This is a genomic window from Comamonas sp. GW821-FHT11H03 (genome assembly GCF_058807955.1).
This window is the reverse complement of sequence record NZ_JBXARF010000003.1, coordinates 227,134-340,248: the sequence shown is the minus strand read 5'-3', so window position 1 is coordinate 340,248 and position 113,115 is coordinate 227,134. Positions and strand designations below refer to the sequence as shown.

General features: G+C 59.9%; 96 protein-coding genes and 3 pseudogenes (2 of these 99 cut by a window edge). 48 read left to right on the top strand and 51 right to left on the bottom strand.

All coding sequences use genetic code 11. The features are described 5' to 3' along the window. Window positions 1–471 carry the 5' portion of a YwqG family protein gene (locus AC1RTQ_RS09875; protein ID WP_492875321.1) on the bottom strand. 294 nt of this gene lie to the left of the window's left edge, so the window shows 471 of its 765 coding nt (coding positions 1–471); it begins with the start codon at window positions 469–471; its stop codon lies off the left edge, out of view. A 141-nt stretch (window positions 472–612) separates the two neighbouring features. On the opposite strand from AC1RTQ_RS09875, the gene AC1RTQ_RS09870 reads away from it, so the two are divergent. The 4 genes and pseudogenes from AC1RTQ_RS09870 (at window position 613) to AC1RTQ_RS09855 (ending at window position 5,228) form a co-directional block, all read left to right on the top strand. Then, window positions 613–1,421 (top strand): IS5 family transposase gene (locus tag AC1RTQ_RS09870; RefSeq protein ID WP_492875319.1). Its coding sequence is split into 2 segments (ribosomal slippage): window positions 613–940 and window positions 940–1,421, totalling 810 coding nucleotides; the frame shifts between segments, so codons are not numbered across the junction. Window positions 1,422–1,525: 104 nt separating this feature from the next. Next, window positions 1,526–3,637 (top strand): S8 family serine peptidase, encoded by a 2,112-nt coding sequence (locus AC1RTQ_RS09865; RefSeq protein ID WP_492875317.1) that lies wholly within the window; start codon window positions 1,526–1,528, stop codon window positions 3,635–3,637. A gap of 34 nt (window positions 3,638–3,671) precedes the next feature. Further along, the gene (locus AC1RTQ_RS09860; RefSeq protein WP_492875315.1) at window positions 3,672–4,148 is read left to right on the top strand and encodes a hypothetical protein; all 477 of its coding nucleotides are present in this window, start codon (window positions 3,672–3,674) and stop codon (window positions 4,146–4,148) included. A gap of 72 nt (window positions 4,149–4,220) precedes the next feature. Then, a pseudogene (locus AC1RTQ_RS09855) lies at window positions 4,221–5,228 on the top strand (integrase core domain-containing protein). Here the strand turns inward: AC1RTQ_RS09855 and AC1RTQ_RS09850 are convergent. After that, window positions 5,194–5,976, bottom strand: a complete 783-nt coding sequence (locus AC1RTQ_RS09850; RefSeq protein ID WP_492875313.1) for a type 1 glutamine amidotransferase — start codon at window positions 5,974–5,976, stop codon at window positions 5,194–5,196. The pseudogene AC1RTQ_RS09855 and the gene AC1RTQ_RS09850 overlap by 35 nt on opposite strands. A gap of 221 nt (window positions 5,977–6,197) precedes the next feature. Here AC1RTQ_RS09850 and AC1RTQ_RS09845 point away from each other — a divergent pair, with 221 nt between their 5' ends. After that, the gene (locus tag AC1RTQ_RS09845; protein ID WP_492875311.1) at window positions 6,198–8,111 is read left to right on the top strand and encodes a potassium transporter Kup; all 1,914 of its coding nucleotides are present in this window, start codon (window positions 6,198–6,200) and stop codon (window positions 8,109–8,111) included. 51 nt (window positions 8,112–8,162) lie between these two features. Here AC1RTQ_RS09845 and AC1RTQ_RS09840 read toward each other — a convergent pair whose 3' ends face one another. Further along, window positions 8,163–8,492, bottom strand: coding sequence for a carboxymuconolactone decarboxylase family protein (locus AC1RTQ_RS09840; RefSeq protein WP_256630424.1), 330 nt, complete (start codon window positions 8,490–8,492; stop codon window positions 8,163–8,165). Window positions 8,493–8,617: 125 nt separating this feature from the next. On the opposite strand from AC1RTQ_RS09840, the gene AC1RTQ_RS09835 reads away from it, so the two are divergent. From AC1RTQ_RS09835 to AC1RTQ_RS09825, 3 genes are read left to right on the top strand one after another with little or no spacing between them, the layout of a single operon-like run. Continuing rightward, the gene (locus AC1RTQ_RS09835) at window positions 8,618–10,378 is read left to right on the top strand and encodes a VRR-NUC domain-containing protein (protein WP_492875309.1); all 1,761 of its coding nucleotides are present in this window, start codon (window positions 8,618–8,620) and stop codon (window positions 10,376–10,378) included. Next, a complete protein-coding gene (locus AC1RTQ_RS09830) occupies window positions 10,375–12,849 on the top strand; it encodes an ATP-dependent DNA helicase (RefSeq protein ID WP_492875307.1) in 2,475 nt (824 codons plus the stop codon). Before AC1RTQ_RS09835 ends, AC1RTQ_RS09830 begins: the two co-directional genes overlap by 4 nt. A gap of 56 nt (window positions 12,850–12,905) precedes the next feature. Beyond that, a complete protein-coding gene (locus tag AC1RTQ_RS09825) occupies window positions 12,906–14,033 on the top strand; it encodes a suppressor of fused domain protein (RefSeq protein WP_492875305.1) in 1,128 nt (375 codons plus the stop codon). A gap of 92 nt (window positions 14,034–14,125) precedes the next feature. Here the strand turns inward: AC1RTQ_RS09825 and tsaA are convergent. Beyond that, a pseudogene (gene tsaA / locus AC1RTQ_RS09820) lies at window positions 14,126–14,608 on the bottom strand (tRNA (N6-threonylcarbamoyladenosine(37)-N6)-methyltransferase TrmO). Continuing rightward, window positions 14,608–15,033: a TOBE domain-containing protein gene (locus AC1RTQ_RS09815; RefSeq protein ID WP_302090913.1), complete on the bottom strand. Its 426-nt coding sequence runs from the start codon at window positions 15,031–15,033 to the stop codon at window positions 14,608–14,610. Before AC1RTQ_RS09815 ends, tsaA begins: the two are co-directional and overlap by 1 nt. A 145-nt stretch (window positions 15,034–15,178) precedes the next feature. Between AC1RTQ_RS09815 and AC1RTQ_RS09810 the strand changes: the two genes are divergently transcribed. Continuing rightward, window positions 15,179–15,712: a GNAT family N-acetyltransferase gene (locus AC1RTQ_RS09810; protein ID WP_304349170.1), complete on the top strand. Its 534-nt coding sequence runs from the start codon at window positions 15,179–15,181 to the stop codon at window positions 15,710–15,712. Between the two features lie 168 nt (window positions 15,713–15,880). Further along, window positions 15,881–16,162 carry a YkvA family protein gene (locus AC1RTQ_RS09805; protein ID WP_302090911.1) on the top strand — a complete coding sequence of 94 codons (282 nt, stop codon included), beginning with the start codon at window positions 15,881–15,883 and terminating at the stop codon, window positions 16,160–16,162. A gap of 62 nt (window positions 16,163–16,224) precedes the next feature. On the opposite strand, the gene AC1RTQ_RS09800 is transcribed toward AC1RTQ_RS09805, so the two are convergent. Beyond that, window positions 16,225–17,142 (bottom strand): crotonase/enoyl-CoA hydratase family protein, encoded by a 918-nt coding sequence (locus AC1RTQ_RS09800; RefSeq protein ID WP_302090910.1) that lies wholly within the window; start codon window positions 17,140–17,142, stop codon window positions 16,225–16,227. Between the two features lie 140 nt (window positions 17,143–17,282). Here AC1RTQ_RS09800 and AC1RTQ_RS09795 point away from each other — a divergent pair, with 140 nt between their 5' ends. Continuing rightward, window positions 17,283–17,915 (top strand): TetR/AcrR family transcriptional regulator, encoded by a 633-nt coding sequence (locus AC1RTQ_RS09795; RefSeq protein WP_302090909.1) that lies wholly within the window; start codon window positions 17,283–17,285, stop codon window positions 17,913–17,915. A gap of 31 nt (window positions 17,916–17,946) precedes the next feature. After that, window positions 17,947–19,596, top strand: a complete 1,650-nt coding sequence (locus tag AC1RTQ_RS09790) for an AMP-binding protein (protein WP_302090908.1) — start codon at window positions 17,947–17,949, stop codon at window positions 19,594–19,596. A 397-nt stretch (window positions 19,597–19,993) separates the two neighbouring features. Here the strand turns inward: AC1RTQ_RS09790 and AC1RTQ_RS09785 are convergent. Continuing rightward, a pseudogene (locus tag AC1RTQ_RS09785) lies at window positions 19,994–20,978 on the bottom strand (linear amide C-N hydrolase). A 236-nt stretch (window positions 20,979–21,214) separates the two neighbouring features. Here AC1RTQ_RS09785 and AC1RTQ_RS09780 point away from each other — a divergent pair. Further along, on the top strand, window positions 21,215–21,625 hold the full coding sequence (locus tag AC1RTQ_RS09780; protein ID WP_492875301.1) for a hypothetical protein: 411 nt from the start codon (window positions 21,215–21,217) through the stop codon (window positions 21,623–21,625). Between the two features lie 72 nt (window positions 21,626–21,697). On the opposite strand, the gene AC1RTQ_RS09775 is transcribed toward AC1RTQ_RS09780, so the two are convergent. Both AC1RTQ_RS09775 and AC1RTQ_RS09770 read right to left on the bottom strand, forming a co-directional pair. Then, complete coding sequence (locus tag AC1RTQ_RS09775; RefSeq protein WP_304349171.1) at window positions 21,698–23,329, bottom strand: ATP-binding cassette domain-containing protein; 1,632 nt, start codon at window positions 23,327–23,329, stop codon at window positions 21,698–21,700. Window positions 23,330–23,498: 169 nt separating this feature from the next. Beyond that, complete coding sequence (locus AC1RTQ_RS09770) at window positions 23,499–24,416, bottom strand: LysR family transcriptional regulator (protein WP_302090905.1); 918 nt, start codon at window positions 24,414–24,416, stop codon at window positions 23,499–23,501. 440 nt (window positions 24,417–24,856) lie between these two features. Between AC1RTQ_RS09770 and AC1RTQ_RS09765 the strand changes: the two genes are divergently transcribed. Beyond that, window positions 24,857–25,252 (top strand): VOC family protein, encoded by a 396-nt coding sequence (locus AC1RTQ_RS09765; RefSeq protein WP_492875298.1) that lies wholly within the window; start codon window positions 24,857–24,859, stop codon window positions 25,250–25,252. A gap of 142 nt (window positions 25,253–25,394) precedes the next feature. Further along, window positions 25,395–26,024 (top strand): DUF2625 domain-containing protein, encoded by a 630-nt coding sequence (locus tag AC1RTQ_RS09760; protein ID WP_302090903.1) that lies wholly within the window; start codon window positions 25,395–25,397, stop codon window positions 26,022–26,024. A gap of 88 nt (window positions 26,025–26,112) precedes the next feature. Here the strand turns inward: AC1RTQ_RS09760 and AC1RTQ_RS09755 are convergent, their stop codons facing one another. From AC1RTQ_RS09755 to dsrO, 6 genes are all read right to left on the bottom strand, one after another. Next, a complete protein-coding gene (locus tag AC1RTQ_RS09755) occupies window positions 26,113–26,652 on the bottom strand; it encodes a DUF1697 domain-containing protein (RefSeq protein ID WP_304349173.1) in 540 nt (179 codons plus the stop codon). 384 nt (window positions 26,653–27,036) lie between these two features. Then, entirely contained in the window at window positions 27,037–27,492 is a 456-nt protein-coding gene (locus AC1RTQ_RS09750; RefSeq protein WP_492875295.1) for a hypothetical protein, read from the bottom strand. A 335-nt stretch (window positions 27,493–27,827) separates the two neighbouring features. Beyond that, complete coding sequence (locus AC1RTQ_RS09745) at window positions 27,828–28,502, bottom strand: hypothetical protein (protein ID WP_302093291.1); 675 nt, start codon at window positions 28,500–28,502, stop codon at window positions 27,828–27,830. 737 nt (window positions 28,503–29,239) lie between these two features. After that, entirely contained in the window at window positions 29,240–32,446 is a 3,207-nt protein-coding gene (locus AC1RTQ_RS09740; protein ID WP_492875293.1) for a tetrathionate reductase subunit A, read from the bottom strand. A gap of 107 nt (window positions 32,447–32,553) precedes the next feature. Next, complete coding sequence (gene nrfD, locus AC1RTQ_RS09735; protein WP_492875291.1) at window positions 32,554–33,594, bottom strand: NrfD/PsrC family molybdoenzyme membrane anchor subunit; 1,041 nt, start codon at window positions 33,592–33,594, stop codon at window positions 32,554–32,556. 13 nt (window positions 33,595–33,607) lie between these two features. Beyond that, a complete protein-coding gene (gene dsrO / locus AC1RTQ_RS09730; protein ID WP_492875289.1) occupies window positions 33,608–34,456 on the bottom strand; it encodes a sulfate reduction electron transfer complex DsrMKJOP subunit DsrO in 849 nt (282 codons plus the stop codon). Between the two features lie 594 nt (window positions 34,457–35,050). Here dsrO and AC1RTQ_RS09725 point away from each other — a divergent pair. From AC1RTQ_RS09725 to AC1RTQ_RS09715, 3 genes are read left to right on the top strand one after another with little or no spacing between them, the layout of a single operon-like run. Beyond that, window positions 35,051–35,362 (top strand): DUF883 domain-containing protein, encoded by a 312-nt coding sequence (locus AC1RTQ_RS09725; RefSeq protein WP_003079290.1) that lies wholly within the window; start codon window positions 35,051–35,053, stop codon window positions 35,360–35,362. A 25-nt stretch (window positions 35,363–35,387) separates the two neighbouring features. Beyond that, a complete protein-coding gene (locus AC1RTQ_RS09720; protein WP_302090897.1) occupies window positions 35,388–35,789 on the top strand; it encodes a phage holin family protein in 402 nt (133 codons plus the stop codon). 1 nt (window position 35,790) lies between these two features. Next, the gene (locus AC1RTQ_RS09715; protein WP_492875286.1) at window positions 35,791–36,165 is read left to right on the top strand and encodes a hypothetical protein; all 375 of its coding nucleotides are present in this window, start codon (window positions 35,791–35,793) and stop codon (window positions 36,163–36,165) included. A gap of 79 nt (window positions 36,166–36,244) precedes the next feature. On the opposite strand, the gene AC1RTQ_RS09710 is transcribed toward AC1RTQ_RS09715, so the two are convergent. After that, complete coding sequence (locus AC1RTQ_RS09710) at window positions 36,245–37,291, bottom strand: quinone-dependent dihydroorotate dehydrogenase (protein ID WP_492875284.1); 1,047 nt, start codon at window positions 37,289–37,291, stop codon at window positions 36,245–36,247. A 34-nt stretch (window positions 37,292–37,325) separates the two neighbouring features. Between AC1RTQ_RS09710 and rpiA the strand changes: the two genes are divergently transcribed. After that, complete coding sequence (gene rpiA, locus AC1RTQ_RS09705; RefSeq protein WP_492875282.1) at window positions 37,326–38,024, top strand: ribose-5-phosphate isomerase RpiA; 699 nt, start codon at window positions 37,326–37,328, stop codon at window positions 38,022–38,024. A gap of 118 nt (window positions 38,025–38,142) precedes the next feature. On the opposite strand, the gene AC1RTQ_RS09700 is transcribed toward rpiA, so the two are convergent. The 5 genes from AC1RTQ_RS09700 to AC1RTQ_RS09680 form a co-directional block, all read right to left on the bottom strand. Beyond that, window positions 38,143–38,841, bottom strand: a complete 699-nt coding sequence (locus AC1RTQ_RS09700) for a glutaredoxin family protein (RefSeq protein ID WP_492875280.1) — start codon at window positions 38,839–38,841, stop codon at window positions 38,143–38,145. Window positions 38,842–39,063: 222 nt separating this feature from the next. Continuing rightward, window positions 39,064–41,115: a M3 family metallopeptidase gene (locus tag AC1RTQ_RS09695; protein ID WP_492875278.1), complete on the bottom strand. Its 2,052-nt coding sequence runs from the start codon at window positions 41,113–41,115 to the stop codon at window positions 39,064–39,066. Window positions 41,116–41,314: 199 nt separating this feature from the next. Beyond that, window positions 41,315–42,169, bottom strand: coding sequence for a bifunctional methylenetetrahydrofolate dehydrogenase/methenyltetrahydrofolate cyclohydrolase FolD (gene folD, locus AC1RTQ_RS09690; RefSeq protein ID WP_492875276.1), 855 nt, complete (start codon window positions 42,167–42,169; stop codon window positions 41,315–41,317). 148 nt (window positions 42,170–42,317) lie between these two features. Then, window positions 42,318–42,971: a response regulator transcription factor gene (locus AC1RTQ_RS09685; protein WP_003055354.1), complete on the bottom strand. Its 654-nt coding sequence runs from the start codon at window positions 42,969–42,971 to the stop codon at window positions 42,318–42,320. Then, complete coding sequence (locus tag AC1RTQ_RS09680; RefSeq protein ID WP_492875273.1) at window positions 42,968–45,535, bottom strand: PAS domain-containing sensor histidine kinase; 2,568 nt, start codon at window positions 45,533–45,535, stop codon at window positions 42,968–42,970. Before AC1RTQ_RS09680 ends, AC1RTQ_RS09685 begins: the two co-directional genes overlap by 4 nt. Window positions 45,536–45,844: 309 nt before the next feature. Here AC1RTQ_RS09680 and aceE point away from each other — a divergent pair, with 309 nt between their 5' ends. From aceE to AC1RTQ_RS09650, 6 genes are all read left to right on the top strand, one after another. Then, on the top strand, window positions 45,845–48,559 hold the full coding sequence (gene aceE, locus AC1RTQ_RS09675; RefSeq protein ID WP_053282126.1) for a pyruvate dehydrogenase (acetyl-transferring), homodimeric type: 2,715 nt from the start codon (window positions 45,845–45,847) through the stop codon (window positions 48,557–48,559). An 18-nt stretch (window positions 48,560–48,577) separates the two neighbouring features. After that, on the top strand, window positions 48,578–50,260 hold the full coding sequence (gene aceF / locus AC1RTQ_RS09670) for a dihydrolipoyllysine-residue acetyltransferase (protein ID WP_492875270.1): 1,683 nt from the start codon (window positions 48,578–48,580) through the stop codon (window positions 50,258–50,260). 115 nt (window positions 50,261–50,375) lie between these two features. Then, complete coding sequence (locus tag AC1RTQ_RS09665; RefSeq protein WP_492875268.1) at window positions 50,376–51,251, top strand: hypothetical protein; 876 nt, start codon at window positions 50,376–50,378, stop codon at window positions 51,249–51,251. Window positions 51,252–51,345: 94 nt separating this feature from the next. After that, the gene (gene lpdA, locus AC1RTQ_RS09660) at window positions 51,346–53,181 is read left to right on the top strand and encodes a dihydrolipoyl dehydrogenase (protein WP_492875266.1); all 1,836 of its coding nucleotides are present in this window, start codon (window positions 51,346–51,348) and stop codon (window positions 53,179–53,181) included. 272 nt (window positions 53,182–53,453) lie between these two features. After that, a complete protein-coding gene (locus AC1RTQ_RS09655) occupies window positions 53,454–53,930 on the top strand; it encodes a GFA family protein (protein ID WP_492875264.1) in 477 nt (158 codons plus the stop codon). A gap of 486 nt (window positions 53,931–54,416) precedes the next feature. Continuing rightward, a complete protein-coding gene (locus AC1RTQ_RS09650; RefSeq protein WP_492875262.1) occupies window positions 54,417–56,018 on the top strand; it encodes an SEL1-like repeat protein in 1,602 nt (533 codons plus the stop codon). 141 nt (window positions 56,019–56,159) lie between these two features. On the opposite strand, the gene AC1RTQ_RS09645 is transcribed toward AC1RTQ_RS09650, so the two are convergent. The 3 genes from AC1RTQ_RS09645 to AC1RTQ_RS09635 form a co-directional block, all read right to left on the bottom strand. After that, window positions 56,160–57,530 (bottom strand): MFS transporter, encoded by a 1,371-nt coding sequence (locus AC1RTQ_RS09645; protein ID WP_492875260.1) that lies wholly within the window; start codon window positions 57,528–57,530, stop codon window positions 56,160–56,162. Window positions 57,531–58,293: 763 nt separating this feature from the next. Beyond that, entirely contained in the window at window positions 58,294–58,650 is a 357-nt protein-coding gene (locus AC1RTQ_RS09640) for a zinc ribbon domain-containing protein YjdM (RefSeq protein ID WP_492875258.1), read from the bottom strand. A 196-nt stretch (window positions 58,651–58,846) separates the two neighbouring features. Beyond that, the gene (locus AC1RTQ_RS09635; protein ID WP_492875256.1) at window positions 58,847–59,758 is read right to left on the bottom strand and encodes a LysR family transcriptional regulator; all 912 of its coding nucleotides are present in this window, start codon (window positions 59,756–59,758) and stop codon (window positions 58,847–58,849) included. An 88-nt stretch (window positions 59,759–59,846) separates the two neighbouring features. On the opposite strand from AC1RTQ_RS09635, the gene AC1RTQ_RS09630 reads away from it, so the two are divergent. Continuing rightward, on the top strand, window positions 59,847–61,205 hold the full coding sequence (locus tag AC1RTQ_RS09630; protein ID WP_492875254.1) for an MFS transporter: 1,359 nt from the start codon (window positions 59,847–59,849) through the stop codon (window positions 61,203–61,205). Beyond that, window positions 61,202–61,603: a DUF4440 domain-containing protein gene (locus AC1RTQ_RS09625; protein ID WP_492875252.1), complete on the top strand. Its 402-nt coding sequence runs from the start codon at window positions 61,202–61,204 to the stop codon at window positions 61,601–61,603. Before AC1RTQ_RS09630 ends, AC1RTQ_RS09625 begins: the two co-directional genes overlap by 4 nt. 9 nt (window positions 61,604–61,612) lie before the next feature. Here AC1RTQ_RS09625 and AC1RTQ_RS09620 read toward each other — a convergent pair whose 3' ends face one another. The 4 genes from AC1RTQ_RS09620 to AC1RTQ_RS09605 all read right to left on the bottom strand — a co-directional run bounded on the left by AC1RTQ_RS09620 (window position 61,613) and on the right by AC1RTQ_RS09605 (window position 66,435). Beyond that, window positions 61,613–63,469 (bottom strand): vWA domain-containing protein, encoded by a 1,857-nt coding sequence (locus tag AC1RTQ_RS09620; protein ID WP_492875250.1) that lies wholly within the window; start codon window positions 63,467–63,469, stop codon window positions 61,613–61,615. Beyond that, entirely contained in the window at window positions 63,469–64,536 is a 1,068-nt protein-coding gene (locus tag AC1RTQ_RS09615) for an AAA family ATPase (protein WP_492875248.1), read from the bottom strand. Before AC1RTQ_RS09615 ends, AC1RTQ_RS09620 begins: the two co-directional genes overlap by 1 nt. Before the next feature lie 107 nt (window positions 64,537–64,643). Then, entirely contained in the window at window positions 64,644–65,285 is a 642-nt protein-coding gene (locus tag AC1RTQ_RS09610; RefSeq protein ID WP_492875246.1) for a VOC family protein, read from the bottom strand. A 199-nt stretch (window positions 65,286–65,484) separates the two neighbouring features. Further along, on the bottom strand, window positions 65,485–66,435 hold the full coding sequence (locus tag AC1RTQ_RS09605) for a LysR family transcriptional regulator (protein WP_492875244.1): 951 nt from the start codon (window positions 66,433–66,435) through the stop codon (window positions 65,485–65,487). A gap of 177 nt (window positions 66,436–66,612) precedes the next feature. Between AC1RTQ_RS09605 and AC1RTQ_RS09600 the strand changes: the two genes are divergently transcribed. From AC1RTQ_RS09600 to AC1RTQ_RS09580, 5 genes are all read left to right on the top strand, one after another. Then, on the top strand, window positions 66,613–67,956 hold the full coding sequence (locus AC1RTQ_RS09600; protein WP_492875242.1) for a DUF3100 domain-containing protein: 1,344 nt from the start codon (window positions 66,613–66,615) through the stop codon (window positions 67,954–67,956). Window positions 67,957–67,971: 15 nt separating this feature from the next. Further along, on the top strand, window positions 67,972–69,147 hold the full coding sequence (locus AC1RTQ_RS09595; RefSeq protein ID WP_492875240.1) for a M20 aminoacylase family protein: 1,176 nt from the start codon (window positions 67,972–67,974) through the stop codon (window positions 69,145–69,147). A gap of 397 nt (window positions 69,148–69,544) precedes the next feature. Next, window positions 69,545–70,828: a cation:proton antiporter domain-containing protein gene (locus tag AC1RTQ_RS09590; RefSeq protein ID WP_492875238.1), complete on the top strand. Its 1,284-nt coding sequence runs from the start codon at window positions 69,545–69,547 to the stop codon at window positions 70,826–70,828. Beyond that, the gene (locus AC1RTQ_RS09585) at window positions 70,818–71,978 is read left to right on the top strand and encodes a YbdK family carboxylate-amine ligase (RefSeq protein ID WP_492875236.1); all 1,161 of its coding nucleotides are present in this window, start codon (window positions 70,818–70,820) and stop codon (window positions 71,976–71,978) included. Before AC1RTQ_RS09590 ends, AC1RTQ_RS09585 begins: the two co-directional genes overlap by 11 nt. A 175-nt stretch (window positions 71,979–72,153) precedes the next feature. Further along, on the top strand, window positions 72,154–73,383 hold the full coding sequence (locus tag AC1RTQ_RS09580; RefSeq protein ID WP_492875234.1) for a GGDEF domain-containing protein: 1,230 nt from the start codon (window positions 72,154–72,156) through the stop codon (window positions 73,381–73,383). Window positions 73,384–73,389: 6 nt separating this feature from the next. Here the strand turns inward: AC1RTQ_RS09580 and AC1RTQ_RS09575 are convergent, their stop codons facing one another. From AC1RTQ_RS09575 to AC1RTQ_RS09565, 3 genes are all read right to left on the bottom strand, one after another. After that, window positions 73,390–73,704 carry a DUF2322 family protein gene (locus AC1RTQ_RS09575; RefSeq protein WP_492875232.1) on the bottom strand — a complete coding sequence of 105 codons (315 nt, stop codon included), beginning with the start codon at window positions 73,702–73,704 and terminating at the stop codon, window positions 73,390–73,392. 62 nt (window positions 73,705–73,766) lie between these two features. Continuing rightward, window positions 73,767–74,519 carry a hypothetical protein gene (locus AC1RTQ_RS09570; RefSeq protein ID WP_492875230.1) on the bottom strand — a complete coding sequence of 251 codons (753 nt, stop codon included), beginning with the start codon at window positions 74,517–74,519 and terminating at the stop codon, window positions 73,767–73,769. An 87-nt stretch (window positions 74,520–74,606) separates the two neighbouring features. Beyond that, window positions 74,607–75,458, bottom strand: a complete 852-nt coding sequence (locus tag AC1RTQ_RS09565) for a DUF2167 domain-containing protein (protein WP_492875228.1) — start codon at window positions 75,456–75,458, stop codon at window positions 74,607–74,609. Between the two features lie 214 nt (window positions 75,459–75,672). Between AC1RTQ_RS09565 and AC1RTQ_RS09560 the strand changes: the two genes are divergently transcribed. The 3 genes from AC1RTQ_RS09560 (at window position 75,673) to AC1RTQ_RS09550 (ending at window position 79,997) form a co-directional block, all read left to right on the top strand. Beyond that, window positions 75,673–76,512, top strand: a complete 840-nt coding sequence (locus AC1RTQ_RS09560) for an aldo/keto reductase (RefSeq protein WP_492875226.1) — start codon at window positions 75,673–75,675, stop codon at window positions 76,510–76,512. Between the two features lie 343 nt (window positions 76,513–76,855). Next, window positions 76,856–78,085 carry an MFS transporter gene (locus AC1RTQ_RS09555; protein ID WP_492875224.1) on the top strand — a complete coding sequence of 410 codons (1,230 nt, stop codon included), beginning with the start codon at window positions 76,856–76,858 and terminating at the stop codon, window positions 78,083–78,085. 157 nt (window positions 78,086–78,242) lie between these two features. Continuing rightward, complete coding sequence (locus tag AC1RTQ_RS09550) at window positions 78,243–79,997, top strand: amidohydrolase (RefSeq protein ID WP_492875476.1); 1,755 nt, start codon at window positions 78,243–78,245, stop codon at window positions 79,995–79,997. A 48-nt stretch (window positions 79,998–80,045) separates the two neighbouring features. Here AC1RTQ_RS09550 and AC1RTQ_RS09545 read toward each other — a convergent pair whose 3' ends face one another. The 6 genes from AC1RTQ_RS09545 to AC1RTQ_RS09520 form a co-directional block, all read right to left on the bottom strand. Further along, window positions 80,046–81,116 (bottom strand): FUSC family protein, encoded by a 1,071-nt coding sequence (locus tag AC1RTQ_RS09545; RefSeq protein ID WP_492875222.1) that lies wholly within the window; start codon window positions 81,114–81,116, stop codon window positions 80,046–80,048. 115 nt (window positions 81,117–81,231) lie between these two features. Then, window positions 81,232–82,644 (bottom strand): APC family permease, encoded by a 1,413-nt coding sequence (locus AC1RTQ_RS09540; RefSeq protein WP_492875220.1) that lies wholly within the window; start codon window positions 82,642–82,644, stop codon window positions 81,232–81,234. 300 nt (window positions 82,645–82,944) lie between these two features. Beyond that, window positions 82,945–83,433 carry an EVE domain-containing protein gene (locus AC1RTQ_RS09535; protein ID WP_304349381.1) on the bottom strand — a complete coding sequence of 163 codons (489 nt, stop codon included), beginning with the start codon at window positions 83,431–83,433 and terminating at the stop codon, window positions 82,945–82,947. Window positions 83,434–83,463: 30 nt separating this feature from the next. Then, complete coding sequence (locus tag AC1RTQ_RS09530; RefSeq protein WP_492875218.1) at window positions 83,464–84,069, bottom strand: hypothetical protein; 606 nt, start codon at window positions 84,067–84,069, stop codon at window positions 83,464–83,466. A gap of 66 nt (window positions 84,070–84,135) precedes the next feature. Continuing rightward, the gene (locus AC1RTQ_RS09525) at window positions 84,136–84,387 is read right to left on the bottom strand and encodes a GlsB/YeaQ/YmgE family stress response membrane protein (RefSeq protein WP_003079200.1); all 252 of its coding nucleotides are present in this window, start codon (window positions 84,385–84,387) and stop codon (window positions 84,136–84,138) included. Between the two features lie 197 nt (window positions 84,388–84,584). Further along, entirely contained in the window at window positions 84,585–85,211 is a 627-nt protein-coding gene (locus tag AC1RTQ_RS09520) for a C40 family peptidase (RefSeq protein WP_492875474.1), read from the bottom strand. A 373-nt stretch (window positions 85,212–85,584) separates the two neighbouring features. On the opposite strand from AC1RTQ_RS09520, the gene AC1RTQ_RS09515 reads away from it, so the two are divergent. From AC1RTQ_RS09515 to AC1RTQ_RS09500, 4 genes are all read left to right on the top strand, one after another. Continuing rightward, complete coding sequence (locus tag AC1RTQ_RS09515) at window positions 85,585–86,187, top strand: isochorismatase family protein (protein WP_492875216.1); 603 nt, start codon at window positions 85,585–85,587, stop codon at window positions 86,185–86,187. Between the two features lie 362 nt (window positions 86,188–86,549). After that, window positions 86,550–88,442, top strand: a complete 1,893-nt coding sequence (locus tag AC1RTQ_RS09510; protein ID WP_492875214.1) for a propionate--CoA ligase — start codon at window positions 86,550–86,552, stop codon at window positions 88,440–88,442. Window positions 88,443–88,644: 202 nt separating this feature from the next. After that, a complete protein-coding gene (locus AC1RTQ_RS09505; protein WP_492875212.1) occupies window positions 88,645–90,033 on the top strand; it encodes a phosphomannomutase/phosphoglucomutase in 1,389 nt (462 codons plus the stop codon). A gap of 18 nt (window positions 90,034–90,051) precedes the next feature. Next, window positions 90,052–91,353: a 3-deoxy-D-manno-octulosonic acid transferase gene (locus AC1RTQ_RS09500; RefSeq protein WP_492875210.1), complete on the top strand. Its 1,302-nt coding sequence runs from the start codon at window positions 90,052–90,054 to the stop codon at window positions 91,351–91,353. 134 nt (window positions 91,354–91,487) lie between these two features. On the opposite strand, the gene AC1RTQ_RS09495 is transcribed toward AC1RTQ_RS09500, so the two are convergent. From AC1RTQ_RS09495 to AC1RTQ_RS09475, 5 genes are all read right to left on the bottom strand, one after another. Further along, window positions 91,488–92,945, bottom strand: a complete 1,458-nt coding sequence (locus AC1RTQ_RS09495) for a TolC family outer membrane protein (protein WP_492875208.1) — start codon at window positions 92,943–92,945, stop codon at window positions 91,488–91,490. Window positions 92,946–93,016: 71 nt separating this feature from the next. Continuing rightward, the gene (locus tag AC1RTQ_RS09490; protein ID WP_182287019.1) at window positions 93,017–93,364 is read right to left on the bottom strand and encodes a rhodanese-like domain-containing protein; all 348 of its coding nucleotides are present in this window, start codon (window positions 93,362–93,364) and stop codon (window positions 93,017–93,019) included. Between the two features lie 116 nt (window positions 93,365–93,480). Continuing rightward, on the bottom strand, window positions 93,481–94,191 hold the full coding sequence (locus tag AC1RTQ_RS09485) for a protein-L-isoaspartate O-methyltransferase family protein (RefSeq protein WP_114862508.1): 711 nt from the start codon (window positions 94,189–94,191) through the stop codon (window positions 93,481–93,483). Between the two features lie 22 nt (window positions 94,192–94,213). Then, on the bottom strand, window positions 94,214–97,468 hold the full coding sequence (locus AC1RTQ_RS09480; protein ID WP_492875206.1) for an efflux RND transporter permease subunit: 3,255 nt from the start codon (window positions 97,466–97,468) through the stop codon (window positions 94,214–94,216). Continuing rightward, the gene (locus AC1RTQ_RS09475) at window positions 97,469–98,749 is read right to left on the bottom strand and encodes an efflux RND transporter periplasmic adaptor subunit (RefSeq protein ID WP_492875204.1); all 1,281 of its coding nucleotides are present in this window, start codon (window positions 98,747–98,749) and stop codon (window positions 97,469–97,471) included. Between the two features lie 198 nt (window positions 98,750–98,947). Between AC1RTQ_RS09475 and msrA the strand changes: the two genes are divergently transcribed. The 3 genes from msrA to AC1RTQ_RS09460 all read left to right on the top strand — a co-directional run bounded on the left by msrA (window position 98,948) and on the right by AC1RTQ_RS09460 (window position 102,378). Next, on the top strand, window positions 98,948–99,484 hold the full coding sequence (gene msrA / locus AC1RTQ_RS09470; protein ID WP_492875202.1) for a peptide-methionine (S)-S-oxide reductase MsrA: 537 nt from the start codon (window positions 98,948–98,950) through the stop codon (window positions 99,482–99,484). A 91-nt stretch (window positions 99,485–99,575) separates the two neighbouring features. Continuing rightward, the gene (locus AC1RTQ_RS09465) at window positions 99,576–100,082 is read left to right on the top strand and encodes a hypothetical protein (RefSeq protein WP_492875200.1); all 507 of its coding nucleotides are present in this window, start codon (window positions 99,576–99,578) and stop codon (window positions 100,080–100,082) included. Between the two features lie 160 nt (window positions 100,083–100,242). After that, window positions 100,243–102,378 (top strand): TonB-dependent receptor domain-containing protein, encoded by a 2,136-nt coding sequence (locus AC1RTQ_RS09460; protein WP_492875198.1) that lies wholly within the window; start codon window positions 100,243–100,245, stop codon window positions 102,376–102,378. Between the two features lie 60 nt (window positions 102,379–102,438). On the opposite strand, the gene AC1RTQ_RS09455 is transcribed toward AC1RTQ_RS09460, so the two are convergent. Together AC1RTQ_RS09455 and pdxH are read right to left on the bottom strand one after the other, a co-directional pair. Then, on the bottom strand, window positions 102,439–103,518 hold the full coding sequence (locus AC1RTQ_RS09455) for a tyrosine-type recombinase/integrase (protein ID WP_492875196.1): 1,080 nt from the start codon (window positions 103,516–103,518) through the stop codon (window positions 102,439–102,441). Between the two features lie 144 nt (window positions 103,519–103,662). Continuing rightward, window positions 103,663–104,310, bottom strand: coding sequence for a pyridoxamine 5'-phosphate oxidase (gene pdxH / locus AC1RTQ_RS09450; RefSeq protein WP_492875194.1), 648 nt, complete (start codon window positions 104,308–104,310; stop codon window positions 103,663–103,665). Window positions 104,311–104,344: 34 nt separating this feature from the next. Between pdxH and AC1RTQ_RS09445 the strand changes: the two genes are divergently transcribed. Beyond that, a complete protein-coding gene (locus AC1RTQ_RS09445; RefSeq protein ID WP_492875472.1) occupies window positions 104,345–104,959 on the top strand; it encodes a nucleotidyltransferase family protein in 615 nt (204 codons plus the stop codon). Between the two features lie 134 nt (window positions 104,960–105,093). Here AC1RTQ_RS09445 and AC1RTQ_RS09440 read toward each other — a convergent pair whose 3' ends face one another. After that, window positions 105,094–105,705, bottom strand: a complete 612-nt coding sequence (locus AC1RTQ_RS09440) for a superoxide dismutase family protein (protein ID WP_492875192.1) — start codon at window positions 105,703–105,705, stop codon at window positions 105,094–105,096. Window positions 105,706–105,807: 102 nt separating this feature from the next. After that, window positions 105,808–106,437 carry a gamma-glutamylcyclotransferase gene (locus AC1RTQ_RS09435; RefSeq protein WP_492875190.1) on the bottom strand — a complete coding sequence of 210 codons (630 nt, stop codon included), beginning with the start codon at window positions 106,435–106,437 and terminating at the stop codon, window positions 105,808–105,810. A 301-nt stretch (window positions 106,438–106,738) separates the two neighbouring features. Between AC1RTQ_RS09435 and AC1RTQ_RS09430 the strand changes: the two genes are divergently transcribed. Beyond that, complete coding sequence (locus AC1RTQ_RS09430) at window positions 106,739–107,263, top strand: OmpA family protein (protein WP_492875188.1); 525 nt, start codon at window positions 106,739–106,741, stop codon at window positions 107,261–107,263. A gap of 77 nt (window positions 107,264–107,340) precedes the next feature. Here the strand turns inward: AC1RTQ_RS09430 and AC1RTQ_RS09425 are convergent, their stop codons facing one another. The 5 genes from AC1RTQ_RS09425 to AC1RTQ_RS09405 form a co-directional block, all read right to left on the bottom strand. Beyond that, the gene (locus AC1RTQ_RS09425; RefSeq protein ID WP_492875186.1) at window positions 107,341–107,868 is read right to left on the bottom strand and encodes a nuclear transport factor 2 family protein; all 528 of its coding nucleotides are present in this window, start codon (window positions 107,866–107,868) and stop codon (window positions 107,341–107,343) included. A 145-nt stretch (window positions 107,869–108,013) separates the two neighbouring features. Beyond that, the gene (gene gloA, locus AC1RTQ_RS09420) at window positions 108,014–108,430 is read right to left on the bottom strand and encodes a lactoylglutathione lyase (RefSeq protein WP_003079160.1); all 417 of its coding nucleotides are present in this window, start codon (window positions 108,428–108,430) and stop codon (window positions 108,014–108,016) included. 79 nt (window positions 108,431–108,509) lie between these two features. Next, window positions 108,510–108,743: a hypothetical protein gene (locus AC1RTQ_RS09415; RefSeq protein ID WP_492875184.1), complete on the bottom strand. Its 234-nt coding sequence runs from the start codon at window positions 108,741–108,743 to the stop codon at window positions 108,510–108,512. A gap of 119 nt (window positions 108,744–108,862) precedes the next feature. Continuing rightward, window positions 108,863–109,558, bottom strand: coding sequence for a hypothetical protein (locus tag AC1RTQ_RS09410; RefSeq protein WP_326999577.1), 696 nt, complete (start codon window positions 109,556–109,558; stop codon window positions 108,863–108,865). A 116-nt stretch (window positions 109,559–109,674) separates the two neighbouring features. Next, entirely contained in the window at window positions 109,675–109,947 is a 273-nt protein-coding gene (locus AC1RTQ_RS09405; protein ID WP_492875182.1) for a hypothetical protein, read from the bottom strand. A gap of 349 nt (window positions 109,948–110,296) precedes the next feature. On the opposite strand from AC1RTQ_RS09405, the gene AC1RTQ_RS09400 reads away from it, so the two are divergent. The 4 genes from AC1RTQ_RS09400 to AC1RTQ_RS09385 form a co-directional block, all read left to right on the top strand. Further along, window positions 110,297–110,746 carry a hypothetical protein gene (locus AC1RTQ_RS09400; RefSeq protein ID WP_302090779.1) on the top strand — a complete coding sequence of 150 codons (450 nt, stop codon included), beginning with the start codon at window positions 110,297–110,299 and terminating at the stop codon, window positions 110,744–110,746. A 57-nt stretch (window positions 110,747–110,803) separates the two neighbouring features. Continuing rightward, a complete protein-coding gene (locus AC1RTQ_RS09395; RefSeq protein ID WP_492875180.1) occupies window positions 110,804–111,568 on the top strand; it encodes a hypothetical protein in 765 nt (254 codons plus the stop codon). Window positions 111,569–112,096: 528 nt separating this feature from the next. Continuing rightward, entirely contained in the window at window positions 112,097–112,588 is a 492-nt protein-coding gene (locus tag AC1RTQ_RS09390) for a VC1465 family Xer recombination activation factor (protein WP_492875178.1), read from the top strand. After that, window positions 112,551–113,115, top strand: partial view of a hypothetical protein gene (locus tag AC1RTQ_RS09385; RefSeq protein WP_492875176.1) — the 5' portion only. 74 nt of this gene lie beyond the right edge of the window; only the first 565 of its 639 coding nucleotides appear in the window; it begins with the start codon at window positions 112,551–112,553; its stop codon lies beyond the right edge, outside the window. The genes AC1RTQ_RS09390 and AC1RTQ_RS09385 overlap by 38 nt, the downstream gene beginning before the upstream one ends.

The following is a 113,115-nucleotide window of genomic DNA, read 5'->3' as shown; positions in this document are numbered from 1 at the left end:
CTTGCGCAGCTCCTCGTGGCGAGGAAGGTCGATGCCGTTCTCAAACTGCAGCGCACGGCTGTCCGTGACCCACTGATGGGGAGCCTGGATTTCATGCATGCCGCTGAGGTCCGGCCAGTAAAAAGCCTTGAGATAGTCCTGGTCGCGCCAGAAGATGGCGTCGTTCTCGTCAAAGTCGTGGAATAGCGACAGCAGGCCGCTGGCCGGCAGCTCTGCTGGGCGACCGGCTCCGCCCGGGAGCTCGGCAAAGTTGATCTGTCCGACAAACAGGTAGTGACCGTCCGGATGCTCAGGCCAGACAAAGCCCGCAGGCACCATGGGCTGGCCGCCAAAGCGGCTTTGCAGGGGCGTGCCTATGGTGTGGCCCAGGCGAATGGCCACGGCGGGCTGGGCCAGATTCAGGAAGTATTGCTTGTGCGCCTTCAGCAGCGACGAGGCATCCAGGTGTTTTTCAAGCGTTGTGAAGTCCATGAAGCTTGGAGCAGTGAGTTTGCAGGCCATTCTGACCCAGATAGCGGCCGGGCTTTGCCAGAGACCGTCCACTAGATGCAATAAGAATGGCTAACACCACTTGCCCAGAGGCCACGCAAAGCAGTTATGCTCGCGGCCCTCATGGCACGACGACCCGTAAGCAAAGAATTGTGGCGACAGCTACAACCCATGATCCCAGCCTTCGTACCTTCTGCCAAAGGCGGTGCGCGCAAGCTCGCAGGTAGCGACGAAGCTGCCCTCAACGGCATCCTGTTCGTGCTGCAAACAGGTATCCCATTGGAAGACCTGCCCCAATCCCTTGGGTACGGCAGCGGCATGACTTGCTGGCGGCGCTTGGGTGACTGGAATACCGCTGGCGTCTGGGAGCAGTTGCACCAAGCCATGCTGACTCGCTTGCGTGAACATGACCAGATCGACTGGAGCCGGGCCAGCATTGATGGCTCCTCGGTGCCAAGCCCCCGGGGGGCCAGGAAACGGGCCCCAACCCCACGGACAGAGGCAAGCTCGGTTCCAAGCGACACATCGTTGTAGATGCCAGAGGCATTCCCCTAGTGATCTTGGTCAGCGGCGCAGACCGGCACGACTCCAAGATGTTCGAGAGGTGCGTGGACGCGATTCCTGCGATTGCAGGCTTGGGAGGGCGCCCTCGCAAAAGACCATCGAAGCTGCACGCCGACAAGGGCTATGACTACAAGCGTTGCCGTGCGCACCTGAGACAACGGGGCATCGCCAGCCGCATTGACAGGCGAGGCGTTGAGAGTAGCGAGCGACTGGGCAAGCATCGCTGGGTGGTGGAGCGGACACATGGCTGGTTTGCAGGCTTTGGCAAGCTGCGAATCCGCTTTGAAAGGCGACTGGATATCCACGAAGCGCTGCTGAAACTGGCAGCAGCGATCATCTGTACGCTCTTCGTGGATCGGTGGTGTTAGCCGCTCTGAATACCTAGTTGAATCCACATTCTCAAACAGCTTGATCGTCTTCGCAGACAGGTACGTCAAAATTATCTATCAGCTTTTACATTGATAGGAAGTCAATGAAATGCAACAGCGCCTACATTTTTGAAATAATTCAATTTACGTTCTATGTTCGAATACGAATTTCTACCAATTTCAAAGAAAAAAGGGAAGAAATGCATTGTAAAACATATTGGGTAATTTACTTGAAGAGAAATTTTAAATATCTCTTGCTACCGGTTGCTGCCGCAAGTCTGGTGGCCTGCGGTGGGGGCGGAAGCTCTCAGGACTCACCAGTCAGTACCTGTATTGAAAAAGGTGAATATGCTTGTAAGTCCGGTGAAACAGAGCCGCTTTATAGCCTGCAATGGGTCTTGAATTATGCGAAAAGCTATTTTTCAATTAATGCTGAGGCGGATGCTTTTGGCGGTGGTATTGACTTAAATGTAGAGCCCGTGCATCGATTGGGTTACAAGGGGCAAGGCGTTAAGGTTCTGGTGGTGGATGAGGGCGTGGATATAGGAAATGAGGATCTGAAGCCCAATATTGATCGAAGCATGTCCTGGAATTTTAGAACCATGACAGACGATCCTACACCACTTCAAATTGCAAGTGCTGGTGCACATGGTACCAATGTGGCCGGCATCATTGGGGCCGCTCAAAATGGTAAAGGCGTCATGGGAATTTCTCCACTAGTAAAAATCGGTGGTGCCTTGTGGCTTGGTACTGATAATATGAACGAAAACCATGTTGAAGCTCTAGGGGGCGCTTCTTGGTCACAAAAAGCAGATATTATTAATGCCTCTTATGGCGGTGATTTGGGTAGTGCTACATATTCCATTGAATCCAACATGGACCTTGCGGCATTGAGGGCGATGCGGGGTCTGAGAAATGGAAAGGGAATTGTTTATGTAAAGTCCGCAGGAAATTCTTTTGATAGCGATAATTTTGGTTATGACATCCGATGTGGGGATTTGTACGGGTTCTATGACTGTATCAATCCATCAAACGATGTAAGCACACTTGAGCCCACAGCAATTGTCACTGCTGCCTTGAATGCCAAGGGGCAGGCCAGCTCGTATAGCAGCGCTGGCTCTGTGGTCTGGGTCACAGGCATGGGGGGTGAGGGCGGGAATTTGGGGAAGTATGGTGAGATATCCAGTGGGACGATTTCAAGGGGCAGTAGAAGCAAAACGCTGACCCATGATGGCCCCAATGTGTACTCAACCGATGTTCGTGGGTGTGATGCCGGGTATTCCTTCAAGGATGCGTTCACAACTTTTCTGAAAGGAAAGTCAGAACTGAGGCCTGGAATCAAGGACAATGAAAACTGTGATTATTCGTCAATGAATGGCACTTCTGCTGCCGCACCCACTATCAGCGGTGTGGTGGCATTGATGTTGAGCGCCAATCCTGATCTGACCTGGCGTGATGTCAGAGATATTCTGAGGTTGTCTGCCCGAAAGGTGGATATGGGGTATGAGAAAAGAACGCGCAACGATGTTACAGCGAGCTTGAAGCTTCCTTATAACTCTTTATTTGATTTGACAAGAAACTCATTTACTGCGAAGACGGGTTCAAAAGAGTATGTGTTTGATAACTCGACTCAAGTGCCTGTAGAGTTTGGGTGGCAAATGAATGCGGCAGGCGATTATTTTTCGAACTGGTATGGTTTTGGAGTGCCGGATGCATACAAGGCAGTTCAAATAGCGTTGGACTACAAAAAAGACCCCGCCAAGTCCAAGGCGTCTTTGCAAGCTGTTCCGACATTTTCCCAGTTGAAAATAGTTTCCGGGTTTAATTATCAATCCGTTATGAAAATTGCAGAGTTTCAAAGCAAATCATCAACTGTGGATGCATTTCAGGTGCGCCTGACGGGGGAGAATATCTGCCTAGGAAACTTTGGCGTTGTTGTTGAGTCACCCGCAGGAACAAAGTCATATTTAAAAATGCCATTGGATCATTTTGCAACTGATGATTTTAATACATTCAAGAATTTTGGTCTAAGCAGCTATGCTTTTTATGGGGAAAATGCGCAGGGAACATGGAAGATTTATAGTGTGGCATCTAATCCCAGCTTTTTCCCGGATAAAAATGATGGAAATCCTCAATTTTGCTCTGCTGCCCCAGCGACGGGAACGTTTGCCAGCAATGCAAAGCTCTGGGTAGAAGCCAGAGTTATCCCCCAATGATGCAGTGCCATCGCTTATAGATTAAGGAGCTTTTATGTTGATCAAACCCCTGAGATATATGCTGGGTTGTCTTGCTTTGCTGGGAGGGACGATGGCTGGTGCACAGAATTTGTCGTCGATAGCATCTATGCCCGTCGGGCAGGTGTTGAGCCCGGAGCAATTGAGTGCTTTGGGCAAGATGCCGAGCGTTGACATTGATGGCCAAACCTATTTGGTGGTGCCAGTGCAAGCGGGGGGCAGCAGTACGACGCTGATAGACAGCAGCCGACGTCTGGGCCGGACCGACAACCAGGTCAGCATCGTTGAACAGCCGACGGACAAGGTGCGCAGCCAGCTTGCCGGACTGCTGGGCAGGGCGGCGTCTGTCAAATACTATGACCATATGAATATCACACTGGTGCGCTACGCCAGTATTCAGCAGGCGGTACAGGGTTTGGCGGATCTTCGTGCCGCCATGCCGGGCGCTGCGATAGGCTTGCCCGTCAGTTTTAGCCAACGCAAAATTCAGTAGAGCTGCTTTACTTAGATGTACGGTCCCAGGAAGTCATGGTGCATTCTTCAACTCAGAACAGGAGAAAGCACTATGGCAATCCGCCCGCATGGCAGCGCCCGCACGACGCCGCGTATCCGCGCAGAACGCCTGCTAGCCACCGGCTCCCATTGGTCCTTGGCCAAGCTCTATGGCCTCAACCCCAAGACCGTGGCTAAGTGGCGTGCGCGCACATCGGTGCTCGATGAGCCCATGGCTCCTCGGGACAGAGCAAGCCAGCATCTTTCCCAAGAGCAAGAACACTTGGCCATTACGCTGCGCAAGCAAGGGCATCTGTCGCTGGACGATCTCATAGGGCAGCTCCTGGAGACGACGCCCAAGCTCCGCCGCAACGCCTTGCATAGATGCCTGCAGCGTCACGGCATCAGCCGACAGCCTGCAACGCAGGTGCCACGAAGGCACGGAAAGTTTGAAGAAACGACACTGGGCTTCGTGCACATCGACAGCGCCGAAATGAAGATCTCCAGCGGCAGACAGCACATGTTTGTCGCCATAGACCGCGTCACAAAATTCACGCATGTTGCGTTCTTTGACAGGGCCACCAAAACCAACGCAGCGCAGTTCCTTCGGCAGGTGCTTGTGGCCTTCCCGTAACGCATACCTACCGTTGTGACGGACAACGGCATGGCCATCACAGGGCAAGAACGCTTCAGAGGCGGCGTCACAGGCACTGCATCGGTCACATCTTCGAGCGCATCTGCCAGTTCAATGGCATCGAAAAAAAGGCATACCAAGCCGTATCACCCCTGGACCAACGGCATGGTCGAGTGCATGAACCGGACCATCAAGGAATCCACGATCAAGGTGTATGAGTACGAGGGCCTGGAGCAGCTACGGAAGCATGTCCAGGCATTTGTTCACAGCTACAACTTCGGCAAGCACTTGAAGGCGCTCAGGTGGAAGACACCATTCTGGGCTATTTGCAAGGCATGGGAAAAAGATCCAAGCCGCCTTAGACTTCATCCGCACCATCTTCAGGCATTCCTGGACTCTGATGCTTGCAAATTCATAGCTGCATGCGAAGGTATGCATTGGACTTGAGGCGAAATCGGCTCAAAGTTTCCGAGGAATTGCTGCACGAAACCGAAACTGGCCTGTCCAGCTGATCGGTCCATGCCTTGTAGGTACGCAGTGCCATGGTATGCAACTGGTCTATGCGTTGCGGCAGGCGGTCCAGGATCTGGGCCTCGCTCTGAACGGCCGGGCCCCGGGCCTGCCGCAGCTCATCGTGGCCCTCGCCGCACCATTGACGCACGCTGTCTGCGGTCACTTCCAGATGGCCTTGAAACGCCCATTGCCGGCCGTGGACAAAGCCTTTGTTCAGGCAATGCTGTCCGTACATGGTGCGCCTGGCGGCCGTTGGAATGTCGAAAGTGTCGTAATGCCAGTTGAAGATGATGGCTTGCTCGGGCAGGTTCATCAGTTGCTGGGCGCTGGGGGTGATGCGGACTTCGCTCCAGCCGATATTCGCGCAGGGGTTGCGCCAGACGCCTGCGCCCATGGCGCGGGCCAGCATTTGCGCGCCAAAGCAGTGGCCCAGCACGGGGATGTCGTACTGCAGGGCACTTTGCAGCAGGCAGCGCTCTTCATCGATCCAGAGCAACTGCTCGTTGGCGCAATGGTTGCTGCCCAGCACGATGATGCCGCGATAGTCGCGCGCATTGGCCGGGGCCGCGCCTTCGGCACAGGGATCTATCAGCACATGAGCAATGTCTTGCTGGCGCAGATGGTCGAGCAGGATGCCGGGGCCTTGCGATGCTTCATGCTGGAGGATGGCGACAGGCTTCATGGGGGGGGGCGGGCTTGAAGGGCAAGCCGGTTGTTGCGAAGCCTTGAATCTAGAAAATCAGGCGTCAAGCCCTGGTATGGATTGTGGCTGCTGCTATCAAGATTACATAAAGAAAGACAGCTCGGTCCGGCGTCATCCAGGCTTTCCAATTTCCCTCAGCGTGCCATACTGAGCTGCCGCAGCCCGGCTGCGGTGGCCTTTATCACTGCAAAATCATGGCTATGTCACAAAGCAAAAACGGGCTTCAGGCGGCTGGGAATACGGGGCAGGGCAGCAGCCAGTCGGCACTGACATTGGCGGCTTTGGGCGTGGTGTTCGGCGATATCGGCACCAGCCCGCTCTATGCGTTCAAGGAGGCTTTTACCGGCACACATGGGCTGACGGTGGGCCCCGAGAATGTGCTGGCCGCGCTCTCAGCCCTGCTGTGGGCCGTGATCGTCATCGTCGCCATCAAATATGTGTGGGTGGTGCTCAGCCACGATAACGATGGAGAGGGCGGTGTGCTGGCGCTGACGGCGCTGGCCCACCGCGTGATGGGCGATCAGTCGCGCCGCTCGCGCTTTGTGGTCGGGGCCGGCGTGTTTGCGGCTGCACTGTTCTATGGCGATGCCATTATCACGCCGGCGATTTCCGTGCTCTCTGCCGTGGAAGGCATGAGCATTGCCACGCCGGAGTTCGAGCATTTCATCGTACCTATCACGATAGGCATTCTGATCGGATTGTTTTCCATTCAGATGAAGGGCACCAGTGTGGTGGGGAGACTGTTCGGCCCGGTCACCATTGTCTGGTTCCTCTGCATCGCCTGGGCCGGCGTGGCCAGCATTGTGCAGACGCCCATGGTGCTGCAGGCCGTCAACCCGCTGCATGCGCTTCGCTTCGCCGTGCAACACACGGACAAGGCCTTCTTCCTGCTGTCGGCCGTGTTTCTGGCCATGACAGGTGCCGAGGCCCTTTATGCCGATATGGGCCACTTCGGCAGCCGGGCCGTGCGTCTGGGCTGGTATGGGCTGGTGTTCCCGGCTCTGATGCTCAATTACTTCGGCCAGGGCGCGTTGCTGTTGCGCGATGCGACTGCGGCCAGCAATCCCTTCTTTTTACTGGCTTCGCCTTCCTGGTTGCTGATTTTTGTGGTGCTGGCAACGGCTGCCACGGTGATTGCCTCGCAGGCGACCATCTCTGGGGCTTATTCCATGACGTTGCAGGCCAGTCGTCTGGGGTATTTGCCGCGTGTGCGTGTATTGCACACCTCCGATCAGGAGCAGGGGCAGATCTATATCCCCAGCGTGAACTGGTTGATGCTGCTGGCCGTGATCGCGCTGGTGCTGGCCTTCAAGTCCTCGGGGGCATTGGCTGCGGCCTATGGCATTGCCGTGTCGGGCACCATGCTGATCACCACCATGCTGGTGGGCTTTGTGGTCTATCTGGGGCGCAGCCGCGCAAGAGTCGTCACATTGGCAGCGCTGGCCTGTTTTGCGGTGCTGGAGATAGGCTTTTTTGCCTCCAACCTGACCAAGTTGGAGCAGGGCGGCTGGCTGCCGCTGACGCTAGGTGCCATCATCTTCATCGCGCTGACGACCTGGCGCGACGGCACCCAACTGGTGGCCGAACATCGCCGTCGCCTCGATATTCCCATGAGCGATCTGATGAGTTCGCCCATGAGCGGCGTGCCGGTGGTCTCCGGCACTGCGGTCTATCTGACTTCCGATCCCAAGCTGGTGCCGAACGCGCTGTTCCACAATCTCAAGCATTTCAAGGTCATGCACGAGCAGACGGTGTTTCTCCACGTGATCAACGAGAACACACCCTATGTGCATGATGGCGAGCGCCTGCAACTGAAGCCTATGTGCAATGGGGTCTGGGCACTGGACATGCATTTCGGCTTTCGCGAGCAGCCTGATATTCCGGCGGCGCTCCAGCGGCTGACACCGGATGCCGATGGTGAAATACCGAATCTGGACCCCATGTCGACCAGCTTTTTTGTGGCCAGGGTGCAGGTTGTGGATGGGCCCGGCGGTCTCTCTGCCTGGCGTTGTGCACTGTTTGGCTGGATGTCCCGCCAGTCGGCCAGCGCGGCGACTTATTACAAGTTGCCAGCCAACCAGGTGGTCGAGTTGGGCACGCAGGTTGTACTTTGAAGGGCAGGGATGGCAAGCCAGCCAAGCGCTGGCTGCTATCTTTTTAGAAGATTACTCGTCCAAAGCGTCCAGAGCGCGGGCCGAGTAGACCATGGCGGCGCCCGCATTCAGGGCCACGGCTACACCCAGGGCTTCTGCAATTTCTTCCCGGCTGGCACCGGCCGCCTTGGCGGCCTTGGTATGCACGGCGATGCAGCCGTCGCAGCGCGTGGTCACCCCCACGGCAATGGCAATCAGCTCGCGTGTCTTGGCATCGAGATGACCGGTCTTCTTGCCCGCGCCGGACAAGGCCTTGTAGCCCTCCATGGTGCCTGGACTCAACTCGGAAAACTCTCCCAGCCTGCCTGCCAATTCCTTGCGGTATTCGTTCCAGTCCAGCATTGCCAGCTCCTTGTTGAATGAAGCTTTGATTGTGTGCCACTGTCATCGGGCATTCAAGCTGCAAGCGTTTCGTCCGCTGATCAGTAATCATTGGTCGGATGAATCTGCAGGGGTTTTGGAGCTGTATGAAAATACAGGTCTCATGGTCGGTATCCACCCGTCTTTTCGCCGAGCATTTTGTGAGGGTCATCGTGACCGCATCCCAAGCCGCCATTCTTCCGCCGCACCGCTTCTACTATCTGCATAACTTCCAGCGGGCGCTGGATTGGTTGGCGCAGCGCTATGGCGATCTGCTTAGCGAGCAGGAGGCCGATTTCATCGGCGGCTTTGCGCGCTTGCCGCAGAACTCCAGGGCGCTGCTGGTACGCATGCTGATGCGGCGCGGGCCCTGGTTTCGCGCCAGCAAGCTGGCTTACGAGGAGATTCCGGTGACGGTCGATGCCGCAGCGCCCTTGCTGGAGCGTGGCTGGCTCAGTGCCGCCGAGCCCATGGAGGCGGTCGAGCTATTCGGCCTGCACACCAAGCCCGAGCTGCTGCAGATCTTGACTGGCTTTGAGCTGTGCTCTTCCATGCGCAAGGCCGAGATGCTGCAGCTGCTGGCCCAGAGGCAACCCGAGCCCCGGCCTTATGCCGTCTGGCATCCCGAGGCCGTGGAGCCTGTCTGGCGAGTTATGGTGGGCGAGTTGGGAGAGCGTTTGCGGTTGATGTTCTTTGGCAATCTCCACCAGGACTGGTCGGAATTTGTGCTGGCCGACCTCGGTATCTTCCGCTACGAGCCGGTGGCGCTGGATGCCGACTCGCGTGCGTTTCAGCGCCGCGAAGATCTGGACTTCTATCTGGAGATATCGGCCCGGCGTCAGGCTCTCGACGAAGGCGTGGAGCCCGCACAATTGCTGCCTGCGCTTATTGAAAATAATAGCGAGAACCCATGGCTGGACATGCGCAGGGCCAAGGTTTTGATGAAGCTTGGCCAGGTGTGCGAGAGGCTGCATGACTGGCCGCTGGCGGCTCAAGCCTACACGGCCAGCCGCTATGCGGGTGCACGCCACCGTCATATTCGCGTGCTGGAGCGCATGCAGTGCTTTGATCAGGCACTGGCTCTTGCCAGCCAGGCGCAAGCCGCGCCTGAAAGCGAGGAGGAGCGTCAGCGCGTGGCGCGCATGCTGCCGCGTCTGAGTCGTAGCATGGGACTCGGCGCCATGGGGCGCCAGCGAGCTCTGGCCCCGGCCGTGGCGGCCCTGCGCAGCGATGTGCAACTGGACCGACCCGCCCAGCCCATGGCGGTGGAGTACGTGCTGCAATCCTATTGGCATAGTGCCGAAGCGCCCGTGTTCTATGTGGAGAACGCGTTGCTCAACTCTCTATTCGGTCTGCTGTGCTGGCCCGCCATCTTTGCGCCGCTACCAGGGGCGTTTTTTCATCCCTTCCAGAGTGGGCCGGCCGATCTGGGGGCTCCGGACTTTGTGCCGCGCCGCCAGCCGCTGTTTGATGCCTGTCTTGCCGAGCTGGAGGACGGTCGCTATCGGGCCACGATTCGCCGGCGTTTTGCCGACAAGCAAGGGGTGCAGTCTCCGTTTGTGTTCTGGGGCACGTTGAGCCAAGAGCTGCTGGAGCTGGCGCTCGATTGCATGCCTGCCGCCCATCTGCAGATTCTGTTCACACGGCTGCTGCTGGACGTGAAAGCCAACCGCACCGGCTTTCCCGATCTGGTGCGCTTCTGGCCCCGGCGCTCCGGTGCCGATTCACGCTACGAGCTGGTGGAAGTCAAAGCGCCGGGAGACAAGCTGCAGGACAACCAGATTCGCTGGCTGGCCTATTGCACGGAGCAGGGCATTCCCGTGCGCGTATGCCATGTGCAATGGCGTGACGAAGGTAGCACGCCATGAAGCCTGCGCTCTGCGTGGCAGTACGCGCGCTGTGCGAGTTCACGGCGCGGGGCGGCGATCTGAATCTGCGTTTCACGCCCGCGCCAAGTGCCCTGGATGGGATGGAGGGCCATGCCGTGGTGCAGAAACGGCGTAAAGGCATCAGCGGCTACGAGACGGAGCTGGTGCTCGGCGGCCGGTTCGAAGAGCTTCAGGTTCGCGGCCGTGCCGATGGCTTTGATGCCGTCAAGCAGCAACTCGAAGAGATCAAGACGTACCGGGGCCGGCTCGACAGCGTGCGCCCTCATCACAGGGCCCTGCACTGGGCCCAGGCCAGGATCTATGGTCATTTGTTGTGTCAGGAGCGCGGCCTTGAGCGGATCAAGCTGGCGCTGGTTTATTTCCAGATCGGCAGCGCAGAGGAGACCGTGCTGGTGGAAGAGTGTTCTGCCACTGAACTGCAAGCCTTTTTCGAGTTGCAATGTGCCCGCTATCTCGACTGGGCACGCAGCGAGGCCGCCCACAGGCGGGCGCGCGATGCGTCCATGGCGCAGTTGCAGTTTCCTATGCCTGCCTTCAGAGCCGGGCAGCGAGAGCTGGCCGTGGTCGTCTATCGCACGGCCCATGGCAGCGCAGGCGGTCGCTGTCTGATGGCTCAGGCACCGACCGGCATCGGCAAGACTTTGGCCACGATTTTTCCCATGCTCAAGCGCATGGCAGCAGTTATGGCCAAGGGTGCCTCTGAGGCTGATGCAGCCGGCCTGGACAAGCTGTTCTTTCTCACTGCCAAGGGGACGGGACATGGACTGGCGCTGCATGCGCTGGGCCAGCTGCAGCAAGCCTTGCCGGCATCGGCATCGGCATTGGCATCGGCATCGGCATCGGCATCGGCATCGGTTGCGCCACTGCGTGTCCTGGACATGCAGGCGCGCGAAAAGACCTGCGAGCATCCCGACAAGGCCTGCCATGGGGAGTCCTGTCCGTTGGCGCGTGGCTTCTTTGACCGACTGCCTGCGGCCAGGCAACAGGCGCTGCAACTGCCTCTGTGGGATGCACCGACGTTGCGGACTCTGGCCTTGGAGCACTGCATCTGCCCCTATTACCTGTCGCAGGAGTTGGCGCGCTGGGCTGATGTGGTGGTGGCCGACTACCACTATTACTACGACAGTGCCGCCATGCTCTATGCGCTGGCCTCGCAGCAGGACTGGCGCGTGGGCGTGCTGGTGGACGAGGCGCACAATCTGCTGGAGCGCGCACGCAGCATGTACACGGCACCGCTGTCCCAGTTTGATCTGGCGCAGGCCCGCCAAGGCGCGACCGGTGCTGTCAAAAAAGCACTTGATGCACTGCAACGCCAGTGGCAGGCGCTGAACAAGGCCCAGGATCAGGCCAGTTACCAAAGCTACGAGAGCATTCCTGGCGCGCTGCTGGGCACCATTCAGCGGGCCGCAGGCGCAATAGCGGATCAGCTGGCTGAGCAGGAGGTAGTCGGCCATGCGGCCGCAGGGGGGCAGCCTGCGCTTGCCGACCATGCCTTGCTGGATTTTTACTGGGAACTGCTGCACTTTCAGGCGCTGGCCGATCAGTTCGGGCCGCATGCGCTGTTTGATATTCAACTGGCCACGCCGCTGCAGCGTGCGAGCAGAGTGCGTACGCCGGCATCCACACTGTGCATTCGCAATGTGGTGCCCGCGCCGCATTTGGCGGCACGCCATGAGGCGGCACAGGCCACGGTGCTGTTTTCGGGCACGCTGAGTCCACCAAAGTTCTATCGCGATCTGCTGGGCCTGCCTGCGGATACGGCCTGGCTGGATGTTCCGGCGCCGTTTTCGGCCCGGCAGTTGGAGGTGCATATCGCACACCATATCTCGACACGCTGGCGAGATCGCGAGGCATCACTGATTCCCATGGCTGAGCTGATCGCGCAGCAATATGCACGACTGCCTGGCAACTATCTGTGTTTTGTCAGCAGTTTTGACTATCTGCAGCAGGTTGCCGCCACCCTGGAACGCCTGCACCCGCAACTGCCGCTATGGCTGCAGCAGCGCGGCATGGACGAAGCCGGGCGTGCCGAATTCCTGGCCCGCTTCGTCGATGGCGGTCAGGGCCTGGGGCTGGCTGTGCTGGGCGGGGCGTTCTCCGAGGGGGTGGATCTGCCCGGCAGCCGTCTGATAGGTGCTTTTATTGCCACGCTGGGTCTGCCCCAGCTCAATCCTGTCAACGAAGCCATGCAGCGTGCCATGGATCAGGCCATGGGATTGGGGCAGGGCTATGACTACACCTATCTTTACCCGGGCTTGCGCAAGGTGGTGCAGGCAGCTGGCCGGGTTATACGCAGCGAGCACGATCGCGGCGTTGTGCTGCTGATGGACGACCGCTTCGCGCGCGCCGAGGTGCGTGCACTGCTGCCTGCCTGGTGGCAGATCGAGGGCGCGAACGAGGCTTTTGAACGCATGGTTGCCAGAAACGCTCGCTCACATCTCCGTTTGTAATCCTGCTCGAACGGCTTTCGCCTGCCTTGATACTTGGGGCAAAGGAGAAAAAGGCCATGAATTCCCGCGAAACCTACGACTCTCAAACCCACGCTAACGGGCAAGAGGGCAGCCAGGGATGGGATGCAATCGATGGGGCGCTGCAGACGGTTTATGGCGATCAGCAGCCCGCGCATTTCGGCACGCTAATCAAGTTTCGTATGGGGGGAGAAGAGCCGTTGGACGGCGTCAGCGTTTATAGAAGCGAGCAGGGCGCGCCACACTGGCACTATGTCAGCTATGGCTTTAGTGACCTGTATGGCGATCTGGATGACAGCTACGACATCGCTCCAGGCAAGCCCAGTGGCTATGGTTTCGAGTTGAGCTTCAGGCTGCTGCGTGCCGCCAGCGAGCATGAGCCACCTAGTTGGCCTGTTAACTTTTTGCAAAATATTGCTCGATATGTATTTCGCACCGGCAATGTGCTGGCCCCCGGCCACTGGATGACGGCCAACGGCCCTATCAAGGCCGATGCCGACACGTTGCTGACCGAAATGGGTTTTGCGCTGGATCCAGAGCTGCCGGCCATTCATACGCCCTATGGCGACCTGATGTTTCTGCAACTGGTGGGGCTGACCAGTGACGAGTTGCGCGAGGTACGCCGATGGAATGTGCAGGGAGCGCTGCATTCCCTGCAGAGTTACATGCCGCTGTGGATCACCGATCTGGCCCGACCCAGTCTGCATGACTTGCCCGATGTGCAGGCCGCCATCGACGCGGGGGCAGCACGAGAAGGCTCCAAGACGGGTGTGCTCTACAACGATGTGCTTGGCTTCAGTCATCGCAAGCGCCTGCTGCGCAGTCCGCAGACAGTGATACGTCTGGGAAGCCTGGGCGTGCGCGACCTCAAGGCCATGCTGCCGGCTCGCCTGCCCCATGGGCGACCGCTGATTCTGGCGGGCGATGGTTCCACGCTGGAGCTGGTGCCTGCCGGCGACAGTGAAGGCGGGATGCTGGACTGGCATAGCGACCGTGAGCTCAAGCTCAGCCTGACCCAGGCTCAGATGCAGGCCTGGAAGCAGTCCGTCAAGGGGCGCGACGGCGAGTACACCGTGCCAGGGCTCGACGGTCTGGTCTGGCAGGTCAAGAGCAGTGTGGTGACGGATAGCCAGGGGCGCGTGACCGGCAGGTACGAAGAGCGCTAAGTGCCGTGCCATGCATCAAGTAGCTATCAAATTGCTGCATGCGCTTTGGAGATGGACGCATCGGCTGTTCCAACTCGGAAAACAAATAGCTCTTAACGCATGCGCTCGTCGGAGAGTCTGCCCGGCAACTGATCCAGCCCTCTGGCAAACCAGCCTATGCCTTCTGTCTCACGCACATCCAGCTGCGACACATAGGGTTTGATGTCGAGCACGGGCGTGCCATCCAGCATGTCGTTACCGCGGAAATGCAGCCAGCACCTGTCCATGCCGAGCAGCTCGACAATGGACAGACCGATGCGGTTGGGCCTTGCCGGTGCCCTTGTGGCAAACACTCCATGGCTGTTGGTGTCCATGAAGGGAACGACTTCCAGCTTTTCTGTGGCCTCATGCAGGTGCGTGAGCAGGATCAGGAATTAAAACTCCTGCACATCGCGCAAGCCCGCAGCAAAAGGCGAAAAAACCTCGATCCTTCCCTCATGCTGCTGGGCCGCAACGGTCTGTATAGGCATTCCCACGGCATGCTTGAACGGGCTGTGTACGCGGCCTATCGGCTGCAGAACAATAGATTCGTTCATCAGGGCAGCACCGCCAGCACGACCTGAGAAGCCTTGAACAGGGCCGTGGCCGTCTTGCCCACGGCAAGGCCCAGGTTTTCGGTGCTCTCCTGCGTGACCATGGCCACCACCTGCAGACCCTGGGCGTCTATGGTCACTTGAGCATTCACCGCGCCGGGCTTGATTCGGGTCATCTTGCCGTTGAGTTGGTTGCGCGCCGAAAAGCGCACGCCTTCGCAATTCGTCACCACCATCACAGACGGCGCCTTGACCATGGCGATCACCGAACTGCCGGCCTTCAGGCCCAGGCTGACGGCGCTGCCATGCGTGATGGTCGCCACCAGCTCAGCATTGTGTTCGGTACGGATCTGGACTTCATCGGTGACGATGCCGTGACTGATATGGGAGACACTGCCCTTGAACTGGTTGCGTGCGCTGCTTTGCATGAGGGTTTCCTGAAAATACCGGCGGGAAGGAAGCCGGATCTATTCTTATAGCACCCAGTCCTGTGCAGTTAAACGCTGCACAGGCCACGGCTGCTTGGTCCTTGCCCATAATACCGTCTCTGATTTGGGTGCCTGAGGCCAAGAAATGAGTGATCTGAACATCGTGCAATGCACGCACGAACGCCACGCCGCCGCGATTCTGGACATTTTCAACGATGCCATCGTCAACTCCACGGCGCTCTACGACTACCAGCCGCGCACGCCACAAAACATGGTCAGCTGGTTCGAGGCCAAGCGTGCAGGCAGTTTCCCCGTCATCGGCATTGAGGATGAACAAGGGCAGTTGCTGGGCTTTTGCAGCTGGGGAAGTTTTCGCGCCTACCCCGCCTATAAGTACACGGTTGAGCATTCGGTCTATGTCCATCCACTGCACCGGGGCCGAGGTTTGGGGCAGCAACTGATGGAGTTGTTGATTGCCGAGGCCAGGCAGCGTGGAGATGTGCATGTGCTCGTCGGTGCCATCGACGCCGCCAACGCGGGCAGCATTGCACTGCACAAGCGATTGGGCTTCGAGTCCGTGGGGCTGATGCCTCAGGTGGGCTTCAAGTTCGGCCGCTGGCTGGATCTGGCTTTCTACCAGCTCACGCTGCAGACGCCGGAAGACCCTATCGACGGTTGATTTGCAGTCAAATCAGGAGCATCAATCTTTTCGATAAAAGGATTGATGCTTTTGGGGTTTCGGATCTTGGATACATTCTGTGGCAGACCGGTAATGCCTCGCTCTTGCCATCATTCAGTTTGACCGCAGTTGAGATTGGATTTTTTCACTTTTGCTGGAGTGACTGCCATGTGGAAATCGGGTCGTCTGCTGACAAACTTTCGCAAGGAGCTGCTGCTCGCCTGGGCCGTGCTGCGCGACCCGCGCTCGCCCAGGGCGGCCAAGCTGGTCACCGTGCTGGCAGCGCTCTACATCGTCAGCCCCATAGACTTCGTACCTGACACCATTCCCATTCTGGGCTGGCTTGACGATGGTCTGATCGGCTTTTTGCTGCTGCAACTGGCTTTCAGGTTTGTGCCGGCCGGGCTTCTGGCATCACTGCGCGAACGCGTGGGCACCAAAGCTGCTTGAGCAGCTGTCTCTAAACCTTGGCGACCAGCGCTGGTACATCGAGCACTGGTCGTTTTTGGGGGTCATTGCTTGGATGTCAGACGGGTAACCTGGGTCTCCAGTCTTTCAATCTCGCGGCGTGCCTCGTCGCCTTCTGGTATGTTGCGGCCCGAGTCGCGCCACTGTACGGCAGCCTTGAAGCCTTCAGCCTGTGCATAGCGGCGAAACCACATGCCTTCGGGGTTGTGGCGTGTGATGCCATCAAACACCGTGGCCAGCATTTGACCTTGTTCCAGACCCATGGTCAGCATGGTCTGGTTGACCACCAGCTTGTGCATGGCCAAGTGCCCGCGCGGCACGGCGGCAATGCGGTTGGCTATCCTCATGGTGCGGGCCTCCAACTCGGATGCGTCTACGGCTTCGGTGGCCAATCCCCATTCAGCAGCTTGCGCACCGCTGATCACATCGCCTGTGAACATCATCTGCTTGGCGCGCATCGGTCCCAGACGCTGGGTCCACATTGCTGTGGTGGGGCATCCCCATACGCGTGTGGGCATATAGCCGATGCGGGCGTCATTAGCCATGATGAGCAGATCGCAGCACAGTGCAATATCGCTGCCACCAGCCACAGCGGCACCGTGTACCTTGGCAATCGTGGGCTTGCTGCAACGCCACAAGCTCATGAAGTCTTCGGTATTGCGCTTCATGAAAGCATAGTCTTCCATGGGATCCCAAGGCGCTTTTTCCTGCTGGCAGGGGTGCTCAATTTCCTGTTCGGCGGTTTCTGCCAAGTCATAGCCACCGCAGAAGCCCTTGCCCGCACCCTCAACAACGATGACATGGATGTCCGGATTGTCCTGAGCCCACTCCACGGCCTTGCGAATCTCGCGCGGCGTCTGGTTATTGATCGCATTCAGGCGCTCGGGGCGATTGAGTAGTAGCCGTGCAATGCGTGGATTGTGGGCGTCTGTGGTGACCGATAAAGTGCTGTAGCCGGGCATGGATAGTCTCCTGATTGAAATGTGAGAAATTCAATCAACTATGAGCAATTAATTGATAAATAACTGTTTTTGACAGTCAGTGTTGACTCTATGTGCATTTGTTTTTACAGTCAACATAGACTGTCAGTTTGGGGGCGAGTATGTCTATTAACCTCAAGGCGGCTGAGAGCAGCACCTTGCGTGAACAGCAGAAACAGGCGACACGTGCGCGCATTTTGAACAGCGCCATGACCTGCCTGATGGATCTGGGCGTTGCGCGTACCACTACGCTGGAAGTGCAGCGCCGGGCGGCAGTCAGCCGCGGTGCATTGCTGCACCACTTTCCTACGCATGCAGAGCTGCTTTGCGCAGTCGTCGATGCCATCGTGGTGCGCAACGAAGAGGCAGTCCTCAAGCATCTGCGCCGCAAAGCAAGACGTAGTGACCCTGTCGAGCATGCGATTCACACACTGGTCGATAGCATGAGAGAGCCTTCATTTCTGGCCGAGCTGGAGCTGTGGGTGGTGGCACGTACCGATACCGAGCTGCGCGAAGCCCTGGTCGCTGCAGAGCGCAAAGCCTTGCGTGACAGGATGCGTGTACTTGATGAAATCTTCGCTCCATTGAGTGCCTTTCCGGCCTACGAGTTGGTAGTCAGCACCAGCGCTGAATTTGTGCGCGGTCTGGCTGTCTCCGGCATTTTGCGCAGCAACCCTCAGTCGGTGAAGGCGCTGACTCAGCAATGGATATGGGCAGTGAGGCAACTGCTGCCACTGAAGCCGCCTAGTCAATGATTTTTTCTCATCACACACGGAGGAGACTTAGATGCCCCAGCTATCGAGCCCGCTGAACTGGTCCTACTGGCCTGCAGACACTTCGCGTGAGGTGCTTAACATCACCGAAGGGCAGGCGCTGCGTGAAGCGACCTTGCAGGCGCCTGAACGATGGGCGCTAGTAGAGAAAATGCCTGCCGGTTGGACGTCGCTGACCGGCGTTGCCGAGACCGATAGACGCTGGACTTATGCGCAGTTGCTGGACGACGCCACGGCCTGTGCACATTGGCTGCTGCGGCGATACAAGCCTGGGCAGCGCATCTGCCTGTGGGCACCGAATGTGCCGGAATGGGTGATTTTGCAATACGGTGCATCACTGGCCGGTATGGTGTTGGTCACCGCCAACCCGGCGCTGCGCGCACAGGAGCTGCAATATGTGCTGCGCCAGTCTCGCTCATGTGCCTTGTTCCATATCGACTGGTTTCGTGGCAGCGATATGGCGGGTATGGCCAAAGCGACAGCTGAAGGGGGGGCGGGTGTGGTCGATGTTATAAGCCTCAGCGGCTGGCTAGATGAGGTGCAACAGTTCCCGCGAGAAGGCTGCCTGCCCGAGGTGGATCCGCGCAGTCCTGCGCAAATCCAGTACACCTCGGGAACCACGGGCGAGCCCAAGGGCGCATTGTTGCATCGTAGGGGTTTGGTCACCAATGCATGTTTCGTCGCCGCACGTGCGCAGCAGCATGAGGATGTGTATGTCAGCCCCATGCCACTGTTCCACACGGCAGGCTCGGTGATGAGTGTTCTTGGCTGTGTCACTACCTTGTCCACTCTGGTGCTGATCGTGGCTTTCGATCCAGACCTAGTTCTGCAGGCCATCGAGGACGAACGCGGCACACGCTTTGGCGGCGTGCCCACTATGCTGCTCGCTTTGTTGGAGCAGTGCAAGGCCAAAGACTATGACCTATCCAGCCTCCAGTTGGCCATGTCCGGCGGGGCTCCTATACCGGTGGCGCTGACCGAGCGCGTGCGTGCCGAGCTGGGTTGTGACTTAGTCACCGTCTATGGTCAGACCGAACTCAGTCCCATTGTTTGCCAGACTGCACCCGATGACAGTGCTGCAGACAAGGCCAGGACTGCAGGCCAGCCGCTATGGCAGGTCGAGGTTCGTATCGCAGGGCCGCACGGCGAAGTCTTGCCTGTGGGTGAAGAAGGTGAGATTCAGGCGCGCGGCTATCAAGTCATGCTGGAATACTTCAAGCAGCCAGAAGTCACGGCTCAGACCTTGCTTAGCGATGGCTGGTTGCGCACGGGTGACCTGGGCATCATGGACGAACGCGGCTATTGCCGCGTCACCGGCAGGCTCAAGGACATGATTATTCGTGGCGGTGAGAATATCTACCCTGTGCAGGTAGAAGGCGTGTTGATGAAGCACCCGGCCGTGGCCGATGTTGCGGTGTTTGGCATGGCCGACGAGCACTGGGGTGAACAGGTGGCAGCTGCGATCCGCTTCAAATCTGGAGTGGATGTTTGTCCGGCCGAGGAACTGAGACAGTTCTGCCGCCAACATATCGCGCCCCACAAAACGCCAGAGCATTGGTTTATCTGCGAGGCTTTTCCGTTGACGGGTTCGGGAAAGGTGCAGAAATTTCGTCTCAAGGAGCTTGCGCGCCATCAGCAATTGAGCACATTGCCTAGACAATGACTCTTTGAAAACCATGGCTGCCAGCGCTTGTCTGCCAATGGCTGGCGCTGCAGGAAGCGATCAAGGTGCGGGTGCCACAGCCTTCGCACCTGCCGTGGGCTTACTGTGCGTTGATACTCCCGCCTGTCAAACTATGGGGCAAGACTTGGCGCACTGTACGTACGCCGAAAATTGCCAGCCATTAAGATAATACATGGGTCATGAATACGGGCCTACGGCTTGTAGTCAACAGCTACTGCCAAGGCAGTCCCTGATAGGTTTGACAAAGGACTGATGCCATGAATGCCGCTGAGCCAATACCATGAGCTTCAAAAGTACTTCGGCGGCCTGCTTTTTGGGCTTGGATGGCTATGCAGGGTGAGGCCTTGGAAGAGGATGTCTAATTCGAAGAGTAGCCTTAGATTCCCAGAGCCTGAAAAGGCTTGGAGGGCTTGAATTCTGTGGTGGCATTGCCGCAATAGGTATGGCTCTGGTCGGCCCCCGGGTCCAGCTTCATGACCTTACCGGTTTGCGCATCGAAATCCAGTGCCTTGAGATCGACCCAGATGGTATTGGGTGTAAGAGCCGACTCGCAGAAGTACAGCTTGAGCTGGTGGTCAAACACCGTACGCCAGCGCGTGGACGAGATACTGGGCTGATCGGGCGTGCTGATGCCGTGGGGCACCAAGACATTGCGGATCACACTAGCCAGTGCCTTGTTGGGATTGGGGTCCTCGGGAATGGCGTTCAAATAGAACGATGCCCGAGCAGAGCGATCGGCCGCGCGGTTGGTGCCGGTAGCTGTGGAGCGCCAGTTGCTGATCGAAGGTAGGGGAGTTGGTCATCACCTGGCACTTGCGGTCATGGTGAATGACTTGCTTGCCCCGGATGTATTCGACGATGGCGCTGTCGCCGCTGGCGTCCGACATGGAAAGATGCAAGGTGGTCAGGCGGCTTTCCCCGTGCACATTGTCCGAGACAATGGGGAAGGGCTCCTGCTCCAGCGCGGCCACTGCCTCCTTTACGCTGGCACAGTTGTCCAGCACATATTGCGCCCAGGCGGCAATCGTCAGCCCGGGTTTGCTCTTGGCATTAAAGCTCGGGTACTGGGACTCCACCAGCTACAGTAGATTGGCGTTGAGACCGGCTTCATTGATGCCGTCCGTGGTCGAGATGTCATCGCCCAAAGTGATAACGCTGCCGTATTTGGACTTCCAGCGCAGCGTGTTCTGGCCGGTCTGACCATTGCATTCCATGCCGCGCGGCAGCACCCAGAGATTGCTGACAATGTCGCTTTTCCAGTCTATGGAGCGGGCCGTCATGACCTGACCGTTGACACCGTGAAAGACCAGGCGGGTGCAGGCTCAGGCGCTGGTGGTAGCGGCCATAGCTGAAGCGGCCATCAGCAGGACGGCCAGTTGGGGGGGATGCGCGGCATTCTGGTCAAATCTACTCCTTGATCCGTAAGCATGATTGAAGACTGGCGTGACTGCTGCCGTGATTGAGCATGACAAGGGCCTTGTCTGGCTGCTGGCAGTCCCATGCGCATAGCCTAACCTACCAGGGAGGCCTGGAGGCAAGCCGCATCTCGCCCCGTCCCTATGCCGCGCATCGTAGAAACGGCTGGCATACTGGCACCATGATGGCAAAGCCCATAATTTCTCTGGTGTTGCTGGCGCTGACCGCTCTGGCGGGCTGTGATTCGGACGCTCCCCCAGCACCTCTGAGCAAGCAGGCGCAGGCCACGCGTGATGCGGCGCCGGAGCAGGTCTTCAAAGGTGTGCTGGCAGGCCAGCCGGTATTCCTCTTGGTCCACGACTGCGAGGTCTTTCTCGTGGAGCCCCTGGAAAAGGGGGAAGTCCACTGGGAAAAAGTACTTGCTCCCGAGCCCTACCCGTTCTTCACCTCCTGTCAGCGTCAGTCCATCCGTTACGAAGCAGGCGTGCTTCAGGTCACACTGGGACGAATGGCCTTTGGCGCGGGCGGCTGCTGTGCCACGGGAGGCGACTACCGCTCCACGGATGGCCGAAACTGGAAAAAGACCTCCTGAAGCCCTGAAGTCGAAACCAGGGGCGCCAGGTAACTGTCCGCAGGTTGGAGCGCTGCGGGCCGACTCCTGCGATCAGAGCGCTGTCAATGTCCATCTCCCAGAGGCAAAGCTGAGATGGTGCGTCAACTCCAGAGCCTGGAGCAGCATCGCGTCGTGGGAGACGATGAGTAGCGTGCCCGAGTATTGGCGCAACATGCTCTCCAGCGCCTGTAGGGACGGCAGATCCAGGTGGTTGTCGGGCTCGTCCAGCAGCAGTAATTGAGCAGGTTCGTCGCGGTAGAGCGCACAGGCCATGGCGGCCTTGAGGCGTTCGCCCCCGCTGAGCTGCCCGGTGGGCTGGTCGATATGGCGCGAGTCCAGTCCGATCTGTGCCAGGCGCATGCGTTGCAGCGACTCGGGCGTGCTCGGACTCTCGGTCAGCAACTGGCTCAGTACCGACGATGAAGGTTGCAGCAAGCTCTGGTGCTGGTCGAGCACGGCATGTGTCGCATTCAGCTTGCATTCACCCGCCAGCGGCTGCAATTGAGCGGCCAGCAGTTGCAGCAGTGTGGACTTGCCGCAGCCATTGGGCCCGGTGATGGCCATGCGTTGACCGGCACGCAGCTCAAGGCTCAAGGACGAGTGCGCTGCCACATGAGGCAGTTGCACCTCGCGCAGCTCGGCCACTATGCGATCTCCGCTGCTCGTGAGCCCTTGCGGCAGATGCCAGTGAATGCTCTCGGCCTGCCAGTCCACTTGGCGCTGCAGTGCCTGGGCGGCCTCGCGCACGCTTTGGTTCAGGGCTTCGCGCGCTGTGGCCTGCTGGGTCGCCAGCTTGCCGCCCGAACTCTGTGCGCGCTCCTTGCTCGCGTCCAGCAGAATCTTGGCCTGATTGCCGTTCTTTCCCAGCTTTTCACCGCGTGCCTGCCTGCGACTCTGGCGTTCCTGCTGCGTGCGCAAGGCTTGCTCGGCGCGGCTGCGTTCCAGCTTGAGGCGGGCCAGCTCGTCTTGTGCATTCTGGCTTTTCTGGCGTTGGACTTCTCTGTAGAAAGAGTAGTTTCCGCCGTAGATGGTGATTGCGCTGGAGGTCAGCTCCGCAACAGAGTCCATAGCCTCCAGCAAGACTCTGTCATGGCTGATCAGCAGCAGACCGCTGCGCCATTGCTGCAGTTGCTGCGCCAGGGCAGAGCGGCTGGCAGCGTCCAGATGATTGCTGGGCTCGTCCAGAATCAGAAAGTCGGCCTGGGACAGTTGTGCACCCAGCAGCGCCACGCGCATGGCCTGGCCGCCGCTGAGCTGGCTGGCAGGTGTTTGCGGTGCCAGCTGAGGCAGGCCGATCCGTTCAAGCTGCATCTGAAACTGCTGACGTATGTCCCAGCGCTCGGCTAGCAGTTCGTAGTCGCTGGCTTCGCAGCTGCCTTGTTCGATGCGCTCCAGTGCCAGCAGCGTGTCGCCCAGGCCTGCAAGTGCAGCAAGGTTCAGTCCCGGACGCGATGCCAGCGGGTTTTGCGGCAGATAGTGAATGCGGCCCGCTCGTGTCACGCTGCCGCCGCCAGGAGACAACTCTCCAGCCAGGATGCGGGCCAGCACGGTTTTTCCGACGCCATTGCGGCCCACCAGCGCCGTGCGCTGTGAGCCGAAGCTGCAGCAAAGATTGGAAAAGAGCGGCCACCCATTGGGCAGCGTGTAGGTGACGCCATTCAGCGTCAGGCGAGCTTCTGTCATAGAACCATGCGATGGGTTGATGCCTAACATCCCCAGGCTGCACATATGGGCGGCAGCGATTGGGAGGAGGGGAGGTGGCCGTCAATCAGACGGCGGCATCAATGGCGCATGGGTGAAGTGCCTCGGTGGAAAGTTGAAGTGGTCTATTTTAGGCTGTGCGGCGCTGAGGTCAAGAAAGGCGTGGCGTGGATACCGCTGCCTGATTGCCGAACTTCGCCAGCACCGCCAGCACGCTGGCGACCGCAGGGTTCAGCGTCGGCAATTGGCGATGGGCGATGGCCATGGGGCGCATCAAGGTGGGTGACAGATGCCGTATTTGCACACTGCTCTGTTGTTGCTGCTCTTCCATGGCCTCCAGCGGCAGCAGAGCTGCAGCCTGACCAGCGGCAGCCAAGCTTTTGAGCGCCTCGGTATAGGTCAGAGCAATGAATGGGCGAGGACTCAGGCCTGCCTGGCCGAACCAGCCGGCAATCAGGCCGTGCATCTGCGTGGCGGAAGCAAAGCAGGCCCAGGGGCGGCTTGCCAGCCATTCGGGGCTGACCCGTTCGGGGACCTCCCAGGCTGCGGGTAACAGGGCCACCATAGGGTCGTTACGCCAGGGCGTGAGCATGATCTCGGCCGTCTCCGCCTGCGGGCTGGCGACCAGGCCGATATCGAGCGTTCCGGCCTTGAGGCGCTGCATGGAGTCGGCCGAGCCCACAGCCTCCAGCTTGATGTCAATGCCCGGGTTGTGACGACTCAGGGCGTCGAGCATCAGCGGAAACAGCCGGATATTGACTCCGGCCGATACACCCACCTTGACCAGGCCGGCGCGGCCGCTGGCGTGACGCTGCACCTGATCGATCAGGTCGTCGCCGGCCTCGAGCAGCTTGCGTCCTTTCTGGACCAACACTTGGCCGGCCGATGTCAGCTCTGCCTGGCGCCTGCCGCGCAGCAACAGCGTGGCGTTCATGCGAGCCTCCAGCTCCTTGATGTGCAGGCTGACCGTGGGTGGTGCCAGATGCAGCGCCTGGGCTGCCGCGGCAAAGGTGCCGAGATCGGCGATGGCAATTAGGGTCTGCAGTTGATCGAGATTCAGGTTTCGCATGGACTTTGAATCAGATTTTCTGAATTGAATGGTCAGATCATTCAACTTTACAGATGTTTGGCCGCCAAAGACCATTGGCTGACCATGAAAAATCATCGAATTGAAGACCGCAGCGCGGGATATGACGCATTGGATGACGGAGCTGTAGCCGCGTCCACTCACAGGCTTGAAGCGGCAGGGCCTGGGCAGGCTCGCGCATGGCGCTGGCTGGCACAAGTCCGGAATTGGCTGGAGCGCGCCGAGGCGCGAGTAGGGGCGGGCTTCAGAGTGCCACCCAATGGCGGGTGAGGAGGAGGCAGACATTCTCGGGGATCGATTGCTTCTGGATGCTGCGCGGCATGCTTCTCACGCGATCTCAGCTTCTGCATATCGGTTGTTTTTCAGCACCAGGCCAGCGCTATATTTGTGGACCGATGTTTTTGCAGAGTCCTTGATAGCTTATGTTGCTGAAGCAAATTGAATCCGTCGTGCTGTTTGTGCAAGATATTGATGCCGCTTCTATCTGGTATGCCGAGTTGTTTCAGACCGAGGTGCAATATGAGAATCATCACTACGCTTTTATCAGGACACCAGGATGCCTGATTGGTTTCCATCCGCAGGACTGTAAGTCTCCAGGTGGAGTCGGCGGGGCGACAGTCTATTGGGAGGTGGCTGATCTGCAGGAGGCGATATGGGAACTTGAACAAAGAGGGGCCGTTTTGTACCGAGGTCCTATTGTCACAAGCCTTGGTGCGGTTGCGGCAATGCTGCTTGACCCCTTTGGCTGCACCATAGGTCTGAATCAGTCACACCCTCATTCCGCGCAAGCAGTCCAGACACTGCCAAGCGTTAGCTAGCAGCTGGAGCCGATGCTTGGCGAATGAGCCATCAAGTCAATGTCGAGCCATGCATCGATTTGAAGCCTTTCACGAGACTTCTGGATACCAGGATCAAATGTCAGAATCCCGATGTTATTGACTTATGCATCAAGGGGGATCAATGCGTGCACTGGCAGAACTTTTGGAGCGCGACGAGCCGGCCTTGTCGCTGATACAAGCCTGGGCTCAGGACGCGAGCGTTCCTGTCGAATGTCTTCCTCCCTCGGCCCAGAGAGACTCCGTATTGCTTGCATTGCAGGTCACGACACGCTCGCCGCTGGGTGCCATAGCCCATGGAACCGGTGGAGTTCTCATTGACGGGGGATGGCTCAGAATGCTGGGCTCGGGGCATCCCATGCTCACGCGCGATCTCGCGGCGTGGAATCGCGCGCGCAGCAGCGGATTTTTGCTGATTGCCGACGATGCCGTAGGTGGATTCTTCGCCATCAATGGCGGGGCACTTGGCGAGGATCTGGGGGCTATCCATTATCTAGCGCCAGACACCTGGGCCTGGGAATCGCTGGAGATGAGGCATACGGCGTTTGTGCAATGGGCTTTCACGGGGGGGCTGCGCGACTTCTATCGTGATTTGCGTTGGGAAGGCTGGGAAACCGAGGTGGCCGGCATGGGCAATGATGCTTGCATGAGCTTCTATCCTTTTCTCTTCACGGAGCAGGGCTCCATACATTCGAGTGCGCGCAGACCGGTACCGGCGGCAGAACACTATGCATTCATGAGCAAGAGTGGATAGAAAGAGCCTGCCTGAGCCAAGACAAAGGATGAGGTATCAGGTGGCTGCGCCGCTTTCACCGCCTGCGTGCGACCGGCTCAAGCGGGTATCAGCGCTTTTTTCGCGTCGCAATCTCATGGCGTGCTGTCGCCATTTCAACCAATTGGGCAATCGTGTTGATATTTCTGGCAGTACCTTGGGCAGCTGCTGGAATCTTGAGCTTGGAACTGCCCATTCCCGCACCATAAGCCACATAGATCTCGCGCCGTCCCAACTGCAGTTGTTCGTCCTTGCGACCCTTGATCTGGGTCAGCGTGTCTGCAGGTGGTTCTTCATCGAGAAAGATGGCAACAGTGCGGTTGCCCGGGGATTCGGGAAAGGGGTTGTTGGCCAGCACCTCCGTCATCTCCCGGGCCGTGCGCACGATGACATCCACGGGCTTACCTGCATAACTGGCCAGGCGTCGCTCCAATGCCGACTTGAGCTGCTGCTCAGTGCAATCTGCATCCAGCACCACATTGCCGCTGGCAATATAGGTCTGTACCTGCGCAAACCCTTCGGCCTTGCACATGGACTTCAACTCCGCCATGGGGAGTTTGCTGGTTCCGCCAACATTGACGGCCCGCAGCAGGGCAACATAGATGGGCATGACGGATAAATGGGCTGGATCTCGAAGGGGCAGGCGGAGAAATCCCGCACGATGCGACAGAGCGCCAAGGTGCAAAAGAGAATGCTAGCGTATCGCAGCAGCCCGCGAGATTGGGGCTGCCTGGATAGAGCGGATTCAGGAGGACTTGCAGTCCACAATGGATCAGGCTGAGGGGTTGCAGAGGCATGGTTTAAAGCGCAGCCAGCACTCTTCAGTGCTTGTATGGATTTGCCCTTCCATGAGACAGAAATTCCACAGCTGCGTCAACTGGGCTTGCCTTGGACCAAAGCTCTAGTCATTGCACGGATTGCTGCTGCATTTCACAGAATTCGCCCAGGCTCATGCTGCCCTTGTGCCGCCCGTGGGGATTGGCTTGAGCGCTCGTCAGTTCGGATAGAAGCTTGCCGTTTGCCTGGACTCAATTGCCTGCCCGAGACCGGCGCCAGAAACGGCCTGCTCGGTAGACGGTGCAGGACTGCCTTGTGCCGAAGCATCCGGGCCGTAGTTGTTGCGGCGCTCTTCTACTGTCATGGATTGCGGGCATTTCGAGCCCGTGATCTCCAGTGCTACGCGAGCGGCGGGATCCATGCAGTCCATTGCCAGAGAGGCGGCCTTCATGCCCTTGTTCCAGAGCTCACGGCTCATTTTCAGGCGCTTGCAATGATCGTCCGTCCAGGTGGTGCCGAAGCTCACGCCAAAGCCAGGGCCGTTGGCACTGCCGCTGCTGCTGCCCATGCAGGTGTCATTGCTGGTCGTGAGGTTGGGGCCGTTCACACTGGGAACGTTCTTCATGGTGTAAGTACCTGTGTACTCCACAATGTTCTTGGATGTGCCGGACACCGTATTGTTCAGGTTCTGCGTGGTTGTTCCGCTTGTTGTTATTTTTTGGTCGGAAGTTGAGGTGGATCTGCTGTCCATCGTGGATGCAGATCGACTTTCCGTCGGGGCAACGACCGGATTGACAATGGTGATGGACTGATTCTGTTGTGCTCCCACGGACGAGGAGTTGGAGAGGCTTTGTGCACTGCTGTCGGCGTTCTGCGCAAAGCTGCACAAAGGGACACAAAGGCTTAGCAAGGCTATTGAGGCTTTCATGCTGTTTCTCCTTTGTCCCCGAGTCTTGACTTGGGAGGCCTCAACTCGGGGGGCAATACAACTGAGTTCGCGGACCTTCTCTAGTTGGCAGCCGAGTTCGCCCATCCGTAAGCATTGCCCGAAGTTCCGCCTCCATTGGAGCCTCCGAAGGCTGTACCCAGGCTGAACCCGGTAGTTGTCGCGTTGCCAATAGAGGAGGCGCCAGAGTTATTGCTGGTCGAGGTTCCTCCAGGACCCGAGATCGCCTGCGAGTTCGCGCCAAAGTAGGAGTTGGTATGGGCCGCGCTGTTCACCACCGCAATGCCATTGCCGATGGACGCAGTTCCTGCCATATTGTTGGTGCTCGAGTTTGCGTAGCCTCCGGCGCCACCGCTGACCAACTTGCCGGGAGCGTGGCCGAGGTAATTGCTACCTACATCCGAATGTGCGTTGGCGTTGGTGACTCCGTAGCCGCCAGCAACGCCTCCCCCGCTGGTCGCAGCAAGACTGGTGACAGTTCCTGTGGTGGATGCGCTTCCGCCGACATTCGATTGGCCCGAGGCCACAGGCCCCCAGGAACCGGTTGTACCGGTGCTGGTTCCAAAGCCGCTTGCGTGAGCGCTGGCCGTCGCACTATTGAAGCTCACAGCGCTGCCGGTGCCGGAGCTTGCAACCGAGGAATAGGTTCCCGAGGATGCATTGGTCCCCGTGTTGGTTGCAGCAGATGCCACACCAGCCAAGGCAGCAACCGCCATGACAATCAAAGACTTTTTCATGATCATTCCTTTGAACAGCGAGTTCTCAGACCACCGGGATGAATTCAGGCGAAAGATCATTTGCCATTGCACAGTGATCAATGCCAACCGAAGTTGCGTTTTGGCTTCGCAGGTGTCTGGTTTGTTCCAAAACGTTCATTCGGTTAATGGCAGTTTCAATAAGCCGGATGAAAACAGAAATACCTTGTTTGGGCACGAAATAGGATTTCGCTTATCTGCTGCTATTTGTGCAATTTATTGAAATTTATAACTTCATTGCTATCAACAATGAAGCGAAATCAGATAATTTAGATATTGTTTTTAAGTGTAATTTTCAAAACAATATAATCATCTATATTCTGATGCTTGTATGCGGAAAATTTTCCGGAGAAGAAAAAACCTTGTTTTCTTTGATTTTAAATACCAATATTGAGTGGTTTTTAATTGTAAAGAATGTACTTTCCTATTTGATTGAATAGTGTTTCATGAATTTATTGCCATTTTTCGAGCTTTCATAGAAGCTGAAAGACGGTCATCCGGGAATGGGGCTTGCGGTTTGCCATGTCCAATGTTGCGGTAAACCAAATCCCTAATCCGGCCTCGATTTTTGCTGCAAGCCAATGGGCAGCAATGCGGTTGCTCCTCGGCAGGCTCAAGATATCGCAGCGGGTTGTTGGCAGTCGTTTCAAGGCCATCCCTGGTAGATGCGAGCGACGGGATTTTCCGTCCCGATCGCCCGCCAGAGCTTCAGGCCCTTATCAAGCTTTTCTCACTCTCACTGGTAACCCTTGCCTGACCACTGCCCCTGATACCCAGTCAATCCATACATTGTCCTTTTCAGGTCGGGTCGGATCGGTAAAGCCCAGAGCATTGAGGTTCACGCCATTGCCGTGCTGCGGGTTGGCATGGGTGGGCTGGCCGTCGACCTTGTGGGACACGGTGCCTAGTTGCTTGTGACCGTAGCCATGCTCAATGGCGATCGCACCGGGCGCGATACCAGCGCGTACCAAGGCCACGCCTTGGAGTTTACCGCCGGGGGTGCTGAGTACGATGTGGTCGCCATTGGCGATGCCCAGCTTTGCCGCGTCGGCCTTGTTGATGCTCACAGGATTGTGCGGGTGCACCTGGCGCAGCCGTGAGGCGGCGATGGACATGCTGCTCATCAAGTTGGACTTGTAGCTGGTCATGGTCAGCGGCCAGTCTTGCTCGGAAAACACTTGGCGCATGTCCGAGCCATCGGCCAGGCGCGTAGGGTACCAGGTGGGGCAGCCGCTGTAGCGCTCGCCCGTCATGGAGTGGCGCATTTTGGAGAGGGCTTCGTTCCAGAAGGTGACGGGGAACTTGGCTTGCAGCTTGAGCTGGTCGCCCTTCCACGCGTCGTCCTGGCGGTCAAAGCGGCCGCCACGGCTCATGACCATGGCGACGCGGCGCACTTCTTCGGGTTTGACGCGGGTTTCGACCGAGGGCATCCACTTTTTCAGGCCCGTGATCTCGATGTCGTCATCGCTGGCTTCAGGCACGGGCTTGCCCGCCTGGTAGGCGATATTGCACATGCCACGCAGGTAGAAGTCTTCGGCGTTTTCCAAATCCAGCGGCTCGCCATCCTTGGTGGACATGGCGTTTTTGCCAAAACCGGGCAGGCCCAGCTGCTTGGCCACGGCAAAGATAAAGGTCTCGAAGCTGATGGGTTGGCCATCGGCCGTTTTGGCGGTGGCGGCTTCCACGGTGGGCCAGCGCACAGTGCTGCTCTTGGCCACCACATCGGCCCAGGGCGCGCCAATGCCCCAGCTCTCATAGGTGACAGTGTCGGGCACGATGTAGTCGGCCAGGGCAGAGGTCTCGTTGATGAAGGGGTCGACCGAGACGAAAAGCGGCAGCTTTTTCACATCCTTGACGGCATCGGCCAGCGTGTTCTCAAACCCGCACATGGCGTAGATGGGGTTGCTCATGTGGTTGATCCACGCCTTGACCGGGTAGGGGTAGCCCAGCATGCCGGCGGCCAGCATTTCGCTGCTAAGGCCTCCGGGCGCGGGGTACCAGGGCGCTTTGGCGGGGTAGGGGTTCTGGCCCGCTTCCTTTTTGCGCTGGAATTCGCTGGTCTTCTCGTAGGGGAACTTAGTGCGCGACAGGGCCACGCCCTTGGGTTTAACAGCCCCTTCAAACTGCGCAAAGTTGTAGCGCGGGCCGGGGCCAAAGGGGCCGAACGGGCCAGCGTCCATGACCCAGCCGCCGCGCACGTTGAGGTTGCCGATCAGGTTGTTGAGCATGGCGATGGCGTAGGCGGTGTAAAAGCCCGAGCCATTCATCGTCCCGCCATGCGAGTTGGCCACGGCCTGCTTGCCGTGGCTGGTGAATTCGCGTGCCAGGTCTTCGATTTCCTTGACGGGTACGTTGCACAGGGCGGCGTATTCCTCCAGCGTCTTTTTGTGCGCCTCGGCGCGCAGTTTGACGAATGCGGTGCAAACCTGAATGGGGGCGGACTCTTCGGTAGCGTCAGCGGCCTTGATAGGTGTGAACTCGCGCTCCACGATCAGCTCGGCAGGTGTGGTCACGGTGTGGGCGGCGTGCGTTCCATCGGCCAGTTGCACCACATACACGTCTTCGGCGGGAGTGTTCTCGTCCACGGGCTCGGGCATGGGCAGACCGATATCGGCACCGCGCAGGAACTGGCCAAAGCGCGGGTGCTTGGGCTCGTTGATCAGTAAATGGGTAGCGTTGCTCCACGATGCCTCGCCCACGGCGGCCATGGCGGCGGGGCCGGGCTGGGCAAGGAACTGCTTGTCGTAGCGCTCGTTGTCGATGATCCAGCGGATCAGGCCCATGGCCAGCGCCAAGTCGCTGCCGGGCTTCACGGGCAGCCAGCGGTTGTTGTTGCCCGCGGCCACGCTGGAAGAGGTGGGCAGCATGGGCGAGACGACGACGTATCGGTAGGTGTTCTCGCCACGCGATCGGGCCTCGGCCAACTCGCGGCCCACGCGTTGGAAAGGGTTGCCCGATTGCGCGGGTGAGGTGCCGATAAACAGGCCAAAGCGTGAGTTCTTCCAGTCGGGTTTGCCGTGGGGCATGCCTGCGATGTCGCCCAGGGCTGCACCTGTGCCAACGCGGTAAGTCTGGCCGCAGTAAGAGCCGTGGTTGGACACATTGATGGTGCCGAACGACTGTTTGGCAAAGCGGTTGACCAGCGGTGTGCGGCCTTCGTTGGCGGCCTCGGTCAGCAGCAACTGGTTGGATTTGGGGCCGTATTCGGGATTGGCTTCGTCGATAAGCGTCTTCACATCGCGGATGGCACGCAGGCCGTCAACATGGCCTTCGCCAAACAGGTTGCCGCCTTCGCAGATTTCCTGAACCAGCTCTTCGAGCGTCATGGTCTTCCACTGGCCCGAGCCGCGCGGGCCGACGCGCTTGAGCGGCTTGAGTACGCGGTGCGGAGCTTTCTGGTGCTCCAGCATGGCCGAGCCGCGTGCGCAACTGGTGGCGCGGCCTTCCAGGCCGTTGTCGCCGCCCAGCATGGCGTAGACCTCGCGCACTGGCGTTTCCATGGGCGCGGGGTTGGTGGTGGCCAGCGGGTGGTAGGGGTTTCCGGCGATACGGATGATCTGGTTGTGATCGGCATCGACGCGCACGCGCACGCCGCACTGCGTCCAGCAGCCCAGACACGAGGAGGGGCTGACCACCTGACCGGGCTGGGTCGTCAGCTTGCCGCTGATGGGGTCGATACGGAATTCGGGCGTCAGAGAGTTGCCGCGCGTGGCGCTTTGGGTGGTTTTTCCCGAGGTGCCGGTGATCAGCCCCTTGGCGCCCTTGGCCACGGTTTCGCCATAGCCGGCGGCAAAAGCAGCCAGACCGCCTGCGACGGCACCGCCGCGCAGCAGCATGCGGCGGCGGCCGGCATCGGTGCGACCGGCATCGATGTGGCCGGCCTCGGTATCTTGTGATTGTTCGGGGGAGAGTCTCTTGTCAGTCATGGTCTTGCCCTGTGTGTGAGGGAAGGGCAAGCGCTGCAGCGTTTCTATGGTTTTGATAGCTGCTGGCGCTTGCGGGTATTGCGTTGTATAAGTACTTGGCTTGATTTTTAGGCGGCGCTAGCGGGCTTGCGAGCCGGGAACAGCTCCAGCGCCCAGGTGGCCAGCGCAACCAGTGCCACGCACAGGCCAGCCATGCCCAGCATGCCCATCAGCCCTTCACCGCCCAGAGGCATGCTGTACAGATACAGGCCTGCGCCAAACTTGGGCACGCCCTGCACGCCCATGAACAGTGCCCAGCGGAAGGCCCATGCCGATGCCGCCAGGCCGGCGCCCAGCACCAGGGTGTAGCCCTTGGCTGCCAGACGATGCTCGCCGCGCAGCAGGGCCATCACCACGGCTGCGCCAAACACGGCCGAGCCCAGCATGGAGATGCGCCAGACAGGGAACTCATGGAACAGGCGCACCGCCATGTCAAATGAAGGACTCTGGCCCGCGATCCCGGCAATTCCCCAGGTCAGTGCACTGGCAATCAGGCCGGTGGCCAGCCACAGGCCCAGATGGCGCAACCCTTGCAGGGCTGCCACATCAGGCTGCAGGGCTCGGGGCAGAAAGCGGTAGAGCACAAAGCCCATGCCCACGGTAGCCAGCCAGCCGCTGAGTGCCAGATTGATCGGTACCCACAGCGTGTTCCACAGCGGGCGCGAGCGGATGACCATGATTTCGGCGCCCGTGTAGACCACGATGCTGAGTGTGGACAGCACCAGTACAGGCACCAGCAGGCGCATCAACCGGTGCTTGCCCAGCCACCACAGCGCGCACATCAACACGCACAGCCCGACAAACGTGGGCATGAGCACGGCACCCAGGCTCATCCACGACCAGGGTGTGAGGTGGGCATAGAAATGCCAGAAGCGCGCGGGCTGGTGCAGGTCGGCCAGCAGGGCGACAGGTGCGGCAATCGCGCTCACGGCCAGTACCAGCACGGCTGTGGGCAGCAGGCGCTGGAGCAAGCCTCGTGCCGGGCCGAACGCACAGGCCGAAGTCAGCAGTGCAGCCCCCGTGGCCATGCCGACGAGAAAGAAATACTGCACGGCCCATGGCAGCCATGCCGCTTCGTAGGCCGGGGTCAGGAGTTCAATGATTTGCATGAGGGCGCTCCATTCACAGATGTTCGGCAACAAGGCGAACTGTGGCCTGACCATCGACACCGTTCACAAACTCATCGGGCAGGCCGATGTAGAAGACATGTGGCTTGGTCTTCATGCCGGGCTTGAGGACCTTGATCTCGTCCTTGTGAACATTGATGCGCTGGTTGATTTCGCTGTGTGCGTCGTTCAGGTCGCCAATCACGCGTGCACCGCCCACGCAGCTTTCCACGCAGGCGGGCAGCAAGCCGGCTTCAAGGCGGTGTTCACAGAAGGTGCATTTGTCGGCGGTCTGCGTTTCGTGATTGATGAAGCGTGCGTCGTAGGGGCAGGCCTGCACGCAATAGCCGCAACCCACGCAGCGCTCGTTGTCGACAAGAACGATCCCGTCGGTGCGCTGAAATGTGGCTTGCACCGGGCAGACGGGCACGCAGGGCGGTTCGTCGCAGTGGTTGCACAGTCGCGGCAGACTGACCATGGCGGCAGCCGTGTCGCCGGCCTGCTCGATTTCGTACTGCAGCACCGTGGTGCGGAACTGGCCGATGGGGGGCTGGTTTTCGACCGAGCAGCTCACCGTGCAGGCCTGGCAGCCAATGCACTTGCGCATATCGACCAGCATGCCGAAGCGCTTGCCTTTCATGCCGGGTCGGCGTATGGGCTGAAAGCTGGGGTCGCCGGGAAGCGCTGCGCGGGCGCTGCCCGCAACGCCGAAGCTGGCCGCCATGGCAATCAAGTCCTGCAAAAAACCGCGCTTGGTGGGCGCCGGCACTGCCTGCTGAGGTGTCCGGGCAATGGGTGGGGTGCTGCAGGTGCAGGCCGAGCTGCTGGTTGAGCAGTCGGAGAGTTCTCGTTTCTGAAGTGGCATGGCCCTTCCTTTCATCGTCGCACTGGCACCAGAAGACCCCGATGCCTTAAACACAAAAGAGTATTAAATTAATATCTTTTATGTCTAATTGACTATATGAAAGTTGCCGCTTGCGTCACTTGATTTGAGTCAAGTCTTGGCTTGCCCAAGATTTTTTTGCATGGAAATCTCGCAAGAAGATGACTTGTCGCCGAGCATGCAGTCACTTTATTAATGAACTGTTAAGCAATCAGTGTGTTGCCGTATGTAATCCGCTTTACTTGGTGGCAAGTGCTGGAGATCAAGCTATGCATACATCGCGTGCCTGAGCGCATGCTGAGTTCGATCTGCTGCGCCACCGCAAAGGTTGCTGCAGCAAACAGATTGGTTTGGAGCCTTGAGTGGCTTTATATATCCTTGATATGAGGCAGTTTCGTTGCTGTCCGACAGTGCTGCAGGCCCGCGAGTTTCTTGGAGGCGGTGCGTTTTCTGTAAGATGTTCACATGCTGCAGGTTTTATGAGCGGCCGGCCCTGATGCTTGCTGTCTCGCAGCTATCTTGGTGCACTGCCAAGTGCATGCGATATTCCAATTTCGTCACATTGAAAGGATCGATATGTCACGCTCTGTTTCCGACGCCGTTTCCACCGCCCAAGACGATCTGGAAAAACTGGTCAGCGATCTGCGTGGTCTGCTGTCTGCCCGTGAACTGGACAAGCTTCCTGAAATCGGCGTGCTTCGTCAGCGCATCGACGACGGCATGGCCAACGTGCGCGAGTCTGCCGTGCGTGCCGCTCAGGATGCCGCTCGTCAGGCACGTGAAGCTGCCGATGTGGCGGATCGTTACGCTCACGACGAACCCTGGCGCGTCGCCGGTGCCGCGCTGGCAGTGGGTGCACTGCTGGGTTTCATGCTGGGTCGCCGCTAAGCATTGCTAAGCTGCAAAAGGACAAGTGCCTGTGAATTTGATTTCACTACTGGGTCTTGATTCCCTGCTGGAGCGCTGGCGTGCCAATCTGAACGAGGCCGCGATTGCGGCCGAAGATCGGGTTGATCTTGCGCAGCTTGAGTGGCAGCAGCACAAGCGCAGCATGCAAGCGCTGGCGGTATTGGCCATTGTGCTGGGTGCACTCACCGTGGTCGTGCTCATCGTCCTGTCCATGGCTGTGCTCGTGCAGTTCTGGGATAGTGAGCATCGTCAGTTGGTGGCGTGGCTGCTGGTCGGTGGCTGGGTTCTGGTCTGGGGCCTGGGGCTGTGGCGACTGCTGGCAGCTGTCAATCAACTCTCCAGCCCTTTCAAGCTCACTCGGCGCGAGCTCAAATCGGATTGGCAAGCGCTGAAGGAGAGGATTTAGCATGAGCGGCATCTCTCCCGATTCGCGATCCGCAGAGTTGGAGCCCGTCAAGCCCGCAGGCATGGATGCTCTGCTTTGGAATGAGGCGACCGCCGAGCAGAAGCTGGTGCTTTTGCGCATTGCCAAGCAACGTGCACGCATCAAGGCCAGGGCTGCGGCCAAGGCGCAGGCGCTTGGCCTGCGCACTACGCAAACTCCGCATGTGGACGCAGAGGCTCCCTTGCCTGAGCGACTGCTGTCTTTCGTTCGCCTGCATCCGCTGGCAACGGCGGCTGCAGGTGGTTTGCTGATGGTTCTGGGACCACGCAAGCTGATTCGCTGGGGCAGCGCAGCACTGCCCTGGATCCTCAAACTGCAGCAACGTACACGCGGCTGAAGGGTCGTAAAAAAACAGCCCGTCAGGCTCAGGCATGACGGGCTGTTTCTTTTTTGCACGGCCAGGCCACGCGTCAAGCTCAGTGCATATGGGCGATGGCCTGGGCTGCTTCGGTGACCAGGTCGGGGCCGCGATAGATCAGGCCGCTGTAGATCTGCACCACATCGGCACCCGCGCGGATCTTGCTCACGGCGTCCGCACCGCTCAGGATGCCGCCCACGCCAATGATGGGAAAGCGGCTGCCAAGGGCTGAGCGTAGCTGGCGAATGATCTGGTTGCTGGCTTCGAGCACGGGCGCGCCGGACAGGCCGCCGGCTTCTTCGGCATGCTGCAGACCCTTGACGGCATCACGGCTGATGGTGGTGTTGGTGGCAATCACGCCATCCATGCCGTGGCGCTCCAGCGTCGCCGCAATCACGCCGACCTGCTCTTCATCGAGGTCGGGAGCGATCTTCACAAACACCGGCGTGCGCTTGCCATGCTGGCTGGAAAGCTGTTCGCGGCGATTGGCGACCGCACCCAGCAGAGCATCCAGCGCCTCGTCGCTTTGCAGTGCACGCAGATTCTTGGTGTTGGGCGAGCTGATGTTGACCGTCACATAGTCGGCATGAGGGTACACGCCGTCCAGCGCCTTGATGTAGTCGCTGGTGGCCTCTTCGATGGGGGTTATGGCGTTCTTGCCGATGTTCAGGCCCAGCAGCATGGCGCCGCCATTGGCGCGCACTTGCGAGCGACGCACATTGGCCAGGAACGCATCCAGGCCTTCGTTGTTAAAGCCCAGGCGGTTGATCAGTGCATTCTTTTCAGGAATGCGGAACATGCGGGGCTTGGGATTGCCGGGCTGGGGGCGGGGCGTGACGGTGCCGACTTCCACAAAGCCGAAACCCATGGCGGCCAGCGCATCGATGCAGCGTGCATTCTTGTCCAGGCCTGCGGCCATGCCCACACGGTTCGGGAACTTGAGGCCGGCGAGCTCGATGGGGTCGCTGATCAGAGGGCGTGCCCAGGCTTTCTGGAGCAAGGTGTTTTGACCCTTGGCCATGAGGTTCATGGTGAGGTCGTGGGCCGCTTCGGGGTCCATGCCGAAAAGAATAGGACGCGTCAGTGAGTAAGGAATAAGAGACATGAGGATAATCGCAGGATTATCTGGATTTTCCCTCATGACGACATCTGCTGCACCTCTTTCTCAAGATGAACTGAAAACTTTGGTCGGACAAGCTGCCCTGAAATATGTGGTCGCCGGTGAAATTGTGGGCGTGGGCACAGGCTCCACGGTCAACAAGTTCATTGATGCACTGGCCTCCGTCAAGGATCAGATTCCTGGCGCCGTCTCCAGCTCCGTGGCCAGTACCGAGCGCCTGAAGGCCCTGGGCATCAAGGTATTCGATGCCAATGAAGTCACCAGCCTGGCTGTCTATATCGACGGTGCCGACGAGATCGACGGCAAGGGCTATATGGTCAAGGGCGGCGGTGCTGCGCTGACGCGCGAGAAGATCGTGGCGGCGCTGGCTCAGCGTTTTGTCTGCATTGCCGATGAATCCAAGCGCGTGCAAGTGCTGGGCAATTTTCCGCTGCCCGTGGAAGTCATCCCCATGGCGGCAGCCCAGATCGTGCGTCGCTTCGAAGCCATGGGCGCTGAAGTGACGGCGCAGATTCGCATGAAGGATGGTGCACCGCTGGTGACCGACAACGGCCAGCATATTCTGGATGTCCGCGGTCTGAAGATCGCCGAGCCACTGGCCTTTGAGTCCGAAGTCAACCAGTGGCCCGGCGTGGTGACCGTCGGCGTGTTTGCCCATCAGAAGGCTGCAGTGTGCCTGCTGGGAACCGCGCAAGGCGTGCAGACGCTGGAATACTAATCAGCAATCTGCTACCAGAAAGCCACCTGCTTGTGCAGGTGATTCTTTGTGAAATTGATAGCTGCTAACGATTGATGCGTAAGCGTTAGAGCCTGATTTCATTGAAAATTCCTGAATCCTAGAAGCGCAAGCCCGCGGGGTTGTCGGGTCTGGGTGCGCCCGGGGCAGGGGCTGCGGGAGCCGTGATGCGTGCAGCGGGACGCTCTGCAGGCTTGGCTGCATCGGTAGCGGCTGGTGCCGGCACGGTCAAGGGCTTGGCAGCGGGGGCTTTGTAGTTCTTCGGCAGCTGGGGCTGCCTGGGGTAGCCGGCAGCGCTCAGGTACTGATCCCAGCTGTCGGCGCCAAAGCCCTTGAGGTGTTGGTTGCCTATAGTGGCAAAGGGCAGGCTGTCCTGTCCGCTGAGCTTTCTGAGCGCTGCAACATCGCTGCTGGTATCTATGGTGCGCTCGTTGAACGGGATGCCGCGACTTTGCAGATGAGACCGAGCCTCGTCGCAGGGACCACAGTCCTTACCCGTATAAATCATGACGGGGTAGCGGTTGGCAGTCTGGCGCAAGTCGTAAGGCAGCTGTGCGTTGGCCGAAGACGCCGGGCTATCGGCGTTGCTCACGGCTTCGGCGCTGGGCTTGGCGTTGGGGCTGATGGCCCGGTCGGAATAGGTGACCCGTCCGTCGGGACCCACGCTGCGGTAGAGATTCTGAGCCGAGCTGACTCCGCTCGCCAATGCGGCAAAGGTGGCTGCAAGCGTCATCAGCAGCAGGGCGTTGCTTGACGTCGGTTTCTCGGCCGAAGGCCGGGCAATAAAAGATCGTGGCATCTCAATCTTGATCAATGTAGTGCTATGAAGAGGTCTGAGGGCGCGAACGCCAATGGGCAGAGCATAGCCTGCATGAAGGACTGTCTGCAGCCAGGCTGCGGTCTGTCTTGATCTGGTCCCGGTGCACAAGTCAGTCAGTGTCAGTCTAGGCCTTCTGCTCGCAGTCGCCGGCATGAAAAAGCGCCCATGAAGGGCGCTTTTGGGGAAGCGGCAGCAGAAGACTCAGGCCGCCTGACTCATTCCTTGATGGCGCAGCAGCGCGTCAATCTGCGGCTCGCGGCCACGGAAGGCCTTGAAGGACTCCATGGCAGGGCGGCTGCCGCCGGCTTCCAGAATCGACTCGCGGTACTTGCGGCCGGTTTCTGGGTTGGGTGAGCCGTCAGCAAGCACGGTTTCTTCAAAAGCCGCATAAGCGTCCGCGCTCAGGACCTCGGCCCATTTGTAGCTGTAGTAGCCAGCGGCATAGCCACCGGCAAAGATATGGCTGAAGGTGTGGGCCATGCGGTTGTAGGCCGGCGATTGCAACACGGACACCTCGGCGCGCACCTGGTTCAGCAGCGCCATGAAGTCGTCTGCTGGGTTGTGCTCGGTGTGCAGCAACATGTCGAACAGCGCGAACTCGATCTGGCGCAGGGTCTGCATGCCGGACTGGAAGTTCTTGGCGGCAATCATCTTGTCGTACAGCGTGCGGGGCAGGGCCTCGCCCGTGTCCACATGGGCGGTCATGTGCTTGAGCACATCCCATTCCCAGCAAAAGTTTTCCATGAACTGGCTGGGCAGTTCGACCGCATCCCATTCCACGCCGGCAATGCCCGAGACATCGCGCTCGTTGACCTGCGTGAGCATGTGGTGCAGTCCGTGGCCGGTTTCGTGGAACAGGGTGATCACGTCATCGTGTGTGAGCAGTGCGGGCTTGCCGTCCACGCCGGACGCGAAATTGCAGACCAGATGGGCCACAGGTGTTTGCAACTGATGGGTGTCGGGGCGCAGCCAGCGTGCGCGCACATCGTCCATCCAGGCGCCGCCGCGCTTGCCCTTGCGCGCCTGAGGGTCCAGATAGAACTGGCCGACCAGCTGAGGGCCTTGTGCGGTGGAGCGCTCGATCCGGTAGAACTCCACGCAGGGGTTCCAGACCGGAGCTTCATCGCGGCGGATGGAGACTTCGAACAGGGTTTCGACAATCTTGAATAGGCCGGCCAGCACCTTGGGGGCCGGAAAGTACTGCTTGAGCTCCTGCTCGCTGAAGGAATAGCGGGCTTCCTTGAGCTTTTCGCCGATGAAGGCCCAGTCCCAGGGCTGCGGGTCGGCAATGCCGAGCTCAACCTTGGCAAAGGCACGCAGATCGGCCGCATCTTTTTCGGCATAGGGGCGGGCACGTTGCGCCAGATCACGCAGAAAGTCTGTGACCTGCTGGGGCGAATCGGCCATCTTGGGTACGACCGATACCTCGCCGAAGTTCTTGTAGCCCAGCAGTTGCGACTCTTCCAGGCGCAGGGCGAGGATTTCCTTCATCACCGCGGTGTTGTCAAAGCGTTTGCCGTCACCCTCGGCCTGCTCGGAAGCCCGGGTCACATAAGCCTGATAGATCTTCTCGCGCAGTGCGCTGCTCTTGGCAAACTGCATTACCGGCAGATAGCTGGGCATCTTCAGCGTCAGCTTGTAGCCTTCCTTGCCATCGGCTTCGGCGGCGGCCTTGGCCGCGGCGATCACATCGACCGGAACACCGCCCAGCTCGTCAATCTTGGCGTAGTAGGCAAAGGCATCGGTGGCGTCCAGTGCGTTTTCGCTGAATTTCTGGGCCAGCTCGGCCGAGCGCGCTTGAATCTGTGCAAAGCGTTCCTTGGCAGCGCCCTGCAGTTCGGCGCCCGAGAGCACAAAGCCACGCATGGCATGGTCCCAGGCGGCGCGCTGCTCCTTGTTGAGGCTGCCCGGGTCAATGGCCTTGTACTTGGCGTACAGGCGCTCATCGGCACCCAGATTGGTCCAGAACTCGGTGACTTTTGGCAGGGCGTCGTTATAGGCCGCGCGCAACTCGGGGGTGTCGGCCACGCTGTTGAGGTGGTTGATGGCCGACCAGGCAGTGCCAAGCTTTTCGGTCGCCACATCCAGCACGGCAGAGATGGCTTCCCACTGTGCGGGGAAGTCCGGTGCAACCACGGTCTCCAGCGCCTCGCTGGCACGGGCCAGCAAAGTGTCGATGGCGGGTGCCACATCCGCAGGCTGAATGCGGTCAAACAAGGGCAGGGAGGAGGATTCGAGAAGTGGATTGCTCATGCTGTATTAAGTGCCGGCAAGGTCGGGAAAATCAAGCGCTCTCAGGGTATTTATTGCTATCGCCTTCATAGCGTCAGCCTGTGGTCAGAAGCGTACTTGCGCCAGGGTAGTGTGCAAGTGCCACCGCGCAGCAAAGCTGTCGTCCCTCTCGGTCGCTCAGCGCCAGAGAGGGAGGAGTCGCAGAGCGGCTCGGAGGGAGTTAGCCAGCTGCGCGCTCTGCCGATTCCATGGTGTTGACCAGCAGCATGGTAATCGTCATGGGGCCGACACCACCGGGCACAGGGGTGATGTAGCCGGCCACTTCCTTGACTCCGTTGAAGTCGACATCGCCGCACAGCTTGCCTTCGGCGTTGCGGTTCATGCCCACGTCTATGACCACGGCACCGGGCTTGACCATGTCGGCGGTCAGCACATCCACCTTGCCCACGGCCGCGACGATGATGTCGGCCTGGCGCGTCATGGCGGCCAGATCGGCAGTGCCGCTATGGGTGACGGTGACCGTGGCGTTGGCGGCCAGCAGCATCATGGCCATGGGCTTGCCCACGATGTTGGAGCGGCCGATGACCACGGCGTGCTTGCCGCGCAGATCCTTCATGCCGATGGATTCCAGCATCTTCATGCAGCCATAGGGCGTGCAGGCCTTGAAGCCGACTTCGCCGACCATCAGTGCGCCGGCGCTGGCTACGTGGAAGCCATCCACATCCTTGGCGGGGGAAATGGTTTCGATGACCTTGTGGTCGTCAATGTGCTTGGGCAGGGGCAGTTGCACCAGAATGCCGTGAATGCTGGGGTCGTTGTTCAGCGCTTCGACACGTGCCAGCAGTTCGGCTTCGGTCATGGAGGCGTCGTACTTTTCCAGCACCGAGTGGAAGCCCACGTCTTCGCAGGCCTTGACCTTGTTGCGCACATAGACCTGGGAAGCCTGGTTGTCGCCCACCAGAATCACGGCCAGGCCGGGCGTGATGCCCTTGACCTTGAGCGCTGCCGCGCGCGTGGCGACTTCCTTGCGCAGTTGTTCGGAGAGGGCTTTGCCGTCGATGAGTTGGGCTGTCATTGCTGGAGTACCAATAAAAAATGCTGCTAGCCCTTGAAGTACAAGCACTAGCAGCTATCAGAATAGGAGTTGGCTAAAGCGCGAGGCCTGGCCAGTGCTCCCTGGATTATCTCGCGATTGGAATGGCTTCCAATTTCGCGGGGAGCACTTAATTGACGGCAGCCGCCGCCTTGGCCGCAGCGCTGGTCTGGCCCTGGCCCAGTGCGATCTTGAGCAGGTCGGCCACGGTGTTTGCGTTGAGCTTTTCCATGATGTTTGCGCGGTGTGCTTCCACGGTCTTGATGGAGATGCCCAGATCGTCGGCGATCTGCTTGTTCAGGCGGCCGGCGACGATGCGTTCGAGCACCTGGGCTTCGCGGCCCGTGAGCTTGGCCAGTAGCGCATCGCGGCTGGCGGCCTGCTGGTGGCCGGTAAAGGCTTCGCGAGCATGATCCAGCATGCGCTCGACCAGACCCAGCAGCTCTTCTTCGTTGAAAGGCTTCTGGATGAAGTCCAGTGCGCCTTTCTTCATGGTGTTCACAGCCATGGGCACATCGCCGTGACCGGTGATGAAGACGATGGGCAGAGGAGACTTGCGCTCGATCAGTCGGTCCTGCAGTTCCAGGCCGGTCATGCCGCCCATGCGGATGTCGACGATCAGGCAGGCAACTTCACGCGGGTCGTAGCGCGACAAAAAGGTCTCGGCTGAGTCAAAGCAACGCACGCGGTAGTCTTTGCCTTCCAGCAGCCATTGCAGCGAATCACGGACTGCTTCGTCGTCGTCAACTACGTAAACAGTGCCTTTTTTGGGAATCAAACTCATGCAATCGTCCTCTTTATGGGTTCGCTTGTCGTGGTGAGTGTTGTCGTCTCCACACCCGTTGCCAACGGCAGCCAGAATGAGAACCGGCAACCAATGACTTCGCTTCCATTGTAGAGGTTCTCGGCATGCATTCGACCCTGATGTGATTCGACAATCGAGCGGCAAAGGTTCAGGCCTATGCCCATGCCTTCGCTCTTGGTCGAGAAGAAAGCTTCGAACAAGTGTTCCAACACTTCCGGCGGCAGGCCCTTGCCCGTGTCTTCCACGGTGAACTCCACACCCGGCAGGCTTTCAAAGATCTGGGGGCGCACGCGCAGTTCCACATTGCGTTGACCCAGCGGGCGGTCGGACATATCAATCGACTCAGCACTGTTTTTCATCAAATTGATGAGAACCTGCTCGATGAGGATGGCATCGGCCATTACCGGCGGCATGCGTTCGGCAATATGCGAGGTCAACTGCACATTGCGGCGGCGCAACTCGATACCGGCCAGCTCCAGCGCCTCATTCACCATCTCGCCTACCTGGGCCAGGGTGCGATTGGGCTCGCTCTTTTTTACGAAGGAGCGGATGCGCTGAATGATCTGTCCGGCACGCTGGGCCTGATGTGCCGTCTTTTCTAGTGCAAATTTCATCTGTTCCGGCGTGAGCGTGCCGTTTTCCAGGCGTGTCAGCATGCCCGAGCTGTAATTGCTGATGGCGGTCAAGGGCTGGTTGAGTTCGTGGGCCACGCTGGATGCCATCTCACCCATGGTGATGAGGCGGCTGGCGGACTGGGCTTTCTCTGCCTGTGCTGCCGCCTGCTCCTCGGCCAGGCGGCGCTGCGTGATGTCGGTGGCAATCACCATCTGGGCCAGGCGGCCGTCCACCCAGCTCAGATAGCGTGAGCGGACTTCCAGCCATTTGCCTAGGCTGGGCACGAAGATCTCGGCGTTCTCGCTGCGTGCGGCAGTCAGTGTGTCCGTGGGCAAGCCCATGAGGCCGTCCTCGTTCTCGGCTTCGGGCTGGTGGCGAATCGGCAGCTTGCCGGCCTGGGCGACCAGCTGCAGATGCCCTTCGGTGTGCGAGCCAAACCACTGGCGGTACAGTTTGTTGGCAAACAGCAGCTCTGCACTGCCCAGAGGAGCCACGGAAACTGAGGCATCCAGCGCTTCCAGCACAATGGTGAAGCGCTCGTACGAGGCGGAAAGCTGTTCGCGAATCCGGTTGGGTTCGGTAATGTCCGTCATGGACGACATCCACCCCGTATGCTGGCCATGGGCATCAATCAGCGGCGATACATACAGGCGCGCGTCAAACAGGCTGCCGTTCTTGCGCTTCACACGTACCTGAAAGCCGCCGACTATGGTCTTGCCCGACAGCTCCTCGCGCAGCTGGGAATGCAGATTGTCGTAGTCGTTATCGGGCCAGTAGGAATAGGGCGGAACCTGGCCGACCAGATCCTTCTCGCTCCAGCCCGTCATCTGGCAGAAGGCCGCGTTCACATAGGTGATGCGGCCGTGCAGATCCAGTGCTCGCATGCCGGTCAACACTGAGTTTTCCATGGCGCGGCGGAAGTTGGTCTCGGCCACCAGGGCCTCCTGGGCACGCTGACGGCGGCGCGTGTGGCGCCAGGTGGCCAGCAGCAGCCATGCCGTCATGGCCGACAACGTGCCCACCAGCCAGAACAGGCCGCTGCCGACAACGCCCAGCGAGGTCTGATAGGCCTGGGCTCGCATCATCAGCGCCGTGCCCACGGGGGAGACGGGCACTTCGTATTCATTAGCAATGGCACGCCAGTGCAGCAGCTCGGTAGGCGTCTTGCGCGGTGCCAGCGGAGTGCCGGCCAGCACATGGTTGTCGGCATCGCGCATGGTGATGGCGTAACGGGCCATCACTTCCGTGGGCGTGCCATAGCGCAGCAGACTGTCGACCGAAAACTCGGCCAGCAGCTCGCCCTGGTAGCGGCTGTTGGCGCTGATGGGCACATGCAGTTGCAGCAGTGGCGGCAACTCATTGGGCTGGGCTTTTTCCTGCACATAGATGGGCTGCAGCATCTCGCGGGCCTGTTCATAGGCTTGGAGGGTTTCGCCCTGATGCAGGCCTTCGCCAACGGCACGCAGCTGATCCGTGGCCACAGTGGGGGCGGACTGGCTGTACACAACCTGACGCTTGTCGTTGATCCAGGTGATGGATTGCAGCTCGGGGTACTGGCTGATCAACGCCTCGGTGCGGCCGTCAAAGTCGGCTTTGCGCATCTCGCGGTTGCCGATGTCCCGGGCCATGCGCATCAGTTGCTCCTGGCGCTCCAACAGGCGCAGGCGCACGCGCTGCTGGGCGTATTCCACATCGCGGCGCAGTGCCTCCTGCTCGCGATCCACTTCTTCCGTGCGCAAATACCAGAATGACGCAATGATTGCAGCCATGAACATCAGCACCGATGCCAGCGGCGCGAGCGCGGCATAGCGATCCTGCCGGGTCGGCGACAGGCTGCGCCACCAGCTACGCCACCAGCGCACAGGGGATGCAACGGATTGCGCGCTTTTTACGTCCTCTTTTTCTCGTTCGTGATTGCTTGTTTGCATGCCTCCAGTGTAGGGGAGAGACCTAGTGGAATCTGCGACTATTTCTGTCGCGTAAAAGACAATCTATAGAGGCTTCACTGTATGTGCATTTGCAGCATTTTTTTATATAGTGAAATCACAAAGCACAATTTGAAATTCAAAAAAAATGTGCGAAACTCGCCAGCGATCGACACAGTGAATCGGTTTAATCCGGGGAGCACCCGAAGGTGCTGTGCCACGCGTTATGCGGTGTGGCGCTTGCCGCACCCGTGTGATGCCGCACTCACTGCTTCGTGATAAAGCTACCCCCTCTCGAAGGAGACACTCACAATGACAGCTCAGACTGATCCCAAAGGCGCTGGCTTGCCTGCCGGCCTGGACCAACAAGAATCGCGCGAGTGGATGGATGCCCTCTCTGCGGTGATCGACCGCGAAGGTGCGGACTATGCTCACAAGCTGATCGAGGATCTGCTTGAACACGCTCGCCAGAACAGCGTGGACATGCCTTTCTCGGCCAATACCGGCTACGTGAACACCATCGAAGCTGACCAGGAAGCCAAGTGCCCTGGCAACCTCGAAATCGAAGGCCGTCTGCGCGCCTATATGCGCTGGAACGCCATGGCGATGGTGGTCAAGGCCAACCGCCTGCACCCCGCTGACGGTGGCGACCTGGGTGGTCACATCGGCTCCTTCGCATCGCTGGCCAATATGTTTGCGGCCGGCTTCAACCATTTCTGGCACGCCGAGAACGAAAACCACGGTGGTGACTGCCTGTACATCCAGGGTCACGTGTCGCCCGGCATCTACGCCCGCGCCTACCTGGAAGGCCGTATCTCCGAAGAGCAGCTGCTGAATTTCCGCCAGGAAGTGGACGGTAAGGGTCTGTCGAGCTACCCCCACCCCAAACTGATGCCCGACTTCTGGCAGTTCCCCACGGTGTCCATGGGCCTGGGCCCACTGATGGCTATCTACCAGGCTCGCTTCCTGAAGTATCTGCACGCACGCGGCATTGCCAACACCGAAAACCGCAAGGTCTGGGTGTTCTGCGGCGACGGCGAAATGGACGAAGTGGAATCGCTGGGTGCGATCGGTCTGGCCGCTCGTGAAAAGCTGGACAACCTGGTCTTCGTGATCAACTGCAATCTGCAGCGCCTGGACGGTCCGGTGCGCGGCAACGGCAAGATCATCCAAGAACTGGAAGGCGAGTTCCGCGGTTCCGGCTGGAATGTCATCAAGCTGATCTGGGGCAAAGGCTGGGACGAGCTGCTCGCCAAGGACAAGGACGGCGTGCTCAAGAAGATCATGATGGAGTGCAACGACGGCGACTATCAGGCCATGAAGGCCAACGATGGTGCCTACGTGCGCAAGCATTTCTTCGGCCGCGACCCCCGCGCTCTGAAGCTGGTCGAGCACATGAGCGACGACGAGATCTGGAATCTGCGCCGCGGTGGTCACGATTCGCAGAAGGTCTACGCTGCTTTCAACGCTGCCAACACTGCCCAAGGTCAGCCTACCGTGCTGCTGGTCAAGACCGTCAAGGGCTTTGGCATGGGCAAGATCGGTGAAGGCAAGAACAACGTTCACCAGACCAAGAAGCTGAGCGACGAGGACATCAAGGCCTTCCGCGACCGTTTCAATATCCCGATCCCCGACAGCCAGATTGCTGATATCCCCTTCTACAAGCCGGCCGACGATACGCCGGAAATGAAGTACCTGCACGAGCGCCGCAAGGCTCTGGGTGGCTACCTGCCACACCGCCGTCAGGAAGCCGACGAGAAGTTCACAGCTCCTTCGCTGGACACCTTTAAGGCGATTCTGGAGCCCACACCCGAAGGCCGTGAAATCTCCACGACCCAGGCTTATGTGCGTTTCCTGACGCAGCTGCTGCGCGACAAGAACATCGGCCCCCGTGTGGTGCCAATCCTGGTGGACGAAGCCCGTACCTTCGGTATGGAAGGCCTGTTCCGTCAGATCGGTATCTACAACCCTGCTGGTCAGCAATACACTCCGGTCGACAAGGACCAGGTGATGTACTACCGCGAAGACAAGGCCGGTCAGATCCTGCAGGAAGGCATCAACGAAGCCGGCGGCATGTCCAGCTGGATCGCTGCAGCCACCAGCTACAGCCATAGCAACCGGGTCATGATCCCGTTCTATGTGTACTACTCGATGTTCGGCTTCCAGCGCATCGGCGATCTGGCCTGGGCGGCTGGCGACCTGCAAGCGCGCGGCTTCCTGCTGGGCGGTACATCGGGCCGCACCACGCTCAACGGCGAAGGTCTGCAGCACGAAGACGGTCACAGCCACATCCTGGCCAACACCATCCCCAACTGCGTGTCCTATGACCCCACCTTCGCTCACGAAGTGGCAGTCATCATGCAAGATGGCCTGCGCCGCATGGTGCAGAACCAGGAAAACATCTTCTACTACATCACCCTGCTGAACGAGAACTATCCCATGCCTGGCCTGGAAGCAGGCACGGAAGAGCAGATTCTCAAAGGCATGTACATGGTCAAGCCGGGTCAGAAGGTTCCCGAGAGCGGTCTGCGCGTGCAACTGCTGGGCTCCGGCACCATCCTGCGCGAATCGTTTGCGGCGCAAGAGCTGCTGGAGCAGGACTGGGGCGTTGCTGCCGACGTCTGGAGCTGCCCATCGTTCAACGAACTGACCCGCGAAGGCCAGAACGTGGAGCGCTTCAACATGCTGCACCCCCTGGAAACCGCTAAGGTTCCTTTCGTGACGCAACAGCTGGCTGGTCATGCAGGTCCCGTGGTCGCATCGACCGACTACATGAAGGCCTACGCCGAGCAGATCCGTCCTTTCATGCCCAAGGGCCGTACCTACAAGGTGCTGGGTACCGACGGCTTCGGTCGTTCGGACTTCCGCTCCAAGCTGCGCGAACACTTCGAAGTCAACCGTCACTACATCGTCGTGGCTGCACTGCGCGGTCTGGCTGATGAAGGCAAGATCAACGCGACCACTGTGGCCGAAGCGATCAAGAAGTACGGTATCAACACCGACAAGATCAACCCGCTGTACGCCTAAGAACGGGAGATATCGAACATGGCATTGACAGACATCAAAGTCCCCGACATCGGCGACTTCTCCGAAGTTGGCGTGATCGAAGTGCTGGTCCAGGTGGGTGACACCATCAAGGTCGAGCAGTCCCTGCTGACCGTGGAATCCGATAAGGCTTCCATGGAGATCCCTTCCAGCCACGCTGGCGTGGTCAAAGAGATCAAGGTCGCTCTGGGTGACAAGGTCAAGGAAGGCTCCGTGATCGTGGTGCTGGAAACCGCTGATGCGGCACCCGCACCTGCAGCGGCCGCTCCAGCCCCCGTGGCTGCAGCACCTGCGCCTATGGCCGCCGCTCCTGTGGCAGCTGCACCGGTTGCCGCAGCGCCTGTTGCTTCCTCCACCGTGGACCTGAAGATCCCCGATATCGGTGACTTCAAGGACGTGGCCGTGATTGAAATGCTGGTCAAGGTGGGCGACACCGTGGCCGTTGAGCAATCACTGTTCACTGTCGAGTCCGACAAGGCTTCGATGGAAATTCCATCGCCCTCAGCCGGCACCATCACCGCGCTGAGCATCAAGCTCGGCGACACCGTCAACATCGGTGACGTGGTCGGTCAGATCACGGTGCAGGGCGCTGCGCCCGCTGCCGCTCCTGTGCAAGCTGCCGCCCCCGTGGCTGCGCCTGTACAAGCTGCTGTAGCCGCCGCCCCTGTGGCCGCTGCTCCCGTGGCTGCCGCTGCACCTGTGGCTGCGCCTGCGCACAACCCCACGGTGGCTCCTTCGGGTCAACTCCCCCACGCATCGCCTTCGGTGCGCAAGTTCGCTCGCGAACTGGGCGTGCCTCTGGCGGAAGTCAAGGGTTCGGGCAACAAGGGCCGTATCACGGCTGACGACATTCAAGCCTTTACCAAGTCGGTGATGGCCGGTGCCGTGCAGACCCTGGCTCAGCAGGCTGTGGCTCCTAAGTCCTCCGGCGGCAACGTCGGTGGTCTGGAAGTGCTGGCCTGGCCCAAGGTCGACTTCGCCAAGTTCGGCGCTGTCGAGCGCAAGGACCTGTCGCGCATCAAGAAGATCTCTGGCGCCAACCTGCACCGCAACTGGGTGGTCATTCCCCACGTCACTAACAATGACGAGGCCGACATCACCGAGCTTGAAGCCTTCCGCGTTTCGACCAATGCCGAAAGCGCCAAGGCCAAGAGTGATGTCAAGGTGACAATGCTTGCTTTCGTCATCAAGGCCGTGGTGGCTGCGCTCAAGAAGTTCCCTGAGTTCAATGCCTCTCTGGACGGCGACACCCTGGTCTACAAGCAGTACTTCAACATCGGTTTTGCCGCCGACACGCCGAACGGCCTGGTCGTTCCCGTGCTCAAGGACGCCGACAAGAAGGGCATTTTGCAGATCAGCCAGGAAATGGGGGAGCTGGCCAAGAAGGCCCGCGACGGCAAGCTGGGCGCTGCGGACATGCAAGGCGGTTGCTTCTCGATCTCGTCTCTGGGCGGCATCGGCGGCACCAACTTCACGCCCATCATCAATGCGCCTGAAGTCGCCATCCTGGGTCTGTCCAAGGGCGCCATGAAGCCCGTGTGGGACGGCAAGCAGTTCGTGCCTCGTCTGATGCTGCCTCTGTCGCTGTCGTACGACCACCGCGTCATCGACGGCGCAGCCGCTGCACGTTTCAACGCCTATCTGGGCGCTGTGCTGGCTGACTACCGCCGCATCCTGCTCTAAGCAGCTGACAGGCAGGCCGATTTTTAGCGAAATCGGCCTGTAGCGCTTATCTGAATTGCGCAAGCAGCTATCTTTTTAGATGCCTTGCGCTTCACCTTGCCAGCCCATGAGTGAGATGAAGAACCTGAGACAGCATCCCATCGAGCACCTGCGTGGCGTCATTCCCGGTATCCGGCCTTTTCCGGATGCGGCTGACGTCTTCGCCGAGCCGGTCGAGAAGTACGCGCGGCATTTTCTGCCGCTAGTCAGCATCGACCTGGCGCTGCTCGACGATGCCTGGAGCGGGCCGATTCATCTCGTCGCCCCTTGCGAGCCCTACGAAGGGCAAGTCGGGGAGTGGGGAGGCGAGGAGTTTGGCAACGCGCTGCTCAAGCCTGACTGGCTGGCTTTCAAGCTCAACGAACAAGGCAGGTACGAGCTGCTGGGCGACTGGCGCTACTTTATGCTGGAGCAGGATCGTGCCGACTGGTCGGAAAAATCGCTCGACTGGCGCGAGGTGCGCACCCAGCATCGTGAACTGGTCAAACTTGGGGGTGTACCGCCGTTTGAACTGAACCACGAGGCCAAGTACTCATGGCGCGATGTGATGGAACTGCATTACGCAGCCCAGCACGCGGCATATGAGCAGGCCAGGCGGGACTTCCTGGCCCATGGCTGGAATGCTGCGAACGAGTGGGACGACTCCGCTGAAGTTGCCAAGCTGCCGTTGTATGAGCCAGGCACCGATTGCTACGAAACCAGCTCCGGGCGCTATCTGCTCGGCGTGCTGGGCGGCCCCTCCTGGGGCGGCAACTGGAGCAATCTGACGAATGAGCTGCTGAGCGACACCGGCGCGGACGATGGCATTCACCCCATCCACCCAGAAACTGGCGCGCACTTCGAGTTCATCTGCAGTGCCAATGCCGATGCCTTTGCCGCAACCGGCACCGAAACCCTGCTGTTCTACGAGCCCGAAAGCCGTACCGTATTGCTGACTTTTGACTGGAGCTAAGGCGTCAGCCGCCAGGCTTCAACCCGGAAATATCGTTTTCAGCTGCCCGAGCGAATCGGGCGGCACAGAGACAAAAACCAAGATAGGAGCGCATATGAGCCTCATCGATATCAAGGTGCCCAATATCGGCGACTTCGCCGAAGTGGGCGTGATCGAACTGCTGGTCAACGCCGGCGACACCGTGTCCGTGGACCAGTCCCTCATCACCGTGGAGTCGGACAAGGCCTCCATGGAAATTCCTTCCAGCCATGCTGGCGTCGTGAAGGAAATCAAGGTCAAGGTCGGTGACAAGGTTGCCGAAGGCTCCATTGTGCTGTCGCTGGAAGCCGCAGCCGGTGATGCCGCCGCTCCCGCAAAGGCAGCAGCGCCCGCCGCAGCCGCTCCCGCACCTGTGGCCGCCCCCGTGGCTGCCGCTCCAGCTCCCGTGGCCAGCAACTTTGCCGGTACCGTGGACATGGACTGCGACGTCGTCGTTCTGGGCGGTGGCCCTGGCGGCTACTCCGCCGCTTTCCGCGCAGCCGACCTGGGCCTGAAGGTCGTGCTGGTCGAGCGCTACGCCACCCTGGGCGGTGTCTGCCTGAACGTGGGTTGCATCCCCTCCAAGGCCCTGCTGCACGTCGCAGCTGTGATGGACGAAGTCAAGCACCTGGAAGTGGCAGGCGTGAAGTTTGCCGCTCCTGAAGTGAACATCGACCAGTTGCGCGGCCACAAGGAAAAGGTCATCGGCAAGCTGACCGGCGGTCTGGGCCAGATGGCCAAGATGCGCAAGGTCACCGTCGTGCGCGGCTATGGCAACTTCGTCTCGGCCAACCACATCGAAGTCGAAGAAACCACCGGTTCCGGCCAGGAAAAGACCGGCAGCAAGAAGATCGTTCAGTTCAAGAACGCCATCATCGCTGCTGGCTCGCAAGCTGTGCACCTGCCCTTCATGCCCAAGGATCCCCGCGTGGTCGATTCCACCGGCGCCTTGGACCTGAAGGAAGTGCCCAAGCGCATGCTGATTCTGGGCGGTGGCATCATCGGCCTGGAAATGGGCACCGTCTACAGCACGCTAGGCGCACGCCTGGATGTGGTCGAAATGATGGACGGCCTGATGCAGGGCGCTGACCGCGATCTGGTCAAGGTCTGGCAGAAGATGAACGCGCCACGCTTCGACAACATCATGGTCAACACCAAGACCGTGGGTGCCGAAGCCACGCCCGAAGGCATCAAGGTCACGTTCGCACCTGCCAAGGACGGTGTCACCGTGCCAGAACCCCAGACCTACGACCTGGTTCTGCAAGCTGTTGGCCGCACGCCCAATGGCAAGAAGATCAGCGCTGAAAAGGCCGGCGTGGCCGTGACCGATCGCGGCTTCATCGACGTCGATATCCAGATGCGCACCAACGTGCCCAACATCTTCGCGATTGGCGACATCGTGGGTCAGCCCATGCTGGCGCACAAGGCCGTGCACGAAGCGCACGTCGCCGCCGAAGTCATCGCTGGCGAGCTGCAAGGCAACAAGGAACTCGCTGCCGCCGCTTTCAACGCCCGCGTGATTCCTTCGGTCGCCTACACTGACCCCGAAGTGGCGTGGGTGGGTTTGACAGAAGATCAGGCCAAGGCACAAGGCATCAAGGTCAAGAAGGGCCTGTTCCCCTGGGCCGCCTCGGGCCGCGCCATCGCCAATGGTCGTGACGAAGGCTTCACCAAGCTGCTGTTTGACGACTCCCCCGAAGCCCACGGCCATGGCCGCATCCTCGGCGGCGGCATGGTCGGCACGCACGCGGGCGACATGATTGGTGAAATCGCCCTGGCCATCGAAATGGGCGCTGATACCGTGGACATCGGCAAGACCATTCACCCCCATCCAACCCTTGGCGAGTCCATCGGCATGGCTGCCGAAGTGGCGCACGGTTCTTGCACGGACGTGCCACCTGCGCGCAAGTAAGCGTGGAGGTCAGGTCTCAGGACCTGTTCAAAAACAAAGGCAGCCTTCGGGCTGCCTTTGTTATTTTGATGGCTGCTTGCGCTTTAAATTTCCCGAACGGGAAATATGTATTCAAATCAACTGCAACAAGTCAAAAATTTCCTGATCGGGAAATTTTCAAAACTTCATAGCTGCTTGCGCTTGATAAATATGCGCTTGAGCTTGATTTGACCGTTATTGGACGCTGTTGATTTCAGTGCTCGCCTCACAACCGCCCCTTGATGGAGGCAACCATGCCTGGCCTTAGTCTCGATTTTTCCCAACCGCTCCAAGCAGCCTGCCACTGCGGCGCAGTGCGTTTTACCGTTCTGTTAAGCGACGGCCTGAACACCGTGCGGCGCTGCAATTGCTCGTTTTGCCGCATGCGCGGGGCCGTGGCGGTGTCGGCTGATTTGAGCGGAATCGAGGTGCTGCAGGGGCAGGACGCGCTGACGCTCTATCAGTTCAACACCGGGCAGGCCAAGCATTTCTTTTGCAAGCATTGCGGCATCTATACCTTCCATCAGCGACGCTCGTCGCCGCATCAGTACGGTGTGAATGTGGCTTGCATAGCGGGCATGAGCCCGTTTGACTTTGCCGAGGTAGTGGTGAGCGAGGGGCGCTCGCACCCCAACGACCGCCGCACAGGCGCTGCTGGAGGCAAGTCTGTGGCGGCAGGCTGGCTGCGTTATGAGGCCAATCCGTTTACCGAGGCACAGCTCAAAGAGTAAATCTAATAGCAATAAGAACTTACTAAATAAATGCCAGAGGTCTTTTTTGCTGAACTTCAGTGTCTGATGGTTATTGGCTGAGTCTCAGCGGAGTTTGAGGCGTTCATTGAAAGATAAAACTCTTCTGAATCCTAATTGAGGTAAGTGATAGGGGCCGCTGATAGATCCTCTTGTTTGTAGAGGTCCAGAAAAGCTGGGAAGGCTTTGATGTAGTCCTGCTTTTTCTTTTGCGAGTGATCCCCTGCACAGCAAGTGCATCGTTGGCATTCATGAGGATGGGTATTGCTGAATTTTAAGAATTATCTGATTTCTTTCCGTTTGCTTCACAGATATAAGGTCGATTGCAGCCATCTGTCTTTCTAGACAAGCATGGCATTGAAATGCCTGTACTTCCCTGACCCTTAGCAGCAACCCGGCCTTGCACTACAGCAACCAGCCGCGCCGACACCTCTGCCCCAGCTTGGGGCATCAAATCAAAAATGTACTTTGGACTTTGCCAATATGCTAAGCCGTCTTCTTAGACTCCTTGGAAAAAATGACAGAAATGCTGAAGCGCAGTATCAACTCGGTCGTAGATACGAGGACGGGAATGGCGTTGCACAGGACTATGCCAAGGCCGTGACTTGGTATCGCAAAGCGTCCAGGAAAGGCCACGCTATGTCCCAGCATGCTCTTGGCTCAATGTATATGCATGGTTTGGGCATAGCTAAGGACGATGCACAAGCGGTGGCGTGGTGGCGCAAGGCTGCGGAACAGGGCGACGTTGCAGCTCAGTCCGATCTCGGGTACATGTATTCAACAGGCCAAGGCGTGGCCCAAAGCGATGCCCTGGCCGCAACTTGGTGGCAGAAAGCCGCGGACCAGGGACTTCCTATCGCTCAGAGCTGGCTTGGTGGTGTCTATGAAGCAGGGCGAGGAGTTGACCAAGATGATGTGCAGGCCGTAGGCTGGTGGCGCAAAGCCGCTGAGCAAGGGCACGTTATCGCACAGATCAATCTCGCCGGAATGTTGAGGCTGGGTAGGGGGGTGAGGCAGGACGATGCTCAAGCCGTGGCCTGGTGGCGCAAGGCTGCAGAACAAGGTAATGCGGAGGCGCAAACCAATCTCGCCAATATGTACGCGACAGGGCTAGGCGTTGACCGGGATGACGTTCAAGCCCTGCTCTTGTGGCGTAGAGCAGCCGAGCAAGGCGACCCAGTCGCCCAGGCGAGTCTTGCTGCTTGCTACGTACAAGGCGAAGGTGTGACCCAGGACGAAGCCCAGGCCGCAGTGTGGTGGCGCAAAGCGGCGGAGCAAGGGCATGCTGTTTCTCAAGCGAATCTAGGCTCCTTGTACATGGATGGTCGCGGCGTTGCGCAAGACGAAGAACAAGCCGTTGCTTGGTGGTGTAAAGCTGCAGCACAAGGCAACAAGCTAGCCCAATCCAATCTTGATGCCTTGCATACTCTTCAGCAGGGCGATGTGACCGAAGCCGTCGAATGGTTGCGCCGTGCCTGCGAACCAGGCGATACCGAAGCCAAGGGCGTATTAACGTTCGGCGAGCGACTTCCTGCCATAGGTGGAATTGAATCGCTGGTGTTGGACGGAGTAATTTATTTTTTTGGATTCGACTTTCGTAGCGACTTAGTACTTTCGCGGTTGTTCGATGATGTGGACGCGATGGCATCGTATGCCAGCCTGCATATGCTTCAATCAGATGGAAAGCACGATGTAGCCTATTGGCGAGAGTTGGCTTACGAGGCTATTGAGGAATCAGAGCTGTCACTCAGCCTCGAAAGTCGGACCTTTTCCAGGCGTGACCTGATGTTGACGTTCCAGAGTTTGTCCCACGCCTGCCAGAGTAATTCGACGGTGCCAGGCTTTTCAATCGAATATCACTTGCTTTATCTCCTTGAATCGGCGAGCGGGTGGGAGGCGGATATGGGCAATATCGAGGCAGATATCCGCATCATTGCAGGTGATAGTCCTTTGACAGAAGGCGAGAGCGTTTCCCAGGTCGCACAACGCGTGCAAGTACTGCTGAAAGAACTGATCAGCCACGTGCCCGGGAATTGGCGGGAGCTGTTCGCCGTTTTGTCTCCGGAATAGGCATTTACAAAAACCTGAGCTTTCCGCGCAGGCATATCCTCAGCGAGCCGACCTGTTGTCAACGACCGCTGCGAAGGTCAGCCGACAGTCGGAGCTTTCCAGCACGGCTTTAACCTAGTGGACTCCTCCCTAAAGCATGGCTCAGCCTCGCCTGGTCTTTGCGCCGCGCACCGCCACCATCAGCACCAGTGCCGAGAGGATCAGCATGACCAGCACCAGATAGATGCTGTAGTGCTTGTTGCCTGTGTATTGCGTCAGCAGGCCGGCCAGCGTGGGGCTGGCGGCCGAGCCCAGGTTGCCCAAGCTGCTGATGAGCGCTATGCCGCCGGCGGCCACGGCCGGTGACAGATAGTCGCTGACCAGGGCAAAGAACAGCGGGGGCAGGGCCGCCAGACCGATTAGCGTGAAGGCCAGGGCAATCAGCGAGCCCTCAAGATGGCCGTGCATCTGCAGGGTGGCGATCAGGCCGGCATTGGCCATGCCGCAAGCGATGAACAAATGCCAGCGTCGATCGCGGAACCGGTCGGAGCTGGCACCGAAGGCAATCATGCCGAAGAAGCCCGCAACAAAGGGAATGGCCGAGTAGATGCCGACATGCAGCACGTCCTGCACTCCCAGGCCCTGAATCACGGTGGGCATCCAGAAGACAAACAGATAGGTGGCGCCGTGCATCATGAAATACACCAGTGACAGGGCATAGACCTTGGGGTCGCGCAGCAACTGGCCCATAGTGGCGCTGCTGTGGGCCGCCTTGTGCCCGTGTCCGCCATGGTGAGCAACTTGGCTGCTGTCGTTGGCGATGTTGTGTTGCAGGCGCCCTTTTTCGGCGTCTGTCAGCCATCCGGCGTCGCTCGGCTTGTCCTGCAGATAGAAGTAGAGGATCAGACCCAGAATGCAGGCAGGAGGGCCCTGGATGAGAAACAGCCACTGCCAGCCATGCAGACCGTCGATGCCATCCATATATTTGAGAATGGCGCCGCATAACGGGCCGGCCGCAATCGCAATGGCCATGACGGCAGAGAGAAAGATGGAGATCACGCGGCCGCGGCGTGCCGAGGGGTACCAGTAGGTGAAGTACAGAATCACGCCGGGAAAGAAGCCGGCTTCGAAGGCACCGAGCAGAAAGCGCGCGACATAGAACTGCATGGGAGTGGAGACCCAGGCCATTGTCGTGGCGATGACGCCCCAGACCAGCATGATGCGCATTAGCGTTTTGCGTGTGCCTATCTTCTCCAGCAGCAGATTGCTGGGCACTTCAAACAGAAAGTAGCCGATGAAGAACAGGCCTGCGCCAAAGCCGTAGGCGGCGTCGCCGAAATCCAGCGTCTGCTTCATCTGGATCTGGGCGTAGCCGATGTTGATGCGGTCCAGGTAGGCGACCATATAGCAGATCAGCAGCAGGGGCAGAAGCCGCCAACTGACCTTGGCATACAGCGCGTTGTCTGCATCGATGTCATGGCTGGTGTCCTGCCTGGGCGTTGCGCCCGAAATGGTCGTCGCGCTTGGGGTCATGCTTGTCTCTTGGAAGTTGGTATGGGGCACGGGGCGGATCCTTGCTGCACGAGTTGCAAGCATCACGACGTAGACGCTGCAAGCCGCGGTGCTAGGGCTAGGCAGGGCTTTTTGTTGTCTTGATGCCGGGGGGAACTGCGCAGGCCAACAGCATCAAGCCTGTGATGCATAGACTGCCAAGTCTTTGTGCCAGGACCTCTCCAGGCCAGTGCGGTGACTGTGACCAGTGATTGGTTTGCTTGCCTTCGAGTTGCCGGTTCATTTCCTGCTATTGCCCTTCATGGCCTGGACCTGGCTGCGCACGGGGTATGCGTCAGTCTGTCTTGACCTCTGCAGGGGCAGAAATCAAGGAGTTCGAGGGGCAATGTAGGGCCGGTGCCCTGAATGGACTTAACGCATGCCGCAATTCAATTGCCAGATCATGACATCCGAGGGTAAGCCTTAGGGTCGGCCCTGCCGTGGCAAGGCGGCGGAAGAGGCGGCAGTTTTGCGCGGCGATGGCCTGCGCCATCGAAAGTCATGCCGCCCTGAGCTTGTAGTTGCACGGGGACAGACAGCCGTTTCATTTGCGGATGGCGGATGTGGCTGAGTCTGTTTTTTGGTAACGGCCAGCGCTTTGAGATCAGGGCAGGGGCTGGTCGGGCTTTTATTTGCACAAGCGGGTTGCCAGAGCTTTTGAGCCGGCCCATTGTGCAAGCTGATACGCCCGGCATGGCTCCGGGCATTGGGTGGATCGCTGGGTTCAGCGATGGGGAATGCCGCGTCAGGCCTTTTTCAGAAACTCGGATTTAAGAATGAATGGACCCTGATCCGTCTTGCAGTCCACGTCATGGTCGCCGTTGTCATAGACCAGGCGAATGCCTTTGATCTTGGTGCCTTTTTTGATGACGGTAGAGGAACCTTTGACCTTCAGGTCCTTGACCAGCAGCACGCTGTCGCCGTCGGCCAGCGGCGTGCCGTTAGCATCCTTGATGATGCGGGGGGCGTTGTCTTCATCGGCCATGGTTTCTGCATTGGCCGACCATTCATGGGCGCAATCGGGGCAGATCAGCAGATCGCCATCGGGATAGGTGTTGTCCAGACCGCATTGGGGGCAAGAGGGGAGGGTGGCTGTGCTCAAGGATTCGCTTCCGTTCAAAGAGTAAGCACCAAGCCTAGCTGCTAAACAGTAGTGTCCCGGATTGGTGCGGATTGCAAGACGGCCATGCCTGAGGCTAGGGCGCAGCCGCATGGCATGAATTTTATGTTTTTGATAGCTGCTAGCGCTTTCTGGGTAAGCGTCAGAAATTGTTTTATCTTGAGTTTTTTGTGGGAAATCAACGCACCAGATGCTCGGCCAGAAAGTCGATGAACACCCGTGTCTTGCGCGGCAGGTGGCGGCTGCCGGGGAAGACCAGATGAATCGGCTGGTTGGGCAGGGCGTACTCGGGCAGCACGCGCTGCAGCTGGCCGCTGCGCACATCGTCCTGCACCAGCCAGTCGGGCAGCACGGCTACACCCAGGCCCGCCAGCGCTAGCGCACGAATCGCGCTCGATGAATTGGACTGGTGGGCGGTGCGGCCCTGCACCTCGGTCTGCTGGCCCTGGGCGCTTTCCAGCACCCAGTGCGTGGGGCTGTCCAGATTACTGTTGGCAATCCAGGGCAGATCGGCCAGGTCTTGCGGCTGCTGCACGGCTTGCAGGCCAGTCAACTGGGGCGATGCGACCAGCCAGATTTCATAATCTGCCAGCTTGCGGCTTTTGAGGCTGGAATCGGCCAGGCTGCCCAGGCGCACAACCAGGTCGAGCTTTTCGGCTACTAGGTCACTGAGCGAGGAATTGGCATCGTGGCTGATGGCAATGCCTGGGTAGCGCTGCACAAACTGCGGGATCAGCGGCAGCACATAGCGCTCGCCAAACTCGGCCGTGGTGCTGATGCGTAACTGCCCGCGCAGGCGGCGGCTGCCGTGCTGGGCATTGTCAAATGCAGCTTCGATATGGCCGAAGATCTGCTTGAACTCGTCATAGAACTGCTGGCCGCTTTCCGTCAACGCCACCGACCGCGTGCTGCGCACCAGCAAGGTAATGGACAGGGCTTCTTCCAGCGCCTTTACATGCAGGCTGGCCATGGCTTTGCTGATGTTCAGGTAGTCGGCGGCCTTGGTGTAGCTGCCCAGCTCCACCACGGCCAGAAAAGTCTGCACGCGGTGAAGCTGGGTGTGGATGGCAGTGCTTGTGGTGGCGGCCATTGTTCAGTTTGGTCAAACAAAGTATCAAGCATAGCGGTATCGACGCGGGCAACTGCGCTGCCTACTATGTGCAGCTCAAAGGAAAGACATGAGCTACCGTTACCGCATTGCCCTGGTGTTTTTGACCGGGTTTTTTATCGACTGCATCAATATCTTCATGCCCGCAGTCGCCTTGCCACGCCTGGCTGCCGAGTTCGCGACAGCCAGCCTGGACACCGCCTGGGTGGGCAATGCCTACATCCTGGGCCTGACCTTGGTGATTCCCATCAGCACGTGGCTGGCCGGCCGCTGGGGCGCGCGGCGTTTGCTGGCAGTTTCCATGCTGGTGTTTGCACTGGCTGTGGCAGCTTGCGGCATGGCAGGCAGTTTTACGGCCGTGGTGGTTTGGCGCTTCGTGCAGGGAATGGCCGGCGGGCTGTTGATTCCCGTGGGGCAGGCCATGGCCTTTGCCTTGTTTCAGGGGGCGGAGCGTGCACGCATCTCCACCCTGGTCATGGCCGTGGCCCTGATTGCACCGGCTTTGTCACCGGGGCTGGGCGGGCTGATTGTGGACAGCAGTTCCTGGCGCTGGGTGTTTTTTGCCAATATTCCGTTGGCTCTGGCTGCCGCGCTGCTGGCCTGGTGCTGGGTGCGCGATTCGGCAGAGTCATTCGAGCCGTCGGTTGCTGTCAAGCCCGATATGACCGGACTGCTGCTGATCGGTACGGCACTGACTGCTGTGCTCATGGGCATGTCGCTGTACGGTGCAGGCCGTGGCCGGGTTCGGGCGCTGCTGTGTCTTGCGCTGGGTCTGGCAGCCAGCGCGCTCTATCTGCGCCACTGGCGCAAAGCGGCAGACCCGGTGGTCGAGCTGCGCCTGCTGCGCAGCTCACGCCTGCGGGTGTCCATGGCCGTGTACTACGCCGTGCCCGGCGTGTTTACCGGTGTCAATCTGCTGAGCCTGTTTTTTCTGCAGGACCTGCTGGCACTGAGCGCCCAGCGCTCGGGCATGTTCATGCTGGTCTATGCCGGCGGCGCGCTGCTGGCCATGCTGATGTGTGGCCGCATTTACAACCGCGTGGGGGCGAGGCCGCTGTTTGTGGTCAGTCTGCTGCTGCACAGCCTGGGTATTGCCTGCTTGATGGCAGTGAACAGCGCGGGCGATCTGCTAACCCTGGTGCTGGCCTATGCCCTGATGGGCCTGGGCGGTGGTCTGGCTGCCAATGCCGCGCAAACCACGGCGCTGATGGATTTTCACGGCTCGAAACTGCCCCAGGCCAGCGTGGTCTGGAACATCAACCGCCAGATGGCATTCAGCGTGGGCGCGGCCCTGTTTTTGATGATCTTCAACCTGCTGCAGCCGCATACCGGTGCGCTGGCGGCCTATCACGCAAGCTTCGCCGTCGCCGCCCTGGTTGGGCTGCTGCCGCTGACCTGTTTACACACCTTGAAAAAAAGCCAGACATGAACGACCAGAACCTCAAAGCCGCCGCACAAAGCATTAACGATGTGCATGCGCTGATCCAGACCGTTTTTACTCAAAAGGGCGAAGCCGCCCAAGCCGCTACCAAGGCGCTGATGCAGGTGTTTGCCGAAGGCTTCAGCATGGTCACCACAGGCGGCCGGATCGTGACGCGTGCCCAGATACAGCAGATGTTTGAGGGCGCTGCTGGCGGCAGGCCCGTTTTGCAGATGGTGGTGGATGAGCTGACAACCATCTGGCAGGCGGGCTCACATATCGCGCTGCGCTACCGCGAAACACATATGCTGGCCGGCGTTAGCCATGCGCGCTATTCCACGGCGATTCTGGAAGTCGCAGCTGGCGGCGTGCTGTGGCATGCGCTGCACGAGACAGCTATTGCTTGATCTTGAATCTCAGCCCATCACAAAGATGGGCGCAGCTGTGCGAAACGGCAGCTTGCGGCCCGCAGGCAGCAGATAGGCATGCTCGCGCGGCACGCGCAGCTGGTCGCATTGGCCATCGGTGATGATGAGGATGGGGCCGTCCTTGGGAAAGTCGTCGGCCTGGAGCAGCAGATCCACGCCCGGTTGCAGCACGGTACCGCCACGGCCTTTGAGGGCGATGCGCTGGGCAATGTCGGCGGCTGGCAGATAGCCCAGGTCGTAGGCGGCAGCGTCGCAGCAGATCAAGCGCGCAGCGGGCACATCCTTGGCGTCGGCGTAGCTTGCGATGGTGCCCAGCGCCTTGGCCAGCACATGGCGCTCCATGGAGCCCGAGGTGTCCAGCAGCACGCCGAAGGTGCGGCCTTCCAGCCAGCGGCTGTCGGCTTGAATGCGGGGCCTGGGAATATTGGGCGTAGCGCTTTGACGGCGGCTGATGCGGGCATAGCTGCGCCGCGTCTCTATGGGCGGAAAGTGGTGATCGAACCAGCGTGCCAGCTCCACCTGCCAGTCAATCGGCGGCTGCAGCAGAGCACGGATTTCCTCGATCAGTCCCGCGGGCAGCAGGCCGCGTGCGCCTTGCTCATGGCGCAGCAGGCCTTTGCCTAACTGGGTGCGGCAGAACTCGTCGATATCGGTGTAGTCGCCAGCCTTGCGCTGGCCGCCCACATTGCGCTCCAGCATGTCGCCCTGGCCACCGGCCAGGGTGCGCAGCTTGCGCATACGGCGCAGATCGCCCGTGATGCGGTCGTAGATCTCTTCCGCGCTGAGCCCGCGCAGCTCCGGGTCGTAGAGCAGACCGATGTCAGGCGGCTGGCCCACATCCATCTGAATCAGCCAGTCGTTGATGACGAAGTCGCAGGCCACGTTCCACAGAAACGGCTCGCGCCCGCGCCGGCGCGGCAGATGGCGCAGGGCGACATGCAGGACTTCGTGGGCAATGACGAAACGCAGCTCCAGCTCGGACAGGTGCGGGCCGGGGTTGATGTAGATGGTGCGCAGCATCTCGTCGACGGCGGCGACGGAGATGTCCTCGCGCTCGCAGATGCTGGCGTCCTCGATGATGTCAAACGCCGCGACCATGCTGCCCAGCAGCGGAAAGCTGTCCATGAACCAGTGGCGTGCGAGGTCCAGCGCGCTGCTGGCAGCGCGGCTCTGGCCAAACTCGCGGCGCACGCCCGCCGCCATTTCCACGGACTGGGTCACAGAGCGGGCCAGGCCCGCAGCAAACATTTCGGGCCAGTTGCCGTACCTGCGCCAGTAGGGCAGCGGCTTGCTGGTGGAGGATGCGGGCTCCGGCCATTGCTCCGGCAGGGCCAGGCTGGGGTGGGCGCCGCCCTGGCCGGGACCGGCCAGGCTTAGGGCCTGCGCCCAGGAAGGTATGCCTTGTTCGCAGAACTGCACATACCACTGGGCCTCGTCGCGCTGGGGCAGTCCGTCGGGCAGTTCCATGCCTTCGGGCGGACGGCCCAGCTTGATGGTCTGGATGAAGCGGGTCGTGACCACATCGCAGGCCGCGCTCCATTGTGCCCAATGGCTGCGGTCACGCTGAAACAGCTCCAGCGCGTAGCTGAGCGTTGCCCGCCCCAGGCAATACGCCCATTCTTCGGGTTTGGCCATGCGCTTGGGGTGGATGTCGATCTGGCCGGTAAAGCGCTGGTGGTTGAGGCTGGCCTGCGCCCAGCCATGGGCAGGGCAGCATGACTGGGCGCTGCGCACAAAGCCCAGGCTGCGGCTGAGTTCGCTAAAGATGGGGTGTGCCTGCAGCATGGCCAGGCCCTGCGTATAGGCCTGGGTGGCAGGGGTGTCGCGCGTTGGGGCTTTGGCCATCAGGCTCTGGCCGCTTCGCGTGCTTCCACCAGGCGTGGCAGGTCGCGCACGATTTCAACCATATACCAGGCGGGCAGGGTCTGGCTGTCGCTTTCAGAGGTGACGATCTGCGCCATTTCCAGGCTGATCTGGGCCAGCTCCTTGAGCATGGCCTTGGAGCGGTGCACGGTTTGCTGCAACTCGCCGCCGCTTTGCTGCTTGTCGGTGGGCAGGATCTTGAGCAGACGCGCACGGAATGCCTGGGCCAGGAAATACAGCACATCTCTGTCCTGCGGCGCATGGGGCCAGTTGGCGTCGCCCTTGAAGATGGCGTCCAGCCGGTGGCGGTCGTCGGCCAGCTTGTAAAAGGCCTTGAACTGCGCTGCATGCTGGGGCGTGAGGCAGCCGCTGCTCAGGGCTTCCAGCGTGTGCGGATTCAAATCGTCGCCATAGGACAGCAGGGCGTCGCTGAGCATATGCCAGGAGCGCGGCGTGGAAAACGCCTCTTCATGCTTGGGCGGCTGGCTCCACAGATGGTCAGGGCGCTGGGCCAGATATTCGAGCACCAGCGTGTGCAACTGGGCCTGCTGTGCCCATTGCAGCCACTCGCTGGCGCTGACCTTGAGCTGCACATGAATCATGCGGTTGATCAGCGCCGAGGACATGGTGCGCACAATTGCCGAGTCCTGAGCACGGTTGCCAGCCGCAATTACGATGGAGCCCTCGGGCATCAGGTACTCGCCCACGCGACGCTCCAGAATCAGGCTGTAGAAGGCTTTTTGCACGTCCTGGCTGCAGGCGTTGAGTTCGTCCAGGAATAGGCAATAAGGCTGCTCGCGCGCAATCATGGCGGGCGGGCAGAAGCGGGTCACGCCGTCGCTGATCTGGGGCACGCCCAGCAGATCCTCTGGCGCGAGCTGGCTGCCCAGCAGGGATACGCAATCTAGTCCCACGCTTTGCGCAAAGTTCTGTACCAGTGCCGATTTGCCAATTCCGGGTGGACCCCAGATAAACACGGGGCGTACGGTGGCGACGTTGAGAAGAAATTCGCTCAGTTGCGAAGGAGTGAGAGCCAGACTGGTTTGCATGCTGCAGGCAGTCTAAAGCAGACGCCCAGCGCAATCTGCGCCATGGCGTTGAAAACTCCTGAACTGATAGCTGGAAGGGCTTGGTGGGATTGGGCTTGCGGCATATTTCATCCGTAGTCAAACTCTGCTTGATAGTCCTGAGGATTGATGCCTTCGGCGCGCAGCGGCTCCACCAGCCTGAAACGGGTGATCTTGGCCGATGCGGTGATATAGCCCTTGATCACGCAGTCGCAGGTCACAGGGCTTTTGGCCTCCGCCGCCAGTTGCTCAATCACCCGCGTGGTCTTGCGCCGCGCCAGCATGCGAAAGAGGGCGGGCACATGGGCTAGCAGGCGTTTGAGCAGGGCCTCGGCCTCGGGCAGCCATTCGCCTTGCTTGGGCAGCTCGGGCACAAAGCCCCATTCGTCTTCGCTCAGCGGCCGCCACAGCAGGATGGAGTGGTTGTCGCCATCGCTTACGCAGGCCATTTCTTCCAGCTCTGGCGTATTCATGGGCGCGTAGCGCGTGCTGCAGCCTGCGGCCAGCAAGGTGTCATAAGTGGTCTGCACCTTGCTGACTTGTAGGCGCAGCGACAGGCTGGATTCGACCCGGCTCACCTGCGCCAGTCGCAGCGTGGCGCTGCCGGTATCAATGTCCACATAGCCATCGCCCCTGCCTACCTCGGCAAAGCCGATCACATCACGCCACATCTTGGCGGCGCGCTCCAGATCGGCGGTAGGGACAATAAGATGGCTGATTCCAAAAAACATAGCAGGCTTCGCAGAGAATTCAAGGGCCTCCCGATGATAGGGCTCTGAAGGCTTGTCTGTGTTGATCTGCCTCAAACGCGGCTGTTCTGCTCAGGCACTACGGCTTTTGGGGCTGCCGCTGCTGCATGAGGGCTGCGGTTTGTCTCCTTTGAACGAGAGGCAATGTAAAAATTGCAGTATCTCGATCAATCGGCATTGACTATGCGATCTGCTGGTCGGTTTGAAACGCCTGAATGCCCTGCATGCAATACAGCAAAAAGCGGTTGGCGGCGGGCGAGAGATGTCTGCCGGTGCGGGTGATGAGCTGCATCTCCGCATCCTGAAAGGCAGGGTTGTGAATGGGAATGGCGCGCAGGCGTCCGCTTGCCAGCTCGGCCGTGACGGAGCAGGGCGGCAGCAGGGTCACGCCCTGGCCGCTGGTGACAAAGGCCAGCAGCACGCTGATGAGATTGCTGGTCAGGACGGGGCTGAGGTGAATCTTGTCCTGGTGTTCGGCATATTCCACGAGCTGGCGAATGCCATACACGCCTTGCAGCATGGCAATAGGCCATCGACTGAGCTCTTGCAGCGAGGTCTGGTCAGCACGGGCCAGTGGGTGCTGGGAGTGGACGATGGCATGCATGGGCTGGCGCGCCGCACCGCGCGCGGTGATGTGGCTGTCGGCGGGCGGGTAGTAGACCAGGCCGATCTCGGCAGCGTCCTCGCGAATGCGGCGCATGATCTCGGTCGTGCCGTAGATTTCCAGCGAGATGCTGACGCTCGGATATTGCTGGCGAAAATTGCGTATCGGGCCGTCGATCAGCTCCTGTGCAAAGCCTTCGCCGCTGACCACGCTGACGCTGCCGCTGTGCAGCCCCCGCAGCGCATCGACCTTGGCCAGCATGTCGTGGCGGTGGGCCGTATGTTCGCGGTGATAGTCCAGCAGCAACTGGCCGGCCTCGGTGGGGACCACGCCGCTGCGATGACGCTCTAGCAGGGCAACGCCCAGCTCCTCTTCAAGCAGGCTGATCTGGCGGCTGACGGCCGAGGGAACGATGCCCAGTTTTTCGGCTGCGGCACGAACAGAGCCGCAGTAGACGGCTTCAAACAGATAGCGGGCGCGGGAGTCTTGAAAGGCGGGCATGCTGCGATTGTCGTCGCCAAATTGCATCTGTATTCATACGTATGTTCACTTTTTTAGAACAGAAAAAGAATGCGTATGCAATAAATGCATTGTTATATTCAGCGCCCGCATGGGTGAGCGCCAGCTTGGGCTGGTCGTGCCCATTTTCAGGGTTCAAAGCTATTTCAGCGCGTCGGCAGCGGCCGTCGTGCGCAAGGAAAGTTGATGCGTACAGAGGTGCAGCCGGCCAAGGCCGCGTTGAATGTGGGCAGCGTGGTGCAGGTTTTTGCACTGGCGCTGGTGATTGCGGCATTGTCCGAGTGGCTGGGGCCGCTGCCCATTGCGCTGGGCGTGGGCAAGGTGGTGCTGCTGCCCATGATCTGGGCGCTGCTCATCGGCCTGGTGCTTGGCCTGTTGCGCAAGCGCATGCCGGGCCTGCTGCAACTGAGCCTGTACAGCCAGAATCTGGCCGCCGCTGTGCTGTCCTGCGCGCTGTTTCTGTTCATTGCCAAGCTGGGCCTGCTGGTGGGCGGTTCGCTGCCCAAGCTGGCCGAGGTCGGTTGGGGCCTGGTGTTGCAGGAGCTGGGCAATCTGGTCGGTTGCGTGGCCCTGGGCATGCCGGTGGCCTTGCTGCTGGGCATCAAGCGCGAAGCGATTGGTGCGACGTTCTCCATCGGTCGTGAACCGGGTCTGGCCATCATCGGCGAGCGCTTCGGCATGGATTCGCCCGAAGGCCGCGGCGTGCTGGCCGAGTACATCACCGGTACGCTGATCGGTGCCATCTTCATCTCGCTGTTGGCCGGCTTTGTCTCCAGCCTCAATATCTTCCACCCACTGGCCCTGGGTATGGGCGCCGGCGTGGGTTCGGGCAGCATGACGGCTGCCGCCGTGGGTGCGATCGCTGCCCAGCATCCCGAAATGAGCGACCAGATCGCCACTTTTGCCGCTGCCGCCAACCTGATCGCAACGACGGTGGGCACGTATCTGACGCTGTTCATCTCGCTGCCCCTGGCCCTGCGTGCCTACCAATGGCTGGAGCCGATTCTGGGCCGCAAGCGCAAGCAGGCCGTGGTGGAGCAGGCCGTGGATCTGTCGGCAGCCAAGGACGAAGAGCAGGCGCCGGTGCCTGCGCTGGGTCTGGGCATGCGTTTCGCCTCCTGGCTTCTGGTCGGTGCCATGGTGCTGATCGGCAACCGCATCGGTCATGGGGTGCCCGTGATGGATGCGCTGCCCGGCGTGTTGCTCATCATTGCCGCCGTGTTTGTCGGCGATCTGATCTACGTCGGCACGCGCCGCATTCTTCCCGCCGTGTGCTGGATTTCGTTTATCGCCATGGCCATGACCTTCCCGCTGACGCCTTATGCCGCCGAAGTGGCAGCTTTGACGGGCAAGGTCAATTTCCTGGCCATGATCACGCCCATGCTCACGTTCGCGGGCCTGTCGCTGGCCAAGGACATCCCGGCCTTCCGTCGCCTGGGCTGGCGCATCGTCGTGGTTTCTCTGCTGGCCAATGCCGGCGTGTTCCTGGCCGCGACCCTGATCGCCCAGACCTTTGTCCACACGCTGTAAAAACGGAGCAAGACCATGATGAACACCATCAAATGGCCCGGTCAGCAGGAGCTGCAAGCCTGGCGTCATGACTTTCATCGTCACCCGGAAACTGCTTTTCAGGAGCACCGAACCAGCGCACGCGTGGCCGAGCTGCTCAAAAGTTTTGGTCTGGAAGTGCACACCGGCCTGGCCGGTACGGGGGTGGTTGCCGTGCTCAAGGGCAATCTGGGCGCGGGTCCCTCCATCGGCCTGCGCGCCGATATGGATGCGCTGAATGTGACGGAGCTCAACCAGTGCGAGCATGCGTCCACGCACGCTGGCCGTATGCATGCCTGCGGCCATGACGGCCATACCAGCATGCTGCTGGGGGCGGCCCAGGCTTTGGCCTCGGCACCCGATTTTTCGGGGACCGTGCATTTCATCTTCCAGCCCGCCGAGGAAAACGAAGGTGGCGCGCGCGCCATGATAGAGGGCGGGCTGTTCCAGCGCTTCCCTATGGACGCGGTCTACAGCATGCACAACTGGCCAGGCCTGCCCGTGGGTACGGCGGCGGTGCATTCCACGGCCGTGATGGCGGCCTTTGACATCTTCGATCTGACGCTGACCGGCAAGGGCTGCCATGCCGCCATGCCGCATCTGGGCAAAGACGCACTGCTCGCGGCCTGCCAGTTGGTGACGCAGCTGCCCGCGCTGATTGCGCGCGAGCAAGAGGTGCACAAGCCGGCCGTGCTGAGCGTGACCAGCTTCAACGCCGGCGACACCTATAACGTGATGCCCGAAGTCATCAAGCTGCGCGGCACTGTGCGCTGCTTCGACATGCCTCAGCGCGCGCGCATCGAGCAACGTTTTCGCGATGCGATTGCCGCGACCTGCGCGCTGCACGGCCTGGAGGCCCATCTCGACTACCGCGTCAGCTACCCTGCGACCATCAACAACCCCCAGCATGCTGAAGTCTGCGCCGAAGTGCTGACCGGCGTGCTGGGCGAAGGCAAGGTGCGCCGGGACATGGTGCCCAGCATGGCCTCGGAAGACTTTGCCTTCATGGCGCAGGAATGCCCGGGTGTCTATATCTGGCTGGGAAATGGCGAGGACAGCGCTTCTCTGCACAACCCCAAGTACGACTTCAACGACGCCAATCTGCCGCTGGGCATGCGTTACTGGGTGGAATTGGTGGGAGCGCTGCTGAAGGGCGGCAAGCTACCGGCCTGACAGAAGGGCTTTTCACATGAATCAATGCCGGGTCAACGCAGAGTTGAGCCCGGCATTTTTCATGCTCGGACGGTTTGCAAAACGCTAACAAGCAATGCATTCGGACACAGAAATGTCGGAAGGCTGACACCCTGTAACGTCATTCGATCTGACACCCCTATGATGTTTGTAGCGTTCCGCGATAGTGCCTGTTGTGTTCCAAGCAGGCCTCGGAGCGTGCGTGGCGGCCGCCTTGATCCCCTGGAGAAGAGCTGGTCGCGCAATAGCAGGTGTTGCATTCCGGCGCATGTCCGGGCTTTCACGCGGCGCTGACCGCATCTCTCGCAACGCTGCCTGCACCAACCCTGGTGCCGTGACTTTGTCGCACGGTACGGGTCTTGATACAGGAGGGCGCTTTATGCCATTTGGCAATCTGGAGGCGGGCATCTGGCCTGCCGGTTTTCCGCCGCTGCTGAGTTGGTGCGTGCTGGTAGCGGCCGCAGCCTTGCTTGGCCATATGGTTCACCGTTTTTCCGGCTATCCGCGTATGCTGGGCTACACCCTGGTCGGCCTCGTGGCCGGCTGGGTGGGGTTTGGCGATCTGCCCTGGCCGTTGCAGGGCAGCACGGCCTTGCTGCTGGAGGTGGCCGTGGGCGTCAGCCTGCTGCTGGCGGCCTCCCAGGTCTCCCTGCCCTGGCTACTGCGCCAGCCCTGGTTGCTGCTGCAAAGCCTTGGCGAGTCGCTGGTCACGATGGCCGTGGTAGCCACGACCTTGCTGGCGCTGGGTTGGGGCTGGGCCGTGGCGCTGGCCGTTGGTGTGATTTCCATGGCGGCTTCGCCGGCCGTGCTGCTGCGTATTGCCGATGATCTGCGTGCCAGCGGTGCGGTGACCGATCGCAGCCTGCTTCTTGCCACCATCAGTACCTTGCTGGCGCTGCTGGGGGCGCTGGTTCTGACGGTGGTGTTTGTGCCGGTCGCCCAAGCGGCGGGCGGTGGCCTGCAATTCTCGACGGCGGGCCTTGGACGCTTGCTGCTGAGCTTGCTTCTGACTCTGTTCTGGGCCTTGCTGGTCACGGTTGCCTTCTGGCCGGTGCTGCGCTGGCAGTCATCGCGTAGCGACACTACGGCCCTGTATCTGCTGGCGGCCATGGCTGCGGTCTGTTTGCTGGCCGAACAATGGGGCGGCTCGGCCGCGCTCGGCTTCGTGGTCGCTGGGCTGATGTTGCGCAATTTCAGCCCCATGCCCCTGGTCTGGCCCCAGGCCTTTCAGGCTGCCCATGCCATGCTCAATCTGCTGATGTTCGTGCTGGTGGCCAGCATGGCCTCTCAGGTGAACCTGTCTTTGGCCATGGTTTCGGTGGTGGCCAGCGTCGTCCTGGCAAGAATTCTGGGGAAGTTCGGCTCCATCTTGTTGCTGGGCCTGGGGACCGGCATAGGTTGGCGCAGGCAGTGGCCTGTGGCTTGCGGGCAATTGGCTTTGTCGGGTCTGGCTCTGCTGATGCTGTCCGGTATCGCACAGCAATGGACCGCCTTCAACGCCAGCGTGGCCCAGCAGGTGGCGGCCATTGCCCTGCCGGTGATTGTGGTGTGTGAGGTATTGGGCGTGCTGCTGGCCGCTACCGCCCTCTGGCGCAGCGGCGATGCCCATCGCGGTGTGGGCCGAGCGGCCTTGCAAAGAGGAGGCAAGCGCCATGACGCATGAGATAGAACAAAGTCAGCCGGCTGCGTCGGAGGCCGGCGGTCTGGGCGAATTCGCGCCATCACAGGCCTTGACGCTGGGCGTGGAGCTGGAGTTGCAGCTGCTCAACACCCATCACTACGATATGACGCCATATGCGCCCGATATGCTGGCTCTGCTCAAGAATGCCAAGGTGCCGGGCTCCATCGTGCCGGAGGTGACCTCCAGCATGATCGAGATCTCGACTGGCATCTGCCAGGATGCACAGGACGCCTATGAGCAGCTGGCGGTTACGCGCGATGCCCTGGTCAAGGCGGCCGACCGACTCAATATCGCGTTGGCCGGTGGCGGCACGCACCCGTTCCAGCAATGGCACCAGCAACGCATTTACGACAAGCCGCGCTTCAAGGAGCTGACGGCGCTGTACGGCTATCTGACCAAGCAGTTCACCATCTTCGGCCAGCATGTGCATGTGGGCTGTCCCAGTGCCGACGATGCGTTGATGATGCTTCATCGGCTTTCGCGCTATATCCCGCATTTCATTGCGCTGTCGGCATCCAGCCCTTTTGTGCAAGGCCAGGACACGGCGTTTGACTCCGCGCGACTCAACTCGGTGTTCGCATTTCCGCTCTCGGGTCGTGCGCCGTTTGCCCTGCACTGGGAGGACTTCGAGCGCTACTTCGCCAAGATGGCGGCCACGGGCGTGATTCACAGCATGAAGGATTTTTACTGGGATATCCGTCCCAAGCCCGAGTTCGGCACCGTGGAGGTGCGCGTCTTCGACACGCCGCTGTCCATCCATCGCGCTGCGCAGCTAGCGGCCTATGTGCAGGCGCTGGGTGCCTGGTTCCTCAGCGAGCAGCCCTTCGAGCCCAGTGAGGACGACTATCTGGTCTATACCTATAACCGGTTTCAGGCCTGTCGCTTCGGGCTGGACGGCACTTATGTGGACCCGGCGAGCAGCGAGCAGCTGTCGCTGCGCGAGCATATAGGGCAGACCCTGCAGCGCATCACCAGTCATGCACCGGCATCAGGCAAGAGCGCGCTGCAGGAGCTGGCCCTGGTGCTGCAGCGCGGCAACGATGCGAGCTGGCTGCGTGAGAGCTATGCCCAGGTGCAGCAATTGCCCGAAGTGGTGCGTCAGGCATCGCTCATATTTTCCGGCCGGCCCTGATCGGTTTTGACATCTTGGGCCCGGTGTAACACGTTAAAGTTGCAAATATTTACGAGTGCGGGTTGATAAGGCTTGATCAAGGCATGTGCCAGTCCGGCTTTGTTGACCTGCAGCTCTGGCGGTTTTCATGGTCTGAGCCATGCAGCACCTGTCTTTACCGGATATGAGCGATTTCATGGTTGCGACCGTCATCCTGGGCATGCTCTGCGTGCATCTGCTGTGTTTTTGCGTGCTGTTCATGCTGATCAGTCGCAGGTTGCCCGGCAGGAAAATGGGCATGGAGGTCTTTGCACTGGGCAATCTGCTGCTGGGTTGTGCCTATGTGCTGCAGCTGCTGGGCGGCAAGCCGGGCTGGAGTGCGATGAGTGTCGTCAATCACACGCTGACTCTGTGTGCTCCGGTGGTCTATGCCCTGGGCGCGATGCGCTTCTTCAATCGTCCCACTCCGGTGTGGCGGCCACTGCTGATTCTGGCGCTGGCCTATAGCGCGGCGCAGGTGCTGGTGCATTCGACACTGGGTCTGGAGGCGCGCCAGGCCATGCTGGCCGGGGCCTGTGCCTTGCTGTTTCTGGGGATGACGATCACCTTGCTGCGGGGCATGCGCAGCTTTGCCAGGAACATGGTCGTGGAGATGGTGGTCTTTGCCATTCTGATCGGCGGCATCTGCGCTCTCAATGCCATGAAGTTCGTGCTGATCCTGCAAGGCGGCTTGCAGGCCCTGGACATGAACAGCCGTTTTCAGATGGTGTTCTATATTTATATGTCCTTCCTCGGCACGGTGATCCCGCCAGGCGCCGTCTGGCTGGTGTTGCGACGACTTACCGACGAACTCGGCAGCATGGCCGCACAGGATCCGCTGACCAAGCTGCTCAATCGGCGGGGCCTGCTCAACGGGCTGGAGGCGCATTTCGCGGCTGCTAAGGGAGTGTCCGTCCACCTGTTGATCGTGGATATTGACCATTTCAAGCGCATCAACGACAACTACGGGCACCAGTTCGGCGACATTGTGCTGTGTCGGGTGGCGGAAGTGATTCAGCAGAGCACGCGCAGAAGCGACCTGAAATGCCGTTTGGGAGGTGAGGAATTCGTGGTTCTCTGCCCGGGACTGCAGGGAAATGAAGCTCCGCAATTGGCCGAAAGAATACGTGCGGCGATTGCCGAGATCGCGATACCGGGCATCAGCCTGCATGGCTGTGTCACTTGCACGGCAACGATTGGCGTTTCCCATCCCTTCGTCGCTTCGCATGCATTTGACGTCGCGCTGCGGCAGGCCGATGCGGCGCTTTATCGAGGTAAACGCGCGGGGCGCAATCGTGTTCAGTGCGTGGGCCTCGAAGACCTCTGGCCGCAGGCAGCGCAAGGCCCGGCAGCAAGATCAAGCCCCTCCATCAGAGAAAGGACTTGAAGGCGCTTAGGCTGCAATCACCGTCACGGCATAGCCCTTGCCGCTGGCAATTACGTCCAGCAGTCGATCGATATTGGGATGGGTACCCGGACGTGCCTTGGCGTCTTCGGTGTGCTCGGCAAACAGCTGCAGGCCTTCTTCGGCAGCAGCCGCGTTGATGCTGCCATGCTTGGCATAGAGTGCGTTGTAGACGGTGACCGAGCCAGCTTTGCCGGGTGCATTCGGAATGCTTGCAGCCAGCTTGCCGTCGGAGTCGATCAGCTGCAGCTCGGAGATATGGGCAATGGAAGGAAGTTGCTTGAGGTTGTCGGCAAAGGCCATGGTGTGCTCGCGATGGTTGCTGTGATGGAAGCCGTTATTGTGGGGGCAGCCTGAGGGCCTGTTCAGCTTCGAGCGCTGTTTTGCTCCAGCACCCGCCGTGCTTGCTGCATCTGCGCAAGCGTTGGCGCATATTCGGGCAGTTCGGCAATTTCATCCATTTCCCGCTGCATCAGCTGTTGCACCTGTGCTGCCAGGCCCTGCCACTGAGAGACGCTCATGAGGGCCTGGGCCGTCTGCAGCAAGTCGGCTTGTACTTCATATGACAGCGAGAGCTTGCGCACCACATTGAGGGCAAATGGGGGGCACAGCAGAATTTGAAATGCCGTCGAGCGCGCGAAGGCCAGGTCGCAGCGGCCCTGTCTGCCATGGCTCAGGGCCAACCAGCCCAGCCAGGCCGTGCTCAGATAGATGAGTGCCAGTGCAGTCAGCTGCATCAGTTCGGAATGAAGCACCAGCAAGGCGGCGGGAAGACCGAGAAACAGTAGCGCGGCCAGCAGATACAGCGGCAGCGCAAACGCTTTGAAGCTGCGGGCATGTGCCTCCACAGCCGTGGAAAATTTCGCATCACCGGGTAGATGAATCCGTGTGGCGCTCCAGCGCTGCCGGTACACGGGCCGGTGAAGCGCAAAAACAGGTAGCCATAGCAGGCGGTTCTGACGCAGCTCGAAGCCCCGGCTGGCCAACTGTGCCCGCCATCCCGAGCGTAGCGGGCGCAGCAAACCCTCTTCGGGCTTGAGCAGCAAGGCCGCGTCATAAAGATAGAACAGAACGATGGCCAGAACTACCTGCAGCTGCGTGGAGATCGTGAAATACAAGACGGCTTTCGGGACAAGACAAACCCCGCGATCTTAGCGATGCGCGGGGCGGGGTTACAGGGGGTAGCCGCAGCTGACTTAATGCTGCTATTCAGCGGCTTTCTTGCGGCCAAACAATTTGCCTAGGCCAGCGAACAGCGCGACCGCTGCGGCGGCGATGATCTTCCAGCCTGCAGCCAGAAAGCCTGCAATCGCACCCCACAGGCCTTTCTTGGTGGCAACCGCGGCCGCACCGCCGAGTACCAGTGCGCCCAGGCCGATGGCGGCGACCTTGTCGCCGTTCTTGAACTCGGCATAGGTCTGGCCGCTGTTGTAGTCGAAGCCGGCGAGCACCTTCTTGAATTCATCGGTGTTCTGGGCCAGCGTGGCGGTGTCGGAAACCAGGGTAGCGGTCATCACGCCGCTGCGGCCCAGAATGCGCGAGGTGTAGTTGACATTTTTCTCACCTGTTTCACCCCGCAGACGCAGGCCCCATTCCAGTCGCTTGGTCGTAGTGTCGTAATGAGGCGGCACCTGCCAGCCATCGGTGTACAGCGCTTCAAGGCCGAGTTTCTTGCGCTGTTCGTTGCCGGCCTTGTCGCCTGCCTGCATGGATTTGAGCAAGTCGTCGGCATCGATCTTTTCGTCGTCCTTCACATAGCCGGTGTCGTCATACGAGAACACGGCAAACCAGTCCAGCGATTTTGGGGCTATCAAAAAGTGATCGCTGCTGGGCGGGTTGCCAAATGCCTGCAGCAGCTTGGACGTGTCGGCCTCTCCGAGAAAGGCATAGCCCGATGGAATCTTGACGCTGGCCTTGTCGGCGATTTCTCCCTTCCCACTTTCCTGCCAGTGCAGGGCCTTGATTTCAGGAGGTAACTCCTGAGTGGCGTCAGCCTTGGCCCAGACGCCCAGAGAAAGTGACAGGCCTAGAACGGCGGCCGCGATGGACTTGAACATTCAATGAACTCCCGTGTTATGAATTTATTGAGGAAAGCTATTGGTAATAGCGAACTTGATTTCACATACGCATTCGAATCATCGTCGTTGATTCGTAAGCGAAGCATAACGTGGCTCAAACTGAGCTGACAAAAGTAGCAGGATTGATAGCGCAAAGCGTCAGTAATATCGGACAAACAGCATGTTTTAAAGAAATTTTTTGGAGATCGGTCATATGCACAGTGCCATATCTTTCTTGCAGGGGCATGCCAATCTGGGCATGGGCAGCTGGCATCTTGGCCAGGGTCGGCGTAGCTGGGGCGAGGAGAAAGCGGCCTTGCTCACCGGATTGCAGCTCGGCCTGAGCGTGATCGACACCGCCGAGATGTATGGCGATGGCCTTTCGGAGGAACTGATTGGCGAGGTCCTGCGTGACTGGACGCCAAGTCGGCCCCGGCCTTTTCTGGTCAGCAAGGTGCTGCCCATGCATGCCAGCCGCCAGGGAGTGATGCGCGCGTTCGCGGCCAGTGCCTACAAGCTGGGAGTGGACTGTATCGACCTCTATTTGCTGCACTGGCGCGGCAATACGCCGCTGGCCGAGACTGTAGCTGCGTTCGAGGACCTGAAGATGCAGGGCAGGATTCGCCATTGGGGCGTCTCCAATTTCGACACCGACGATATGCAGGAGCTGTGGCAAGTTCCGGGTGGACGCAACTGCGTGGTCAATCAGGTGCTCTACAACGTTTTCAGCCGCGGCATCGAATATGACTTGCTGCCCTGGTGCCAGAAGAACGGCGTGGCCGTGATGGCCTATTGCCCGCTCGGGCACGGGGAACTGGTTGAGCAAAGCCTGCTCGCTGAAATCGGTGATCGCCATGGTGTCAGTGCCAGTGTGGTGGCTCTGGCCTGGGCTCTGCGTAGCGGCAAAGTGCTGGCAATCCCCGAAAGCGGCTCTGAAGACCATATCCGAGACAATGCCCGCTCACTGCAGCTCAGGCTCGGCGCAGAGGAGCTGGCGCTGATCGACGCTGCATCGCCCCCGCCGCGCTTCAAGCAGCCGCTGGACATTCTCTGAGCAAGAAGGGCGTCAGCGTCGATTGAGGTGGCGTTGCGGCGGCGGTCCCTGCCCGTGCCGGTACTCAGAGCGGAACTCGTTCCGGCTCCCAGACCAATGCCCGTCGCTCCCATTCCTGCTCCCGGATCGCTGGCACCTGCGTCACCACGGCCACCAGCACTCTGACCTTCGCCGGCTTTGCAGATCACTCCGGCTCCCCCATCCTCGGCCGTGCTCTTGCGCGATCCGGGCTAAGCGCTGCCTTTGTTGACAGTGCTTGCGAGCCCGCTTGTCGATCGGCCTCATGTTTTGTCATATGCTAGATAGTTGACATATCACCTAGCTGAGAAAAAGAGACAACGTGGTGGAGCCTGTGACTAGCCGGGGTCTGAACCCCTCATGGATCATCGTCGCTGCGGGCGTCAGCGCCTCGCTGCATGTGGGCAAGCTGCCGCCCGCCGTACCCCTGCTGAAGCAGCAACTGGGCATGTCTCTGGTGCAAGCGGGATTCTTGCTTTCCACCGTCCAGGTGGCGGGCATGGTGCTGGGCCTGGTGGTGGGCCTTGGGGCAGACAAATGGGGGCTGCGTCGCAGCCTGCTGATGGGGCTGTTGCTGATGGCACTGTCCAGCATGGTGGGTGCTGCGGCCACGGACTTCACCTGGCTGCTGGCGCTGCGTGCTCTGGAAGGTCTTGGGTTCTTGCTGGTTGCCATGCCCGCTCCAGGGCTGATTCGTCGCAGCGTCAAACCGTCAGAACTGGGGGCGCGTATGGGCTGGTGGGGCTCTTATATGCCCATTGGCAGTGCCATGGGCTTGCTGCTTGGACCCTGGGTGCTGCAGGCGACCAGTTGGCAGACCTGGTGGCTTGCACTGGGCTGTACCTCCGCCTTGGCGGCCTATGCCATCTGGCGCATGGTGCCTGCGGATGCTGCTGCAACTGCAGCCGTCGCAGCCACTGCCGATGAGGGATGGCGTCCGCGTCTGGCGCTCACATTGCGCAGCCCCGGTCCCTGGCTGGTGTCACTGGGCTTTATGGTGTATTCGGGTCAGTGGATGGGCATTGTCGGCTTTCTGCCCACGCTCTATTCGGAAGCAGGACTCAGTGCCAAGCTGGCAGGCCTGCTGACGGCCGTGGTCGCCGCCAGCAATATGCTGGGCAATGTGGCGGCAGGCAGGTTGCTGCACCGCGGCTGGAGTCCTGCGCGCTGCCTGCAGACCGGCTATGTGCTGATGGGCCTGACGGCGCTGCTGGCCTATATGCAGATCGGGGGCGAGCCGCTGGCTCCTCTGTGGCTGCGCTTTGTGGCCGTGGCCCTGTTCTCGGCGACGGGCGGCCTGATACCGGCGACCCTGTTCACAACGGCCATGCATCTGGCGCCCAGCCAGGCCACGGTGTCCACCACCGTGGGTTTCATGCAGCAATGGTCTTGTGTGGGGCAGTTCGCAGGTCCGCCGCTGGTGGCGGCCGTGGCCATGCAGATGGGCGGCTGGCAGTTCACCTGGATGGTGACGGGCAGCATGTGCGTGCTGGGCTGGTTGCTGGCGCTGGGAGTGGGCCGTTGCTGGAGTAGCTTCCGGGCCCGAGATTTGTGAGTGATGCTCTGTATTTATGAGCTTACAGTTCTTGATGGGTAAGTGCCGTAGCTTGAATTGATGCATTGTTTTGAACTGGCGCAGAGGGCTCGAGTTCCAGCTCAAGCATTATTAGAGTCCGAACTGCGGTTACGCTGCAGTCTTGTGGAGGTTCATGATGCAAAAGCGCCAGTTTCTCGCCACCGCAGCTTCGCTGACGGCATTGTCATCAACGTCTTGGCTCGCGGGCTGTGCTTCGCGCCGTACCAAGACGGTGGTCAAGCCCGCCGAGTTGATCTATTACGGCGGCCCGATTCTCACCATGAATGACGCTCAGCCTCAAGTGGAGGCCGTGGCCGTCAGCGCCGGGATGATTACCGCCATCGGCTCAGCTCAGGAGCTGGATGCCTTGCGCGGTCCGGCCACGCGCATGGCGGACTTGCAGGGGCGCACGCTGATTCCGGGTTTTGTGGATCCGCACAGCCATATCGGCGGCGTGGGACTGCAGGCCATTTCTGCCAATCTGCTGCCACCGCCTGATGGCGGCAACGCCTCTATCGCCGACTTGCAGCAGACGCTGCGTGAGTACATCAAGACTTCGCCCGAGGTCAAACAGTTGGGCATCGTGCTCGGCTTTGGCTATGACGATTCCCAGCTTCAGGAGCGACGCCATCCTACACGTGATGACCTCGATGCCGTCTCCCGGGATCTGCCGATTGCCGTGATTCACCAGTCCGGGCACTTCGGTGCACTCAATTCTGCGGCCCTGGCCCGTGCCGGCATCGGTCCCGGCACACCCAATCCAGAGGGCGGCGTGATCCGCCGCCGTGCCGGCAGCCCGGCGCCCAACGGGGTGCTGGAGGAGAACGCCTTCTTCCACAGCCTGGGCAGGATCATGCCCGATCTCACGCTGGAGCAATCCATGGACTGGCTGGAAAAAGCCCAGCAGCTTTATCTGGAGTTCGGCTACACCACGGTGCAGGACGGTCGCTCCCACGCAGGCGCGATCGCCTCGGCCATGGCGGCTGCCGAGGCGCGTCGGTTGGTCATCGACGTGGTGTCCTATCCCGACATACTGCAACTGGGTGATGGCGCGCTGGCCAACAAGCTCAAGTTCAGCCGTAGCTATACCAATCGCTTCCGCATTGGCGGTGTCAAGCTCACGCTTGATGGCTCGCCCCAGGGCAAGACGGCCTGGCTGACCGAGCCGTATCTGGTGCCGCCCGATGGCCAGAAGGCTGGCTACCGTGGCTATGGGGTGCTAAGCGATGCCAGGGCCAACGAGCAGGTGGCCAAGGCCATCCACAACGGCTGGCAGATTCTGGTGCATGGCAACGGCGATGCGGCGATTGACCAGTTCATCGCTGCAGTGCGTGCCAGCGGCCCGGTGGAGCAGGCGCGTGCCGTACGTCCGGTGCTGATCCACGGTCAGACGCTGCGACGCGACCAGGTTAGTCAGCTCAAGGAGTTGGGCATTTTCCCGTCGCTGTTTCCCATGCATACCTTTTACTGGGGCGACTGGCACCATGATTCGGTGCTCGGTGATCCGCGCGCGCAGAACATCTCGCCGACAGGCTGGGTGCTGGGCGAGGGCATGGTGTTCACATCTCATCATGATGCGCCTGTGGCCCTGCCATCGTCGATGCGTGTGCTCGATGCCACGGTGAATCGCACGACGCGCTCAGGGCGTGTGCTGGGGCCGGAGCATCGCGTCTCGCCCTGGGTGGCGCTCAAGGCGCAGACCATCTGGTCGGCATACCAGCATTTCGAGGAAGACCGCAAGGGCTCCATCGAGGTCGGTAAGCTGGCCGATCTGGTCGTGCTTTCGGACAACCCGCTGACCGTGCCGCCGCATCAGCTTTCCAATCTCCAGGTGCTGGAGACCATCAAGGAAGGGCGCACGGTTTACAAGCGCGACGGGTCAAACCTCTGATTTGAGGGCCGCTTGCGATTGATGGGTATGCGTTTGGGGGAATGCTTTTCACGCATCGCGCGAGCCGATAAGGGCGCGCAATGCACGCTCCAGTTGCTGGGCGTTTTCGTGCACCAGCAGCCATTCGGGCTGAAGTACTTCCGTCGGTGCAGGTGATGCAGGGCAGCTATCCATGGTCGCCAGTGGATCATCAGCCTTGAGCGCTACCACGGTTGGCTGGTTGGCCAGATCCAGACAGGCTTGCGTCAGCCAGCGGCAGTAGTCGGCTATCGCAGCCGGCGGCGGCATCCCGGTGTGGGCAGTGGCGCGGTTCAGACTCTCGGCCAGCAGCAAAGCCGTGGCGTAGACACGTACGGCATGTCGGTCATAGCGACGGGTGACAAAGGCCAGTCGCTCTGCATTGAGCCGTCCGCGCAGGGACCAGCGGCGCGAGGAATGGGCCTGGCCTACAGCTGCGCGCAGGGCGGCCAGCGATTCATGGGCCAGTGACAGCTGGCCGAGGGCGGTTTCTGCTGCATCGGCTTTCTGCTGCTGGCAGGCCTTGAGAATGAGATCCAGACCATTGGCAAGTTGCTTGAGAAAGATCGAGGCGGCCCGTCCCATATCCTTGATGGGATTGGAGGTCAGCAGCACCTGGCTGAAGATAAGCCCGACCGCGGCACCGACCGTGACGTCCAGCAAACGGGCTCCGCCCGCCATGCTGGGGCCGAGCACCAGCACCAGAATCACCGAGACCCCGGCTTGAATCGGCACCACGGGCGCGGGGCCGATGATGGCGCCGAGCAGGATGGAGAGGAATGCGCCCAGACTCATGCGCAGCAACAGGTGCTGCTCGGGCAACTGCCACAGCAGATCGCCGATCACGATGCCCAGTGTGCAGCCTATGAGCAGACTGCGTGCCTGCTTCAGATGGCTGGGCAGTCCGGGTGCGAGGCAGATCACTGCGGTGACCACGGCGAACGCGGGCTTGGGGTGGCCCCAAAGCTGCTGGGCGATGACCCAGGCCAGCATGCTGGCCAGTGCTGCAGCAAGCGCATCGCGCAGGGCCAGCCTGGCCCTCGATGGAAAAGTGGTCTTGGCACGACGCCAGGCCAGCATGAACGGGGTGCTCCAGCGCAATCTCAAACTCCTTGGCATGGCGGTCGATCAGACTCTGATTCAAGGATGTTAGGGTGCTCCATGAGATTGCCCTGTGGGAAATAAGCCACGCCACCCGAAAATGCAGCCCGGTGGATCAGTCCACCGAGTCGTCGTACTGGGGCGGGGTCTTGCGAAAGCCACTGGTGATGATGGCCAGATAGACAAGGCCGATGCTGCCCCAGATAAGGCCCGAGCCCAGCGAGCTGGGCTCCACCTCCAGCCACATGGCGCCTACGCTTATGAAGCCCAGCACCGGGGTGACAAGATAGCGCAGCAGGTCGCCTGTACTGTGCCAGCGGCCCTGGCGCCACATATATTCAGCCAGCACCGACAGATTGACAAAACTGAAAGCCGTCAGCGCGCCGAAGCTGATCAGGGCGACCACATATTCCAGGCTCAGAAAGCCTGCGGTCAGTGCCACCGCACCCACCAGCACAATGTTGTAGGAAGGCGTAAAGGACTTAGGGCTGATATGGCCGAAGAAGCGCTTGTGGATCACGCCGTCGCGACCCATTGCATACATCAGGCGCGATACACCAGCGTGAGCCGCGATGCCCGAGGCCATGACGGTGATGATGGCAAAGGACAGCACCACTGACCTGAACAGCGCGCCGCCCACCAGATAGAGGATCTCGGGCTGGGTTTCGTCCACGGCCTCGAAGTACTGGCCGGGGTCGCCGGGGAAATATAGCTGCAGGAAATACGTGGCCACGATGAAGATCAGGCCAGAAATCAGCGCCGTCAGAAAAATGGCCTTGGGCAAGGTGTTTCGGGTGTCGTGGGTCTCTTCGGCCAGTGAACTCAGCGAGTCAAAGCCCGTGAACGAAAAACAGAGAATGGTGGCTCCCGTAATCAGTGCGCCGATTTCGGCCTGGGAGCTCCAGAAGGGCGACAGCGTCCACAGGCCCTGGCCGCCATGTTCGGCAATCGCGCCCAGGGCATTACGGCCTGCATGCAGATCGCGCCAGACCATGCAGGTGAAGATGGCGATGATGAGCAGTTGGAAGAAGACGATCAAGCCATTGAAATGGGCGACAAAGCGAATGCCGCGCAGATTGACACAGACCATCAGCGCGGTCAGGCCGGCGATCCAGACCCAGTGGTTGACCTCTGGGAACATGGATGTCAGATAGATCCTGGCCAGCAAGATATTGACCATGGGCGAGAGCAGATAGTCCAGCAACGACGACCAGCCCACCATGAAGCCCACATTGGGGTGAATGGCCTTTTGCGCATAGGTGTAGGCCGAGCCTGAGGACGGGTAGCGCCGAATCATGTGGCCATAGCTCAGCGATGTCAGCAGCACGGCCAGCAAGGCGACAAAGTAGGAGGTGGGCACATGCTGCAGCGAGTCGCGCGAGACCATGCCGAAAGTGTCCAGCAATGTCATCGGCTGAATATAGGCCAGGCCGATGATGACCACATGCCATAGCAGCAGAGTCTTTTGCAACCGAGCGGGGGAGGTGGTCGAGGCTGCCAAGGGAGGGCGATCAGTCAGTGCAGTCATCTTCTACAAGAACAAGAGGGCTGGCACAGAACCTGCACAGAACCTGCACCAGCCTGTGCGTGGCAATGTGCCGCAGAGATAAGTCCCAGCTTGGTTGGCACTGTGTTATCAATGGTTTGGACATACGCCGAAGCAGGGGGCCGTTCTTGGGTTCCGCTGAGCCTCGGGTCGGGCTGCAACGAAAATCCGGCATTATCGGATTTTGTTACTTCCGAGGTTGCTTATGATGAAAATCGCATTCATTGCGTGCCGGTATCAGCACAGCTTGCTATGACGGGAAGAGCATGCAAGTGCTCAGCCTCAACTCTCTTGCAGCAGAGACTGAATGCATTGCCATTCGGCTTCGGTCACGGGGGTAATGGAGAGACGATTGCCTTTTTGCAGCACGCGCATCTGTGCCAGTTGAGGTTGCTCGCGTAGTTCAGGCATCAGCAGTGGGCGGATCTTTTTCAGCGCCTGCACATCCAGCATAAGCCAGCGCGGTTTGTCTGTCTGGGACTTTGGGTCGTAATAGGGGTCCGCGGGGTCGAACTGGGAAGGGTCCACGCGCAGATTGCCGGCAATGCGGGCAATGCCGTAAATCCCAGGTTCGGCGCAACTGGAATGCCAATACAGCACGCCGTCACCCACCTGCATATCGTCACGCATGAAATTGCGTGCCTGGTAATTGCGCACTCCATTCCAGGCAATGGTCTGTTCAGGGGACGCCAGAGCATGGTCGATGGAGTACTCGTCGGGCTCGTTCTTCATGAGCCAGTAACGCTGGGCTTGGGGGCTGCTGTCGTTCATAGGTGCATTGTCGGCGAAGAGGTTGCTGTCTCAGTCACCACGGTCGCGTTGCCAGGGATCACGATCCTGCTGCCAACTGCGCACCAGGTCGCTATTGCGTTGCAGCAGATTTCGGGTGTCCAGCCAGCGGCCCGGAATGTCCAGCTCGGCTTCTTCCACCACTCGCATACAGTCCTGAATATGGCGCTCGCCCAGATAGCGCAGAGTCGCGTAGCCTATCGATGCAGCGGCGATTTGACCGATCAGCGGCACATATCTGGCGGCCTGCTTGGTGCTCATGCGCAAACCCATGGCTTTGCCGAGGCGCAGCACCATGTCGCGGGTGATGAACTTGCCGATCAGCACGGAGCCAACCATGGCTATGGCTCTCTGGACTTGCTCGCGCTTGCCGGGCGTGAGTTGGTCGAGTTGCTCTGGCGTCAACCCGAATTCCTGGTTGATACGTGGATAGAGCTGGGAGAGCAGGGCGGCATCGGTTGCCCAGTCCAGACCGGGTATGGGAATGGCACTGGCGGCAGCGCTGACGAGCGCCCGTTTTCTCAGTAGTTTGCGGGCCCGTTCAGCGGCTTGGGCAATGTCTTTGCGCTCCGCTCTGGTCGCGCTGAGGTTTCTGAAGCTCGGGTCTTTTTTCCACATATTCGATAAGGAGATGCCGGAAATAGAAAAAGGGGCTGGTTGGCCCCTTTATGTCGGAATTCAGATTCAGTTGGCCTTACCGCGCACCATGCCATAAATAAACAAAAGAATCACGGCCCCAATGACCGATGCGATCCAGCCTGCGGTTTGTCCAGGCTGGTACCAGCCCATGGCTGAGCCCAGATAGGTAGCTACAAACGAGCCGACGATACCAAGAAGAATCGTCATGATCCAGCCCATGCTGTCATTGCCGGGCTTGATGGCTCGCGCAATCAAACCGACGATAAGACCGACGATGATGGTTCCGATGATGGACATATTCTGTTCCCTGTTGGTGCTTTGACGAAAGTGACTCTACGCGGCCCGGCAGATCGACTCTGTCGGACGATTCTGAATGTCGGCGCGAGCGTGATTCTTGTATGTAAGCATGCAGCGGCATGGGCTGAATCAGGGAGCAAGGTAAAAACAAAAACGCCTGCTGAAAGCAGGCGTTTTGGCCAAGCCCTGATTCAGCATCAAGGCTGCAATGGACCCAGAGCACTATATGCAGCAGCCGTGGTGGCTGTTGCGTCAGCACCTTCGACGCGGCGGGCGCCGTCGAAGCGGCGCGCCCAGTAGGAGGTCTGCATGCTTTCCACACGTACGCTGGCACCTGTGCGCGGTGCGTGGATGAATTTGCCATCACCCACGTAGATTCCCACATGGCTGAATGTGCGGCGCATGGTGTTGAAGAACACCAGATCACCGGGCTTGAGGTCGCTGCGGTCAATCTGCTGAGTGGCATTGGCCTGTTCGGCAGAGACGCGAGGTAGAACCTTGCCCATGGTCTGTGAGTAGATGGCACGCACAAAACCGCTGCAGTCGAAGCCGGTTTCTGCGTTGGTGCCGCCCAGGCGATAGGGAACGCCAAGGAAGCCCATGGCCGTCACTACCAGATCGGAGGTTTTCTCGGCCACGTTCTGACGTGCTTCGCGCACGAAGTCAGTCGTCTTCTCGGCCACGGAATGGCGAGCTTCACGCAACTGGGTGATGAGGCCGCGGTTGACCAGCAACTGGGCCATGTCGTCGTCACGCTGCTCGCTGGGCGCCGCGTGCGCGGAGGTAACGCCGACAAATAGAAGTGCAATAAGCCATCGGGACATGGGGCGTGAGGGTAACACGTTCATTTGTAGGATGGGGGCTCTATTCCCAATTTTTCTCTCGGTTTTTGATGCGGCGCAGCAAGTGAGCTGCGGGCATAAGCTTATTGCGTGAGGTGCTCTCAAATTTGCAGCGTATTGCCGTACGTAATTTCCCCATTCTGGTGAATGCGGATCGGGAATGCACCAATTCATGTTATGGACATGCAAAAGGCGTTGCATTGACGGACTTTTCACCTCGGCATGCGCTTGCAGCGACAATAGCGCCATCGATTGCAGCCGACGTGACACGCTTTCTCAGCGTGCCGCGCGCCTGTCTTGCGCAAGCGCTGCGCTTTTTAGCAGCGGCTTGACACGGTTTTAAGAAAGATTTGCCATGTTGTTAGAAGCTTCCGAGTCGCAACTGGTTCTGGTGGACTACCAGGACAAGCTGATGCCCGTCATTCACGAAGGCGCGCAAGCGCTGGCCAATGCTGTCAAGCTCGCCAAGATGGCGCAGTTGCTGGATGTGCCTGTCTGGGGAACGGAGCAGAACCCCTCGCGCCTTGGCGTCAACAATGCGGAGCTGAAGGAGCTGTGCGAGAAGACGCTGGAGAAAATGTATTTCAGCGCCGTGCCGGAGGGTCTGGGCGAATGGCTGCGTCCTCCCGCCAAGCCGCAGGGCGGCAATGCGCGCAGCCTGCCCAAGCATCTGCAAAAGCCCCAGCAGCAGGCCCCCGAGCGCAATATGGTGGTGATTGCGGGCTGCGAAACCCATGTCTGCCTGTTGCAGACGGCGCTGGAGCTGCTGGAAGACGAGTTCGATGTGTGGGTGGTGACGGATGCCTGCGGCTCGCGCACCGAGCGTAACCGGGATGCGGCATTTGACCGTCTGGCTGGGGCAGGCGCCGAGCTGGTGACCACCGAGATGGTGATGTTCGAGTGGCTGCGCACCTGCGAAGACCCTGCCTTCAAGGAGATGCTGGCGCTGGTCAAGTAATCGCTTGCAGCTATTCGGGAAATAAGCGCCTCTAGGGCGCTTTTTCTTTTGGCTGCGCGTTGATCGTCACATTTCTATTCAGTGGAACTCAGATCCCAGGAGTCGCTGCCCGGCTTGACAAGCAGTCTCCATGGGGGCCCCGAGGAGTCAGGTGCACTACGCCGGACGCTATGGCGCGGGGGGCACAATATCCGAGAAGAGTGCTTCTAGGAGGATCCAGGAACTGAACGTGCTCGGGGCCGGTACTCAGGCGCAGCGTTGGTGCAATAGTCAAGTGCTGTCAGTTTTTGGCAAGCGCATTATGAATAATTATGAATTCAGAAAGCTCTCTGCAATCGACGGAGAGTCAAGGAGACATATTCATGACCACGCATTTCGAAGATTTCTACCAGCGCTCCATTGATGACCGCGACGGCTTCTGGGCGGAGCAGGCCGGGCTGATCGATTGGCAGCAGAAGCCGCAGCAGATCTGTGACTACAGCAACCCGCCATTCGCCAAGTGGTTTGTGGGCGGCACAACGAATCTTTGCCATAACGCCATTGACCGCCATCTGGCTGCGCGTGGCGATCAAAACGCGTTGATCGCCATTTCTACCGAAACCCGTACCGAAAAGATCTATAGCTATCGCGAGCTGCATGCGGAGGTCAATCGCATGGCCGCCGTACTGCAGTCGCTGGGTGTGCAAAAAGGCGACCGCGTGCAGATCTATATGCCCATGGTTGCCGAGGCCTGCTTTGCCATGTTGGCCTGCGTGCGTCTGGGGGCTGTTCACTCCGTGGTGTTCGGCGGCTTTGCCTCGGGCGCGCTGGCGTCGCGCATTGATGATGCTGAACCCAAGGTCATCATCAGCGCCGATGCGGGCTCGCGCGGCGGCCGTGTCGTGGCCTACAAGCCTTTGCTGGATGAAGCGCTCAGGCAGTCCAGTCACCAGCCCGCTGCTGTGCTGATGGTCAACCGCGGACTGGCTGAAATGCCCATGAAGGCGGGCCGCGACCATGACTGGTCGGCCTTGCGTTCCCGGCACCTGAATGCGCAGGTGGATTGCGTCTGGGTGGAATCAACCCATCCCAGCTACACCCTCTATACCAGCGGCACCACGGGCAAGCCCAAGGGCGTGCAGCGCGATACGGGCGGCTATACCGTGGCGCTGGCGGCCAGCATGCCGCACATCTTCGATGCCCAGGCCGGACAGACCTTCTTTTGCACCAGCGACATCGGCTGGGTCGTGGGTCATAGCTACATCATCTATGCGCCGCTGATTGCGGGCATGGCCACGGTGATGTACGAGGGTCTGCCGGTCAACCCCGATGCCGGCATCTGGTGGAGCATTGTCGAGAAATACAAGGTCACGCACATGTTCTCGGCACCGACGGCGATTCGCGTGCTCAAAAAGCATGATGCGGATTACCTCAAGCGCTACGACATCTCCAGCCTCAAGGCCCTGTGGCTGGCCGGCGAGCCGCTTGATGAGCCCACGGCGACCTGGATCAGCCAGGCCATCAACAAGCCCATCATCGACAACTACTGGCAGACCGAGACCGGCTGGCCCATCATGACGCTGTGCAACGGCGTGCAAAAGCAGGCCACGCGTTTTGGCAGTCCGGGCCGGGCTGTGTACGGCTACAACGTCAAGCTGATCGATGACGCCAGCGGCGAGGAGTTGACCCTGGCGAATCAGAAGGGCGTGCTGGCGATTGAAGGCCCGCTGCCGCCCGGTTGCATGCAGACGGTCTGGCGTGACGACAACCGCTTTGTCAACACCTACTGGAAGAGCATTCCGGGTCGGCTGATCTACAGCACCTTCGACTGGGGTATCCGCGATGAGGACGGCTACTACTTCATCCTCGGCCGTACCGATGATGTGATCAATGTGGCGGGCCATCGCCTGGGCACCCGCGAGATCGAGGAGAGCATCTCTGCCCATGCCCAGATTGCCGAAGTGGCCGTGGTCGGCGTTGCCGACAATCTCAAGGGCCAGGCTGCGCTGGCCTTTGCCGTGGTGCGCGATGCTGCCTTGGTGGCCGATGAGGTCTCCAGCAAGGCCCTCGAAGCCGATGTGATGAAGCTGGTCGACGCGCGTCTGGGAGCGGTTGCGCGTCCGTCGCGTGTGATCTTCGTCACGGCTCTGCCCAAGACGCGCAGCGGTAAGCTGCTGCGCCGGGCACTGCAGGCCGTGGCCGAAGGTCGTGATCCCGGTGACCTGAGCACCATGGAAGATCCGGCGGCCCTGGTCCAGGTGCAACAGCGTCTGTAACTTCCGCAACGGTTGTTGCGCAGCTTCACTCCCGTGGCCAGCGCCGGCGGAGCGGCGCGGCGGGATTGCAGCGAATCTATGGTTCAAGGCCTGCGACCATCAAGGCGCGGGCCTTGCTGTTTGCAGCCTAAAATCGCCCGATCACGCCGCGCAGTCCGCTGCCTGGCGCTACGGAATTGAAAAACTTCGAGAAAGAGCTGTCGTGCAAGTTGCATCCTCCATCTTCAAGGCCTATGACATTCGCGGCATTGTGCCGTCGACACTGACTGAAGACGTCGCCCGTGGAATCGGCCGCGCATTCGGCATGGCAGCGCTGGTCGCCGGCGAGAAAACCGTGGCGGTGGGCCGTGATGGCCGTCTGTCGGGTCCCGCGCTGTCGGCCGCATTGATGCAGGGCCTGACCGAGGTGGGCGTGAATGTGATCGACATCGGCCTGGCCACCACGCCCATGCTGTACTTTGCCGCCGCCACCTTGTGCACCAGCGGCATCCAGGTGACGGGCAGCCACAACCCCAAGGATTACAACGGCTTCAAGATGGTGCTCGCAGGCCGCGCCATTTATGGCGATGAAATCCAGGCCCTGCGCGTGCGCATGGAAACGGAGGACTGGACGATTACCGATGCCGGACAGATCAGCCGGGCCGATGTGCTGGCCGATTACACCGCCCGTATCGTGGGCGACGTGAAGCTGGCGCGGCCCATGAAGATTGTGGTGGACTGCGGCAACGGCGTGGCCGGGGCATCGGCGCCCGCCATCTTCCGTCAGCTGGGCTGCGAGGTGATCGAGCTGTTCTCCGAAGTCGACGGCAACTTCCCCAATCATCATCCCGACCCCAGCAAGCCCGAGAACCTGCGCGATGTGATCCAGGCCCTGCAGACCAGCGATGCCGAGCTGGGTCTGGCTTTTGACGGTGACGGCGACCGCCTGGGCATTGTGACCAAGGACGGCCAGAACATCTTCCCCGACCGTCAGATGATGCTGTTCGCCAAGGATGTGCTTTCGCGCGTGCCTGGCGGCTCCATCGTGTTCGACGTCAAGTGCACCCAGCGTCTGGCCCCCGAGATCGAAGCGGCCGGTGGCAAGGCCGTGATGTACAAGACCGGCCATTCACTGGTCAAGGCTCGCATGAAGGAGCTGGGCGCGCCGCTGGGTGGCGAGATGAGCGGCCATATCTTCTTCAAGGAGCGCTGGTACGGCTTTGACGATGGCACCTATGCGGGCTGCCGTCTGCTCGAAATCGTCAGCCGCGAAACCGACCCCAGCGCACTGCTCAACGCACTGCCCACCAGCTTTTCCACGCCCGAGCTCAATGTGGCCTGTGCCGAAGGCGAGCCCCATCGTCTGGCAGCCGAGTTGCAGGCGCTCGCTGCCACGGAGTTTGCTGAACCTGCCCAGGTCAGCACCATTGACGGGCTGCGCGTGGACTGGGCCGACGGCTTCGGCCTGATCCGCGCCAGCAACACCACGCCGGTGCTGGTGCTGCGCTTTGAAGGCCATACACAGCAAGCCTTGCAGCGCATCGAAGCGCAGATGCTGGCCTTGCTCAAGCGCGTCAAGCCTGACGCCCAGGTGGGCGCCTCCGCGCACTGATAGCAGCAGCGCTTCAGTATGGCCAAACCGGCTCCCATGGGCTTTGCCCGTGCGCTGTTCAGTGCCCTGGCCTGGGCGGTGCAGCCGCTGCTGCGGCGCAAGTTGCGTCGCAGAGCGCTGGCTGAGCCCGGCTATGGCGTGGCCGTGCCTGAACGCTTCGGCCATTACCAGCCTGCAGATCTGGGGCGCGATGGCCGTGGGCAATGGGTATGGATCCATTCGGTGTCGCTGGGCGAGACCCGCGCTGCCGCCATTCTGATCAAGGCCTTGCGCGAGCGCATGCCGGCTATGCGTCTGCTGCTGACGCACAGCACCGCGACGGGGCGAGAGGAGGGCTCAAAGCTGTTGCACCCGGGCGATGTGCAGGTCTGGCTGCCTTGGGACACGCTGGGCGCAACGCGGCGCTTTATTGCGCAGTTTCACCCCGCCGTGGGTGTGCTGATGGAAACCGAGATCTGGCCCAATCTGATTGCGGCCTGTGCCAACGCAGGCATTCCCCTGGTGCTGGCCAACGCGCGGCTCAATGCCAAGTCCGAAGCGGGGGCGCTCAAGATGGGGTCGATTTCGCGCCCGACCTATGGTGCACTGGCAGCCGTCTGGGCACAGAGTGAGGAAGATGCGCGCCGCCTGCGTAATGTGGGCGCGCAGGTCAGCGCCGTGCTGGGCAATCTGAAATTTGATGTGCGGCCTGACGAGCATTTGCTGAGTCTGGCTGCGAGCTGGAAGCAGCGCTTGAGCAAGCCCGTCGTGCTCTTTGCCAGTAGCCGCGAGGGCGAAGAAGTCCAGCTGCTGGAGCAGCTTAAAAGCCAGCCGCAAGCAATGCAGGCTGTGCAATGGCTGATCGTGCCGCGCCATCCGCAGCGCTTTGAGTCAGTGGCGCAGCTGATTGCGGATGCGGGCTTTGCGGTATCAAGGCGCAGCCAGTGGGGAGCGCAGCCACCTGCGCTGGCCAACGCTATCTGGCTAGGCGATTCCTTGGGCGAGATGCCGCTGTACTACGCCATGTCGCATCTGGCGTTGATGGGCGGCAGTTTTGAGCCTCTGGGCGGGCAGAACCTGATTGAGTCGCTGGCCTGCGGCACGCCCGTGATTCTGGGGCCACATACCTTTAATTTCAGCCAGGCGTCTGAGCTGGCCGTGCAGGCCGGTGCAGCCATCCGCAGTGCCGATATGGCCCAAGCCGTGCAGGATGCGCTGGCCTGGGTTCAGAACGGTGCCGACTTGGAAGCCGCCAGCGCCAAAGCACATGACTTCATGGCGCAGCATCGCGGCGCAGCCGGTGCTACGGCGGATGCGATTGTGTGGCTGATGAACTCCTGAAATGAGAGCTGCTTACGCTGATTCAGCAAGTATTTCAGGTAAGAAATAGCAAAATTATGATTTGTATAAAGCGCTGGAAGCTATTATTTTAGTAGCGATTGCTTCACCATTGTTCCCGCTAGCTGTTTCGCTACTTAACGTGCTTTGCGTTGGTGCGCTACAGCTAGGGCAGGTACTGCGGGTGTTTGGGGCGTGGTTTTTTGAACGACCGGCGCTGGCAAAGTCAGGCTGTCAATGCTGCGCAGATCATCATCTGTCAGCACGCCTGCAGCCTGCTTGAGCTTGAGCTGGCCCAGCAGCACCTGATAGCGGGCATTGGCCAGATCGCGCTCGGTTTGGTAGACCTGACTCTGGGCGTTGAGCACATCGATGTTGATGCGCACGCCAACCTCATACCCCATTTTGTTGGCTTCCAGCGAACTCTGACTGGAGGCGAGCGCGGCCTCCAGTGCCTTGACCTGGGCCTGGCCGGATTGCACGCCCAGGAAGGTGGTACGCGTGGCCTGCTCCACGTTGCGGCGGGCATCATCGAGCTGGGCGCGGGCTTTTTCCTCCAGCGCCACGGTTTCCCGGATGCGGTTCTGCACCGCAAAGCCCGCAAACAGCGGCATGTTCATGACCACGCCGATCTGGGCAGCGTTGGTGCGATAGCTCAGGGGAATGGACGGAGTCATGGAGCCGTTGGGATAGCGGTTGACCACATAACCGGCCTGCAGGTCCACGGTGGGCTTGTGGCCGGCCTCGGCCTTCTGCGTGTCCAGCCTGGCAATGTCCAGGGCCAGCTGGGCCTGGCGCAACTGGGGCTGGGCGGCCAGTGCCTTGTCCACCCAGTCTTGCATATTGTCTGGCTCCACCCTGGGCAGGGTCAGCGGCGCAGCCAGCGGTGTGGGCTGAATGCCGACGCGGCCCACGAGCTGATCCAGGGCCACGCGCTTGACTTGAAGGTCATTTTGCGCAGCGATTTCCTGGGCCGTGACCAGATCGAAGCGGGACTGGGCTTCGCGCGAATCGGTGATGGTGGCCGTGCCGACTTCGAAATTGCGCTTGGCCATCTCGAGCTGGGTGCTGATGGCCTGCTTTTGCGACTGGGCCACCTGCACGCTGTCCTGGGCCGCCAGCACATCGAAATAAGCCTGGGCTACACGCACGATCAGGTTTTGTGCAGCTGCATCCAGCTGAGCTTGGGCCACATCCACGCCGCGCTGCCCCTGCTCGTAGGCAATTTTGTTGGCAGGACGGTACAGCGGCTGCTGGGCGCTGAGCTGCACGTTCTGCTGCGTGTTGTTGAAGCTGCTGGCCATGCCGGGTAGGGGCACGGAGGTATGGATGTCCACATGGGTGCGGTTGGCACCCGCCGATAGACCCACGTTGGGCAGCAGCCCGGACAGTGCCTGATCGGCGCGGCTGGCCGCCGCTCTCGCATCGGCTTGTTGGGCCTGCCATGAAGCGTCATAGCCTCGGGCCTGTGCTACCAGCTCCGACAAGGTCTGGGCCTGTGTCTGAGCGCCGGCCCATGCCAGCAGAACTCCCAAGGAAATGGCACGCAGCGCGTGGGCGGAGGGGGCTTGCAGGGGCCTGGGCAGCTTGGTCATAGATGTCAGGTTTGGACGGTCTTGATCACAACGAGGAACTCAACAGCCAGAAGGCAGGATGCCGGACGGTTTCAGTAACGGGGCACGCCGGGGTCGGCGCTGAGCGACCAGGCATCAATGCCCCCCGTGATATTGCTCACGTCCTCGAAACCGTTGTTGACCAGGAAGGCCGCTACGCTCATGCTGCGGGCGCCATGGTGGCACAGGCAGGCAACGGGGTGGTCGGGGTCCAGCTCCTGCAGGCGGCCGGGGATATCGTGCATGGGAATGCAGCGCAACTCGAAGCCTTCACCGGGCTGAATGCTGGCCAGCGTGACTTCCCAGGGTTCGCGCACATCCAGCACTACGGGCTTGACGCCGTTAGCGGCATGAGAAGCCAGCCATTGCTGGAACTGGGCGGGCAAGACCTGGGTCAACATAAAAACTCCTGGTGGCCGGCCGTCGAATCTGCGGGCAGGCCCTGACACTGAAAGACAGGCCCTGCCGGATGCACCGAAGTGACGGTTGCATAAAGCAGGGCGAACGCAACAAGCGTTTAGAACGAGAAGCGCGAAGGCTCTTCAAAGCCCACGAGGCGTGTGGCAGCGGTATCCCAGGGTTGCTGGACTTCGAAGTTGTTGCCGTTCTTGGTCACCAGCGTGAAGCGCATCACGGGCATGTGACCGACGATGGCGGCAATGCGGCCGCCTTCGTTGAGCTGGGCGTAAAGGGCGTCGGGGACCTGAGCCACCGAGCCGCTGAGCACGATCACGTCAAACGCACCCTGAGCCAGGGAGGCTGTGGCACCGTTGGCCAGCTTGACTTCGACATTCTTGACGCCGGCGCTGAGCAGATTCTCACGGGCCATTTCGGCCAGCTCGGGGTCGATCTCCAGCGTCACGACTTCCTTGGCCTGGGCGGCCAGCAGGGCTGCCATATAGCCGGAGCCGGTACCGATCTCGAGCACGCGGTCGGTGGGCTTGATCTTCACGTCTTGCAGCATGCGCGCTTCGATCCTGGGTGCCAGCATGTGCCAGCCTTTGGCTGCAGCTTCTTCGGCAGTGCCCTTCAGGGGGACTTCAATGTCCATATAGGCCATGTTCGCGTATTCGGGCGACACATAGTCTTCACGGTGGACCTTGCCCATCAGCTCCAGCACGGACTCGTCCAGCACGTTCCAGGGACGGATTTGCTGTTCGATCATGTTGAAACGAGCCTGCGCGTGCACATCGCGCGGGTCCACTTGGGCATTCATTGGCAGGGCCATGGTATCTCCGGGGAAAGACTTATCAGGACAAACCATCGATTCTACGAGCCTCGGAGGCTTCTTGCGGCGGCTCAGCGCTTTTTGAGGGGGCGCCAGACCATTTACGGCGCATCCAGTTGGCAAAATCATCCAGATAGCAGTACACCACGGGCACCACGACCAGTGTCAGCAGCGAGGAAGTGATGACGCCGCCAATCACAGCCTGGCCCATGGGGGCGCGTTGCTCGGAGCCCTCGGTGACCGCAAAGGCCAGCGGCACCATGCCGAAGATCATGGCTAGCGTGGTCATCAGGATCGGGCGCAGGCGTACCCGTGCCGCCAGCAGCAGCGCTTCATTGCGCGGCAGGCCCGGTTCGGTCTGGCCGCTGGCATCGTTGGTGCGGGGCTCACGGGCGCGAATGGCAAAGTCCACCAGCAAAATCGCGTTCTTGGTCACCAGACCCATGAGCATGACCACGCCGATGATGGAGAACATGGACAGGGCCGAGCCAAACATCATCAGGGCCAGCACCACGCCAATCAGTGTCAGCGGCAGCGAGGTCATGAGCGCCAGGGGCTGAAGAAAGCTCTTGAACTGGCTGGCCAGAATCATGTAGATGAAGATGATGGCCAGCAGCAGCGCGGAAATCGCGTAGCCAAAGGATTCGGCCATGTTCTTGGCCGCACCGCTGAAATGGTAGCTGTAGCCGGGCGGCATGGGCACGGTGGCCAGCGCCTGCTTGATATCGGCCGTGACCTCGCCTGTGCTGCGCAGATAGACATTGGCGTTGATGGCTACCTCGCGGTTGAGGTTGCGGCGGTTGATCTGGCTGGGGCCGGTGCTGTCCACCACGCTGGCAACCTGGTTGAGGCGCACGATGCGCATGCTGCCATCTCCTGCAGACAGTGCAAACGGCAGGCGCTCCAGGTCCTGGGGCGTGGTGCGCGCCTCGGGCTCGAGCCGCACGTTCACGTCATAGGTCTGGTCGTCGCTAGCCCTCCAGTTGCCCACGGTCTGGCCCGCGACCCAGGTGCGCAGGGCACTGGCCATATTGCCTATCGACAGACCCAGGTCGGCCGCTGCATCGCGATGGACCTCGATTTTGACCATGGGCTTGTTGGGCTTGAGGCTGGAGTCCAAATCGACCAGGCCCGGAATATCGTCGATTCGCTCCTGCACGATCTGGCTCAGGCGGGCCAGTTCGTCCAGGTCCGGGCCCATGAGTGAGAACTCGACCTGCTTTTGCCCGCCCACGGCCTCGCGCAGGCCCACATGGGTGAGCTTGATGCCTGCAATCGCCTGCAGCCTGGGCCGCAGGTAGGCCGAAATCTCGTCCACATTGCGGCTGCGCTGATGGCGGTCAACCAGTCGCACATAGATATTGGCGTAGTTCTTGCCGTTGGCATTGCCGGTGTTGATGGTGGTCAGCGTGTAACGCACCTCGGGCAAGGCGCGCAATATCTCCGTCACCTGTCTGGCCTTGGCTTCGGTGGCTTCGATCGAGGAGCCTTCGGGGGTGTTGAAGCTGATCGAAGTTTCCGAAAAGTCTGCCTTGGGCACAAATTCGGTGCCAAGCAGCGGTACAAGCGCGATGCTAGCTATGAAAATAACGAATGCCAGCGCCAGGGTGAGTAGCTTGTGGGCCAGCGACCAGCGCAGTATGCCCTGGTAGAAGTCCGAGAGCCGGTCACTCATGCGCTCCACCCAGGCCGTCACTCGCCCCAGTGTGCGGTCGTACAGGCTTTTGTTGCCATGCTCGCCATGGGCGTGAATCGCCGGGTCATGCCAAACGCTGGAGAGCATGGGGTCCAGCGTGAAGCTGACGAACATGGAGATCAGAACGGCAGCCACGATGGTGATGCCGAACTCATGGAAAAACTTGCCGATGATGCCGCCCATAAAACCTATGGGCAGAAATACGGCGACGATGGAAAGCGTGGTGGCGAGCACGGCCAGCCCGATTTCCTGCGTGCCTTCCATGGCTGCCTGATAGGCGTTCTTGCCCATCTGTACATGGCGCACGATGTTCTCGCGCACCACGATGGCATCGTCGATCAGCAGGCCCACGCACAGCGAGAGCGCCATCAGTGTGACCATATTGATGGAAAAGCCGAACCAGTACATGAAGAGGAAGGTACCGATCAGCGCGATGGGTAGCGTCAGTCCCGTGATCACCGTGGAGCGCCAGGAGTTCAGGAACAGAAACACGATGAGCACCGTGAGCAAGGCACCCTCGATCAGCGTCTGGCGCACGTTGTCCACGCCCACGCGGATGGCGCGCGAGTTGTCGGCAATTGCCTGCAGGCGCACGCCGGGCGGCAGCTCGGGGGCGATGGACTTGATGGCTGCATTCAGGCCGTCGACCACCTCGATGGTGTTTTCGTCCTGGGCCTTTTGCACGGACATCAGCAGAGTGCGGCTGCCGTTGTACAGCGCAAGGGTCTGCAGCTCCTGCGCATCGTCCTGCACGCGGGCCAACTGGCCGACGCGGATCGGGGCACCGTTGCGGTAGGCCACGATGATGCGGGCAAATTCCTCGGGGCGCTGAATGCGGGCATCGATCTGCACCACGCGTTCCTGGGCCTTGGAGCGGATAGCCCCCACGGGCAGGTCCTGGTTCTCGGCACGCACCGCCTGGGCAACCTGCTCGGGGGTGATGGAGTAGGCCTCGAGCGCCCGCGGGTCCAGATAGACATTGATCTCACGCTTGGTGGCTCCCACCATGTTCACGGCACCCACGCCGCGCACATTCTCCAGCCGCTTTTTCAGCACCTGATCGGCCCAGCTGGTCAGTGCAACCGCATCGGGCGGCGTCACGCTCTGGCCATCGGGGGCGGTCTCGCCATGCAGGGCATGGGGGTCTGGCAGCACGGCCAGCGACCAGACAGCCGTGCTGGCCGGGTCGAAACGGATGACGCGCGGCTCCTTGACCTCGTCACGCAGAGTGGGACGCACTGCGGCGACCTTCTCACGCACATCGTCGGCAGCGCGGCGGCCGTCTATATGCAGCTGGAACTCGATGATGACGACGCTGGTGCCTTCGTAGCTGCGCGAGGTCAGGGCATTGATGCCGGCGACCGAGTTGACGCTTTCCTCGATCTTCTTGGTGACTTCGCTCTCCACGATCTCGGGCGAGGCTCCCGGATACTCGACGGTCACCACCACGACGGGAAACTCGATGTTCGGGAACTGGTCGACCTTGAGCCGTTGGTAAGAAAAAATGCCCAGCACCACAAATGCCAGCATGAGCATCGTGGCCAGCACCGGGTTTTTCAGGCTGATGCGCGTGAACCACATTTATGGGCTCCCGGGGCGATCTGCATCCGCCGCCTTGGCGTCGGGGGCCGTAACGGCAGCTTGGCTCGACACTTCGACCAGCGTTCCTTCGCGCAGACCGCCGGTGCTGCCGGCCAGTATCCGGTCGCCCGCATTCAGGCCTTTAAGGATTTGAACCCAGGTTGCGCCTTCATGGGCGGACTGGCGACCCAGCTCAACAGCCCTGTGGATCACGCGAAGCTCTGTGCGGTCAGCCATGTCCTGGGTACGCTCCGGCGCGGCCACGGCCGACTTGCCGGCTTGCAGCACTTGCACATAGGGCAGGGGTTTGTCGGTGCGCACGGCGGCCAGCGGGACGGCCAGTTGGCTGGCGTTGCCGGTCAGTAGGCTTCCCTGCAGAAACAGGCCGGGGCGCAACTGGGGTGAACGCTGACTGCTATTGTTTTTGGTGGCTTCGTCCGCTTGTACGGCCAGATAGGCCGCCACGGTGCGCGAGCCGGTCTGGGCGCTGGGATTGATGCGCACCACCTTGGCTCTGATGACCGTCATATCCTGGGGGGCACCGGGCACTTGCAGCTCGGCCATCTGGCCGACCTGGACTTGTACCGAATCTGCGGGAGCGAGCTGGGCCATGATTTCCAGCTTGCCTGGATCGACGACTTCGACGATGCGCGCTTCCACACCGACGCGCTCGCCGTTCTGGACAAAGCGCTGGGCGATCTGACCGCTCATGGGGCTGGTGATGACGGCGTCCGTGACGGCCTTGCGGGCCGCATCGGCTGCGGCCTGGGCGGCGGCCAGATTGGCGCGGGCCGAATCCAGATTGGCCTGGGAGGTCAGCAGCGCCGTGGTGGAGATAAAGCCTTTTTGCACCAGGGCTGCATTATTGTCCTGATTGCGCTGGGCAATCGCCAGCTGGGCTCTGGAAGCATCGGCCTGCTGCTGAGCCTGACGCCAGCGTGCCTCGGCCTCCGTGGCGTCGACGCGCGCCAGCTGCTGGCCCTTGCTGACACTATCGCCTTCGCGTACCGTCAGGCCGCGCAGCTCGCCTGCGACATAGGCTTTGACCACGGCCGAGTCCACCGCCTGAACGACGCCGTTGAGGGGAACGCTCAAGGCAAGTTGAAGGGGCTGGGCCGTCAGAACCTCCTGGGCAGTCAGCTGTATGGGCAGCTCCAGCGGCACCGCTGCATGGGTCGCGGCCTGCTTTTTATGCTGCAGATTGACGACTGCGCGCCAGCCTGTGATGGCCAGCAAGCCGATCAGGGCCAGACTCAAGGCCCAGCGGCCGGAACGCTTCATGGTGTGTATCCCTCTGAGGCAGGTTTCTTCTGTTCTATGCACCACATGGTAGGTGCGCCGGACATGGCTTGTATTGCAAAGCAGCAAGCAGTGTAGTGGGCGCCCTGCAGCATAGCGGGGCCGCAATCGCTGTCATTGGTGGAAATGGGTAGTTGATTTGAGCTACGCTTGACGCGTCTTAAAAACGAGGAGCCGGTGATGGCAGCGGAAACCATTTATCTGGGCGGAGGTTGCTTCTGGTGCACTGAAGCCGTATTCGACCGTGTGCGAGGCATTGTCGATGTGGAGAGCGGCTATGCCAATGGCCACCTGGATCATCCCGGCTACGACGATATCTGTACCGGACAGACCGGCCATGCCGAGGTGGTGAAGCTTGAGTTCGACCCCGCGGTCATCAGCCTGCGCGATGTGCTGCTGATCTTCTTTGGCACGCATGATCCGACCACGCTGAACCGCCAGGGCAATGACGTGGGCACGCAGTATCGCAGCGCGATTTTCACCACCAATGCGCAGCAAACGGCCGAGGCACAGGCATTGCTGCAGGAAATGCAGAACGAAAAAGCGTTTGATGCGCCCATGGTCACCCAGATCGAGCCCCTGACCAACTACTGGCCTGCCGAAGACTACCACCAGGACTATTTCCTGCAGCACCCCGGCCAGGGGTACTGCGCTTTCGTGGTGGGCCCCAAGGTGCAGAAATTCCAGAAAGTGTTCTCGCGCTGGCTCAAGGATTAAGCTGCGCTTTCAGCGCGTGGCCTGCAGTGCAGATACACTTTGCAACCCTTGGCTGCTTTCGCGCCGCCCGAGATCGATTTAGTTCCTTAACGTGTCACTTCACTCCCATCTGCGCCGACCCAGTCGTTCAGCCCCTGCTGACGGCCGCATGTGCCTGCGCGAAATCTGGGTGATGCGCTGGTTGATGGGCCTGCTGGCCCTGACCATGGTTCTGGGGCCGATGCTGGGCCAGATGCACCGTGCCGTTCACCTGGGCAGCGCCCCCGGGGGCAAGGTCTATGCGGTGCACAGCCATGCGGCACCGGCTCTATCGGCAGCCTCTGCTGAAGCGGCGGGAGACTGCCTGGTCGACCGCAGCAGCTGCGCCTCGGACCTGTCCTGGGTGCATGCGCTGTTTGCCGGTCACGGACCGGCAGAATGCCAGCTGCTGGACCAGGCCAATCATGGCTATGCCGGGCCTGTGGCCGTACTCGCTTTCAGTGCGCCGCCACCTGACAGCTTCATCCCCCGGCCTTTTGCTCCTGCGCCCAGAGCCGTCTTTATTGCAGCGCCGCTGGCTGCACGCGCGCCCCCTCTGTCTCTCAGCTCCCTGGCCTAGGTTGAAGCCATGCTGCGGCATGGTTTGTTACCTACACCAGAAACTTCAGAATTGATAGCTGTAACCGCTTTATACATAAGCGATTAAGGCTGTTTTTATTGAATTTCCGTGCGTACTTTCTTTGATGGTCTGCGTGCGCACGGTTGTTTGTGGAACTGAGATGTCTCATCGTTTTTCGAATTCTTCTGCCCATTCCTTGCTCCGCTCTCCCAAGTCGGCTCTGGCCCGCGCCATCGAGGCGCTGCAGCCAGCAGGGCGCGGGCTGGCCCTGGGCACAGGCCTGGGCCTGCTGGCCTGTTCACCCCTGGCCTTTGCGCAGTCCGATGCGGCCAAGCAGGAGTCCAGCCTGGCCGAGGTGACCGTGTCGGCGACCGGCATGGCCGCCGGCGATATGGCCACGCCCGTTCAGGTGCTCGGCGAAGAGGAACTACGCCTGCGCCGCGCGGCAACCCTGGGCGAGACCCTGGCGGCCGAGCCTGGCATCAATGCCAGCCATTTTGGTGCGGGAGCCAGCCGTCCCGTGATTCGCGGCATGGATGGTGCGCGGGTCTCCGTGCTCAGCGATGGCTCGGAGTTGCTCGATGCATCGACCGTCAGCCCCGACCATGCGGTGACCACCGAGCCGCTGCTGGCCAGGCAGATCGAAGTGCTGCGCGGCCCTTCGGCCTTGCTCTACAGCCCCGGCGCCATGGGGGGCGTGGTGAATGTGCTGGATGGCAAAGTGCCCACCAGCGTTCCTGAAAAAGGGATTGAAGGCTCCGCAGAGGTGCAGGCCGGCACGGCTGCAGGCATGGCGGCAGGCGCGTTCTCCCTGACCACGGCCACGCCGCTGAAGAACGATAACGGCCAACTGGTGCTGCATGCCGAAGGCGTGGCGCGCAACGCGGGCGACTATCGCGTGGGCAGCGGCTGGGGCCAGAGCAAGGTTCCGGGCAGCTTCAGTCGCGGCAATACGGGCAGCGTGGGCCTGTCCTGGGTGGGCAATCAGGGCTATTTGGGCCTGGCCTATACGCGCCAGCAGGCCAGGTACGGATTGCCCGGCCATCAGCACAGCTTCGAAGGCTGCCACGCACATGGCGATCATCTGCATTGCGGCTCCCATGACGGGCATGACCATGATCATGGTCATGAGGAAAGCGGCAGCGTGCCCGTGGTCGATCTGACCAGCGAGCGCTGGGATCTGCGTGGCGAATGGCGCAAGCCCACCGCCGGTATTGCCGCGCTGCGTCTGCGCGGTGGCCTGACCAATTACCGCCACGACGAGATCGAGGACGGCAGCGTGGCCACCCAGTTCAGAAACAAGGCCCATGATCTGCGTCTGGAAATGGAGCATGAGCCCATCGCCGGATGGCGTGGCACGCTGGGTCTTCAGACCCTCAAGCGCCGCTTCAGCGCCACGGGCCAGGAGGCCTATGTGCAGCCCACGGATACCCAGCGCCACAGCCTGTATCTGCTTGAGGAATACCGTTGGCAGGACTGGAGTTTCCAGGGCGCTTTGCGCCACGACCGCCAGCGTGTGGAGGCCGAACTGAGCAACGAGCGGCGCAGCCATAGCGCCACTTCGGCGTCGCTGGGCACGGTCTGGAAATTCCAGCCCGGCTATAGCGCATCTGCCTCATTCACCAGCGGCAGCCGCATGCCCACGGCCGAAGAGCTGTTTGCCAACGGCCTGCACATGGCCACGGCAACCTACGAGATCGGCAATCCCAATCTGTCGCGTGAGCGCTCGCAGGCGCTGGATCTGGGGCTGGCCAAGACGGCCGGTGATACGACCTGGAAGTTCAATGCCTATCACTACCGCATCAAGGGCTATATCTACGGGGCCACGCTGGATGCCCATGAAGGGCTCCAACTGCTGCAATACAGCCAGGGCAATGCGCGCTTTACGGGCTGGGAGGCTCAGCTGAGCCAGCGCCTGAGTCGCGAGTTGAGCCTGAGTGTGTTTGGCGACGGCGTGCGTGCGCGTCTGGAAGACGGCTCTGCGCTGCCTCGCATTCCGGCCTTGCGTGCCGGCTTGCGTGTGAATGCGCGTCTGGCCGGCTGGGACACCATGGCTGAATGGACCCAGGTGCTGCGCCAGAATCGCACGGCCCAGTACGAAACCCAGACGCCGGGCTACGGCATGCTGAACCTGGGCGCCAGCTACCTCTGGAAGAGTGGTGGCAACCAGTGGCAGTTCTATGTCAAGGGTCAGAACTTGACCAACCGTCTGGCCTACGCTGCAACCTCGTTCATCAAGAGTGCTGCCCCGTTGACGGGGCGCAATCTGGTGGTCGGTCTGAGAATGGACTTCTGATCCGGCTCTAGGTGAGGCATGGCATCCGACCCAGGTTTGAGCCTGGGCCGGATGCCATGGCTATAGATAGTGCTGCAGATGGCGTAGGGAACGAGTGCTGTCCACGCCTATCCTGGCAATCACTTCCGATTCGGGGATACCGGCGCGCAGCCATTGCACGATAGCCGTGTTGCGCAAGACCTGCGGCCCCACGCGCTGCAGCGGAAATTTCTGGCTGTCCTCGGGCTGGGCCTGATGGGCCCGCTGAATGATCTGCGAGGCCACATGGAACAGCATGCGTACCGAGAGTTCGCCGCCACGGCGCGAATAGAAGACGATATGGTTGCCGTCGATCACCGACGGCCCGCGCTGTGCGGCGCTGAATCTTCTCCAGCTTTGCAAGGCCTGGGCCACGGAGTCGGGCAGCTCAAGCATGCGTTGCTGAGCATTTCTGCCGCCTTCTATCTGCAGATAACGGGGCAGGGGAGACTCTCCGCTCGCAATGCTTTCCGAGCTGCCAATCCAGACCTGATTTGCGCTTGAAAGCAGGTTCTTCCATAGCAGGCAGCGCACCTCTTCGGGGGCCAGAGCCATCTCGTAGAGTAGCAGCACGATGGCGCGATCGCGTGCGTCCTGATAACCGTCGGCGCCGGGGAAGTGCCTTGGCAGTGACTGCCAGAGCAGGGGAGGCAGGCAATGGCCCTTGCCGTCTTCGGAGGGCGGGCGTTCGGCTGGCTCAAGACCGGTTGCGGGGTTGGCGCTGATCCAGCCATGCTCCATCGCATGGTCGTAGATGCGCTCCAGCAGCCGCCAGTAGCGGCGGCGGGTGACCGGACTGATCTTGCGCTCCGGGTGGTGGTGCGCACGTTGGCCATCGCGTATCTGCAAGAAGCTCTGCACATCCAGCTCGGTGGCCTGATGCCAGGACTTTGAAGAACGCGGCCTGCGGGCAGGGCGCTCCTTGTCGGCGATAGCAGCCTGTCCGGACAGATGCATCAACCAGGCCTGCCAGACTTTTTCATAATTGCCGTCTGGAGAGGTGTCCAGAGCATCCCAGCTCTTGCTGCCCTCATGCTCGAGCCAGTCCCGAAACAGCTGGCTTCCAGTTGGCAGTGTGGAGGGATCTGGAGACTGCGGATCCGGAATGTTTTTGTCTTGCATATGATGAGTTTAATGTAACTTACATGAAGTAGTTATCACTACCCACAAGAATATATTCACTTAACCACTAAGCCTGAAGTAAACAGCGAAGAGGGCGCTTTCTGTCGCAGCGCCCTCACATTTTCATGACGGATCCATCAAAACTCAGGGCGCCAGTCGCTCACGAATCCAGTGTGGACCTTCCTGGCGGTAGCTCAGGCGGTCATGCAGCCGGCTCTTGCGCCCCTGCCAGAACTCCCAACGCTCGGGCACCAGACGGAAACCGCCCCAATGAGGAGGCCGGGGAGGATTGAGTAGAAACTGCGCGCTGTATTTGGCGGCATTGGCTACCAGCACGCTGCGGCCACTGATGACCTGGCTTTGCGGACTGGCCCAGGCCCCGATTCTTGAATCAAGCGGGCGGCTGGCAAAGTAGGCATCGCTTTCCTCGACGCTGACTTTTTCCACACAGCCTTCGATGCGCACCACGCGCTCCAGCTCCACCCAGTGAAATTGCAGGGCAGCGAATGGATTACCCGCCAGTTGCTGGCCCTTTCGGCTGTCGTAATTGGTGTACCAGACAATGCCACGCTCGTCATAGCCTTTGATAAGCACGATGCGCGTGCTGGGTCGCAGGTCGCCGCTCACGGTCGCCACAGTCATGGCATTGGGCTCGGGTACCTGGGCTCTCACGGCTTCCTGCAGCCATTGGTCGAACTGCTGCAGGGGATTCTGGTTGGAAGCGGATTCGCTCAGCTCTGCGCGTTCATAGCTTTTGCGCAGATTGGCAATGGATGAAGATAGGCTGCTCATGTTCACATTGTGCCGCGCAGCCAAAGCCGGCGTTATGCTCGACAGCAATATGAATCAAGAAGTTTTGCCCGCTCCCATGGTTGATCCGGATCAGCCTTGTGTGCTGGTTCTCGCTGCGGGCAGGGGAGAGCGCTTTCTCGCATCGGGCGGCTCCAGCCACAAGCTCCAGGCCATGCTGGGCCTGCAAACTGTTTTGCAAACTACGCTGGCTGCAGTGCAGGCCTCTGGCCTTCCCTGGCATTTGGAATGCGGGCCGCATCCCGGCATGGGCGACAGCATTGCGGCGGCCGTCAAGGCTACAGCCGGCGCCAAAGGCTGGCTGATCCTGCCGGCAGATTTGCCTTTGGTTCAGGCAGCTACACTACACGAGTTGGCCTTGCAGCTAACGCGGCTGGATAGCCGTGGGCTGCATGTGATTCAACCCTTCTACCAGGGACGGAAGGGTCATCCCGTGGCTTTTAGCCGGGCAGCAGCTCAGGCACTCTCCCTGCTGAGCGGCGATCAGGGCGCGGCCTCCATCGTGCGCAATGCGGCAGAGAATCAGCGTCTGCAACGCTGGGACTGCGATGACATAGGCTGCGTGCTTGATGTGGACACAGTGCAGGCCTTGGAGGAAGCGCGTAGGGTCTGGCGAGAACGCAATTCTTGATCGTCAACAAGCCCTGAGGGAGGGCCTGACTCGATTTGTCGAGGTGTATCAGCCAAGGCACGGTTCCGACAGTCAGGCCTTGCCCTTCAAATGCGCGTCGGTGCTCTTTCCAGTTCAGGCGAGAGCGGCAAGCTTCAGGCGCCGCGCTCAATCACGGCACAAGCCAGGCGCGCGCCTGAATTGCCGGTGGGCTGGGTCGTGTAGTCATCCGGATCATGGTGCACGATCAGCGATCGTCCCAGAATGCCGTTGCCGCCTCTGTCCAGTTTGAACTCCTTGCTCACAAAATCGATAGTTGCTACGCCCTGGGTATCCGCGTCCAGGCTGGGCAGGTCACCGATGTGATGGGCCTTGCTGTCGCCGAATTTGCCGTGCGCCTGCTGTCCAGGGTTGAAGTGGCCACCGGCGCTCAAGCCGTCGCCGCTGGAGCAGTCGCCTTTTTCGTGGACGTGAAAGCCGTGCTCGGTATTCGGCGCCAGCCCTTCCACGCGGCCTTGTACTCGAACGCTGCCATCGGGCTGCGGGAAGAACTGTACCGTACCCGTTACCTGGCTGCCCTTGGTGGCCTCCAGACGTGCAATGGACTGTACGCCTTTGCCGGGAGTTGCTGCAGGAGCCGTTTCAGACGATGAAGGCCCTGCCGTGTTGCTGGTCGTGGAGCATGCTGCCATGGCCAAGCTTGCGACAAGCGCCAGACCTGTCCAAGCAGGGCGCGAAAAGAGGGGGGCAACACGGTTTGGGGACATGGCATTCTTTCCGAATTCAAAAGGGCATTGTGCCCCGGATCGCCGAAATTTCAAGTGCTTTTGCCCTGTAACCCAATACAGCAAAGCGCTGTTAGCTATGTTTCAAATAGCAGCAAAAGACGCGCAATCGGCTTGCTCGAAGTCTGCATAGGCCAGCAGGCGCTTGAGCGCCTTGTCGTCGATGCCCAGCCGCTGCAGCTCCTCAAAAGTGGCCTGGGCATAGTCCAGCGTTGTGCCATATATGCCCTGAGCCTGAGAGAAAATGCGCCGGTATTCATCCGGCGCCAGCTCGCCGGTGTGGTGCGGGCTTTGGCGTGAGAGCGTGAAGGCCAGGGCCTTCACCGCACCATGCGGCGTGCGGCAAGGCAGCCAGCGCGGGTCATAGACGGCATTGGGCATCTCACGCAACCAGAGCTTGCGCATCACGGTGTCGCCTTGGTTTCGCGGAATACGGAAGGCCATGCCCTGGCAACTGCCGCCCGAGAGCATGCCAAACACCAGGCCTGGCATCTGGGGCGTGCCACGGTTGATAGTGCTCCACATTTTCAGCGCACGATGCCAGCCATGTACATGGGCAGAACGGCGTTCGCTGAAGTCAAATTCGGGGCGCCAGATCAGGGAGCCATAACCAAAAATCCACAGATCCTCGTCACCGCCCCACTGCACCAGAGCCCGCTCCAGCATCTGGTCAGCATCACGCATGGAATGATTCAACAAAGGCAGGGCGGACATGGAAACTCCTCAAACCGGATTCAGAGCTGAATTGACTTTGATATATAACGCGCGAGGGCGCCGTCGGTGCACCTGTGCGCGTACGAGGGCGTAAAAGCAACGCTTTCCCGGTGGGAAGTGGCTGAAATTTGAATCTTTTTTGCGATTGCCGTGAAGGAAGTCGTTAGGGCGTTTCACGGCAACCCCCTAGAATGCGTGGTTTTGTCGCTTTGTCAGCCTGAAGCATGTAGCCGGGCCGCAAAGTGTCATGAATACAGGTTTCGTACTTTCATAATCACCCGCAAATACGGAGATTTCATTCATGTCCTTCAACAGCTCTGACGACGATAGCCAACAACGCTTTGCCTTGGGTTTTCTGTTTGCCCTGATCGCTCTGGTTGTCTCCACCGTCGTCGGCACCGTCGTCTACAAGCGCGGCATTTCCCATGCTCCCAAGGTTGAAGCCGCCGTGTCCGCACCCAGCGCGACCAACGTGCCTGTGGTGGTGGTTGAAGAGGCTGCCCGCGTGATCGTGGAAAACGGTGTGGTCAAGTTCTACTTTGTCTCGGGCAAGGCGGAAGTGGCCGCTGGCGCCAACGAAGCGTTGAGCAACGTGGTCAAGGGCGTGGCTGAAGGCAAGCGCGCCGTGATTTCCGGCTTCCATGATGCAACTGGCAGTGCTGAAATCAACGCGGAGCTGGCCAAGCAACGTGCGCAAGCCGTCCAGGCCGCTCTGGTGGCACTGGGCGTGGCAGAAGACAAGGTCGAGCTGAAGAAGCCCGAGCAATCTCAGGCCGACGGCTCCAATGCCGAAGCTCGCCGTGTGGAAGTGATTCTGGCCGACTGATAAACCCAGTTCTCTTGTCCAAAGCCCGATATGGCATTCGCTGTATCGGGCTTTTGGTATTTGCAGCAGAGCAAGGATCAGTTGTTTTCAATGAATCCAGCTGCTGGAGGCTTGCCCAGGGCAATGACTCTTTCAATACCTGCCGCATCGACCTGGCGCATGACAAACGATCCCCGTGCAAAGCGCATGGAACGGATCAGCCAGCACCCGTTGATGCGCTCGTACTCGTCACTGTACTGACCTGAGAGATTGACAATGGTGCGTTCCTTGACATTGATCTGGCAGAACTCCAGATCCCACAAGCCTATTGCAATATCAGCTCCCCTAAAGCTGATCTGAGGGTTGTGGCCGTGGTGCATGTCCTGGATGGACGGGTTGGCAACTGCCAGTCTGGTGAAGGTTTCAACCCATTCTTCGCGATCCGTAAAAGAGGGAAAGCCATCGGCTTCGATGACTGCACCATGCTCTACAAAGCACTCACGCATGGCATTCGGCTGCTTCTGATCACAGGCTCGCAAGTACCGGGCCTTCAAAGCCTGTATCGACTGAATATCCTCAAGATGCTGCAAACGCTGCTGGAGTTGCTCCAGAACCGAGTCACTCATTGCCTGTCTCCTGATTGGTGTTGGAGTACCGAGTCTGGAATGCCGGCCAATGCCTGCAAACCCATGTTTGGACGATAGGTAGGCCGTTCAGGCAAAAAAAGCGGCACTCATGTGCCGCTCGGTCCAGGAATCTGAAGAAAAAGAATCACCGCAGACCGGTGCCGGTGCCCAGGTCGTCTTTGCGTTGAATCAGTTCAATCTTGTAGCCGTCGGGATCCGTCACAAAAGCAATCACGGTACTGCCGCCTTTGACGGGACCTGCTTCACGGGTCACATTACCGCCGGCCGCCTTGATCTTCTCGCAGGCTGCATAGGCATCGGGCACACCCAGGGCAATATGACCGTAAGCCGTGCCCATGTCATAGCTCTCGGTTCCCCAGTTGTAAGTCAGCTCAATTTCCGCCTGACCCGGGTTACCACCTTCGAAGCCAAGAAAGGCCAACGAGTACTTGTACTCGGGGTTCTCGGACTTGCGCAGCAGTTGCATGCCGATGACGTTGGTGTAGAAGTCAATAGAGCGCTGGAGATTGCCAACGCGCAACATCGTGTGGAGGAATCGCATGGTCGCCATTTTGCCAGCAGGTTCGGAGCTGCGTATGATTTGCCTCGGGCAGGTTCTTTGGATATGGCAGCGCTTCGTTCTAAGCCTGAGCGGTGTGGCGCTCGCCCTTGCGCAAGCTCCTGGAAATGCCATAGCCGAAGAGCAACAGCATCAGAACGGCTGTCCCGTACAAAGTGACCGTGGACTGCCAGAGCAAGCCATCGCTATCGACATTTACCAGTCCCCCAATTTGCTCTTTCGGGACGATCCCGGTTTCACTGTTGAACGTTGGAGAGTCGATTTGATAGCCGTCAGTCACGATATTGCGGCTCACGCGGCCTTCATAGGCTTTTGGTAGCTCTTGTCGATAAATTTGGCCTGCTCGTGGACTTGCAGCCGCGCTGCGAGGTTGAAGTCGGTTAGAAAAAAGTAAGGAGAGAACGCATGGAGCAATCAGGAGGCGCGTGTACGGGGCTTCTGGGCTGTGCGCAGTGCTTTAGCAGCATTCAAGGCATCCTCGGCAGCGCTGAATTCGTCCGGGGTCAGCAGCTTGTCCCCCGGGCACAGGAACCAGCCCTTGATGGATGAAAGATCGTGCACCGCGAGCTGGAGGTGTGTGTCATCGTATATTGCGCTCGATGGGTCAACTTGCTTGCCTTGTTCAAATGCACCCCTCGAAGCTTGAAACGGTGCTGTATTGACAATCTGCAGGGTGGCTTCTCCGAGTTGCTTCAGCTGTGATGCTGTCAACGGGGATGAACCGCTCTCATTTAGCCCCAGCAACTGAGATAACTGAGCCGCCAGAGCTATCGCCTCGGTATTTGCATGTCTGCGCAAGGCATGAACCATCTTGCACACTTCTCGGTCGAAGGCACGGTGAAGATTTTCGGTGTCACCCGGAAATGAAGGCTTATTCTTGGGCGGCTCTTTGCCATCGACTTCATAGGCCTTGACCATGAGTTCCGCAGCGAGGGTGAAGTTTTCAATCCCGCTCTGCGTGGTCAGGTCAAACAGGCGATCGATCTCAATAATTGCCCCAACAACAGCTGGCGTAGCTATAGGGTTGCGTGTGAGCTTGTGTTGAGGCCGCTTGCTGGAGGCTGTAGCAAGCTTTAAGGCGCGGGCTGAGTCGCCTTCGAAAAAGTACATTCCGTCATAGAGCCAATCATATGGGTTGGACGAAGGTACAGGGCTAGTGCGTCGTGATACCAGTGCATCACGGACTGTCGCATCGGTGCCGTGATACGCAATGAGGATCTGACCCATCAGGACTTGGGCTTGGAAGTCTTTACTTTGCTAGACAAGGCGAAGCCGCCAACGCTGCGCATGAAGTGCAATGCCTCATGGCCTGTCAGTTTTGGAACAACGAAGCCAAGATGGCTGTTGACGGACGCCTTACGCGCGGCGGCCATTTTCTTCTCAAAGCTGCGCGCGACCACCTCTTTGGATATGCTTTTGTCGGCGGATTGAGTAACCACACGACCGCCTGCGGGGATCGTGCCCATTTTCGCTTTGGTGAGTGTGTGTGCTTTAGCCATGATCATAGTTTGCCACATACGAAAAAAAAGGACAGGTGTTGGTCATTTCTGAATGGCTCCGGCCAGCCGACACTGTGTGTTGCTGATCTCATGCTGCCAGCGCCAGCAGAGCGCGAACGTGGTTCAGTTCTTCTGGGGTGTGGACCGAGCCACCGGCATTGATTCTCAGGTAGTGGTACCTAAGCCGTGATTGCCTGCTGTGGCCTTGTGTTCCAAGTTGCCGCCAGATGAAGCCTGGGTCCTCGCGTGGCGCGCTCCTAGCAAAGATTGGGCCTTCGCGCCGTGTCCCGAGAGACAAACCGCCGTAGGCGCTCCGCCCTATGATTGGGAAAAGAGGAGGGGAGTGGCTATGGCTCGTTATATGGCCGATGAGAAAGAAAGCACATTTTTTGTTGATGTGCTCAAGATAGCGCTGGGCGTCTTCATTGGTGGACTGCTGGCCGCACTGGCTTACACCAAATACATGGCATGGGAGGTCGAATATTCACTTCGGCAGGCGACTGCCGAGATGCAGAAGCAGGCTAAACAACAGGCTGACCGATCTAGAAAGCAGGCGGAGGAAGATCGTCAGCGTCGTGAGGCCGCCGCTAATGAGAGAGTCGCTAGAGAGAGGCAGCAGGCAGCAGATGCACTGCAAAGGAAGCAGCATGAAGCAGATATGCGAGCAGCATGGAGTCAGATTTACAGGCCATCTGCTGCATGTCAGACAGACCAGATGACGCTGACATGCGCCAATGCTCATGCGGCTGCGCATAAGAGGTTTATGGAGATTTATGGCGAAATGCCTCCGCGCTTTTAGCCAACGCTGAAAACTGGTAGAGGCGCTCTGTCCTATGATTCCGACTGAGGGGGATGTATGGGAATACAAGACAGAGATTATTGGAAAGAGCGCTACGACAAGAACCTGAATGCCAGAAGAGATCCTCGTGATAATCCATTCACGAGTGGCCGCAGTGAAATGAGCTTTCTCGGGAAATTCATTCTCACGATTGCGGTACTTTTAGTCGGAGCACTTGCATACAGATATCAGACTGAGATCGTTCGATTCTTAAAGAAGCCTCCTGCAGCTGGCCCTCAGCGAACTGCTATTCAGTCACCTGAACCAGCAGTTATTGCGCCAAAAGCCGTAATTCCTGATGGGTCGGTCACGCCATCAGCAGGCCAGATCTATCGATGTGGGAATACCTACAGCAACTCTCCATGCGACGGTGGTCAGCAGCTCGCGCAGCAGAGCAGCCGTCCGGTAGACAGAAACGCGACTAGGGAAATTTATCTCTGCAAAGACTTTCAAGATCGTCTGACATGGGAGAGCGTGCCATGCTCTGTAAACGGTCGTTTTATGGATCGGATTGTGACTGTTCCCGCCCATGTTTCTTGGGATGAGCAAGTAGCAATCGCGAGACAGCAGAGAGATAAAGCCCATGCCATAGCTGCTGAGCAAGTCGTTCCGGTGGCTTCCAGGTCTGTTTCTTCAACTCCAAGTGAATGCCAAATGCTTGAGCAGCACATTCGAGCGCTAGATGCAGAATGCCGCGTCAATGCATGCGGCATGAAGAAGCTCGATGACATTAGGGCAGCTCGAAAAGAAGCCCGAGGCCGCCAATTTCGTATCGGTTGCTAGCCAATTTGGAAAATTGGAGCGTTTGCCGATGCGGTTTTATGCCTCGCAAGCTCCTTTTTCATGGTCAGATTTGCTTGACAAGCCTAGCATTTTTGCGCTCGAGAGATTCGGCCAGTGCATAGTTGCCAGCTGCATGATTGAAAGCGATTGCGTCGATGGTAGAAATTCCTCATCGTGACTCCCAAAACAGGGCTAAATGAACGGCGCGAGGAGCTTGCCCCTCGCGCCGATATTTTTTGATGGTCGATGGCTTTAGGTCTAGGAGCCTAGCGAGCTGTGCATCGCTGTAGCGTAGATCATCAAGGATGTATCGAAGATGCGGCAGATGTGCGGGATAAGGTGCTCTAAACATCACCCAACATTTCGCATGCGCAGTCTTGAGATGCCTGCAGTGAAAGGGAGTACTGCTACAACTAGTCTAGCATTTGTAATTAAACATAATATACATCGTATCTTCTAAAGAAGAAGTTCGGACAGAGGCGTCACGACCGTGATACCCGCTCCCAGCTTGCTCAGAATTTCCGCTCCATGTACCAAAGCCTGGGCATGGATCTGCCTGCGTGCGCGAAGTTTCTTCATGTGTCGACCAGGACTGTACATAATTGGGAGTCCGGCAAGCACGGCATCCCGTATGCAACGTACAGGCTGCTGCGCTTGCTCAACCGCATGGAGCTGCCGGGTCGAACTTGGCAAGGTTGGTGCTTCCATGGCGGCAAGCTGATATCGCCGGAGGGCCGTACGTTTGAGGGTACGGACAGTGCTTGGTGGGGCCGGCTGACCCTGCAAGCAAGGATATGCAGTGAGCTGCAGGAGCGTCTGAGGACGCTCGAGGCGAAGATGGCCATTGCCACGGAGCCGGAAAGCCAGGGGCGCGCACAGGGCGCAGCCGCGCAAGCTTTAGCTCGCGGGAGCGAAGCACTGGGCGCGCCCCTCATTACCTCCCCCTTGGTAATCACGGGGAGATCCCACTGTGTTCCGCCATATGAAATTCGTCATGGGATGGCCTATGCCCGGCGATAAGCTCAAGCGCAGCAAGAAGACTGGCCGTTTTGAGGAGTGGTCTCCGTTGGCGAACCCTTTGTTCCTTCAGGGCGTTCGAATCTATGTGAAAGCGACGGACGTGCTGCTGCCAATGCTTCAGTCCATGGCTGATGCCGTCGAGCTGAACTCGAATGAGTGGCATCGTCTTCGATTGACGGCATCCATGCTTCGTGACATGTCGTCGAACATGGCCTCAGAGCTGGTGCGGCAAGGTGAACGTTTGATCCTGCCGCCCCCTACTACGTTTACGACCTTCAACTGGGGTGATCCTGATGATGCCGAGGTTCTGGGGGAATGTGTTCGCTGGCATGCAGCTGCACGGGATGTTCAGTGGTTCTTCAAGGAGATGGGGGTGGCTGGTAAGCCTTCCACTAAGCAACTGAAGGCTGTGCGTGATGGCGACCAGGATGCAGCGTTTGCAACCATGGCGCACATGGTCTGTGGCGTCATGGATGACCTCAAAGAACTGCTTGTTGACCGGTTGTCCAAGGCTCAGGACGGCTGGT

What these genes read in the sequence shown, in the direction of transcription:
- AC1RTQ_RS09865 (WP_492875317.1), top strand. Translation starts at nt 1,526, where the DNA reads ATGAAATGCAACAGCGCCTACATTTTTGAAATAATTCAATTTACGTTC.
- AC1RTQ_RS09860 (WP_492875315.1), top strand. Translation starts at nt 3,672, where the DNA reads ATGTTGATCAAACCCCTGAGATATATGCTGGGTTGTCTTGCTTTGCTG.
- AC1RTQ_RS09850 (WP_492875313.1), bottom strand. Translation starts at nt 5,976, where the DNA reads ATGAAGCCTGTCGCCATCCTCCAGCATGAAGCATCGCAAGGCCCCGGC.
- AC1RTQ_RS09845 (WP_492875311.1), top strand. Translation starts at nt 6,198, where the DNA reads ATGTCACAAAGCAAAAACGGGCTTCAGGCGGCTGGGAATACGGGGCAG.
- AC1RTQ_RS09840 (WP_256630424.1), bottom strand. Translation starts at nt 8,492, where the DNA reads ATGCTGGACTGGAACGAATACCGCAAGGAATTGGCAGGCAGGCTGGGA.
- AC1RTQ_RS09835 (WP_492875309.1), top strand. Translation starts at nt 8,618, where the DNA reads ATGAAAATACAGGTCTCATGGTCGGTATCCACCCGTCTTTTCGCCGAG.
- AC1RTQ_RS09830 (WP_492875307.1), top strand. Translation starts at nt 10,375, where the DNA reads ATGAAGCCTGCGCTCTGCGTGGCAGTACGCGCGCTGTGCGAGTTCACG.
- AC1RTQ_RS09825 (WP_492875305.1), top strand. Translation starts at nt 12,906, where the DNA reads ATGAATTCCCGCGAAACCTACGACTCTCAAACCCACGCTAACGGGCAA.
- AC1RTQ_RS09815 (WP_302090913.1), bottom strand. Translation starts at nt 15,033, where the DNA reads ATGCAAAGCAGCGCACGCAACCAGTTCAAGGGCAGTGTCTCCCATATC.
- AC1RTQ_RS09810 (WP_304349170.1), top strand. Translation starts at nt 15,179, where the DNA reads ATGAGTGATCTGAACATCGTGCAATGCACGCACGAACGCCACGCCGCC.
- AC1RTQ_RS09805 (WP_302090911.1), top strand. Translation starts at nt 15,881, where the DNA reads ATGTGGAAATCGGGTCGTCTGCTGACAAACTTTCGCAAGGAGCTGCTG.
- AC1RTQ_RS09800 (WP_302090910.1), bottom strand. Translation starts at nt 17,142, where the DNA reads ATGCCCGGCTACAGCACTTTATCGGTCACCACAGACGCCCACAATCCA.
- AC1RTQ_RS09795 (WP_302090909.1), top strand. Translation starts at nt 17,283, where the DNA reads ATGTCTATTAACCTCAAGGCGGCTGAGAGCAGCACCTTGCGTGAACAG.
- AC1RTQ_RS09790 (WP_302090908.1), top strand. Translation starts at nt 17,947, where the DNA reads ATGCCCCAGCTATCGAGCCCGCTGAACTGGTCCTACTGGCCTGCAGAC.
- AC1RTQ_RS09780 (WP_492875301.1), top strand. Translation starts at nt 21,215, where the DNA reads ATGATGGCAAAGCCCATAATTTCTCTGGTGTTGCTGGCGCTGACCGCT.
- AC1RTQ_RS09775 (WP_304349171.1), bottom strand. Translation starts at nt 23,329, where the DNA reads ATGACAGAAGCTCGCCTGACGCTGAATGGCGTCACCTACACGCTGCCC.
- AC1RTQ_RS09770 (WP_302090905.1), bottom strand. Translation starts at nt 24,416, where the DNA reads ATGCGAAACCTGAATCTCGATCAACTGCAGACCCTAATTGCCATCGCC.
- AC1RTQ_RS09765 (WP_492875298.1), top strand. Translation starts at nt 24,857, where the DNA reads ATGTTGCTGAAGCAAATTGAATCCGTCGTGCTGTTTGTGCAAGATATT.
- AC1RTQ_RS09760 (WP_302090903.1), top strand. Translation starts at nt 25,395, where the DNA reads ATGCGTGCACTGGCAGAACTTTTGGAGCGCGACGAGCCGGCCTTGTCG.
- AC1RTQ_RS09755 (WP_304349173.1), bottom strand. Translation starts at nt 26,652, where the DNA reads ATGCCCATCTATGTTGCCCTGCTGCGGGCCGTCAATGTTGGCGGAACC.
- AC1RTQ_RS09745 (WP_302093291.1), bottom strand. Translation starts at nt 28,502, where the DNA reads ATGAAAAAGTCTTTGATTGTCATGGCGGTTGCTGCCTTGGCTGGTGTG.
- AC1RTQ_RS09740 (WP_492875293.1), bottom strand. Translation starts at nt 32,446, where the DNA reads ATGACTGACAAGAGACTCTCCCCCGAACAATCACAAGATACCGAGGCC.
- nrfD (WP_492875291.1), bottom strand. Translation starts at nt 33,594, where the DNA reads ATGCAAATCATTGAACTCCTGACCCCGGCCTACGAAGCGGCATGGCTG.
- dsrO (WP_492875289.1), bottom strand. Translation starts at nt 34,456, where the DNA reads ATGCCACTTCAGAAACGAGAACTCTCCGACTGCTCAACCAGCAGCTCG.
- AC1RTQ_RS09725 (WP_003079290.1), top strand. Translation starts at nt 35,051, where the DNA reads ATGTCACGCTCTGTTTCCGACGCCGTTTCCACCGCCCAAGACGATCTG.
- AC1RTQ_RS09715 (WP_492875286.1), top strand. Translation starts at nt 35,791, where the DNA reads ATGAGCGGCATCTCTCCCGATTCGCGATCCGCAGAGTTGGAGCCCGTC.
- AC1RTQ_RS09710 (WP_492875284.1), bottom strand. Translation starts at nt 37,291, where the DNA reads ATGTCTCTTATTCCTTACTCACTGACGCGTCCTATTCTTTTCGGCATG.
- rpiA (WP_492875282.1), top strand. Translation starts at nt 37,326, where the DNA reads ATGACGACATCTGCTGCACCTCTTTCTCAAGATGAACTGAAAACTTTG.
- AC1RTQ_RS09700 (WP_492875280.1), bottom strand. Translation starts at nt 38,841, where the DNA reads ATGCCACGATCTTTTATTGCCCGGCCTTCGGCCGAGAAACCGACGTCA.
- AC1RTQ_RS09695 (WP_492875278.1), bottom strand. Translation starts at nt 41,115, where the DNA reads ATGAGCAATCCACTTCTCGAATCCTCCTCCCTGCCCTTGTTTGACCGC.
- folD (WP_492875276.1), bottom strand. Translation starts at nt 42,169, where the DNA reads ATGACAGCCCAACTCATCGACGGCAAAGCCCTCTCCGAACAACTGCGC.
- AC1RTQ_RS09685 (WP_003055354.1), bottom strand. Translation starts at nt 42,971, where the DNA reads ATGAGTTTGATTCCCAAAAAAGGCACTGTTTACGTAGTTGACGACGAC.
- AC1RTQ_RS09680 (WP_492875273.1), bottom strand. Translation starts at nt 45,535, where the DNA reads ATGCAAACAAGCAATCACGAACGAGAAAAAGAGGACGTAAAAAGCGCG.
- aceE (WP_053282126.1), top strand. Translation starts at nt 45,845, where the DNA reads ATGACAGCTCAGACTGATCCCAAAGGCGCTGGCTTGCCTGCCGGCCTG.
- aceF (WP_492875270.1), top strand. Translation starts at nt 48,578, where the DNA reads ATGGCATTGACAGACATCAAAGTCCCCGACATCGGCGACTTCTCCGAA.
- AC1RTQ_RS09665 (WP_492875268.1), top strand. Translation starts at nt 50,376, where the DNA reads ATGAAGAACCTGAGACAGCATCCCATCGAGCACCTGCGTGGCGTCATT.
- lpdA (WP_492875266.1), top strand. Translation starts at nt 51,346, where the DNA reads ATGAGCCTCATCGATATCAAGGTGCCCAATATCGGCGACTTCGCCGAA.
- AC1RTQ_RS09655 (WP_492875264.1), top strand. Translation starts at nt 53,454, where the DNA reads ATGCCTGGCCTTAGTCTCGATTTTTCCCAACCGCTCCAAGCAGCCTGC.
- AC1RTQ_RS09645 (WP_492875260.1), bottom strand. Translation starts at nt 57,530, where the DNA reads ATGACCCCAAGCGCGACGACCATTTCGGGCGCAACGCCCAGGCAGGAC.
- AC1RTQ_RS09635 (WP_492875256.1), bottom strand. Translation starts at nt 59,758, where the DNA reads ATGGCCGCCACCACAAGCACTGCCATCCACACCCAGCTTCACCGCGTG.
- AC1RTQ_RS09630 (WP_492875254.1), top strand. Translation starts at nt 59,847, where the DNA reads ATGAGCTACCGTTACCGCATTGCCCTGGTGTTTTTGACCGGGTTTTTT.
- AC1RTQ_RS09625 (WP_492875252.1), top strand. Translation starts at nt 61,202, where the DNA reads ATGAACGACCAGAACCTCAAAGCCGCCGCACAAAGCATTAACGATGTG.
- AC1RTQ_RS09620 (WP_492875250.1), bottom strand. Translation starts at nt 63,469, where the DNA reads ATGGCCAAAGCCCCAACGCGCGACACCCCTGCCACCCAGGCCTATACG.
- AC1RTQ_RS09615 (WP_492875248.1), bottom strand. Translation starts at nt 64,536, where the DNA reads ATGCAAACCAGTCTGGCTCTCACTCCTTCGCAACTGAGCGAATTTCTT.
- AC1RTQ_RS09610 (WP_492875246.1), bottom strand. Translation starts at nt 65,285, where the DNA reads ATGTTTTTTGGAATCAGCCATCTTATTGTCCCTACCGCCGATCTGGAG.
- AC1RTQ_RS09605 (WP_492875244.1), bottom strand. Translation starts at nt 66,435, where the DNA reads ATGCAATTTGGCGACGACAATCGCAGCATGCCCGCCTTTCAAGACTCC.
- AC1RTQ_RS09600 (WP_492875242.1), top strand. Translation starts at nt 66,613, where the DNA reads ATGCGTACAGAGGTGCAGCCGGCCAAGGCCGCGTTGAATGTGGGCAGC.
- AC1RTQ_RS09595 (WP_492875240.1), top strand. Translation starts at nt 67,972, where the DNA reads ATGATGAACACCATCAAATGGCCCGGTCAGCAGGAGCTGCAAGCCTGG.
- AC1RTQ_RS09590 (WP_492875238.1), top strand. Translation starts at nt 69,545, where the DNA reads ATGCCATTTGGCAATCTGGAGGCGGGCATCTGGCCTGCCGGTTTTCCG.
- AC1RTQ_RS09585 (WP_492875236.1), top strand. Translation starts at nt 70,818, where the DNA reads ATGACGCATGAGATAGAACAAAGTCAGCCGGCTGCGTCGGAGGCCGGC.
- AC1RTQ_RS09580 (WP_492875234.1), top strand. Translation starts at nt 72,154, where the DNA reads ATGGTTGCGACCGTCATCCTGGGCATGCTCTGCGTGCATCTGCTGTGT.
- AC1RTQ_RS09575 (WP_492875232.1), bottom strand. Translation starts at nt 73,704, where the DNA reads ATGGCCTTTGCCGACAACCTCAAGCAACTTCCTTCCATTGCCCATATC.
- AC1RTQ_RS09565 (WP_492875228.1), bottom strand. Translation starts at nt 75,458, where the DNA reads ATGTTCAAGTCCATCGCGGCCGCCGTTCTAGGCCTGTCACTTTCTCTG.
- AC1RTQ_RS09560 (WP_492875226.1), top strand. Translation starts at nt 75,673, where the DNA reads ATGCACAGTGCCATATCTTTCTTGCAGGGGCATGCCAATCTGGGCATG.
- AC1RTQ_RS09550 (WP_492875476.1), top strand. Translation starts at nt 78,243, where the DNA reads ATGCAAAAGCGCCAGTTTCTCGCCACCGCAGCTTCGCTGACGGCATTG.
- AC1RTQ_RS09540 (WP_492875220.1), bottom strand. Translation starts at nt 82,644, where the DNA reads ATGACTGCACTGACTGATCGCCCTCCCTTGGCAGCCTCGACCACCTCC.
- AC1RTQ_RS09535 (WP_304349381.1), bottom strand. Translation starts at nt 83,433, where the DNA reads ATGAACGACAGCAGCCCCCAAGCCCAGCGTTACTGGCTCATGAAGAAC.
- AC1RTQ_RS09530 (WP_492875218.1), bottom strand. Translation starts at nt 84,069, where the DNA reads ATGTGGAAAAAAGACCCGAGCTTCAGAAACCTCAGCGCGACCAGAGCG.
- AC1RTQ_RS09525 (WP_003079200.1), bottom strand. Translation starts at nt 84,387, where the DNA reads ATGTCCATCATCGGAACCATCATCGTCGGTCTTATCGTCGGTTTGATT.
- AC1RTQ_RS09520 (WP_492875474.1), bottom strand. Translation starts at nt 85,211, where the DNA reads ATGTCCCGATGGCTTATTGCACTTCTATTTGTCGGCGTTACCTCCGCG.
- AC1RTQ_RS09515 (WP_492875216.1), top strand. Translation starts at nt 85,585, where the DNA reads ATGTTGTTAGAAGCTTCCGAGTCGCAACTGGTTCTGGTGGACTACCAG.
- AC1RTQ_RS09510 (WP_492875214.1), top strand. Translation starts at nt 86,550, where the DNA reads ATGACCACGCATTTCGAAGATTTCTACCAGCGCTCCATTGATGACCGC.
- AC1RTQ_RS09500 (WP_492875210.1), top strand. Translation starts at nt 90,052, where the DNA reads ATGGCCAAACCGGCTCCCATGGGCTTTGCCCGTGCGCTGTTCAGTGCC.
- AC1RTQ_RS09495 (WP_492875208.1), bottom strand. Translation starts at nt 92,945, where the DNA reads ATGACCAAGCTGCCCAGGCCCCTGCAAGCCCCCTCCGCCCACGCGCTG.
- AC1RTQ_RS09490 (WP_182287019.1), bottom strand. Translation starts at nt 93,364, where the DNA reads ATGTTGACCCAGGTCTTGCCCGCCCAGTTCCAGCAATGGCTGGCTTCT.
- AC1RTQ_RS09485 (WP_114862508.1), bottom strand. Translation starts at nt 94,191, where the DNA reads ATGGCCCTGCCAATGAATGCCCAAGTGGACCCGCGCGATGTGCACGCG.
- AC1RTQ_RS09480 (WP_492875206.1), bottom strand. Translation starts at nt 97,468, where the DNA reads ATGTGGTTCACGCGCATCAGCCTGAAAAACCCGGTGCTGGCCACGATG.
- AC1RTQ_RS09475 (WP_492875204.1), bottom strand. Translation starts at nt 98,749, where the DNA reads ATGAAGCGTTCCGGCCGCTGGGCCTTGAGTCTGGCCCTGATCGGCTTG.
- msrA (WP_492875202.1), top strand. Translation starts at nt 98,948, where the DNA reads ATGGCAGCGGAAACCATTTATCTGGGCGGAGGTTGCTTCTGGTGCACT.
- AC1RTQ_RS09460 (WP_492875198.1), top strand. Translation starts at nt 100,243, where the DNA reads ATGTCTCATCGTTTTTCGAATTCTTCTGCCCATTCCTTGCTCCGCTCT.
- AC1RTQ_RS09455 (WP_492875196.1), bottom strand. Translation starts at nt 103,518, where the DNA reads ATGCAAGACAAAAACATTCCGGATCCGCAGTCTCCAGATCCCTCCACA.
- pdxH (WP_492875194.1), bottom strand. Translation starts at nt 104,310, where the DNA reads ATGAGCAGCCTATCTTCATCCATTGCCAATCTGCGCAAAAGCTATGAA.
- AC1RTQ_RS09445 (WP_492875472.1), top strand. Translation starts at nt 104,345, where the DNA reads ATGCTCGACAGCAATATGAATCAAGAAGTTTTGCCCGCTCCCATGGTT.
- AC1RTQ_RS09440 (WP_492875192.1), bottom strand. Translation starts at nt 105,705, where the DNA reads ATGTCCCCAAACCGTGTTGCCCCCCTCTTTTCGCGCCCTGCTTGGACA.
- AC1RTQ_RS09435 (WP_492875190.1), bottom strand. Translation starts at nt 106,437, where the DNA reads ATGTCCGCCCTGCCTTTGTTGAATCATTCCATGCGTGATGCTGACCAG.
- AC1RTQ_RS09430 (WP_492875188.1), top strand. Translation starts at nt 106,739, where the DNA reads ATGTCCTTCAACAGCTCTGACGACGATAGCCAACAACGCTTTGCCTTG.
- AC1RTQ_RS09425 (WP_492875186.1), bottom strand. Translation starts at nt 107,868, where the DNA reads ATGAGTGACTCGGTTCTGGAGCAACTCCAGCAGCGTTTGCAGCATCTT.
- gloA (WP_003079160.1), bottom strand. Translation starts at nt 108,430, where the DNA reads ATGCGATTCCTCCACACGATGTTGCGCGTTGGCAATCTCCAGCGCTCT.
- AC1RTQ_RS09410 (WP_326999577.1), bottom strand. Translation starts at nt 109,558, where the DNA reads ATGTACTTTTTCGAAGGCGACTCAGCCCGCGCCTTAAAGCTTGCTACA.
- AC1RTQ_RS09405 (WP_492875182.1), bottom strand. Translation starts at nt 109,947, where the DNA reads ATGGCTAAAGCACACACACTCACCAAAGCGAAAATGGGCACGATCCCC.
- AC1RTQ_RS09400 (WP_302090779.1), top strand. Translation starts at nt 110,297, where the DNA reads ATGGCTCGTTATATGGCCGATGAGAAAGAAAGCACATTTTTTGTTGAT.
- AC1RTQ_RS09395 (WP_492875180.1), top strand. Translation starts at nt 110,804, where the DNA reads ATGGGAATACAAGACAGAGATTATTGGAAAGAGCGCTACGACAAGAAC.
- AC1RTQ_RS09390 (WP_492875178.1), top strand. Translation starts at nt 112,097, where the DNA reads ATGTACCAAAGCCTGGGCATGGATCTGCCTGCGTGCGCGAAGTTTCTT.